This window comes from Enterocloster bolteae (assembly GCF_002234575.2).
Lineage (GTDB): Bacteria > Bacillota > Clostridia > Lachnospirales > Lachnospiraceae > Enterocloster > Enterocloster bolteae.
In genome coordinates this window covers 3,804,105-3,919,447 of sequence record NZ_CP022464.2, presented here as the reverse complement: position 1 = coordinate 3,919,447, position 115,343 = coordinate 3,804,105, and the positions used below count along the sequence as shown (strand labels likewise).

The 115,343-nt window shown below is 50.7% G+C and carries 91 protein-coding genes and 1 riboswitch (2 of these 92 cut by a window edge); of the genes, 80 read left to right on the top strand and 11 right to left on the bottom strand.

Features of this window, described 5'->3' with window-relative positions:
• The 15 genes from CGC65_RS18270 to CGC65_RS18200 form a co-directional block, all read left to right on the top strand.
• Positions 1-791, top strand: the 3' portion of a protein-coding gene (locus CGC65_RS18270; protein ID WP_002564826.1) for an MATE family efflux transporter. 565 nt of this gene lie to the left of the window's left edge; only the last 791 of its 1,356 coding nucleotides appear in the window; its start codon lies beyond the left edge, outside the window; the stop codon is at positions 789-791.
• Between the two features lie 52 nt (positions 792-843).
• On the top strand, positions 844-2,013 hold the full coding sequence (locus tag CGC65_RS18265) for a glycosyl hydrolase family 18 protein (RefSeq protein ID WP_002564825.1): 1,170 nt from the start codon (positions 844-846) through the stop codon (positions 2,011-2,013).
• Positions 2,014-2,098: 85 nt separating this feature from the next.
• The gene (locus tag CGC65_RS18260; RefSeq protein WP_002564824.1) at positions 2,099-2,875 is read left to right on the top strand and encodes an inositol monophosphatase family protein; all 777 of its coding nucleotides are present in this window, start codon (positions 2,099-2,101) and stop codon (positions 2,873-2,875) included.
• 33 nt (positions 2,876-2,908) lie between these two features.
• A complete protein-coding gene (locus CGC65_RS18255; RefSeq protein ID WP_002564823.1) occupies positions 2,909-4,516 on the top strand; it encodes a hypothetical protein in 1,608 nt (535 codons plus the stop codon).
• 123 nt (positions 4,517-4,639) lie between these two features.
• Positions 4,640-5,626 (top strand): diaminopimelate dehydrogenase, encoded by a 987-nt coding sequence (locus CGC65_RS18250; RefSeq protein WP_002564822.1) that lies wholly within the window; start codon positions 4,640-4,642, stop codon positions 5,624-5,626.
• Between the two features lie 258 nt (positions 5,627-5,884).
• Positions 5,885-5,975: riboswitch (NiCo riboswitch) on the top strand.
• A gap of 90 nt (positions 5,976-6,065) precedes the next feature.
• Positions 6,066-7,010: a cation diffusion facilitator family transporter gene (locus CGC65_RS18245; protein ID WP_002564821.1), complete on the top strand. Its 945-nt coding sequence runs from the start codon at positions 6,066-6,068 to the stop codon at positions 7,008-7,010.
• A 174-nt stretch (positions 7,011-7,184) separates the two neighbouring features.
• Complete coding sequence (locus tag CGC65_RS18240) at positions 7,185-9,197, top strand: molybdopterin-containing oxidoreductase family protein (protein ID WP_002564820.1); 2,013 nt, start codon at positions 7,185-7,187, stop codon at positions 9,195-9,197.
• Positions 9,191-11,962 carry a translation factor GTPase family protein gene (locus tag CGC65_RS18235; protein WP_002564819.1) on the top strand — a complete coding sequence of 924 codons (2,772 nt, stop codon included), beginning with the start codon at positions 9,191-9,193 and terminating at the stop codon, positions 11,960-11,962. Before CGC65_RS18240 ends, CGC65_RS18235 begins: the two co-directional genes overlap by 7 nt.
• Positions 11,963-12,120: 158 nt before the next feature.
• On the top strand, positions 12,121-12,327 hold the full coding sequence (locus tag CGC65_RS18230; protein WP_002564818.1) for a DUF378 domain-containing protein: 207 nt from the start codon (positions 12,121-12,123) through the stop codon (positions 12,325-12,327).
• A gap of 382 nt (positions 12,328-12,709) precedes the next feature.
• Positions 12,710-14,149 (top strand): extracellular solute-binding protein, encoded by a 1,440-nt coding sequence (locus tag CGC65_RS18225; protein ID WP_002564817.1) that lies wholly within the window; start codon positions 12,710-12,712, stop codon positions 14,147-14,149.
• Positions 14,127-16,076 carry a sensor domain-containing diguanylate cyclase gene (locus CGC65_RS18220; protein WP_002564816.1) on the top strand — a complete coding sequence of 650 codons (1,950 nt, stop codon included), beginning with the start codon at positions 14,127-14,129 and terminating at the stop codon, positions 16,074-16,076. Before CGC65_RS18225 ends, CGC65_RS18220 begins: the two co-directional genes overlap by 23 nt.
• A gap of 75 nt (positions 16,077-16,151) precedes the next feature.
• A complete protein-coding gene (locus tag CGC65_RS18215) occupies positions 16,152-17,132 on the top strand; it encodes a Gfo/Idh/MocA family protein (protein ID WP_002564815.1) in 981 nt (326 codons plus the stop codon).
• A gap of 283 nt (positions 17,133-17,415) precedes the next feature.
• Positions 17,416-19,362 (top strand): OPT family oligopeptide transporter, encoded by a 1,947-nt coding sequence (locus tag CGC65_RS18210; protein WP_002564814.1) that lies wholly within the window; start codon positions 17,416-17,418, stop codon positions 19,360-19,362.
• Between the two features lie 33 nt (positions 19,363-19,395).
• Positions 19,396-19,815 carry a PqqD family protein gene (locus CGC65_RS18205; RefSeq protein WP_007038161.1) on the top strand — a complete coding sequence of 140 codons (420 nt, stop codon included), beginning with the start codon at positions 19,396-19,398 and terminating at the stop codon, positions 19,813-19,815.
• A 210-nt stretch (positions 19,816-20,025) separates the two neighbouring features.
• Positions 20,026-22,248: a hydratase gene (locus tag CGC65_RS18200; RefSeq protein WP_002564812.1), complete on the top strand. Its 2,223-nt coding sequence runs from the start codon at positions 20,026-20,028 to the stop codon at positions 22,246-22,248.
• A 4-nt stretch (positions 22,249-22,252) separates the two neighbouring features.
• On the opposite strand, the gene CGC65_RS18195 is transcribed toward CGC65_RS18200, so the two are convergent.
• Complete coding sequence (locus CGC65_RS18195) at positions 22,253-24,166, bottom strand: sigma 54-interacting transcriptional regulator (RefSeq protein WP_002564811.1); 1,914 nt, start codon at positions 24,164-24,166, stop codon at positions 22,253-22,255.
• A 239-nt stretch (positions 24,167-24,405) separates the two neighbouring features.
• Here CGC65_RS18195 and CGC65_RS18190 point away from each other — a divergent pair, with 239 nt between their 5' ends.
• The 4 genes from CGC65_RS18190 to CGC65_RS18175 all read left to right on the top strand — a co-directional run bounded on the left by CGC65_RS18190 (position 24,406) and on the right by CGC65_RS18175 (position 30,594).
• Entirely contained in the window at positions 24,406-26,655 is a 2,250-nt protein-coding gene (locus CGC65_RS18190) for a hydratase (RefSeq protein ID WP_002564810.1), read from the top strand.
• A 3-nt stretch (positions 26,656-26,658) separates the two neighbouring features.
• Positions 26,659-27,837, top strand: a complete 1,179-nt coding sequence (gene alr, locus CGC65_RS18185) for an alanine racemase (RefSeq protein WP_002564809.1) — start codon at positions 26,659-26,661, stop codon at positions 27,835-27,837.
• Positions 27,838-27,864: 27 nt separating this feature from the next.
• Complete coding sequence (locus CGC65_RS18180; protein ID WP_002564808.1) at positions 27,865-29,103, top strand: dicarboxylate/amino acid:cation symporter; 1,239 nt, start codon at positions 27,865-27,867, stop codon at positions 29,101-29,103.
• Between the two features lie 192 nt (positions 29,104-29,295).
• Positions 29,296-30,594 carry a DUF1576 domain-containing protein gene (locus CGC65_RS18175; RefSeq protein WP_002564807.1) on the top strand — a complete coding sequence of 433 codons (1,299 nt, stop codon included), beginning with the start codon at positions 29,296-29,298 and terminating at the stop codon, positions 30,592-30,594.
• Between the two features lie 27 nt (positions 30,595-30,621).
• Here CGC65_RS18175 and CGC65_RS18170 read toward each other — a convergent pair whose 3' ends face one another.
• Together CGC65_RS18170 and CGC65_RS18165 are read right to left on the bottom strand one after the other, a co-directional pair.
• Complete coding sequence (locus tag CGC65_RS18170) at positions 30,622-30,927, bottom strand: AzlD domain-containing protein (RefSeq protein ID WP_002564806.1); 306 nt, start codon at positions 30,925-30,927, stop codon at positions 30,622-30,624.
• Entirely contained in the window at positions 30,917-31,636 is a 720-nt protein-coding gene (locus tag CGC65_RS18165; protein WP_002564805.1) for an AzlC family ABC transporter permease, read from the bottom strand. The genes CGC65_RS18170 and CGC65_RS18165 overlap by 11 nt, the downstream gene beginning before the upstream one ends.
• A 247-nt stretch (positions 31,637-31,883) precedes the next feature.
• On the opposite strand from CGC65_RS18165, the gene CGC65_RS18160 reads away from it, so the two are divergent.
• The 5 genes from CGC65_RS18160 to CGC65_RS18140 all read left to right on the top strand — a co-directional run bounded on the left by CGC65_RS18160 (position 31,884) and on the right by CGC65_RS18140 (position 39,207).
• Positions 31,884-32,309 carry a MarR family winged helix-turn-helix transcriptional regulator gene (locus CGC65_RS18160; protein WP_002564804.1) on the top strand — a complete coding sequence of 142 codons (426 nt, stop codon included), beginning with the start codon at positions 31,884-31,886 and terminating at the stop codon, positions 32,307-32,309.
• A gap of 98 nt (positions 32,310-32,407) precedes the next feature.
• Positions 32,408-34,168 (top strand): ABC transporter ATP-binding protein, encoded by a 1,761-nt coding sequence (locus tag CGC65_RS18155; protein WP_002564803.1) that lies wholly within the window; start codon positions 32,408-32,410, stop codon positions 34,166-34,168.
• Positions 34,155-36,044 (top strand): ABC transporter ATP-binding protein, encoded by a 1,890-nt coding sequence (locus CGC65_RS18150; RefSeq protein WP_002564802.1) that lies wholly within the window; start codon positions 34,155-34,157, stop codon positions 36,042-36,044. Before CGC65_RS18155 ends, CGC65_RS18150 begins: the two co-directional genes overlap by 14 nt.
• Before the next feature lie 173 nt (positions 36,045-36,217).
• Positions 36,218-37,885, top strand: a complete 1,668-nt coding sequence (locus CGC65_RS18145; RefSeq protein ID WP_002564801.1) for a peptide ABC transporter substrate-binding protein — start codon at positions 36,218-36,220, stop codon at positions 37,883-37,885.
• A gap of 296 nt (positions 37,886-38,181) precedes the next feature.
• Positions 38,182-39,207 (top strand): Rpn family recombination-promoting nuclease/putative transposase, encoded by a 1,026-nt coding sequence (locus CGC65_RS18140; RefSeq protein ID WP_002564800.1) that lies wholly within the window; start codon positions 38,182-38,184, stop codon positions 39,205-39,207.
• 66 nt (positions 39,208-39,273) lie between these two features.
• On the opposite strand, the gene CGC65_RS18135 is transcribed toward CGC65_RS18140, so the two are convergent.
• Positions 39,274-40,683, bottom strand: a complete 1,410-nt coding sequence (locus CGC65_RS18135; RefSeq protein ID WP_002564799.1) for a spore germination protein — start codon at positions 40,681-40,683, stop codon at positions 39,274-39,276.
• A 430-nt stretch (positions 40,684-41,113) separates the two neighbouring features.
• Positions 41,114-41,506, bottom strand: coding sequence for a desulfoferrodoxin family protein (locus tag CGC65_RS18130; protein WP_002564798.1), 393 nt, complete (start codon positions 41,504-41,506; stop codon positions 41,114-41,116).
• A 221-nt stretch (positions 41,507-41,727) separates the two neighbouring features.
• Here CGC65_RS18130 and CGC65_RS18125 point away from each other — a divergent pair, with 221 nt between their 5' ends.
• Together CGC65_RS18125 and CGC65_RS18120 are read left to right on the top strand one after the other, a co-directional pair.
• The gene (locus CGC65_RS18125) at positions 41,728-42,162 is read left to right on the top strand and encodes an RrF2 family transcriptional regulator (protein ID WP_002564797.1); all 435 of its coding nucleotides are present in this window, start codon (positions 41,728-41,730) and stop codon (positions 42,160-42,162) included.
• 30 nt (positions 42,163-42,192) lie between these two features.
• Positions 42,193-43,092, top strand: coding sequence for a YitT family protein (locus CGC65_RS18120; protein ID WP_002564796.1), 900 nt, complete (start codon positions 42,193-42,195; stop codon positions 43,090-43,092).
• A gap of 42 nt (positions 43,093-43,134) precedes the next feature.
• Here CGC65_RS18120 and CGC65_RS18115 read toward each other — a convergent pair whose 3' ends face one another.
• Positions 43,135-43,875, bottom strand: coding sequence for a tRNA threonylcarbamoyladenosine dehydratase (locus CGC65_RS18115; RefSeq protein WP_038281913.1), 741 nt, complete (start codon positions 43,873-43,875; stop codon positions 43,135-43,137).
• 187 nt (positions 43,876-44,062) lie between these two features.
• On the opposite strand from CGC65_RS18115, the gene CGC65_RS18110 reads away from it, so the two are divergent.
• From CGC65_RS18110 to CGC65_RS18025, 18 genes are all read left to right on the top strand, one after another.
• Positions 44,063-46,042, top strand: coding sequence for an NAD(+) synthase (locus tag CGC65_RS18110; protein ID WP_002564794.1), 1,980 nt, complete (start codon positions 44,063-44,065; stop codon positions 46,040-46,042).
• Between the two features lie 24 nt (positions 46,043-46,066).
• Positions 46,067-46,879 carry a TrmH family RNA methyltransferase gene (locus CGC65_RS18105; RefSeq protein WP_002564793.1) on the top strand — a complete coding sequence of 271 codons (813 nt, stop codon included), beginning with the start codon at positions 46,067-46,069 and terminating at the stop codon, positions 46,877-46,879.
• Between the two features lie 47 nt (positions 46,880-46,926).
• Positions 46,927-47,169 (top strand): NfeD family protein, encoded by a 243-nt coding sequence (locus CGC65_RS18100; RefSeq protein ID WP_002564792.1) that lies wholly within the window; start codon positions 46,927-46,929, stop codon positions 47,167-47,169.
• The gene (locus CGC65_RS18095; RefSeq protein ID WP_002564791.1) at positions 47,156-48,388 is read left to right on the top strand and encodes a patatin-like phospholipase family protein; all 1,233 of its coding nucleotides are present in this window, start codon (positions 47,156-47,158) and stop codon (positions 48,386-48,388) included. Before CGC65_RS18100 ends, CGC65_RS18095 begins: the two co-directional genes overlap by 14 nt.
• Positions 48,389-48,516: 128 nt before the next feature.
• Positions 48,517-49,509, top strand: a complete 993-nt coding sequence (gene argF / locus CGC65_RS18090) for an ornithine carbamoyltransferase (protein WP_002564790.1) — start codon at positions 48,517-48,519, stop codon at positions 49,507-49,509.
• Positions 49,510-49,512: 3 nt separating this feature from the next.
• Complete coding sequence (locus CGC65_RS18085; protein ID WP_002564789.1) at positions 49,513-49,815, top strand: DUF6637 family protein; 303 nt, start codon at positions 49,513-49,515, stop codon at positions 49,813-49,815.
• Positions 49,816-49,826: 11 nt separating this feature from the next.
• Complete coding sequence (locus CGC65_RS18080) at positions 49,827-50,807, top strand: biotin--[acetyl-CoA-carboxylase] ligase (RefSeq protein ID WP_002564788.1); 981 nt, start codon at positions 49,827-49,829, stop codon at positions 50,805-50,807.
• Positions 50,794-51,912, top strand: coding sequence for an A/G-specific adenine glycosylase (gene mutY / locus CGC65_RS18075; protein ID WP_002564787.1), 1,119 nt, complete (start codon positions 50,794-50,796; stop codon positions 51,910-51,912). The genes CGC65_RS18080 and mutY overlap by 14 nt, the downstream gene beginning before the upstream one ends.
• Before the next feature lie 40 nt (positions 51,913-51,952).
• Positions 51,953-52,879, top strand: coding sequence for a diacylglycerol/lipid kinase family protein (locus tag CGC65_RS18070; RefSeq protein ID WP_002564786.1), 927 nt, complete (start codon positions 51,953-51,955; stop codon positions 52,877-52,879).
• A 100-nt stretch (positions 52,880-52,979) separates the two neighbouring features.
• Complete coding sequence (gene rpoD / locus CGC65_RS18065; RefSeq protein WP_002564785.1) at positions 52,980-54,125, top strand: RNA polymerase sigma factor RpoD; 1,146 nt, start codon at positions 52,980-52,982, stop codon at positions 54,123-54,125.
• A gap of 148 nt (positions 54,126-54,273) precedes the next feature.
• Entirely contained in the window at positions 54,274-54,975 is a 702-nt protein-coding gene (locus CGC65_RS18060) for an epoxyqueuosine reductase QueH (protein WP_002564784.1), read from the top strand.
• A gap of 157 nt (positions 54,976-55,132) precedes the next feature.
• Complete coding sequence (locus CGC65_RS18055; RefSeq protein WP_002564783.1) at positions 55,133-55,399, top strand: HPr family phosphocarrier protein; 267 nt, start codon at positions 55,133-55,135, stop codon at positions 55,397-55,399.
• Positions 55,400-55,538: 139 nt separating this feature from the next.
• Positions 55,539-60,080 carry a glutamate synthase large subunit gene (gene gltB, locus CGC65_RS18050; protein WP_002564782.1) on the top strand — a complete coding sequence of 1,514 codons (4,542 nt, stop codon included), beginning with the start codon at positions 55,539-55,541 and terminating at the stop codon, positions 60,078-60,080.
• Positions 60,081-60,095: 15 nt separating this feature from the next.
• Positions 60,096-61,583, top strand: a complete 1,488-nt coding sequence (locus CGC65_RS18045; RefSeq protein WP_002564781.1) for a glutamate synthase subunit beta — start codon at positions 60,096-60,098, stop codon at positions 61,581-61,583.
• Between the two features lie 408 nt (positions 61,584-61,991).
• Positions 61,992-62,384, top strand: a complete 393-nt coding sequence (locus tag CGC65_RS18040) for a DUF5301 domain-containing protein (protein ID WP_002564780.1) — start codon at positions 61,992-61,994, stop codon at positions 62,382-62,384.
• Between the two features lie 113 nt (positions 62,385-62,497).
• Positions 62,498-62,896, top strand: coding sequence for an ASCH domain-containing protein (locus CGC65_RS18035; RefSeq protein ID WP_002564779.1), 399 nt, complete (start codon positions 62,498-62,500; stop codon positions 62,894-62,896).
• A gap of 253 nt (positions 62,897-63,149) precedes the next feature.
• Positions 63,150-63,641 carry a DUF5721 family protein gene (locus CGC65_RS18030; RefSeq protein ID WP_002564778.1) on the top strand — a complete coding sequence of 164 codons (492 nt, stop codon included), beginning with the start codon at positions 63,150-63,152 and terminating at the stop codon, positions 63,639-63,641.
• A gap of 116 nt (positions 63,642-63,757) precedes the next feature.
• Positions 63,758-64,978, top strand: a complete 1,221-nt coding sequence (locus CGC65_RS18025; RefSeq protein ID WP_002564777.1) for a sigma-70 family RNA polymerase sigma factor — start codon at positions 63,758-63,760, stop codon at positions 64,976-64,978.
• A gap of 232 nt (positions 64,979-65,210) precedes the next feature.
• On the opposite strand, the gene CGC65_RS18020 is transcribed toward CGC65_RS18025, so the two are convergent.
• Complete coding sequence (locus tag CGC65_RS18020) at positions 65,211-65,999, bottom strand: hypothetical protein (protein ID WP_002564776.1); 789 nt, start codon at positions 65,997-65,999, stop codon at positions 65,211-65,213.
• Between the two features lie 662 nt (positions 66,000-66,661).
• On the opposite strand from CGC65_RS18020, the gene CGC65_RS32565 reads away from it, so the two are divergent.
• The 12 genes from CGC65_RS32565 (at position 66,662) to CGC65_RS17965 (ending at position 77,341) form a co-directional block, all read left to right on the top strand.
• Positions 66,662-67,366 (top strand): GNAT family N-acetyltransferase, encoded by a 705-nt coding sequence (locus CGC65_RS32565; RefSeq protein ID WP_320915370.1) that lies wholly within the window; start codon positions 66,662-66,664, stop codon positions 67,364-67,366.
• Positions 67,367-67,427: 61 nt separating this feature from the next.
• Positions 67,428-67,913, top strand: a complete 486-nt coding sequence (locus CGC65_RS18010; protein WP_002564774.1) for a GNAT family N-acetyltransferase — start codon at positions 67,428-67,430, stop codon at positions 67,911-67,913.
• A 169-nt stretch (positions 67,914-68,082) separates the two neighbouring features.
• Positions 68,083-68,274 (top strand): hypothetical protein, encoded by a 192-nt coding sequence (locus CGC65_RS18005; protein ID WP_002564773.1) that lies wholly within the window; start codon positions 68,083-68,085, stop codon positions 68,272-68,274.
• Positions 68,275-68,285: 11 nt separating this feature from the next.
• The gene (locus CGC65_RS18000) at positions 68,286-68,720 is read left to right on the top strand and encodes a hypothetical protein (RefSeq protein WP_002564772.1); all 435 of its coding nucleotides are present in this window, start codon (positions 68,286-68,288) and stop codon (positions 68,718-68,720) included.
• Between the two features lie 10 nt (positions 68,721-68,730).
• A complete protein-coding gene (locus CGC65_RS31375; protein ID WP_002564771.1) occupies positions 68,731-68,892 on the top strand; it encodes a hypothetical protein in 162 nt (53 codons plus the stop codon).
• Between the two features lie 190 nt (positions 68,893-69,082).
• On the top strand, positions 69,083-69,703 hold the full coding sequence (locus CGC65_RS17995; protein WP_002564770.1) for a TetR/AcrR family transcriptional regulator: 621 nt from the start codon (positions 69,083-69,085) through the stop codon (positions 69,701-69,703).
• Between the two features lie 246 nt (positions 69,704-69,949).
• Positions 69,950-70,216, top strand: coding sequence for an immunity 17 family protein (locus tag CGC65_RS17990; RefSeq protein ID WP_002564769.1), 267 nt, complete (start codon positions 69,950-69,952; stop codon positions 70,214-70,216).
• 27 nt (positions 70,217-70,243) lie between these two features.
• On the top strand, positions 70,244-70,990 hold the full coding sequence (locus CGC65_RS17985) for a hypothetical protein (RefSeq protein ID WP_002564768.1): 747 nt from the start codon (positions 70,244-70,246) through the stop codon (positions 70,988-70,990).
• Between the two features lie 185 nt (positions 70,991-71,175).
• A complete protein-coding gene (gene htpG, locus CGC65_RS17980; RefSeq protein ID WP_002564767.1) occupies positions 71,176-73,200 on the top strand; it encodes a molecular chaperone HtpG in 2,025 nt (674 codons plus the stop codon).
• 156 nt (positions 73,201-73,356) lie between these two features.
• Positions 73,357-74,769, top strand: a complete 1,413-nt coding sequence (locus tag CGC65_RS17975; RefSeq protein ID WP_002564766.1) for a PspC-like choline-binding domain-containing protein — start codon at positions 73,357-73,359, stop codon at positions 74,767-74,769.
• Between the two features lie 383 nt (positions 74,770-75,152).
• Positions 75,153-76,013, top strand: coding sequence for a DegV family protein (locus CGC65_RS17970; protein WP_002564765.1), 861 nt, complete (start codon positions 75,153-75,155; stop codon positions 76,011-76,013).
• Positions 76,014-76,033: 20 nt separating this feature from the next.
• Positions 76,034-77,341 (top strand): CapA family protein, encoded by a 1,308-nt coding sequence (locus CGC65_RS17965; RefSeq protein ID WP_002564764.1) that lies wholly within the window; start codon positions 76,034-76,036, stop codon positions 77,339-77,341.
• On the opposite strand, the gene mnmL is transcribed toward CGC65_RS17965, so the two are convergent.
• Entirely contained in the window at positions 77,278-78,279 is a 1,002-nt protein-coding gene (mnmL, locus tag CGC65_RS17960) for a tRNA modification radical SAM protein MnmL/YtqA (protein WP_002564763.1), read from the bottom strand. The two genes, CGC65_RS17965 and mnmL, sit on opposite strands and share 64 nt — an antisense overlap.
• Positions 78,280-78,456: 177 nt before the next feature.
• On the opposite strand from mnmL, the gene CGC65_RS17955 reads away from it, so the two are divergent.
• Together CGC65_RS17955 and CGC65_RS17950 are read left to right on the top strand one after the other, a co-directional pair.
• Complete coding sequence (locus CGC65_RS17955) at positions 78,457-79,749, top strand: galactokinase (protein ID WP_002564762.1); 1,293 nt, start codon at positions 78,457-78,459, stop codon at positions 79,747-79,749.
• A 169-nt stretch (positions 79,750-79,918) separates the two neighbouring features.
• Positions 79,919-80,665, top strand: coding sequence for an SIR2 family NAD-dependent protein deacylase (locus tag CGC65_RS17950; protein WP_002564761.1), 747 nt, complete (start codon positions 79,919-79,921; stop codon positions 80,663-80,665).
• Between the two features lie 104 nt (positions 80,666-80,769).
• On the opposite strand, the gene CGC65_RS17945 is transcribed toward CGC65_RS17950, so the two are convergent.
• Entirely contained in the window at positions 80,770-82,227 is a 1,458-nt protein-coding gene (locus CGC65_RS17945) for a nicotinate phosphoribosyltransferase (protein WP_002564760.1), read from the bottom strand.
• Positions 82,228-82,788: 561 nt separating this feature from the next.
• On the opposite strand from CGC65_RS17945, the gene ileS reads away from it, so the two are divergent.
• From ileS to CGC65_RS17915, 6 genes are all read left to right on the top strand, one after another.
• Positions 82,789-85,923: an isoleucine--tRNA ligase gene (ileS, locus tag CGC65_RS17940; RefSeq protein WP_002564758.1), complete on the top strand. Its 3,135-nt coding sequence runs from the start codon at positions 82,789-82,791 to the stop codon at positions 85,921-85,923.
• A 117-nt stretch (positions 85,924-86,040) separates the two neighbouring features.
• Positions 86,041-88,494 (top strand): glycogen/starch/alpha-glucan phosphorylase, encoded by a 2,454-nt coding sequence (locus tag CGC65_RS17935; protein WP_002564757.1) that lies wholly within the window; start codon positions 86,041-86,043, stop codon positions 88,492-88,494.
• A gap of 74 nt (positions 88,495-88,568) precedes the next feature.
• Entirely contained in the window at positions 88,569-89,426 is an 858-nt protein-coding gene (metF, locus tag CGC65_RS17930; RefSeq protein ID WP_002564756.1) for a methylenetetrahydrofolate reductase [NAD(P)H], read from the top strand.
• Between the two features lie 158 nt (positions 89,427-89,584).
• Positions 89,585-90,235 (top strand): vitamin B12 dependent-methionine synthase activation domain-containing protein, encoded by a 651-nt coding sequence (locus CGC65_RS17925; RefSeq protein WP_002564755.1) that lies wholly within the window; start codon positions 89,585-89,587, stop codon positions 90,233-90,235.
• A 58-nt stretch (positions 90,236-90,293) separates the two neighbouring features.
• Positions 90,294-91,328: a threonine aldolase family protein gene (locus CGC65_RS17920; RefSeq protein ID WP_002564754.1), complete on the top strand. Its 1,035-nt coding sequence runs from the start codon at positions 90,294-90,296 to the stop codon at positions 91,326-91,328.
• A gap of 21 nt (positions 91,329-91,349) precedes the next feature.
• Positions 91,350-93,809 carry a homocysteine S-methyltransferase family protein gene (locus tag CGC65_RS17915; RefSeq protein WP_002564753.1) on the top strand — a complete coding sequence of 820 codons (2,460 nt, stop codon included), beginning with the start codon at positions 91,350-91,352 and terminating at the stop codon, positions 93,807-93,809.
• A 23-nt stretch (positions 93,810-93,832) separates the two neighbouring features.
• On the opposite strand, the gene CGC65_RS17910 is transcribed toward CGC65_RS17915, so the two are convergent.
• The gene (locus CGC65_RS17910; protein ID WP_235622282.1) at positions 93,833-95,836 is read right to left on the bottom strand and encodes a diguanylate cyclase; all 2,004 of its coding nucleotides are present in this window, start codon (positions 95,834-95,836) and stop codon (positions 93,833-93,835) included.
• Between the two features lie 332 nt (positions 95,837-96,168).
• Here CGC65_RS17910 and CGC65_RS17905 point away from each other — a divergent pair, with 332 nt between their 5' ends.
• Positions 96,169-96,384, top strand: coding sequence for a hypothetical protein (locus CGC65_RS17905; protein ID WP_002564751.1), 216 nt, complete (start codon positions 96,169-96,171; stop codon positions 96,382-96,384).
• A gap of 278 nt (positions 96,385-96,662) precedes the next feature.
• Complete coding sequence (locus CGC65_RS17900) at positions 96,663-97,481, top strand: DUF368 domain-containing protein (protein ID WP_038281605.1); 819 nt, start codon at positions 96,663-96,665, stop codon at positions 97,479-97,481.
• A 50-nt stretch (positions 97,482-97,531) separates the two neighbouring features.
• Here CGC65_RS17900 and CGC65_RS17895 read toward each other — a convergent pair whose 3' ends face one another.
• The gene (locus CGC65_RS17895; RefSeq protein ID WP_002564749.1) at positions 97,532-98,422 is read right to left on the bottom strand and encodes a DegV family protein; all 891 of its coding nucleotides are present in this window, start codon (positions 98,420-98,422) and stop codon (positions 97,532-97,534) included.
• Between the two features lie 168 nt (positions 98,423-98,590).
• Here CGC65_RS17895 and CGC65_RS17890 point away from each other — a divergent pair, with 168 nt between their 5' ends.
• From CGC65_RS17890 to CGC65_RS17820, 14 genes are all read left to right on the top strand, one after another.
• Entirely contained in the window at positions 98,591-99,268 is a 678-nt protein-coding gene (locus CGC65_RS17890; protein WP_002564748.1) for an HAD family hydrolase, read from the top strand.
• The gene (locus CGC65_RS17885; RefSeq protein ID WP_002564747.1) at positions 99,255-100,286 is read left to right on the top strand and encodes a metal ABC transporter substrate-binding protein; all 1,032 of its coding nucleotides are present in this window, start codon (positions 99,255-99,257) and stop codon (positions 100,284-100,286) included. The genes CGC65_RS17890 and CGC65_RS17885 overlap by 14 nt, the downstream gene beginning before the upstream one ends.
• Before the next feature lie 52 nt (positions 100,287-100,338).
• Complete coding sequence (locus tag CGC65_RS17880) at positions 100,339-101,115, top strand: metal ABC transporter ATP-binding protein (protein WP_002564746.1); 777 nt, start codon at positions 100,339-100,341, stop codon at positions 101,113-101,115.
• On the top strand, positions 101,112-101,933 hold the full coding sequence (locus tag CGC65_RS17875; RefSeq protein ID WP_002564745.1) for a metal ABC transporter permease: 822 nt from the start codon (positions 101,112-101,114) through the stop codon (positions 101,931-101,933). The genes CGC65_RS17880 and CGC65_RS17875 overlap by 4 nt, the downstream gene beginning before the upstream one ends.
• Positions 101,934-102,075: 142 nt before the next feature.
• Positions 102,076-103,449 (top strand): TrkH family potassium uptake protein, encoded by a 1,374-nt coding sequence (locus CGC65_RS17870; RefSeq protein ID WP_002564744.1) that lies wholly within the window; start codon positions 102,076-102,078, stop codon positions 103,447-103,449.
• 15 nt (positions 103,450-103,464) lie between these two features.
• A complete protein-coding gene (locus CGC65_RS17865; protein ID WP_002564743.1) occupies positions 103,465-104,130 on the top strand; it encodes a potassium channel family protein in 666 nt (221 codons plus the stop codon).
• A 282-nt stretch (positions 104,131-104,412) separates the two neighbouring features.
• Positions 104,413-105,255: a MerR family transcriptional regulator gene (locus tag CGC65_RS17860; protein WP_002564742.1), complete on the top strand. Its 843-nt coding sequence runs from the start codon at positions 104,413-104,415 to the stop codon at positions 105,253-105,255.
• Between the two features lie 81 nt (positions 105,256-105,336).
• Positions 105,337-106,377 carry an NAD(P)H-dependent amine dehydrogenase family protein gene (locus tag CGC65_RS17855; RefSeq protein WP_002564741.1) on the top strand — a complete coding sequence of 347 codons (1,041 nt, stop codon included), beginning with the start codon at positions 105,337-105,339 and terminating at the stop codon, positions 106,375-106,377.
• Positions 106,378-106,809: 432 nt separating this feature from the next.
• Positions 106,810-108,120 (top strand): CobW family GTP-binding protein, encoded by a 1,311-nt coding sequence (locus CGC65_RS17850; RefSeq protein WP_038281917.1) that lies wholly within the window; start codon positions 106,810-106,812, stop codon positions 108,118-108,120.
• Positions 108,121-108,140: 20 nt separating this feature from the next.
• The gene (locus CGC65_RS17845; RefSeq protein ID WP_002564739.1) at positions 108,141-109,097 is read left to right on the top strand and encodes a TIGR03943 family putative permease subunit; all 957 of its coding nucleotides are present in this window, start codon (positions 108,141-108,143) and stop codon (positions 109,095-109,097) included.
• A gap of 335 nt (positions 109,098-109,432) precedes the next feature.
• Complete coding sequence (locus CGC65_RS17835) at positions 109,433-110,431, top strand: LacI family DNA-binding transcriptional regulator (protein WP_002564738.1); 999 nt, start codon at positions 109,433-109,435, stop codon at positions 110,429-110,431.
• Between the two features lie 405 nt (positions 110,432-110,836).
• Complete coding sequence (gene yiaK / locus CGC65_RS17830) at positions 110,837-111,844, top strand: 3-dehydro-L-gulonate 2-dehydrogenase (RefSeq protein ID WP_002564737.1); 1,008 nt, start codon at positions 110,837-110,839, stop codon at positions 111,842-111,844.
• Positions 111,845-111,886: 42 nt separating this feature from the next.
• On the top strand, positions 111,887-113,230 hold the full coding sequence (locus CGC65_RS17825; RefSeq protein ID WP_002564736.1) for a gluconate:proton symporter: 1,344 nt from the start codon (positions 111,887-111,889) through the stop codon (positions 113,228-113,230).
• 16 nt (positions 113,231-113,246) lie between these two features.
• A protein-coding gene (locus CGC65_RS17820; protein WP_002564735.1) for a hydantoinase/oxoprolinase family protein crosses the window boundary here: on the top strand, positions 113,247-115,343 show its 5' portion. It continues 33 nt past the right edge of the window; the window shows 2,097 of its 2,130 coding nt (coding positions 1-2,097); its start codon is at positions 113,247-113,249; the stop codon falls past the right edge of the window.

Sequence of the window (115,343 nt, the reverse complement as noted above, 5' to 3'; positions counted from 1 at the left end):
GTGTGGCGGGTGTGGCCTGGGCAACTCTTATAGCCCAGGGCATGTGCGCTGTTTTTTCCTTTTTTGTATTGATAGCCCGCCTGAGAAAAATGGAAAATGAGGAGGCGGCCAAAGGAAAGTCATTTACTTTTTTTGATATGTCCTCGGCTGAGCGTATTGCCAAAGTGGGCGTGCCCTCCATGCTCCAGCAGTCCATTGTCTCCATCAGCATGATGCTGATGCAGGGGCTTGTAAATTCTTATGGGAAGGTGTTTGTGGCCGGTTATACGGCTGCCACTAAGATTGATACCCTGGCAATGATGCCCAACATGAACTTTTCCAACGCCATGTCCAGCTACGCGGCCCAGAACATCGGAGCCAGAAAAATGGACCGTGTGAAGCAGGGGTATAAGGCCAGCATGTTTATGGTGGTGGTATTCTCTCTTATTATTACCAGCATCATTTTCCTGTTCGGTCCGCAGCTTCTGGGACTTTTCCTGAAACAGGGGGCTGAGGGCAGCGCCATGAGCTACGGGCTCAGCTATATGAAAACCGTATCTGTATTTTACATATTGATGGGAGCCCTGTTCGTAAGCAATGGTCTGCTGCGGGGAGCCGGCGACATGGGGGCGTTTATGCTCAGCTCAGTGGTGAACCTGTTCTCCCGCGTGGCCATTGCCTACCTGCTGGCGCATTTCATCGGAGCCAGCGCCATATGGTGGTCCATACCTACAGGATGGGCTGTGGGAGCATTGTTCTCCTTCCTGCGCGTAAGAAGCGGGAAGTGGATGGCCAGGAGACTGGTGGATTAAAGACCGGCAGTGCTGCATATATTGTATAAATTCAGGCTGAGGAATGAAATGCATGAAAATATATGTAGTGAAACAGGGAGACAGTGTTGACTCCATCGCAGAATCCCAGGGGATTCCCGTTGAGACCCTTGTTTGGGCAAATCAGATAGAATATCCATACCGCCTGGCCGTTGGCCAGGCTCTTTATATCTCTGACGGGGAGATCGGGGAGGGACGAAGGCCCCTGTTTTCCAGCGGTTATGCATATCCCTTTATTGACAGCGGGGTACTGGAGGATACTCTGCCTTATCTGAGCGCCATCAATGTATTTTCCTATGGTTTTACTGAGGATGGGAATCTGGTTCTTCCCATGGCGGATGACGCGTGGATGATAGAAAGGGCTCTGCAGTGGGGTGTCCGCCCGGTGCTTACCCTGACGCCCCTGGGAGAGGACGGGCGTTTTAACAATAATCTGGTATCAGCCCTGGTGAGAAGCCAGGAAAACCAGCAGCGCCTTATATGGGAGCTGGGACGCACGATGCAGGAAAAGGGATACGAGGGCCTGGACATTGATTTTGAATATGTGCTGGCGGAAGACCGGGTGGAGTATGCTGATTTTGTGCGCCGTGCCACCCAGGTCCTCAACATTTTCGGTTATACGGTTACGGTGGCCCTCGCGCCTAAGACGTCGGCCCAGCAGAGGGGGCTTCTCTATGAGGGCATTGATTACCGGCTGCTGGGGGAGGCGGCTAACCATGTTATGCTGATGACCTACGAGTGGGGATACAGCCAGGGACCTCCTATGGCCGTGGCCCCCATCAATATGGTGAGGAAGGTTGTGGAATATGCGGTGAGCGAGATTCCTCCTGAGAAAATCATTCTGGGAATTCCTAACTACGGCTATGACTGGCCCCTTCCTTTTGAAAGGGGAGTAACCAGAGCCAGGTCACTGGGCACCCTGGAGGCAGTGAAGCTGGCAGTTGATTTTGGAGTGGATATCCGGTTTGATGAAACTGCCATGTCTCCTTATTTCCGGTACTGGCAGTATGGTATCCAGCATGAGGTATGGTATGAGGATGCAAGGAGCATCAGGGCAAAGTTTGACCTTATCAAGGAATTTAATCTGTATGGGGCCGGGTATTGGCAGCTGATGCGGTTTTTCAGGGCCAACTGGCTGCTGATGGATGATATGTTTTATATTGAGCGGGATTGGCCATTGATGGATTATGAAGATATGTCATAAAAGCTGTTTCTGTGGTATAATCCTTCTGTGACAGGCGATTAAATGCAATATGTCCCGGATTATGGGGCTGCAGGAGGTAAAACATATGGAGATAAACGCAGAAAGGGTCATTGAGCTGGTAAAATCGGTGAGGCCCCTTTTTATGGACCATGAGAGGGCGTCCAGGATAACGGTAAAAGGGGCAGCGGATTTTGTGACTCAGGTTGATTTCCTGGTCCAGGAGCGGATGCGCAGCGGACTTTTTGACATGTATCCCCAGGTACAGTTCATGGGGGAGGAAAAAGATAACAGGGACATTGATTTTTCTGGGGCAGTATGGATACTTGACCCGGTGGACGGGACTACCAACCTGATTCATGATTTCAGGTGCAGCGCCCTTTCGCTGGCTCTGTGTGACAGGGGACAGATGGAGCTGGGACTTATATATCAGCCCTATGAGGATGAGCTGTTTCTGGCACAGCGGGGCAAGGGAGCGTTTCTCAACGGGAACCCCATCCATGTCAGCTCTGTCAAGGATTTGGGGCAGAGCCTGATTTCCATTGGAACCAGCCCTTATAACCATGATCTGGCAGACAGGAATTTTGAGGATATCAAGCGTGTATTCCTCAAGTGCTCTGATATCAGGCGCACCGGTTCCGCGGCAGTGGATCTGGCCTATGTTGCCTGCGGAAGGCTGGATGCATATTTCGAGCGTTGTCTGAATCCCTGGGATTTTGCGGCAGGTATGCTGCTGATTGAAGAGGCAGGGGGAAGGGTGACAACCTTTGCCGGCAGAGCGGTGGATGTATCCGGACCATCGGATATACTGTCTTCCAACGGCAGGATTGGAATTTTGCTGGAGGATGAGCTGCTCCCTTTGTGATACGGTGTGAAAGGAATTTAAAGGATGAAACGAATGGACAGAGACACGGGGGGAAAGAGGAGAAGGAACAAGAAAGGAAGGATGACCGCAGGGATGGCTGCCCTGGTGTGGCTGCTGTGCGGGGGGTGTGCGGCAGCGGTTGCGTGCGGGGGGCCGGGGGCGGCAGGACTCACTGCTTTCACAGCCTTTGCCGATGTACATGACCCTACGGCGGATACATCCACGGGGACAGGGGAGGTACTGGTGGACATTGCAGGTGAAGACCAGTTAAAGCAATGGTACGACCAGCGTTTAATGGGGGGAAACAGCATAGCAGTTCTGCCAAAAAATCTGGTAATTACAAAACCTCTTACCCTGGGGCTTCCTGACGGCCAGACGAGTACCAGCCCCATTGAAATCAGGATACCTGAGGGACCCATAAAAATCCTGGCACCTAAAAACCTGACCCAGACAGGCGTTGTCATTGATAATCCAAATCTGCTCATAACGGGAACAAAAAGCCTGATATCGGTTGAGGGGGAAGGATGCCTGACACTGAAACGGGGACAGATACAAAGGGATGCTTCGGATGAACCGGCCATTATCCTGAGAAATCAGGGGATGCTGGTATGGGAAGAAGGCAAGGACTTTGTGGGGCTTAAGAAGACAGACATCCGCGATGAGCGCATAGACCCGCCGGAGCCGGTTCCTCCCGGTGAGAGCCAGACCCCGGAATATGGCGGCACACAGCCCCAGCTGACAGAGGCGGTCCTTTTGAATCTAGGAGCGGACGGCAGCGGTTCTGCCAGGCTGGAATTTAAGAACCTGCCTTCCGATATCAACGCTCTTTACATACTGCGCAGTGAAAGCGGACATTCCTGGAAAAAGGAAAAGAACAAAGTGACTGCAGCGTCGTCACAGAGCGGGCAGGAGACAGTGGAGTACGAGAATTTCCTGAAGGAGACCGGAAACACGCTGAATACAAGCATTGTGGAGGATGGTTATCTCATATACAGGTTCCAGTCAGGGGACAGCTCCTTTTATGTGAAGGCCAGCATCGAGTGGCCCGGCGGAAGCTGTGAGACGGACAAGGTAAAGATAGCCATACCGGAGACCGTTGGCCAGGGACTCACCTTTTCATACGGCGGGAGCTACAGCTATGCAGGAGGATACACAGGCAGCTACGGCAGCAGTTCTGGCGGATATGGGGGAGGTGTTACATCAGGAGGAAATTCCTCTGCCCAGCCAGGCACGCAGGAGGAGTCTGACGCACCGGAGGCGCCGGTGAGAGGCAGGGGAGGCCGCAGGCGGGAATCCTATACTCCGTATTCTGCTCCCGGTTATAAAGACGGGGGAGCAGCCGCCGGACAGACTGCAGAGGAAATGCTTAAAGAGGCAACGCCTTCCCAGGTCCGCGGCCGGGGTGAAAAGAACAGGGACAGTGACCCGCAAATCCAGCCGGCAGATGAAGTGGAGGATACAGCAGGGCTGCCGGAGGGAGAAAATGAAGTCACGGACACGGAGCAGGAACCGTCAAAGGAGGAAGTGCAGGATGGGGAAGATTCCGGGAAATCCGGTTTAAAATGGTATGCAGGGGCTGTCCTCGCTGCTGCGGTGATTGGCGGCACAGCTGTCTGCTTCCGACGGAGAAAGCGAAAGTAACAAAAAAACTGGCACTGCGTCAAGGTGCAGTGATAAAAAATGATTTGCCAAGAAAAGAAGGCTGTAGTATAATTTACAAAAACCGACAACCCACACTATTATGTTACAAAGGAGAATAAAAATATGGCAATCAGAGTTGGAATCTTAGGCTACGGAAACCTTGGAAGGGGTGTGGAGTGTGCCGTTAAGCACAATCCCGACATGGAGCTGAAAGCAGTGTTCACCAGGAGGAATCCTGACAGCCTCAGCATATTGACTGAGGGGGCTAAGGTTTGCAGGGCAGAGGATGTTCTGTCCATGAAGGACCAGATTGACGTGATGATACTCTGCGGAGGAAGCGCCATGGACCTTCCCGGACAGACCCCGGAAATGGCAGCGCATTTCAATGTAATAGACAGCTTTGACACCCACGCCAATATCCCCCGGCATTTTGAGGCAGTGGATAGGGCTGCAAAGGAAAGCGGTCATGTGGGAATTATATCCGTTGGCTGGGATCCGGGCATGTTCTCCCTTAACAGACTCTATGCCAATGCCATCCTGCCGGGCGGCAGTGATTATACCTTCTGGGGCAAGGGCGTCAGCCAGGGCCATTCCGATGCAATCCGCAGAATCAAAGGCGTGAAGGACGCAAGGCAGTACACTATTCCGGTGGAGGCAGCTCTTACGGCAGTGAGAAGCAAAAAAGCGCCAAAGCTTACCACCAGGGATAAACACACCAGGGAGTGCTTTGTGGTGGCAGAGGAGGGAGCTGATTTAAAGGCCATCGAGGAAGCCATCGTAACCATGCCGAACTACTTTGCTGATTATGACACCACGGTGCACTTTATCAGCCAGGAAGAACTGATGCGTGATCATGCAGGAATTCCCCATGGCGGTTTTGTTATCCGCACCGGCAGCACGGGATGGAATGACGAGAACGGACATGTGATTGAATACAGCCTGAAGCTGGACTCCAACCCGGAATTCACTGCATCTGTTATTGCGGCATATGCCAGGGCCGCATACCGTCTGAGCAGGGAAGGGCAGTCCGGCTGCAAGACCGTGTTCGACATTGCACCGGCTTACCTGAGCGCTGCGGATGGGGCAGAGCTCAGAAAGCATTTGCTTTAAATTTTGCTTTTAATTACGTTTGAAAACTTCATGCAGGAAATTTAGATAATGGAAAACAGCCATATGGGCAGAGCTTCAGGGGCACTGATATGTTCCCTTCTGCGGATACGGCTGTTTTTTTCATCCGTTTATCACGGCCTGATTTGGATAAATTTACAATCATTACCGCACCAAACAGAAACGTTCCTCATATCCTATCAGTAACAGACTTTCATATCAGTCTGCAGAAAGACACTCTTTGCGCTGCATATCTAATCTACAGTACAAACTGAGCAGGCCAAAGGCGTTTACTGCCTTGGGAGCCGGGCCGCGGGCGGCGGCAGCAGACAGAAGCGTCTGTGGGACAGTGGTTTACTTACATTGCCCCCAGGCGTTTTTTATGTTTTGGGGGCAGGATGTCAGATTAGGTGGTTGTCATATATATGGGAGGAAATCACAGATGGGAGAAGGTAATGAGCAGAAGGTTTCAGGGAAAAAGATAAGAAGTCATGGTGCGGGGCTGGCCATGCGGGTATCCTGTGTCAGCATTGCCATCAACGTAGTACTCTCCGTATTCAAGGTAGGTGCGGGTATCCTGGCCCATTCCGGCGCCATGATATCGGATGGGGTCCATTCTGCCTCGGATGTGTTCAGCACGCTGATTGTCATGGCAGGAATTACCATGGCTTCCAGAAAGTCAGATAAGGAACATCCCTATGGCCATGAGCGGATGGAATGCGTGGCGGCTCTGTTACTGTCAGCCGTACTGTTTGCCACAGGAATCGCCATTGGGGTGAGCGCGGTGGAAACCATTGGTTCGGGACCGGAAGGGAGCAGGAATGTTCCTGGAATGCTGGCTTTGGGGGCCGCGGTTATATCCATTGTGGTTAAGGAATGGATGTTCTGGTATACCAGGGCTGCGGCCAGAAAATTAAAATCAGGTGCACTGATGGCGGACGCATGGCATCACCGCAGCGACGCGCTGTCCTCAGTGGGCGCTTTTATCGGTATTCTGGGCGCCAGAATGGGAGTGCCGGTCATGGACCCGTTGGCCAGCTTCGTCATCTGTATATTCATAGTAAAGGCAGCCCTGGATGTGTTCAGGGATTCCATGGATAAGATGGTGGATAAGGCGTGTGACGAGGAGACCGTCAGATCCATAGAGCAGGCGGCGTTAGATACACGGGGAGTGGAACGTGTGGGCTCCATGAAAACAAGGCTTTTCGGTTCCAGGATATATGTTGACCTGGAGATTGAAGCAGACAAAAGCCTTATGCTGGAGCAGGCATTCACAATTGCAAAGGAAGTCCACGATACCATCGAAGCAAGATTCCCGCAGGTCAAACACTGTTCGGTACAGGTGAGTCCCGAAGGCAGCACAGGCCTGGAGGGGAAGGAAAATTAGTTTGACGGAAAAGCGATTGCTGGCTATACTTAATATCAGATAACAGCGCCCGGAATTCAGGCAGTAATAGGCCCGGACCATGCAGGGTCCGGCGGATTGTGCCGGTCCATACCAGACCGCAATCTGCCAGGCCGGATGATGCCCCGGGCGCGGTAATAGAGGGAGTGACAAAAGATGGCATCATATATAAGAAAAACAATCTGTCCCTACGACTGTCCCACATCCTGCGGACTTTTGGCAGAAACAGACGGAACCCGGATTTTGAGTGTGAAAGGCGACCCGGACCATCCGGCTGCAAAGGGGCTGATATGCAGGAAGATGCAGCGCTATGAGCAGTCCATCCATTCATCTGAGCGGATTCTTACACCCATGAAGCGGGTGGGCGCCAAGGGAGAGGGGGAATTTGAACCCATAACCTGGGATGCGGCGGTAAAGGAGATTGCAGGCAGGTGGAACCGTATTCTGGAAGAAGACGGGGCTGATGCTATCCTGCCCATGTATTACTCAGGGGTCATGAGCGTCCTGCAGCGCAAATGCGGGGATGCCTTTTTCAACCGGATGGGTGCCTGTGACATGGTCAGGACACTGTGTTCTTCCGCAAAGGGAGCAGGCTATGAGGCGGTCATGGGGCAGACAGGCTGTCTGGATCCTAGGGAGCTTTCGGACAGCAGCTTTTACCTGGTGTGGGGAAGCAATATGAAGGCCACCAGGCTTCAGTCCATGCCGGCACTGATCCGGGCGCGCAGTCAAGGAAAACGGGTGGTGCTCATAGAATCCTGCGCGGCAGATATGGATGTATACTGCGACCAGACCATTCTGATTCGTCCGGGCACGGACGGCGCCCTGGCATTGGCCATGATGCATGTGATGGAGGAAGAAAACCTGGCGGACAGGGATTTCCTCGCCCATCAGACAGAAGGATATGAGGCGTTCAGAAAGACTCTTTCCCCATACACCCCTGCCTGGGCGGAAAAGGAGACAGGCATCCCCGCAGAGGTAATTGCGGACCTGGCAAAGGAATACGCCTCAGCTGCGGCTCCGGCCATCATTCTGGGAAGCGGTCCCTCCCGCTATGGCAACGGTGGAATGACCACGCGCCTTATCACCATTTTGTCCGCTTATACAGGAGCCTGGGGGCGTCCCGGAGGCGGCTTGTGCGGCTGTAATCCGGGGGCTGGTCCCTATGTGGACAACCGGCTGGTCACCAGGCCGGATTTCAGGAAGAAACCGGGACGCAGGGTGAACATCAATGAGATTGCCTCCGCCCTTACAGGGAACAGGGGAGAGAAGCCCATACGCAGCTTCTATGTCTACGGAGGCAATCCGGTGGCCTCTGTCTGCTGTCAGAAGGGAATCATGGAGGGACTATTGCGCCCAGATTTATTTACGGTGGTCCATGAGCGGTTCATGACAGATACGGCCATGTATGCGGACATCCTTCTGCCCGCCGCCTTTTCCGTGGAACAGACTGATGTGTATACAGCGTACGGATACTGTACCTTTGGGACAGCCAGGAAAATCATCGAGCCGGCCGGACAGAGTAAGAGCAATTGGAACACCTTCTGCCTGCTGGCTCAGGCCATGGGATATGAGGAGGCATATTTTAAGAAGACAGAGGAAGAGATGTTTGAGGAGCTTCTGGCCCATCCCATGGAGGGGCTATCCTGTATCTCAGAAGAGGAATGGCGTATATTAAGGGAGGGGGGAGCTGTATCCACAGCCTTTGCAGACCATGGAAGATTCAGGACGCCTTCCGGTAAAATGATGATTTATAATGAAAACATGGAGGAGTCCATGCCCCGGTATGTTAAATGCCACGGGGGAACATACCCCCTGCGGCTGGTGGCGGTGCCCAGCGCATATACGCTGAATTCAGTCTTTATGGACAGGGAGGATTTAAAGTCAGGCCGGGGCCCTATGGCGCTGATGCTCCATCCAGAAGATGCGGCAGCAAGAAACATCGGGGACGGCAGTCTTGTTACAGCCTTTAATGATCTGGCAGAGGTGGAGTTTACCGCGAAAATCACGCCTCTGGTGGCGGAAGGAACGGCCGCGGCCGAGGGCGTTTACGACAGGACCTTTACAAAGGACGGGCTTCTGGTCAATGCCCTCCACCATGAACGGCTGTCCGATATAGGAGCAGCCACCACTCTTAACGACAATACGGTGGATGTAAAGCCATGTTAAGGGACATAAGACAGCAGGAAGAGAGACAGGATATGAAATCAATAGTACTTGGTATTCTGGCCCATGTGGATGCCGGAAAAACTACATTATCGGAGGCGCTTCTGTATCTGGCAGGAAGCATACGCAAGATGGGAAGAGTGGACAACAGGGATGCATTTTTAGATACCTATGCCCTTGAGAGAGCCAGGGGCATCACTATTTTCTCAAAGCAGGCAGCTCTGACGTGGGAGGGAATGCCCATGACGCTGTTAGATACGCCGGGCCATGTGGATTTTTCCGCGGAAATGGAGAGAACGCTCCAGGTGCTGGATTATGCGGTGCTGGTCATAAGCGGCGCGGACGGAGTACAAAGCCATACCATAACCTTATGGCGTCTGCTGGCAAAATACAGGATACCTGTTTTCCTTTTTGTCAATAAAATGGACCAGCCCGGTACGGACCGGGAACAGCGAATGAGGGAGCTGCAGAAGCGTCTGGACGACGGATGTGCGGATTTTGCCGGTGCGGGGACAGAAGAATTCACGGAACACGCTGCCATGTGTGACGAGAAGCTGCTGGAGCGATATCTGGAGACAGGGGATGTGGATGATGATGAGATACGCCGTCTGATTAAGGAACGCCGGCTTTTTCCATGTTTTTTTGGCTCTGCCCTTAAACTTACCGGGGTGGAGGAGCTGTTAGGTGGAATCCGTAAATGGGCCCTGGCGCCGGAATATCCGCAGGAATTCGAGGCAAAGGTGTACAAGATTTCCAGGGATGACCAGGGAAACCGCCTGACCCACTTAAAGATTACAGGCGGAAGCCTTAAGGTAAAGGGAATTATATCCGGCGGAAATACCGAAAAGCCATCCGAGACATGGCAGGAAAAGGTAAACCAGATCCGCGTATATTCCGGGGACCGGTATGAGACAGTGGCTGAGGCTGAGGCCGGAACCATCTGCGCTGTTTCCGGCCTTACCAGGACCTATCCTGGGCAGGGACTGGGAGCCGGGCAGGATTCCATGGTTCCGGTGCTGGAGCCGGTGCTCAATTACCAGGTAAAACTGCCGGAGGGCTGCGACGGGGCTGTGATGCTGCCAAAGTTCCGCCAGCTGGAGGAGGAAGATCCCCTGCTGCGGGTAGTATGGAATGAGGAACTGAAAGAGATATCCATGCAGCTGATGGGAGAAGTGCAGATTGAGGTGTTAAAGAGCCTGATTGAAGAGCGTTTCGGCATACAGGTTGAATTTGGCACAGGAAACATCGTGTATAAAGAGACAATCGCTGGCGCCGTGGAGGGTGTGGGTCATTTTGAGCCCCTTCGCCATTATGCGGAGGTCCATCTTCTTATGGAACCGGGAGAGCGGGGAAGCGGACTCCAGTTTGAGACAAGATGCAGCGAGGATGACCTGGACAGGAACTGGCAGCGCCTGGTGCTGACCCACCTGGAAGAGAAGGTACACCGGGGGGTTCTGACCGGGGCAGCCATAACAGATATGAAGATCACCCTTGTGGCGGGCAGGGCTCATAACAAGCACACGGAGGGCGGAGATTTCAGGCAGGCTACCTACCGGGCCCTGCGCCAGGGGCTTATGGAGGCCTCCTGCATTCTTTTGGAACCGTGGTATACCTTCCGCCTGGAAGTGCCGGAGGCGTCCATTGGGCGCGCCATGACCGATATTGAAAAGCGGTGCGGGACCTGCGTTATCGAGGAAAACAGGCAGGGACAGGCCGTCCTCACGGGACAGGCTCCGGTCGCCGCCATGCGGGGGTATCAGGCAGAGGTTATGTCCTATACCAGGGGACAGGGAAGGCTGGCATGTGCGCTGAAAGGATACGAGCCCTGTCATAACAGCCGGGAAATTATCGGGCAGACCGGCTATGACCCGGAGAGAGATACGGAAAATCCCACGGGATCCGTGTTCTGCGCCCATGGGGCCGGATTTGTGGTAAGCTGGGACCAGGTGAAGGAATACATGCATGTGGACAGCGGTCTTGTAATAGAATCCCCTGATGGGGAGGAGATGGAGGGTGAGAGGAATCCTTTTTCCGGCAGGCATCCGGGGCAATCCTCTGCCGGACAGGAAGAATCCTCAGAGGTATGGCTGGGTACGGATGAAATTGACGCGATACTGGAGCGCACCTTTTATGCCAACAGCCGGGATAAGTCAGCGCGCAAAGGATATCCAGGCAAGAGCAGGGGAAGCAGGAGTGCTGCAGCCTACAGCGGCCCGGTGACCCGTACCTACCAGAAGCAGGAGGCCAGACAGGAATATCTTCTGGTGGACGGCTATAATATTATTTTTGCCTGGGAGGAGCTGAGGGAGCTGGCACAGGACAATATGGACGGAGCCAGAGGCAGGCTTATGGATCTGCTCTGCAACTATCAGGCCATACGCAAGTGCTGTCTTATGGTTGTTTTTGACGCCTACCGGGTGACGGGACATGCCACAGAGGTTTCTGAATACCACAATATCCAGGTGGTCTACACAAAGGAGGCTGAGACAGCGGACCAGTATATCGAGAAGTTCGCCCATGAAAATGCCCGCAGGTTCGATGTGTCCGTGGCCACCTCCGACGGAGTGGAGCAGGTCATCATCCTGGGCCAGGGATGCCGTCTTATCTCAGCCAGGGAACTAAAGGAGGAGCTGGACCGGGTTAACGGTATGCTGAGGGAAGAATATCTGGAACAGCCCGGTCTTAAACGGAACCGTCTGTATGATATACTTCCGGAAGAGGTAATCCGGCAGATGAAAGAGGCTGCCGCGGAGGACAAGCAGGACTGACCGGCAGAAGCGCCGTCATCGGATTGAAACATCAATCATGAAAAACAGCAAAAAATGTATGGAATTCCACAAAACGGTACATACTACCAGCGTATAGTAAGCTGCATAAGTGCCTGGAAAACAGGCGCAAAATGCTCATGACAAGGAGGTAGCATGCGATGGGTAATAAGGCATTGGATTATACCGCTCTTACAATCGCCCTGATTGGGGCAGTGAACTGGGGGCTGGTAGGATTCTTTAATTTCAACCTGGTTTCATGGATTTTCGGAACAGCCTCATGGGTAACCAGGATAATCTATGCGCTGGTGGGATTGTGTGGCCTGTATCTGATTACATTTTACTCACATTCAGGCAGAGAGGCATAAAAAGAACAGGGCAGGGCCATGGGGGTCCTGTCTTTTTCTTTCGGCGGATTCTGTTTCATACCGCTCGCCTTCTCCATTTTCTTTCTGACTCAGACCAATCTTTTCTGCGGATATTCCCGCCATATTTTTCTTGCATATTCAGAAATTCCATAATAAAATAAAACATCAGCCTCCGGTCCTATGCTGGTAAAGACCCTGGATTCAAAGGTTAAAGAGCTGGGAATCCCGATATACCCGGAACCAGGGGCGGCTCAGGTTCTGTTATCATACATCCAGAATAGACAGCAGGCCGTGCCGCGTGTTATACTTAAGATGTAACGTGTTTGGAGAATGGCGGCATCTGTGCCTGCCATGGGGGGACTGCACGGGGAGGTAATTCATTATGAATCGCAGATTATATGTATTTATGCTGGCGGCTGTCATGGCCGCTGCTTTGGGGCTTGGCGGCTGTATGGCCGGAGATGGAAAAAAGGAAGAAAATGAAAAACCCGTGGTGGTAGTGCTCTGGCATTCCTATAACGCGGTGGCCAAGGGCGCCTTTGACGACCTGGTGATGGAATTTAACGAGACTGTGGGTATGGAGCAGGGAATTATAGTGGAACCGGTGGGATACGGCTCCAGCAATGAGCTGGATGATGTGCTGTACGCATCCGCCAGCCATGTTATAGGCTCAGACCCGCTGCCGGATATATTTTCATCCTACCCGGACAGCGCGTACAGGCTGGACGGGATCGTGCCTCTGGTTCATCTGGATGACTATTTTACCGAGGAAGAACTGGATGCTTACCGGTCCGAATTCCTGAAGGAGGGAGTCTGGGAAGGAGACGGCATTCACCGGATGATTCCGGTGGCAAAATCCACGGAGATTCTCTATCTCAATGAAACGGATTGGGAGACATTTGCAGGGGAAACAGGCGCGGACAAGGAGATGCTTAAGACCTGGGAGGGTCTGGCTCAGGCGGCGGGCATGTATTATGAATGGTCCGGGGGCAGTCCGTTCCTGGGTATGAACGCATTCAATGATTTTGCCGCACTGTCGGCCGCCCAGCTGGGAGAGGGTATCCGCTGGACGCAGGATGGGCCTGAATTCAATTATTCCAGGGACACGGCCAGAAGGGTATGGGACGCATACTATGTACCCCATATAAAGGGCTGGTACGAGAGCAGAACCTACAACCAGGACGGCATTAAAAGCGGAAGGCTGATGGCCTATATCGGCTCCTCGGCAGGCGCAGGCTTCTTTCCGCAGTTGGTGATTGAGGATGAAAAACAGTCCCATCCCATTTCCTGCCAAAGCTATGCCTATCCTGTTTTTCAGGATGGTACGCCTTATATGGGACAGAGAGGGGCCAACATGGCGGTGTTTGCCTCAGATGAGAGCCACCAGCAGGCCGCGGTCCGGTTCCTTAAATGGTTCACACAGCCGGAGCAGAATATACGCTTTGCAGTGGCCACGGGATATCTGCCTGTGCAGGAGAAGGCTCTGGAATCCGTATCAGATCTGGTGTCCCATGTGGAAAGCCGGGACAATGTCCAGGCAGTGGAGCAGAGCATCCGGACCTCCCTTAATGCCCTGAAAAACCACAATGTATATGTCCGGGAGACCTTTCTGGGATCTTATGATATGGACCAGATATTTTCTTCATCCCTGGAGAACTGTGTGAATGTGGATTTGGAAACTCTGAAGCAGAGGATGGAAAAAGGTGAGAGCAGGGAGTCGGTGGAAAGAGAACTGCTGGACGAGGAGCATTTTGACCGTTGGTATGAAACACTCCTAAAAGAAATGGCTGGTAAGACAGATGGACAGAAAATTCAGAAGTAAATCCATAGCATTTAAGCTGACCATAGCATTTGTGGTATCATTGGTACTGCAAAGCGTGCTTCTGGTGTCCTTTATGGTGGCAGGGGGAGTGATGGAACAGGCAGAGGCCAACCAGTACCGCATATTTGCGGAAAAGGTAAAGGGCCGCAGGAATAATCTGGAGAACCAGATGAAGAATGTCTGGACTAATTTCAGCCATCATACGGATACCATAAGCCGGTATTTTGACAGTCCGGACGGGCTGGAATATCAGGGACAGCCGGACCGCATGCTGGAGGCGCTGGCGCCTGAGGTCCTGGATGCCCTGTACGACACAAAGACCACCGGCGTGTTCCTGATACTGCCGGACGAGGGGGAGACGGACGGTTCCCTGGCCGCCCTGTATTTCAGGAATAATAATCCGGACCGCAACAGCAGCCAGAATGAAAATCTGTATATGCTCATCGGCCCATGGAATGTAGCCGAAAAGATGAAAATTTCCACCACGGCTAACTGGAACTTCCGGTTGGAGGTCAATGAAGAAAACCGCGATTTTTTCCAAAAGCCCTGGAGCGCGGCAGCGGAAAACGGGCGCTCTAAATGGCTGGGATACTGGAGTCCCCCTTTTCAGGTAAACGAGGGAGATGAGGATGTGATTACCTATTCCGTGCCACTGTTCGGCCAGGACGGCAGGGTGCTGGCTGTCTTTGGCGTGGAGATATCCGTGAGCTATCTGTACCGGTTCCTTCCTGCCTCTGAACTTCAGACAGGGGACTCCTACGGTTATGTCATCGGATACCGGTCGGAGCGGGAGAAGAAAGAGACAGCGGTTACTTACGGCGCCCTCCAGAGACAGCTGGCCGGGCAGGACCGCAAGTTTGAGATGGAGCTTAAGGACAAGGAAAATTCCATATATACCCTGCTGAACACGGACCGGACCGGCCGGAAGATTAACGCCTGCGTGAACCAGATGGGGATGTACTACCACAATACCCCGTTTGAAGGGGATGAGTGGTACCTGATCGGACTTATGGAGGAGCCGGTGCTCTTGCAGTTTCCGCGCAGAATCGGTCAGATACTGGAGTATTCCCTGGTTCTTTCCCTGGCAGCCGGTCTTATCATAGCTGTGTTTACCAGCCAGTGGTTTGCCAGGCATGCCAAGCTCATAGAATTGTCGGAACTTCCTGTGGGAGCCTTTGAGATATCAGGGCGTTCCTCCAAGGTGCTTATGACCAGCCAGATACCCAGGCTTTTAAGGCTTACAAAGGAGCAGGAGCACCTGTTTTCCCGGGATAAGGATGAATTCATACGTTTCCTAAAGAGCCTTGCCTCACACCGGGACGGAGGTCCCGGTGTGATAAAGATGGATACCGCGGAAGGAACCCGGTGGATTAAAATAACATGCAAAACAGCAGTACATCCCATCCGCTGTGTGGTGGAGGATGTGACGGATGAAATCCTTGAAACAAAGGCGCTTAAGGTGGAACGTGACAGGGACGGACTTACGGGTGTCGGAAACAGGCTGGCATATGAACACATGCTGCAGCACAAGAACAGCCATCCGCAGGAGATACCGGGAAGCGGTTTCCTGATGTGCGATCTCAATGACCTCAAGGGGGTCAATGACCGCTTCGGCCATGACAAGGGGGACGAATACATCCGCAGGTCCGCTGACATTATACGGGAAGCGTTTCCGGGGGCGCCCCTGTTCCGCATTGGAGGGGATGAGTTTGTGGTCCAGTTAGACGGTTTGGGACAGGAGCAGGTGACCCGTGGAATTCTGGCCATGGAGAGGGCTGTGAAGGCTTACAGCGACGGGAATGTATTTCCGGCGGGCATTGCGGCAGGCTATGCCTTCTTTGACCCGGGTAAGGATGTGAGCCTGGAAAGCACGCTGGCCAGGGCGGACACTTACATGTACAGGAAAAAGCATAAGATGAAGCGTTAAATATTGTATCGGACTCGCCTGCGGGTATATTTGATTGAAAATTTTGAGTAAATAAAACAGTTGGAGGCATCTTATATGAATTGGGCAATCTTGGCAACCGGCACCATAGCGGCAAAGTTCGCTGAAACAGTAAACGGTATGAAGGGGGAGGACCGATTGGCGGCCTGCGGTTCCCGTTCCCGGGAGAAGGCGGAGGCTTTCGGTAAGAAATACGGAATTCCCAGGACATACGGTTCTTATGAGGAGCTTCTCAGAGACGAGGAGGTGGACGCGGTCTATGTGGCGACTCCCAACAACATGCATTATGAGAACTGTATGGCATGTCTTGAAGCGGGAAAGCATGTGTTATGTGAGAAGCCCTTTACCACCAATGTAAAGGAAGGGGAACGTCTTTTCGCCGCGGCAGAGGAAAGAGGCCTGTTCATCATGGAAGCCTTCTGGATCCGCCATCTTCCGGCCCTGAAAAAGATGCAGGAGCTGATAAACGGGGGAGTTATCGGCCAGGTGGGATTTGCCAGGTGTGATTTCGGCTTTGTGGCTGAAGGGGCAAGGAAGGCGCGCAAGTTTGATTCCGGGCTGGGCGGAGGCGCTCTTCTGGATGTGGGCATCTATAACCTGGGATTTCTGCGCATGGTTATGGGAGATAAACAGCCGGAACATGTTACATCGGAGTATCATCTGAATGAATTCGGCACCGATGATTACAGCACGGTTCTGCTCCGATATCCGGGCGGTTTCAGGGCGGCGGCTACCGCCTCCATCGGCATGGATATGCCAAGGGAAGCAGCCGTGTTCGGATCCGGGGGATCCATTTATCTGCCGGATTACCAGAAGGCAGAACGGCTGATTATCCGTCCCATGAAGGGGGAGGAATATGTCATGGATTTTCCTTTTGAGGTAAATGGCTTTGAGTATCAGATACGGGAAGTAAACAGGTGCGTCCGGCTGGGTATGTCCTCCAGTGATGTACTTAAGAAAGAGGACACACTGGACATTCTTAGACTTATGGATGATATAAGGGCTTCCTGGGGACTTGTGTTTGATTGTGAAAAATAATGGATTTCGGAAATTTTTTCCGGCCACAGGCCACAAAACAGAGAAAACACTTTGTTTTGTAAGGTTATGTGGCCGTTTTATTAAATAAAAATGATGGAAAAATTAAAAAAATTAATGCAATTCTTACCATTTACACAAAAATTGTGGAAATTTTTTCTGAAGGATGCTATAATTACGGGGATAAGATACAAGCCGTCCTGTCTCGGCAGGGTTGGCTTGTATCTCACGTAAGAGCCCAAATATCCGGTTTTTATGTGGTCAATACGAAAGGAGCGATAGATACATGAAAGATGAAAATGGTTTTAAACCATTTATACCGGCGGACAAGGTGGTTCCGGAAGTAACCGCGGTTTCTGTGATCCTGGGTATCCTTCTGGCTGTTCTCTTTGGTGCTGCCAATGCTTATCTGGGCCTTCGCGTCGGTATGACCGTGTCCGCATCCATACCTGCGGCAGTTATCTCCATGGGCGTTATCCGGGTAATCCTCAGAAGGGATTCTATTCTGGAAAACAACATGGTGCAGACCATTGGTTCTGCCGGTGAATCTGTGGCAGCAGGAGCCATCTTTACCCTGCCTGCCCTGTTTATGTGGATGAGTGAGTGGGGAGAGGGCGCGCCTTCCCTGGTTGAGATTGCGCTGATTGCGCTGTGCGGAGGCGTGCTGGGCGTGCTGTTTATGATTCCTCTGCGCCAGGCGCTGATTGTGAAGGAGCACGGGGTGCTTCCCTATCCGGAAGGCCAGGCGTGTGCCGAGGTACTGATTGCGGGAGAGCAGGGCGGTTCCAAGGCAGGCGTTGTATTTGCGGGCATGGGAATTGCCGCTTTGTACAAGTTTGTGGCTGACGGCCTGAAGCTGTTCCCCAGCGATGTGGATTATGATATCCAAAAATACGGCGGAGGCGTGGGTATTTCCGTGCTTCCTGCCCTTGCGGGAGTGGGCTACATCTGCGGTCCAAAGATTTCCTCCTACATGTTTTCGGGAGGCATTATATCATGGCTGATTCTGATGCCCATTATCAAGCTGTTCGGAAGCGGACTCACAGCGCCCTTTGCACCGGCTGATGTGCTGATCAGCGAGATGAGCAGCCAGGCTATGTGGGGCTCTTATATCCGTTACATCGGCGCCGGCGCCGTGGCAGCGGCAGGCATCATAAGCCTGATTAAGTCCCTTCCCATGATTGTAAATACCTTCAGGGATGCCATGCGGGACTTAAAGGGCGGACGTCAGGCTTCCACTCTGCGCACGGACAGGGATATTCCTATGAATGTGGTACTCATAGGCGTCCTCATTGCCGTGGTAATCATATGGCTGGTGCCGGCTGTTCCTGTAAATTTTGTGGGCGCCATGCTGATTGCAGTGTTTGGTTTCCTGTTTGCGGCCGTGTCCTCACGTCTGGTGGGATTGGTCGGATCCTCCAATAACCCGGTATCCGGTATGGCCATTGCCACACTTCTGGTATCGGCGCTGGTGCTTAAAGCCGTGTCCGGCGCCACCCATGAGAGCATGATGGGCGTTATCTCCATCGGCGGTGTTATCTGCGTTATTGCAGCTATTGCCGGGGATACCTCCCAGGATTTAAAAACAGGTTATCTGGTTGGCTCCACTCCAAGGAACCAGCAGATGGGAGAGCTGATTGGCGTGGTTTCTTCTGCCATTGCCATCGGCGGCGTACTTTACCTTCTGAACCAGGCCTGGGGCTATGGCTCGGCGGAACTTCCGGCTCCTCAGGCCATGATTATGAAGACTGTGGTAGAGGGCGTCATGGACGGCAACCTTCCATGGAACATGATTCTGGCAGGAGCAGCCATTGCCGTTGTCATTGAGATCCTTGGGATACCGGTAATGCCGGTAGCAGTAGGTTTATATCTGCCTCTGAGGACCACGGCAGCCATCATGGTGGGTGGACTCATCCGCCACTGGTATGAAAAGCGTAAATACGCAAAGGAGGAGGATAAGAAAGAGGCCATTGACCGGGGCGTGCTCTATACATCGGGCATGATTGCGGGAGAAGGTCTGGTCGGAATCCTGCTGGCTGTATTCGCCATCATCCCCCTTGCAAGCGCGCGGGGCGGGTATCTGGGCGATTTTATCAATCTGTCTGCCCTGGATAACGGCTTAGGTGCTTTTCTGGTAAGTCCGGCGGCAAAGATTGTATCACTTATTGTCTTTGGGTTACTGATGCTTACCATGTGTAAATTTACCATCTGGCATAAAGAGAACAGGAAATAACCATACTGGTATAACAGTGCGGGTTCTGTGTGCATGGGGTGTCAGGAATCCTGGCGCCCTGTGCATGTTTATGAACAGCAGGAGATGGAAGGAAGGATTACATTGGGCTTCAATAAGAAAAAAGACCAGAATTATCTGGAAAAGGTACCGGTCAGAAACCCTGAGTTCTCATGGAAAGAGGACCAGCAGGGAATCGTGACCGTGGATATGGTGCACAAGGGAATCTTTGATAAGCTGGCCCAGAAGCTGTGGGTCACGCCCAGGGTGAGCCATGTAAAGCTGGACCGGTTCGGAAGCTTTGTCTGGAAGCAGATGGATGGAAACAGAAATATCATTGCCATTGGAGCGCTGGTCAGGGAAGAATTCGGAGACCAGGCCGAGCCGCTGTATGAACGGCTGGCCAAGTTTGTGAAGATGTTAAGGGATAACCGTTTTGTGATATTTGGAAAATAGGAAAAAATGAGATGTGGGATGCCCGGGTGACCGGGCGCTTTTTTTGTTTTGGGGGCAGTTGAAGGAAGAGTTTTTTGTTTTTTACTGTTTTACCAGGGAGATTGGACATGTGCTGCTGTGGAATTTGGCATGAGAATTGCTCTATATTAAAGATGACAGTATTTAATATTTAAGACAGGTTCAAACATTGATGAAAGAGAGGAATGCCACATGATTCAGTTGAAAAAAGAACCCTTTGTCCGCCTGGCTGATGGAACGTTTGTCCGTGCCTGTGATTACTGCGCAGATATAGAAACGGCCAGGTCCCACACCATGGCATGGAGGATTCTTGAAGCCCATAATGAAGGCCCGGATATGGAAAATCTTTACCTGAAATTTGATATGCTTGTAAGCCCGGATGATAATTATACCAGCATCCTTCAGGAGCTTTGCGCGGTTGGGGAGAGGCCTCTTGCCATCCCGTGGATACTGACCAATTGCCACAATACACTGGCAGCTACAGGCGGCACCATTAATAATGATGACCACGCCTACGGATTAGGGTGCATGAAAAAGCTGGGTGGTATTTTTGTGCCGCCATATACAGCTGTTATTCATCAGTATATGAGGGAATGTGCGGCAGGGGGAGGCAGAATGATCCTTGGAAGTGACAGCCATACCCGTTATGGCTGCCTTGGTACTATGGGAATCGGAGAAGGGGGGACAGAGATTGCCAGACAGGCTCTGGGAAGCACTTATGACATAAGACGTCCTCCTGTCATAGCTGTGAAACTGAGTGGAGCTCCTGTACCGGGTGTGGGGCCTATGGATGTAGCCCTTACTCTGATAGGAGCAGTCTTTGACTGTGGTTTCTGTAAGAATAAGATTCTTGAAGTGGTAGGAGATGGAATTGCTAATCTTTCCATGGAATACCGGATGGGTATTGATGTGATGACCACAGAGACCGCAGCCCTTTCCAGTATATGGATGACCGATGAAACCGTCAGGGAGTGGCTGGCTATACATGGAAGGGAGGATGCGTATGAAAAACTGGAACCCACAGGAGACGCCCTGTATGACGGTTTAATTGAAATTGACCTGAGTAGTATGGAACCCATGATTGCACTTCCGTTCCATCCCAGTAATGTATATTCTATCAGGGAATTGTGCAGGGATCGCGCATACCTGGATGGGGTACTGGAGTCTGTAGAGAAGGATGCGTATATGCGCAGCGGATTAACCTACACTTTGAGGGATAAGATAAAGAATAAGAGACTGATGGTTCAGCAGGCATCCATTGCGGGATGTGCCGGTGGTACTTTTGATAATATAGCAGCCGTAGCAGATATATTGGATGGATATAAGATATCAGGAGACGGCATCAGCCTGGGCATTTATCCGGCCAGCCAGCCTGTATTTTTGGAAACTATGCGGCAGGGAGTGGCTGAACGTCTCCTGCTGTCAGGAGTCACCATACGGCCGTGTATCTGCGGTCCCTGCTTCGGCACCGTGGATGTGCCGGCCAATAATACATTAGGTATCCGGCATGTATCCCGCAATTATTACAGCCGGGAGGGATCTAAGACAGACAGCGGACAGCTTAGTGCTACTGCGCTTATGGATGCCAGGAGTATTGCTTCCACTGTACGCAATGGAGGCCTCCTCACAGCAGCTACGGAGATGGATACTGTATATAGAAAATTTGATTATCATTTCGAGAATACCATATATAGGGGAGGCGTATATAATGGATTTGGCTGTCCCAACCCCTGCATTCATGTGCCCAAGGGACCAAATATCAAGGACTGGCCTGATTTTTCTGAGATGAGGAAGCACGTGTTGTTAAAGGCAGCAGCCTGTTTTGAAGGAAGCATTACTACAGATGAATTGTGTCCAAGCGGGGAAGCCTCCTCTCTTCGAAGCAACCCCGAGAAGATTGCAGCCTATACCCTTATAAGTAAGGACCAGGAATATGTGGAGTATGCAGGAAATATCCGAGATGCCCTGGAGAATGAAAATACAGGGACACGTTCTGTTCTGGAACAGGTCTGCACCATGTTAGGGTCGGAGATGAAGGATATTTCTTACGGCAGTCTCCTAATCAGTGATAAGATTGGTGACGGAAGCAGCAGAGAACAGGCGGCCAGCAACCAGAAGGTTCTGGGGGGATGGGCTAATCTGGCAATAGAATACAGCACTAAGCGTTATCGTTCCAACTGCATCAGCTGGGGACTTATACCTTTGTCCTGTAAGGAAAGGCCGGACCTGAAAAAGGGAGATTATCTGCTGCTGCCGGACGCATCCGGGAAGATAAGGATGGGAGAGGAGCAGCTAGAGGGAATCATACTGAAAACAGGAGAGAAGGTCCGGCTGTCCATAGGGGAAATGACAGAGGAGGAGCGCAGGATGCTGGTACTGGGAGGCATGATTAATTATTACCGCAGTATCAGGTAGTCCGTCAAGCCTGCTGTGACAGCTTCTTCCAGAGAGTTGAGCGTGAAATGCCCAGCTGCTTAGCCGTTTTTTCACGGCTGCCGTGATTTTCCTCCAGGCACTTCCGGATAAGGGCCAGCTCCATCTGGGCCAATGTACCTTCTAACGGTGGCTGCGAAGCTCCGGAGGATGCAGCCTGCTCCGGCGGGGTTCCATCCAGACAGTCATTTACAGAGCAATGCTGCAGGCTGCTTAAGATGACATAGCGGTGCATGGTGTTTTCCAGTTCCCTGACATTACCCGGCCAGCTGCGTTTGAGGAGAATCTCACTGTCTTCCGGGGAAAGAGCGGGAATTGGAACACTGTACTTGGCAGAATAGCGTTTTAGGAAATATCCGCACAGCGGCGGAATATCTTCTTTTCTGGTCTCCAGGTCGGGCATAGTCAGCTTCAGTGTATTCAGGCGGTAGTACAGGTCGGCCCGGAATTTGCCGTCCGCAATGAGTTCTTCCATGTTCTTGTTGCAGGCGGAGATGATGCGGATATCCACATAGATATTTTTTTGAGCGCCTACTCTTCGAATTTCTTTCTCCTGAATGGTACGCAGCAGAACACTCTGCAGTTCAATGGGCATGGAATTGATTTCATCCAGAAAGATGGTACCTTTATGGGCCAATTCGAACAGTCCGCGCTTTCCTCCTTTTTTTGCTCCGGAAAATGCTCCTTCCTCATAACCGAATAATTCGCTTTCCAGAAGGGAGGCGGGGATGGCTGCACAGTTGACAGCCACGAAGGGCTGATTGTGTCTGGGGCTTGCGTTATGTATGCTCTGGGCCAGAAGTTCCTTGCCGGTACCGCTGTTTCCGTTGATTAGGATTCCTGCGTTGGTGGAGGCATACAGTCTGGCTTTATCCATCAGGCTTTTCATCAGAGCGCTTTCCGCCACGATGTCCTCAAAAGTGTATTTTGCCATAAAGCCGTTGTTGCGCAGCTCTGAACGAACCCTTTGTTCCTGGTATTGAATGTTGTGTGTGCCCTGAAATACGGCTATGATTCTCTGATTTGTTTTGCTGCGGGCAGTACTTTTTTTAACATAATAGTTCTGCCCGTTGATTTTCAGGATTCCGTCATCTGCCGTGTCATGGAACATGAATGTGAGTATACAGGGAGCCATCAGGGAAGACGGCAGAGCTTCTGCCTTTTTATTCAGTATGAGCCGTTCATTGATATTTAGGATATGCCCCATTTCCTGATTGGCAACCACGATGGTCCCGTTCTCCGTGGAGAGGATTCCCTCCTGGATGGAAGAAGCTGCAGAACTGAAGCATTTCAGCTGCAGCTTTTCACGTTGTCTGGCATATATAATGGATTCAGCCTGCCGTATGGCTTTTTTTAAGCTCAGCCTTCCGGATTCGACAAAGCATACATTCATTCCACATTGTTTGCCCATGCGCAGGGCCAGGGTTCCGCCGCCCACCATTACATCCATTCCGTCCCGTTTGCCTCTTAGAACCTGGGACTCGATATCAGCCCGGGAACGGAAGGGATAGATACGTACCTCTTCCACATCTAACAGATGTTCTACAGTTTTAATCTTATAGTGATCTACGTATTCATCAAAAAGAATAAGACCGATTCGTGAACCATATTCCCGTGCCTTGTTTAGTATCTCCAGTATTTCCAGATTGTCCGGTTCAGCACGTATGGATACGATTTCGGGGAAGTATTGTTCAATCATGCCTGCGGTGGCCCCGCGGCTGATAATGACATCGGGCTTAGGCAGTTCCAAAAACATCTGGTTCAGCTTGTCCAGAAGTCCCTGTTGGGCTATTTCCCATTGAAGAATGGTAGGTTCGATATGCATGGTCTGGCAGACCGCCTGGATATCCTCCAGCATTTCAGGGTAAACAGATATCAGCATCAGTTCATGACTCTTCATAAGCTTCCTCCCGGAATAACAAAGATATAAAACACAAATGCAGCGTAATCTACATCCAGTTTATCATATTGTGTTTTGAAATTAAACATTAAAAACATAAAAACGTTTTAAAATTTAACGAATGATAAAACATATGACAAAAGACTTGTGTAATGGTTCAAATATAATGAAAAAAAGATTAAAAAAATTGGCATTAAATTTGCTTCTTATACAAGTATGAGAAAGGAGGCGGATAATAGATGTTTGATATACAGATGGATGGTATATACCTGGACAACGGATGTCTGGTTAAAGAAGCCGGGATACAACCGGATGATGCCAGGGAGAACACCATTGCTTATCAGATTCTGCGGGCACACAGCATATCAGAGGAACCGGACAGGATGCAGATAAAATTTGATGCGTTGATATCCCAGGACCTTACTTATGTTGGAATCATTCAAACAGCCAGAAGCAGCGGAATGACGGAATTTCCCGTGCCTTATGCGATGACCAACTGCCATAACAGCCTTTGTGCGGTAGGGGGAACGATTAACGAGGATGACCATGTGTTTGGGCTGACGGCAGCAAAAAAGTATGGCGGAAATTATGTTCCGGCCAACCTGGCTGTCATGCACGCATATGCGAGAGAGGAACTGTCTGCGTGCGGCGGCATGATACTTGGATCTGACAGCCATTCAAGGTATGGTGCCCTGGGAACAATGGGATTTGGGGAAGGTGGACCGGAGCTGGTAAAGCAGCTGCTTGGAAGGACTTATGACATACCATCTCCTGAGGTGGTACTCTGCTATGTGACCGGGAATACAAAGAGAGGTGTGGGACCTGAAGATGTGGCCCTTGCTATGGTGGCAGCACTTTTTAAGCCCGGAACTGTAAAAAACAAAATTCTGGAATTTACAGGCCCCGGACTTAAGAATCTTACAGCGGATTACAGGTGCAATATTGATACCATGATGACAGAAACTTCCTGCCTGTCCTCCATATGGGAGACAGACGAGATAACCCAAGCCTATTACAGGAACCATGGAAGGCCCGGGGATTACAGGAAGTTGAAGGCCAGGAGTCCAGCCTATTATGACGGTGTAATCTATCTCGACTTAGGCCGCATTGAGTCAATGATTGCCCTGCCCTTTCATCCCAGCAACGCGGTGACGATTCATGAGTTTAACGAGAGGGCAAAAGAACTGCTGGAGGAGGTGGATCAGGAGGCAGAACGGCTCTTTGGGAAGAATAAGCTTCAGCTTTCCCATAAAATTAAGGATGGAAGGGTGATTGCTGACCAGGGCAGCATAGCGGGATGCGCAGGTGGTTTGTTTGAGAATCTACAGGAGGCGGCTGAGATATTAAAAGACGCCACTTTGGGAAAGGATGGTTTTTCCATGACTGTATATCCGGCCAGTATGCCGGTTAACCTGGCGCTGATTCGTTCCGGTGCAGCGGAGAAACTGCTGTCATCCGGAGCAATCATGAAACCGTGTATCTGCGGTTCCTGTTCCGGCTATGGGGATATCCCAGCTACACATACCTTTTCCATTCGTCATGCTACGAGGAATTTTCCTAACAGGGAAGGAAGCAGACCGGATGAGGGGCAATACTGCGCAGTAGCTCTCATGGATGCACGTTCCATAGCAGCCACTGCTGCCAATCAGGGTGTTATTACAGCAGCCACGGATTTGGACTACCAGATACCGGACCTAAAGTACTGTTTTGACGGGACTGTGTATAAGAAGCGGGTTTATTACGGGTATGGAAAGGCTGATGCGTCTGTGAGGTTAGTGACCGGCCCTAATATCGTGGATTGGCCACCTATGGATGAACTGCATGATAATATACTGATGAGGTTTTCCGCAGTCATACATGACCCGGTAACAACCACGGACGAACTTATTCCTTCCGGCGACACGGCTTCCTACCGGTCTAATCCTATCCGTCTGGCAGAATATGCGCTGTGCAGAAGGGTTCCCGGTTATGCCGGGTACTGTCGGTCCATTCAGGCAGTGGAAGAGGAGAGAAAACAGGGAAAAATGCCGGAGGAGCTGGTTCAGGTGATGAACCGATTTGGTATTGATGAAGACATGATTGCAGGTACTGGTTACGGTTCCTGTTTGTTTGCCAATAAACCGGGGGACGGTTCGGCCAGAGAGCAAGCGGCCTCCTGTCAGAAGGTTCTTGGAGGAATTGCCAATCTCTGTTTCGAGTATGCAACAAAGAGATACCGCAGTAATTGTATTAATTGGGGCATTATTCCTTTTACTCTGGATGGAAGGGAAAAATTTGACTGTGTACAGGGGGATTATATATTTATTGAGGGTATACGCAAGGCTCTGTTAGAAGGAAAGAAATGTATTGCAGCCCGAACACTGGGAAGTGACGGCAATGTCCGAGGCATCACGCTTGCATTGGAAGGATTGACGGAGACAGAACGGGATATTCTGCTCGCAGGATGTCTGATTAATTATTACAGAAAACAGAAAATAGGGGAGTGTTAAGAAATGGACGGATATAACCTGAAACGTTCCTGCTGGCTGGAGATCAGTCTGGATAACGTGAGAGACAATTTTTTTGCATTTAAAAAAATGGTGGGGCCGGATGTGAAAGTGATGCCCGCAGTCAAAGCAAATGCCTATGGACACGGAATCGTACCGTGCGGAAAGGAGTTGGAGGCGTGCGGTGCAGATTACCTTGGTATGGGCAGTATCAGCGAGGCCATTAAACTGAGGGAAAATGGGGTAAAGATGCCGTTGCTTGTTTTTGCCAGCAATACCATAGAGGAGGTGGCAGAGCTTTACATCCAATATCATTTAATACCCACCATACTGTCGGAACGAGAGGCAAAAGCCATATCAGATGCAGCCTCCTCACCTGTACCTGTATTTGTTAAAATTGATACGGGAAGGGGAAGGCTGGGCGTAAACGCGGAAGAATTTCCGGACTTTTACAGGAAAATCACAGCATTGCCCAACCTATATGTGGAAGGTGTATACAGTCATATGGCAGCAGTAAACTGGCCGGATGTGTCAGCGGAATACGGTCTGTGGCAATATGAACGGTTCTCCGCTGCAATTGAAGTGTTGGGAGAGGAAGGAAAAAAGATACCATTTTGCCAGCTGGCCAATACACCGGGAGGAATCGCACTGCCGGAAATCCGTATGACCGGAGTGTGTCCGGGACGGGCAATCTGGGGATATTCACCTCTTGACAGGAGGGAGGGGCATCCGCAGTTAAAGCATCCGATTACGGCATGGAAGAGCCGGCTTATACATATAAACCAGGTATGTGGAGGTAAATTTGGGGAGAACTATAAAGCGGTAAAACTGGATTCGCCTAAGCGGATTGGAATTATGGCAGGAGGACTTGGAGACGGTATTAGTCCAAAGCTGGCCGGCGGATATGTACTTCTTCACGGAAGAAAGGCGAAAGTGGCCAGCACAATCAGCCTGGAGCATACCATCATAGATCTGGCAGATTTCCCGGATGCCAAGGTGGGGGATGAAATTGTCATTCTTGGCAGACAGGGAGATGAAGAGATTACGATGGAGCAGAGGATGGAAGAGTGGGGGAGAGGGGTGCCTTCGTTCTGGATTGAGATTTCCTCCCACACGGCGAGGTGTTATTACAAGGAAGGAAAACTGCTGGCTGTATCAGAGAGCGGAGTGCTTCAATATATCTAACGTATTTCTATTAGGAGGGGATTACAAATGTTGAAAAAGTATAATAAGATGAATGATATCACAAAAATCCTTATAGCCATGCTGCTGGGATCATTGCTAGGCATACTGTTGGGGGAAAAGGCTACCTGCATTGGTTTTATTGGAACAATCTGGCTGAATCTGATGAAAATGTTCCTTGTTCCCATTGTCATCTGCATGATGGTAAAGGGGATTACCAGTATGGATAATCCTAAGACTCTGGGAAGAATCGGTATCCGAATCGTGGTCTTTTATATGTTTACCACAGTGGCGGCATCGGTCCTGGGGCTGGTGATAACCGGAGTGTTCCATCCGGGTGTGGGTTTCCAGTTTACAGAAGGCAGTGCGGAGGCTGTAGAGATAGCGGAGCTTCCTACTGTGGGTAAGTTCTTCACAGATATGTTTTCCAGCAATATTTTTGCAACATTTAACAATGCAAATATGATGCAGGTATTAATCATAGCAGTTATTATGGGAGTAGCCATTGTCATGCTGCCCGAGGAAAAGAGGACGCCTGTGCGCAACTGGTTTGTCAGTATGGCGGACTTGGTAATGTCCATCATCAGTATTGCCCTGAAGCTGGCTCCCATAGGAGTATTCTGTCTTATGGCCAATGCCCTGGGAAAATACGGCATCAACCTGCTGCTCACCATGTCCAAGCTTTTAGGTACCTTCTATTTGTGCTGCATCCTTCATCTGATAGTGGTATATTGTTTGATTTTATGGCTGTTTACCGGCATTACCCCTCTGAATTTCTTGAAAAGGAGCTTTCCGACCATAGCTGCTGCCGCCAGTACCTGCAGCAGTGCTGCAGTGATTCCAGTCAGCATGAATGTGGCCAAAGAAAATTTTGAAGTGGAAGACTCAGTTGCAGGATTGGGCATCACGCTGGGCGGAACTATTAACAAGGATGGCGTGGCAGTGCTTTGCAGCGTTGTCATTCTGTTCAGCGCACAGGCCATGGGAATTGCCCTCACGCCAGGACAGATTTTTAATACGATTTTTGTAACAGCTCTGGTTACCTCCACTGGTTCCGGTGTTCCGGGCGGCGGCCTGATGAATCTTATGATTGTAGCGGCAGCAGTGGGAATTCCTCTGGAGATTGTAATTATGGTAGGCGGCTTCTACCGATTCTTTGATATGGGTACCACAACCATGAACTGTCTGGGCGACATGTCTGCCACGGTCATCATAGACAGGCTGGAGAAAAAGAGAACCCAAAGACTGGGTAAGACGGCTAACAGTTAAAGGAAAGGAAGAAAAAAAGATGATAAACGGCGGATGGCTTGAGGAAGGCTGTCCGCCGCTTTTTATGCATGGCACCACTGATTGCCTAACCTAACCCATAATAATAAATTTTCCAATAGAAGTAAAAAATGTCTTTGCCAACCGGGGGTCTATCAGTTATGATAGAAAAAGAATGTTGATTGGGAGGTATTTATGAAACATCTGGAACATTTTCATGAACTGAAATCCCTGACCAGGAAGCAGAAGTTTTTTCTGCTGTCGCTGCTTCCTGTTTATTTTATGGTCATTGGGCTGTTTCTGCAGCCAATCCAGGAAATCGGTCCGGGAATCGTGCGTCTGATAAAAGAGCCGGATTTTCTGATTACGGATTATTTTGTTGTGGGCGGTGTGGGGGCGGCCCTCATCAACGCCGGTGCACTGACTCTTATGAGTATAGGTATCATCTACTTTATGGGTATGGACATGGACGGCCACACCATCACTTCCAGCTGTCTGATGTTCGGTTTTTCGCTGTTTGGCAAAAACCTGCTTAACATCTGGGCTATTTTGGCCGGAGTGTACCTGTACGCCAGGTATCACAAGACGTCCATGCGAAGGTATATTTATATTGGCTTTTACGGCACCAGCCTTTCGCCCATCATCACCCAGATGATGCAGGTGGGCAACCTGCCGGTGGTGATGCGGATGGCCATAGCCCTGGCCGTGGGACTGATTATAGGTTTTGTGCTGCCGCCCCTTTCCACTCATGTGCATTTTGCACACAAAGGATATTCTTTGTACAATGTGGGGTTTGCCGCAGGCATCATAGCGACGGTCATTGTGTCAGTGTTAAAATCCCTTGGAGTGGAGATAGAATCCAGGCTCATATGGTCCACGGGAAACAATGAGATCTTTGGAATCGTGCTGTCCGTACTGTTTGGCGGAATGATTGTATTCGGGGTTGCGGTGCGGGGCAGAAGCATCTGGGAATCTTACAGAAGAATTATCAAATCCTATGGAATCGGCGGAACAGATTATCTGAGAGATGAAGGCGGTGCCAGCACTGTGTTCAACATGGGAGTCAATGGACTGTTTGCCACCTATTTTGTACTGGCAGTGGGAGGTGAACTGAACGGACCTACCATCTGCGGAATCTTCACCATTGTGGGCTTTGGGGCCACGGGAAAACATCTGAGGAACATAGCTCCGGTGATGATGGGGGTATATCTGGCCAGCTTTACCAAGACATGGAACATTTATCAGCCATCCCCCATGCTGGCCCTTTTATTCTCCACCACCCTTGCGCCGGTGGCAGGGGAATTCGGCGTGGTGGCCGGAATCGTGGCAGGCTACCTGCATTCCTCCGTTGCCCTCAATGTGGGAATCGTGTATGGGGGCATGAACCTGTATAATAACGGTTATGCAGGCGGAATCGTGGCCATATTCATGGTTCCTGTCATCCATTCCATCATGGACAGGCGGGCAAGGGCAAGAGGCGGATTGTCGCTGTAGGAGTCCTGGGATGTGAAATGGTTTTATTTACAGAAACAGTTCCAGCAGAAATACCATGGCACATGCGGCCAGGGACACCTGGAACAGGCTCTTTCCCTTCCAGGCCAGAAGAACAGCCACTGCCAGGGCTGCTGCGCCGGACCACACAGAGGCTGTGGCGTGGAGAATGGCAGGAAAGGTCATGACGGACAGGGTGACGTAGGGGACGTAATAGAGAAAAGACTTGACATATACGTTCTTTATCTCCTTCTTAATCAAGGTCAGCGGAAGAAGACGGATCAGGTAGGTCACGCCTGCCATCACAAGAATATACAGGTACACATTATGATTCATGTTCATTTTCCTCCTTTACAGGGAACAGAATGGCTGCGGCACCGGCAATCAGGATGGTTAGCAGGATGATTTTAAAGCCGGATGATAGACCTGCCAGCAGGGGGACATGGGCAAACACAAGGCTTAAGGCCATGGAGGCCAGGATGACGCCGGTGAGAATCCTGCTTGTCTTGGCCGGCGGAATCACCACGGCCAGGAACATTCCGTACAGTGCCACGTTCAGGGCGCTTAAAAGGCGTGCCGGAAGCAGTTCCCCGGAAACAGCTCCCAACAGGGTGCCGAGGGTCCAGCCGGGTACGGCGACACAGATGAGCCCATAGCTGTAAAAGGGACTTAAAAAGCCGGGCCGGCATACGGAAACGCCGAATATCTCGTCTGTAACTCCATAGGACATAAAGAAACGGTGGAAGAAGGGCATGTCTGCGCCCAGCTTCTGGGACAGGGAACAGGACATAAGACAGTAGCGCAGGTTGATGATGAGCTGGGCCACTGCCATTTCCATAAAGGGGGCCCCGGCCTGTATGATTCCCAGTGCTGCAAATTGTCCCGCGCTGGTCAGGTTTGTAAAGGACATGACAACGGACTGTAGGGTGGTGAGGCCGGCTCCCCTTGCCATGATTCCAAATGTAAAGGACACGGCCAGGTATCCCAGACCGATGGGTATGCCGTCTTTTAGTCCGCAATGAAATTGATGTGAATTGTGTTTCATGATAACCTCTCAGAGTATGAATTGGGATAAGACACCCCTACCAATTATAGCAGGAAAATCCAGGTTGTAAATGCGGATTTTATCAAATCATGGGGGAACCCTCCTGAACCTTACCGGACCGGTCCTGCCTGGCGCCGGAGCCGTTACAATTGTGTGAATTTGGTTGACAGACCGGATAGGTTGCCTTAGAATTGTTAGGTGACTAACAGAAACTGTTTTTCTGCATATAATAAAAGGAGTAAATTCCATGGCTGTTAATCCTACCGTCCGCCTTATCGCCACCCTTTCCAACCTGATCCGGCGCAAGATTGACAGCGCTGAGGGTGTGGGAGGGCTGACACCTGCCCAGAATGGAATCCTGCACTTTATTCTCGGCCGCTGCAGGGAGCAGGACCTGTTTCAGAAGGATATAGAGGAGGAATTTAACCTGCGCCGCCCCACGGCCACGGAGATTCTGAAGCTGATGGAGCGAAAGGGCCTGATTTACAGGGAGGAGGCGTCCTATGACGCCAGGTGTAAAAAAATCATTCCCACTGAAAAAGGATGGGAGCTGGAAGGACGGGTGCTTAAGGATATCCTGGAAATGGAACAGTTCATAACACGGGATATTCCAAAGGAAGAACTGGATACATTCATCCGAATCGGGATGAAAATGATGAAGAATCTTAAGTAATGGGGAAGGGCCTATGGCTGCCACCAGGCAGCGCCGTCTTAGGCTCTTTAAATTGCCCCAAAATCCAAGGGAATTTACAAAAAAAGGAGGTTTTAACAGTGAAAGGACAACATCAAAAGACAGTCCGGGCTTTGCTTGGCTCAGTCCGGGAGTATAAAAAGCCATCTCTTCTCTGCCCGGTTTTTGTGGTGCTGGAGGTGCTTATGGAAGTTCTGGTGCCCGGCGTCATGGCACTGATGATTGATAAGGGGATGAGCGGGGGAAGTATCGGCTACATTCTGAAGATTGGAGCCGTGCTTTTAGTTATGTCCATGATGGCTCTGGTATTCGGTATCCTGGCAGGGACGAATGCGGCCAGGGCCTCGGCAGGTATGGCACGGAATTTGAGAAAGGATATGTTCCACCACATACAGGAGTTTTCTTTTTCCAATATTGACCGCTTTTCTCCTTCCAGTCTGGTGACGCGTCTGACCACGGACATCACCAATGTGCAGAATGCGTACCAAATGGTAATCCGCATTGCTATCAGAGGCCCCATCATGCTCTGTTTTGCGCTGATTATGGCTATGGGAATCAGCAGGGAGCTTTCCACCATCTTTTTTATCGTGCTGCCAATCCTGGCAGCGGGGCTCTTTTACATTGTGATAAAGGCCCATCCCTATTTTGAGGCTGTATTCAAGCGCTATGACGTGTTAAACCGCGTGGTTCAGGAAAATCTGAACGCCATCCGGGTGGTAAAAGCCTATGTGAGGGAGCCGTATGAAATCGAAAAGTTCCGGCACATATCCCAGGAGGTCTTTTACCAGTTTAAGTATGCGGAAAAGATTGTAGCCTGGAACAGCCCGCTGATGCAGTTCTGCATGTATAACTGCATCCTGCTGGTATCAGGGCTGGGAGCCAGACTCATTGTGGGAAGCAGAATGACAACAGGTGAGCTCACCAGCATGATTATCTATGCGGTCCAGATATTGTCCAGCCTGATGATGCTCTCCATGGTGTTTGTGATGGTCATCATGGCCCGTTCTTCGGCAGAGCGTATCGTGGAGGTGCTGGATGAAAAGAGCAGCCTGTCAGACCCGGATGATCCGGTACAGGAGGTGGCGGACGGCAGCATTGACTTTGAGCATGTGTCTTTCAGCTACATAGGAGATAAGGAGAAGCTGGCTCTTAAGGACGTGGATATCCACATAAAATCCGGAGAGACCATAGGCATACTGGGAGGGACTGGAAGTTCCAAGACCACTCTTGTGCAGCTGATACCAAGGCTGTACGATGTGACCGGGGGCTGTCTTAAAGTGGGCGGACGGGATGTGAAGGAGTATGGGCTTAAGTCCCTGAGAAATCAGGTGGCAGTGGTTCTGCAGAAAAATATCCTGTTCAGCGGCACCATCCGTGAAAACCTGCGGTGGGGCAATGAAAATGCCACGGACGGGGAAATCGAGCGGGCCTGCTGTCTGGCCCAGGCAGACGAGTTTATCCGGCAGTTTCCCGACCAGTATGAAACCTATATCGACCAGGGAGGAACCAATGTATCCGGGGGACAGAAGCAGAGGCTCTGTATTGCCAGGGCCCTGCTCAAGAAGCCTAAGATATTGATTCTGGATGATTCTACCAGCGCAGTGGATACGAAAACAGACGCCATGATTCGCAGGGCGTTCCGGGAGGAGATTCCTGACACCACCAAAATAATCATAGCACAGAGGATATCCTCTGTGGAGGATGCAGATAAGGTGATCGTGCTGAACCACGGCGCTGTGGATGACTTTGGTACGCCCCAGGAGCTGTTTGCCAGGAATAAGATTTACAGGGAAGTATTTGAATCCCAGAAGAAAGGGGGAGATGATCATGATGGGAAATAAGAAAAATGCAGCCGTGAACCACCATTATGCCAAAACGGCAAAACGCCTTATGGGGTATGTGGCAGGCACTTACAGGCTCCAGTTTGTCTGTGTGCTGGTGACCATTGTCATAAGCGCTCTGGCCAATGTGGCGGGACCGCTGTTTTTGATGGTGCTCATAGATGATTTTATCACCCCTCTCCTGGGGCAGCAGCATCCTGATTTTACGGTTCTGAACCATGTTATGGCAGGGCTGGCAGCCTTTTATGTGGTTGGGGTTATTTGTACCTACACTTATAACCGTCTGATGATAAATATTGGCCAGGGCGTCCAGAAGCGTATCAGGGATGAGATGTTTGAGCATATGCAGACGCTGCCTGTACGGTATTTTGACCGTCATCCCCATGGAGAGCTTATGAGCCGTTATACCAATGATATCGACACCCTGAGACAGATGATTAACCAGGCTCTGCCCATGGTATTGTCCTCCTTTGTCACCATCATAGCCATATCCGCGGTGATGATAGGTATCAGCGTTCCCCTCTCTGTCCTGGCAGCAGCCATGATAGTTCTCATGCTCTTTGTCAGCAGGACTCTGGCAGGCCGGTGCGGACGGTATTTCGTGGCGCAGCAGCTGGCTATCGGAAAGGTGACGGGATACATTGAGGAGCGTTTAAGCGGACAGAAGGTCATCAAGGTATTTAACCATGAGGAGGAGACCAGGGAGGAATTCGACAAGTTGAATGACCGGCTCTATGACAGCGCATTCCACGCCAACAAGTACGCCAATGTTATTATGCCGGTCATTACCAACATAGGCAACCTGCAGTTTGTGCTCACAGCTATCGCAGGAGGAATTCTGTCACTAAGCGGCCTGGCAGGGCTGACCCTGGGCCAGATTGCTTCTTATCTCCAGTTTACAAAGAGCTTTAACCAGCCCTTTGCCCAGATATCCCAGCAGTCCAATTCCATTATCATGGCCCTGGCAGGGGCAGAACGTATTTTTAATATGATGGATGAGGAACCGGAGACAGACCGGGGAGATGTGACCCTTGTCAATGTCCGTATGGATGAAAGCGGAAAAATGACAGAGGTACCGGAACGGACCAGCCTGTGGGCCTGGAAATGTCCCTGTGAGGACGGCACGGCCGCATACACAAGACTTACCGGTGATGTGCGGTTTCAGGATATGGACTTTGGATACGAGCCGGGGCATGCAGTGCTCCATGACATCAGCCTGTATGCGAAGCCGGGGCAGAAGCTGGCTTTTGTGGGAGCCACAGGGGCGGGAAAGACCACCATAACCAATCTGATTAACCGTTTTTACGACATACAGAAGGGCTCTATCACATATGATGGTATTGATATCCGCCATATAAAGAAAGACGACCTGCGCCGCTCTCTTGGCATCGTGCTCCAGGATACCCACCTGTTTACCGGTACAATCAGAGAGAATATACGATATGGAAAGCTGGATGCCACGGACAGGGAGATCTGCGATGCGGCGAAGCTGGCCAATGCCGACCAGTTTATAGAGATGCTGCCGGAAGGATACGATACCATGCTTACAGGAGACGGCGAGGAGCTGTCCCAGGGCCAGCGCCAGCTTTTAGCCATTGCGCGGGCAGCCATTGCAGATCCTCCGGTCCTGATTCTGGATGAAGCCACTTCCAGCATTGATACCAGGACAGAGGCTATGGTGCAGAGAGGCATGGATGAGCTGATGAAGGGCAGGACCGTATTCGTCATAGCCCACAGGCTTTCCACCATCCGCAATTCCGACGCTATCATGGTACTGGACCATGGACGTATTGCTGAGCGGGGAGACCACGAGAGCCTGATAAGGGAGAGGGGAATGTATTACCAGCTGTATACAGGCGGGCTGGAGCTGGAGTAGGAGAGACGCCTGTGACAGGGAGGTGGCAGGAAGGTGACAGGGAGGTGGCCGGTGACGTGGCCGGCCCAGCCAAACTGCTTTCCATGTATTGACTTTCCACGGAGAATGCAGGTATAATTTCCTGTATTGGATTCTGCCAAACAGGAATCCGTTAAAAACTAGGAGGAAATGTTATGAAGAAAAAATTAAGCCTATTGCTGTGTGCAGCCCTGACAGCCACTACCCTGGCCGGCTGCGGCCAGGCACAAAGCAGTCCTGCCGGTACAGATGCCGGTACAGAAGCTTCGGCAGCTGGGACCGCCGGGTCAAAAGAGGGAGAAAAGATCCTTACCTATGCAGTGATGGAGGAACCGGAAACACTGGACCCTACACTGAATAACTACAGCACATCGTCCACCTTCCTGCAGAATATGTTCTGCGGCCTGTTCCAGCTGGAAGCAGACGGAAGCCTGAGCAATGCCATGTGTGACACATATGAGGTAAGCGAAGACGGGCTGACCTACACCTTCACATTGAAGGACGGACTTAAATGGTCCGATGGAAGTGATCTGACGGCAGGAGACTTTGAATATTCCTGGAAGCGCGTCCTGAATCCTGATACGGCTTCCCCGGCTGCTTGGGAACTGCACTATCTGAAGGGCGGGGAAGAATACAACACACAGGGCGGCTCTGCCCAGGATGTGGGGGTAAAGGCTGTGGATGACAAAACCCTGGAGGTAACCCTGAAAGCACCTACGCCATATTTCCTTTATCTGACAGCGTCCAGCAACTTTTTCCCTGTCAAGCAGGAGGTGGTGGAGGGACAGGATCCCTGGACCAAATCCGCGGATACCTATGTGTGCAACGGTGCATTTACCCTGGAGAAGATAAATCCCCAGAGCAGCTATGTGCTGAAGAAAAATCCCAATTACTATGACGCTGGTTCCGTCAAACTGGACGGAGTGGAAATCGTGATTATCCAGTCTCCGGAGTCAGCCCTGTCCGCATATAATGCAGGTGAGATTGACGCTATGGGCGATAACCTGGTAACTTCCCAGGCCATTGACCAGTATGGGAATACAGAAGAACTGAAAGGATATGACAAGATTGGAACCAGATATTACGATTTCAACTGTTCCAAAGAGTATCTGTCCAATCCGGATGTGAGAAGGGCCCTGGCCATGGCTATTGACCGCAGGACAATCTGCGAGTCCATCGTTCCGTCAAAGCCTGAGCCGGCCTACGGATTCGTGCCTTATGGGATACCATATGAAGGCTCCTCCGAGGATTTCCGCACCGTATCAGGTGATTTGATTCAAGAGGATGTGGAAGCTGCAAAGAAACTCCTGGCAGACGCGGGATATCCCAATGGAGAGGGACTGCCTGTTCTGACCTTTATTGTTACCAACACAAAAGAGAATAAGGACATTGCCCAGGTAATCCAGTCCATGTGGAAGGATAATCTTGGAGTCCAGGCAGACATTGTTACCTTTGAGTCCAAGGTGTACTGGGATGAGCAGAAGGCCGGAAACTTTGATGTTTGCTTTGACGGATGGACCGGTGACTATCTGGATCCGGACACAAACCTGAACTGCTTTACCCAGGCCCGCGCCTATAACCAGAACCGCTGGAGCGGGGACAATGCCATGAAGTATGACAGCATGATAGAAGAATGCCGGAACCTGGCGGACAACAGCAAGCGTATGGAGATATTCAAGGAGGCGGAGGCCATCCTGATGGATGAGATGCCCATTATACCGCTGTATTATCTGAATGCCATCGTCCTGGCTAAGCCTGATGTGAGCGGTCTGGTGAAGAACGCAAACGGCCATACCCTGTTCAGAAATGCGGATAAGCTGTAATGGCTATGATTTAAAACAGAAGATTGGCAGCGCCGGATATCTCTCCTTTGGCAAAGGTAAGGGATCCGGCGCTGCTTTTTGCATGGATATAAAGCGTATTTACTCCGTTTAAAAGCAGGGGAGATATTGAAAGCAGTACCTTTATATGTTATACTGGACCAATCAGATTGTTTCTGAACAATCTATATAAAAATCTTTTCCGGCATAAAATCCAATGTTTTTGCCGGGTACTGGCGTATCTGCCGGGATTTCCGTTCATATCACATAAATCAAATAGTTCATGGAGGACAATGCCTATGGGAAAATGGCACAAAGGGCGTATCAGACGTTTTTTTAGGGAAGGAAAGAAAAAAGTGGATTTGCAGCTAAAACAGCTGGCAGACAGCGGAAGGCCCCTGGATATAAGCCTGACCAATGACTTCGCCTTTAAGAAAACATTCCGCAACAAGACTGCGCTGACAGGGCTTTTAAGCAGTCTGCTGGACATTCCGGCAGGTGAGATCACCAGTCTGGAATTCCCGGACACATTTCTCCACGGGGAATATGCTGATGACCGGGAAGGAATACTGGATGTAAAGGTGCGCCTGAACCACTGTAAGAAAGTGAATATAGAAATACAGCTTTTGTCACATCCTTTTTGGGAAGAACGGAGCCTCTTTTATATCAGCCGTATGTATACAGAAGACTTTTTGAAAGGCCAGAATTATGATGCGTTGGAGGAGTGTATACATATCAGCATCCTGGGATTTCCACGGAAAGGAACAGAGCATTTTTATTCGGTCATACGGCTTATGGATGATAAAACCGGGTGTGTCTATAGTGGCAAAATCAGCCTGCGTGTGCTATACTTAAGTCAACTGGTTTCCTGCAGTGAGGAGGAAAAACAAACAGAGATATATCACTGGGCAAAGCTTATATCCGCCCGTGACTGGGAGGTGCTTAAAGATATGGCAAAGAGAAACCGTTATATGAAGGAAGCGGTGGAGGAACTGGAACGCCTGAATGCCGACAAAGAACTGCGTTATCTGTACCTGGAGCGCCTTAAGGCAGCCAGTGACGAAGCTACCATGCAAAGCTATTATAAGAGGCTTGCAGAAGATGCGCAGAAGAATGGGCTGGAGCGGGGCTTGTCGCAGGGATTGGAACAGGGCTTGTCGCAGGGATTGGAGCAGGGCTTGTCACAGGGCATTAAAGCCCTTATAAAAGATAACCTGGAAGAGGGGAAAGACAAAAAAGTCATACTGGCCAAGCTGGAGAAACATTTTTCATTGACAGAAAAAGAGGCGGAGGCCTATTTTGATATGTATAACAATATGAGTTAGGAAACAGAACCGGCCAAAAGGCCGGTTCACTGTTTCTCTATTCTGCTTTACCATGGGATAGGTCAATTATTTCTCTGTATGAGGCAGCCGTCCCCTGAGAAAACGCTTTTTTAATTCTGAGAGGCTAAATGGAATCAGAGGATAAATATAGCTCTTTCCGGCAATGGTTCTGTTGAATATGATGGCACAGGCGGACAGGATGATTCCGATGACAAATCCCCATATATTCAGGATGGATGTCAGTATTAATATGATGATACGCATGAATTTCATGGCATATCCTAATTCAAAGCTGGCCTGGGAATAATTGGCAATGGTAACAAAGGCCATGTAGAGCATGGTCTCACTGTTGAACCAACCTGATTTTACTGCATATTCGCCCAGAACAATACCGGCAATCACACTGAGGGGGGTGGTCAGCATATTGGGGGTATTGACAGCCGCCAGCCGCAGGCCGTCAATGGCAAATTCCAGTATGAGAAGCTGCCAGATTAAAGGCACATTAAGCGGGTCCGAAAGCCGGATAAATGCCAGCCAGTCCGGTATGAGCTCCGTATTCTGCATGAACAGAAGCCATGTAGGGGTTAGAAGCAGGGACAGCAGGGATATGGTCATCCTGGACAGACGGAGGTAAGTGCCTGTAATAGGAGGAAAGTAGTAATCATCTGCCTCCTCAATGATATCAAAGACAGAGGAGGGAAGTATCATGGCAGAAGGAGAGTTGTCTACCAGGATGATGATATTTCCTTCCAAAATTGAAGCGGCAGCTGTGTCCGGCCGTTCTGAAAATTTAAATTTCGGGAATGGATTGAACCATTTATAGGGAAAGAGACACTCTGCCAGGCTTTCCTGATTCATGGTCAGCGCATCTACCTTCAGATTCTGAATCCGTTTCTTGATTTTATCCAGGAGCTGCTTATCAACCCTGTTTTCCATATAACAGATGGCAATGTCAGTGTGGGAGCTCTCTCCGGCAGATGTTATTTCCACGGTAAGCCTGGGATCGCGGATTCTCCGCCGAATCAGGGCCGTATTAAAAATCAGGGTTTCCACAAAGCCATCTCTGGAGCCCCGCATGACTTTATCCTTTTCCGGTTCGCTGACACCGCGGGAAGGATAGGTGCGGCAGTCAATCGTAATACATTTATCATAACCGTCAATAAAGAGGCAGGATACACCGGACAGCAGCTGGACGGTCATATCCTGGTCATTGGAAAGCAGTCCGATCTCTCCGTATGGAACATACTGTTTGGAGAAGCCGTGGGCGTCCTTTGGCATATCCTCCGGTTTGATGGTGGAGAACACCTGCAGAATTTTCAACAGGGATTCATCCTTTGTAAAACCATCTATGAAATAAAGACATGCTTCCCGGCCGCCGATGTGGACTACGCGGTAAACCACGTCAAAATTCGTCTCTACATTCAGCTTCTTGTGAAGGTAAGTAATGTTGTCTTTTAAATTTTGGGAAAATTCCATGGTTTCTTCCTTTCTGTGTGACTTCAGATAAAAATTATGGCTTAAGTTAGTATGTACCGATGAAAGATAAATATACAGAAGACATTTGTCTTTGGTCTGCGGACGGATGGGAGAAATTTATATAAAAACTTGTATATAGGGGAAAGGAATTCACTAATATGCACAAAAATGATTGACAAATCATGGGAGCGGTGGTATAGTGTCCATGTAAGAAGCACAAAGGAGTGCCTTACGGGTTTTTGTTTGGTATGGGGATGCCAGATAAACTAATAGTGTGACGGTTTTTGATCGTGACTGAGAGCTGCCTTCTGTGGGGGAAGGGCGGCTCTCATTTTTTTGTCCGGATGCTTCCGGCATTCTGCCCCGGTAATGGCAGCGGGTATAAAAACTGTCATCCGGGGCTGTTTGAGGAGTGTTTTGCCGGAAGGAATCAGATTGATTTTTTCCACAGTCCGTGAAGATTACAGTAAGCGTAAGCAGCAGCAGGAGCGTCCCCTTCTTCCAGGGTGAAGGATGCCACTGGTTCGCAGTCAGGGGTCAGGGGAACACGCATGACACAGCCGGCTTTTGTCACAAGGCACACCCATCCGATGCTGTGTTCCTGACCCATGGGATGGAAAATGTTTCCAACCTTGACTGTTACATGGAGTCCGTCCTGTTCCACTACCGGAAGATGTTTTTCCGCTGCGCCCTCAGTGGCTGCTGGGTCCAGGATTTCAAAGGGTTTGCAGGAATCAGGGAGAGCTGCATTGGGAGCCGGTGAAAGGGCCTCCAATACGATATTGTGGTTTTTGTCAGTCAGGAATACCGGTTCATTCTTCATGAAAATCCTCCGTTCTCAATCGTCAGCAGGCCGGCCTTATGGAATCGGACCTGCAATTTTTCTCAGTTTCCATATTATTTTCCCGAAAATAGTGCACTCTATTCATAAAGCATTTAGGCAGACCTGGCAGGGAAGATAACTTACTATTGACATATTTCCTACAGGAATAGTATGATATACTCATGGCAGGATAAAATTTAAGACAAAGGACGTGAACATACATGCTAGTATCGACAAAAGGCCGTTATGCTCTCCGCACCATGGTGGATTTAGCCATCCACGGAGACGGCGAGCCCGTTAAAATAAAAGACATAGCCAACCGGCAGGGGATATCCGGTAAATATCTGGAGCAGATTATCTCTATCTTATCCAGAGCCGGATTTGTGCGCAGCATCAGGGGAAATCAGGGGGGTTATTATCTGGCCAGACCGTCATCGGACTATACGGTGGGTTCCATTTTGAGAATCACAGAGGGAAGCCTGGCTCCGGTGGACTGCTTAAGCGGAGATAAAAACCCCTGTACCAGGCAGATGGACTGTGTGACCCTGCGTCTGTGGCGCGAGCTGGATGAGGCCATCAGCGGAGTGGTGGATAAATATACGCTGGAGGATTTGGTACAGTGGCAAAAAAGCATGAAGGATAATTATGTGATATGATAACTAAATGAAACAGGAGCGAATTTTCCTATGGGACAGATTCTGAGAATCTCAGCTTTTATCAATCAATGGAAGAAAGACAGGCGGGTAAGAACCGGTATCACAGTGGCTGCGGTGTTTGTATCCGCCCTCATCCAGTCCTATGCACTGCAGGTTTTTGTGCGGCCGGCCGGTATCATATCCGGTGGATTTACAGGCATGGCCATGCTTGTGGAACGGCTGGGGGAATTGAACGGGCTTAATATTCCCATGCAGGTCACCATGATTATGCTGAATATTCCGGTGGCAGTCCTGTGCTGCAAGGGAATCAGCTTCCGTTTTACCATATTTTCCCTGGTGCAGGTATTCTTAAGCAGTATTTTTCTGCAGATATTCAACTTCAGCCCCATCTTTACAGATGAGGTGCTGAATGTTATTTTTGGCGGCGTCATCTTTGGAAGTGCAATCGTCATTGCTCTCAGGGGAAACGCGTCCACCGGAGGCACGGACTTTATAGCCCTGTTTGTATCCAACCGCACCGGGCACTCCATCTGGTCCTATGTGTTTTTTGGAAATGCTGTTATGTACTGCTTTTACGGTGCCATTTTCGGCTGGAAGCACGCGGGATACTCCATTATCTTCCAGTTCATCTCCACACGCATGATTTCCGCCTTCCACCACCGCTATGAGCTGGTTACCCTTCAGGCAACCACCATGAAGGGGCAGCAGGTGGTGGACGCCTATATCAGCCATTTCCGCCATGGAATGTCCTGTGTGGAAGCTATGGGAGGGTACAGCAAAAAGAAAATGTACCTTTTAAATACAGTCATATCAGCCTATGAGGTAAACAACGCCATCCACATCATGCAGGAAGCAGATGAACATATCATTATCAATGTGCTGAGGACACAGCAGTTTGTAGGCAGGTTTTACCGGGCGCCCCTGGAATAGGGCCGGTATGAATCATTATAAAACGAAGAGGGATATCTGCGGCTAAGCCAGCCCGCAGATATCCCTTATGATTTCTCCTGCAATAACAAGTCCGGCCACAGGCGGTACAAAAGAAATGCTTCCGGGAGTGGCGCGGCGGCACCCGGTATCCTCCGCTGTCTGTCCGGGGGTAAGAGGCTGTTCCGGCGACCAGCAGACCTTTAGTTCCCTGATGTTCCTGGCTTTTAGTTCCCTGCGCATTACCTTGCAGAGGGGGCATACAGAGGTCTGGGAGATATCGGATATACGAAAGAGTTCCGGGTGAAGCTTGTTGCCGGTACCCATGGAAGCGATCACAGGGACAGCGTGGGAGGCGGCAAAGCCTGCCAGGGCAAGTTTGGCTGTCACGGTATCTATGGCATCCAGGATATAATCCACAGAGCTGCCCTGTCCCATCTGGTGCTTCATACGTTCAAAAAGGCTTTCTATATTATCGGGAAGCACAAATTCCTCAAAGGTAATAACCTGTGTGCCGGGACAGATGTCAGCAATTTTGTCCTTCATGACCCGGGTCTTAAACTGCCCCATGGTACTGTGGAGCGCAATACTCTGCCGGTTAATGTTGGTGAGGGAAACCGTATCATTGTCCACAAGAATCAGGCGCCCCACCCCGCACCTGGCCAGGGCCTCCGCTGCATGGGACCCAACCCCTCCGACTCCGAATACAGCCACTGTGGAGTTCTTAAGCTTATTCATCCCCTCAGTGCCTATGAGCATCTCAGTTCTGGAAAATTCATTTATCATCATAGAAACAACTCCTGTATTTTATTTGTTTTTATGATTGTATAATAGAATTGAGGGGATGTAAATGGGGAGTTTTTCCCAAACTCTTCCCTGGTTCATGTACCTATCCGGCCCAATTCCTCCCTATATTTTTCTGTCAATCTGTGGTATATTAAATCAAAACAATTATTTTCAATGGAGGCCAGACATGAAAGATGGATTTTTAAGGGTAGCAGCTGCCACGCCAAAGGTCAGGGTGGCTGACCCACAATATAACGCACAGCAGATTATGGACTTGATTGGTCAGGGATACAGCAGGGGAGTGAAGCTTATGGTGTTTCCGGAGCTTTGCCTTACCGCGTATACATGTGCGGACCTGTTTGGTCAGAAGGCCCTGCTGAGAAGGGCGAAGGAAGAGCTGGGCCGTATTGTCCGGTTTACGGACGGAAAGGACATCCTGGTGTTTTTGGGGCTTCCCTGGGAGCGGGACGGGAAGCTCTACAATGCAGCGGCAGCCATCCAAAAGGGCAGACTTATAGGCGTAGTGCCCAAGCGGAACCTGCCTAATTATTCGGAGTTTTATGAGGCCAGGAATTTTTGCCCGGGCAATGAACGGCCGGTGATGACCTGCTGGAACGGAGAGAAGGTCCCAATGGGCACCAACCTTTTATTCAGGTGCAATACCATGCCGGAACTTACGGTGGCAGCTGAAATATGCGAGGACGTGTGGGTGCCATGCCCGCCCAGCATCAGACATGCCCTGGCCGGGGCCACGGTGGTGGTAAACTGCTCTGCCAGCGATGAGACCACAGGCAAGGACATGTACCGCCATGATCTGATATGCAGCCAGTCAGCCAGGCTGGTGTGCGGGTATGTCTATGCCAATGCGGGGGAGGGGGAATCCACCCAGGATTTGGTGTTTGGCGGCCAGAATATTATAGCTGAAAACGGGACCTGTCTGGTGGAGTCCAGACGGTTTATCAACGAGAGCATATGTGCTGATATGGATTTGGAACGCCTGGACAGTGAGCGCAGGCGCATGAGCACATTCCCGGACCCGGCAGCAGCCAGGGAGGAAGGCGGGTATCTGACCGTGGAGTTCAGCTTTGATGCGGTTTCGGAGGACAGCGCAGGGAGTCAGGATACCCAGACCCATGGTTCCACGCAGCCGGGCGGTGATGTGCTCCGGTACGTGGACCCGGCTCCCTTTGTGCCCAGGGATGAGAGACAGAGAAACAGGCGGTGTGAGGAGATACTATCCATTCAGGCCATGGGTCTTAAGAAGCGTCTGGAGCACACGGGATGCCATGAAGCAGTGATAGGACTGTCGGGAGGGCTTGACTCCACGCTGGCTCTGCTGGTAACTGTGAGGGCTTTTGACAGCCTCAGGATCCCCAGGTCCGGCATACATTGCATAACCATGCCCTGCTTCGGGACCACAGACAGGACTTATAATAATGCCTGCACCCTGGCCGGAAAGGTGGGGGCAAAACTCCGCGAAATTAATATCAGGGAGGCGGTGACACGCCATTTTGAAGATATCGGCCATGATATGGACAAACATGATGTGACCTATGAGAACAGCCAGGCCAGAGAAAGAACCCAGGTTCTCATGGATATCGCCAATGAGGTGGGAGGCCTGGTAATCGGGACCGGAGACATGTCGGAGCTTGCCCTGGGATGGGCTACCTATAACGGCGACCACATGTCCATGTATGGTGTCAATGGGTCGGTTCCCAAGACCCTGGTCCGTCATCTGGTCCGCTACTATGCGGATACATGCAATGAAAAGGAGCTGGCGGATGTGCTCCTTGATGTGCTGGATACACCTGTGAGTCCTGAACTTCTGCCCCCGGAGGACGGCCAGATTTCACAGAAAACAGAGGATTTGGTGGGGCCTTATGAGCTTCATGACTTTTATCTTTACTATATACTCAGATACGGATATGCCCCGTCCAAGATTTACCGTCTGGCAATCCAGGCGTTTAAGTCTCAGTATGACAGGGAGACGATCCTTAAATGGCTGAACGTGTTCTACAGACGTTTCTTCAGCCAGCAGTTTAAGCGTTCCTGCCTTCCGGACGGGCCTAAGGTGGGTTCTGTGGCGGTTTCCCCCAGAGGGGATTTGAGGATGCCCAGCGACGCATCGGGCAGGGTGTGGCTGGAGGAACTGGAAGGCATCAAATAAGCAGTGTCAGGAGAATGAATACGGATGATTAACAGTACATCAAACAAGCAGGTAAAGCGTGTTGTGAGCCTGAGAAGCAAAGCAAAGGCCCGGCGGGAAGAGGGCATGTATGTGGTGGAAGGCCTCAGAATGTGCAGGGAGCTGAACCCGGAGGATGTGGATGCCCTGTATGTTACGGAGAACTTTGCAGGGGACGCGGATAACAGGAAATGGATGGGGCGGTTCCGGCCGGAGACAGTCAGCGATGTGGTCATGAATGTTATGGCAGATACGCAGACGCCCCAGGGAGTGCTGGCCGTGGTGAGGCAGAAGCGCTATACCATGGATGACATTGTAAAACCAGCACCAGACGGCAGGTCTCTGGCCATCATGGTACTGGAGACGATACAGGACCCCGGAAACCTTGGTACCATAATCAGGGCAGGAGAGGGCGCTGGTATCACCGGCATTGTTATGAATCATGATACGGCAGATATATATAATCCAAAAGTGATACGCTCCACGATGGGATCCATATTCAGGATGCCCTTTGTGTATGCAGATGACCTGCAGGATGCCTGCCTGCTCATGAAAAACAGGGGGGTGCGTCTTTTTGCGGCCCATCTGAAAGGTATGAATAATTATGACCAGGAAGATTATACTGACAATGTGGGCTTTTTAATTGGAAATGAGGCCAATGGTCTTACGGAGGAAACCACCTCGCTGGCAGACTGCCTGGTGAAGATTCCCATGGAGGGAAAGGTGGAATCCCTGAACGCTGCAATTGCTGCTTCCGTTCTTATGTTTGAGACAGCCAGACAGAGAAGAAGCTGCAGCGTCCCGGCGGAGACAGCATAAGGAAAGGACTTTTGGCCATATCTGCCCGCAGGAAGGAGAAGGTGCATATGTTATCAGTTGGATGGCTTGTATCATTTTTGATTTTTCTGGGAGTGGAGCTGGCTTTCGGATGTCTGACTTCCCTGTGGTTTGCCGCAGGGGCCATAGGCGGATTTGCGGCAGCTCTGGCAGGGCTGCCCATGGAGGCGCAGCTGGCAGTGTTCGTGGCCGTATCATTCCTCACGCTTATTCTTATACGTCCTTTGGCATTTATTCTGGGCAGACGGGAAAGGGCAGGTGGACATCATTAAGCTGCAGCTGGATTTGAGTAAGGAATATGGAATTGTCCTGGAGGGCGGAGGGGCAAAAGGCGCTTATCAGATAGGCGCCTGGCGCGCCCTCAGGGAAGCGGGCATCAGGATAAAGGGCGCCGCGGGTACTTCGGTGGGCGCCTTGAACGGTGCCCTTATTTGCATGGATGATTTTGAAAAGGCAGAGCGCATCTGGGAGAATATCAGTTACTCCAGGGTCATGGATGTGGATGATGAACTTATGGAACGTCTGACAAAATTCAGCCTTAAGAATATTTCCAGTCTGGCGCCCCTTAATGTGGGGGAACTCATAGCCGGGGCCATACGGGTTCTGAGGGACGGCGGCTTTGATATTGCTCCCCTCAGGGCTTTGATTGAGGATGTGGTGGACGAGGAAAAGATACGAAATTCTGACAGGGAGCTCTATGTGGTAACCTACTCCATTTCTGACCGGCATCCCCTTATTGCCGATGTGAAGGAGGCTCCTGAGGGAGGAATAGCGGACCTGCTTATGGCCAGCGCCTATCTGCTCGGCTTCCGTCAGGAGCGGCTGGGCGGCAAGTATTATATGGACGGCGGCGGAATTAATAATGTGCCGGTGGATGTGCTTCTGGACAGAGGTTACAGGGACGTGATTGTCCTGCGGATATATGGTTACGGTGTAGACACGGAAAAGAAGCTGGAGGTGCCGGAAGGAGCAACCCTGTACCATGTGGCGCCGAGGAGGGATTTGGGCGGCCTTCTGGAGTTTGACAGACGCCGGGCGAGAAGAAACATGCTGCTGGGGTATTTCGACGGAAAACGTATGCTTTATGGCCTGGCGGGACGTGTCTATTATATTGATGCGCCGGAAGGCGAGCCTTACTATTTTGATAAAATGATATCGGAGATACAGAGCCTCCTTTCTTACATGGAACCGGAGCTGCAGGAGGCAGGAGAGGCAAAGCACGGGCGGGAGGAACAGAAGGACCCCCTTGCGGGCTACCGTGTTTATACAGAGCAGGTATTTCCCCGGCTGGCAAAGGAACTGAAACTGAAGGAGGGATGGGACTATAAGGAGTTGTACCTGTCCATACTGGAGGATTTGGCAAAACAATACCGTATAAGCCGTTTTAAAATTTATACAGTGGAGGAACTGCTGCGCCTGATTCATAAAAAAGCTGGTGCCGCTGCATTAAAAGCCATGATTCCCATACTTGACAGCAGCACGCAGGTGTAGTATATTATGCATAAAGATGCATAAATATAAATAACTATGCGTTTTTGAATAGAAATGCATGGTTATTTATTGCAGAAAATCAAGCCGGGGCCATGGCAGGACATGGGCGGCATAACAGGGAGGACGCTATGGACTTAAAAGGAAGACATTTTTTGACACTGAAGGATTATACACCGGAGGAGATTACATATCTGCTGGATTTGGCAGCGGACCTGAAGGATAAAAAGAAACAGGGGGTTCTGGTAGATTCGCTGCGCGGAAAGAATGTGGCCCTTATCTTTGAGAAAACCAGTACCAGAACGCGGTGCGCCTTTGAGGTGGCAGCCCATGACCTGGGTATGGGGACCACTTATCTGGACCCGTCTGGGTCACAGATTGGAAAGAAGGAAAGCATTGCGGATACAGCAAGAGTTTTGGGAAGAATGTATGAGGGCATCGAATACCGTGGTTTCGGACAGGAAATCGTGGAGGAACTGGCAAAGTACGCCGGTGTGCCTGTCTGGAACGGCCTGACCAATGAGGACCACCCCACCCAGATGTTGGCGGATCTTCTCACCATACGGGAGCATTTGGGATGTTTGAAAGGCTTAAAGCTTGTGTATATGGGAGATGCGCGTTATAATATGGGTAACTCCCTGATGATTGCCTGCACAAAGATGGGCATGCATTTCGTGGCCTGTGCTCCGGCTAAGTATTTCCCGGATCCATCTCTGGTCAAGGAATGCGAGGCCTATGCGGCGGCCAGCGGCGGTTCCGTTACTCTCACAGAGCATGTGGCGGAAGCGGTTAAGGGAGCGGATATCATTGATACGGATGTGTGGGTATCCATGGGTGAGCCTGACGAGGTATGGGAGGAGAGGATTGAGGAGCTGACTCCATATAAGGTGACAAAGGCTGTCATGGACCTGGCCGGACCTAATGCCATTTTCCTGCACTGCCTGCCCTCTTTCCATGACCTTAAGACCAAGATTGGCAAGGAGATGGGAGAACGTTTTAATGTGTCCGAGCTGGAGGTAACAGACGAAGTATTCGAGTCAGGCCAGTCGGTTGTGTTTGACGAGGCTGAGAACCGGATGCATACCATCAAAGCAGTTATGCTTGCAACGTTAGGAGAATCATAATATATGCAGGGACAGAGAGGACGGAGTGAACGCCATTCCGGGGTATTCCTGGACATGGTGCACCTGATACTTGGGATTGCCATTGTAATCCTGGCTGTGCTGTCATTCATTAACCCGGAGGGAAATCATATGCTTTTCCCTCTGGTGTTTTTGCTGGCAGCATTGTTAAATGCGGTAAACGGAATATTTGAGCTTAAGACCAGGGGAAGGGATAAGAAAAAGTTCGGTGCCAGCATCCTGCAGCTGGCTTTGGCGGCAGGTCTTATGGTCCTTGGCATCGTAAGCGCCATCAGTATCTGGGCATAGAGGAGCGGCATATGAAGACAGAGATTTTGCGGATGCTCAAAAGCACCGAAGATTACCTGTCCGGACAGCAGCTGTGCGGGATGCTGGGAGTTTCCCGCACTGCTGTCTGGAAGGCTGTAGGTGAACTGAGGGAAGAAGGATATGTAATAGAGGCGGTCCGGAACAGGGGATACCGGCTTGTGGAAGGTGCTGACGTCATAACCCAGGCTGAGCTTGCATCCATGCTGCACACGCAGTGGATTGGGACTAGGCTGGAATATTTTGATGAGACGGATTCCACCAATATAAGAGCCAGGAAACTGGCAGAAGAGGGAGCGCCCCACGGAACACTGGTGGTTGCAGACCGCCAGACCGCCGGAAAAGGGCGGAGGGGGAAAAGCTGGGTCTCCCCGGCCGGTACAGGCATCTGGATGAGCATGGTGCTCAGGCCGGTCATGTCTCCCATGAGCGCATCCATGCTGACCCTTATTGCGGGGCTGTCAGTGGTCAGGGGCGTGAAGGAGAGCACGGGACTTGAGGCCATGATTAAATGGCCCAACGATGCGGTTCTGAATGGCAAGAAGATATGCGGAATCCTCACGGAGATGAGTACGGAAGTGGAATGCATCCGCTATGTGATACCCGGTATTGGAATCAATGTAAATATAGATGACTTTCCGGAGGAAATCAGGGCAACAGCCACCTCCCTTAAGCTGGAGGCAGGCAGGAGCATTAAGCGCAGCTTAGTCATTGCCGCAGTGGCGGACAGTTTTGAATATTATTATGATATCTTCATGAAGACATGTGATATGTCGGGTCTCAGGGATGACTACAATAAGGCCCTTGTCAACTTGAACAAAGAGGTCCTGGTGCTGGACCCCAGAGGTCAGTACAAAGGAAAGGCCCTGGGCATTGACAATGAAGGCAGCCTTCTGGTCAGACGGGAGGACGGAAACATATCAGCCGTCATTTCAGGGGAGGTATCGGTAAGAGGTATATATGGATATGTATGATACAGGACATTTGTATGACCGCCTCCAGGTACTGGAGAGGGAGGAAATGCCTCTTGGACGCAGGGAACGTCTCAGTGCTGTGGAACGCCCCCTGCTGGCCTGGTATTCATCCAGGGCCCGCTCCCTTCCATGGAGGGATGATCCGAAGCCATACCGGGTATGGATATCGGAAATCATGCTCCAGCAGACCAGGGTAGAGGCGGTCAAGCCCTATTTTGAGCGCTTCATGGAAGCGTTTCCCACTGTGTCCCATCTGGCACAGGCAGAAGACGATCATCTCATGAAGATGTGGGAAGGCCTGGGATATTATAACCGGGCCAGAAATTTAAAGGCAGCGGCCCAGATGATTATGTCAGAATACGGCGGCTGCCTTCCTGCATCCTTTGATGAACTGATACGGCTGCCGGGAATCGGAAGCTATACAGCAGGGGCCATTGCATCCATTGCCTACGGCATTCCGCTGCCGGCCGTGGACGGCAATGTGCTCCGCGTCATTTCCAGGCTCCTGGGGGACCGGGAGGATATAAAGAAAGCCTCGGTGAAGACTGGCATCGAGGCAGAGCTTAAAGCCGTGATGCCGCAGGATGAGGCCAGCCATTACAACCAGGGTCTCATAGAAATCGGGGCCCTGGTGTGCATACCCGGCGGCGAACCCAGATGCAGCCAGTGTCCTCTGGCCTCCATCTGCCTTACAAGAAAGAACGGCTGGTGGAAGGAGATTCCGTACAAATCTCCGGCCAAGGCGAGGAAGATCGAGGAGCGGACCGTTTTTATCATAGAATATCAGGATAAGGTGGCCATACGCAAGCGCCCTCCCAAGGGACTGCTGGCCTCCCTTTACGAGCTTCCCAACATTGAGGGAAAGACTTCCGGGGAGACGGTGCCGCAGGTGCTGGGACTTGACAGGGAGCAGGTGGCGTCGGTGGAGCTGCTGCCGGAGGCAAAGCATGTGTTTTCACATGTGGAGTGGCATATGACCGGGTACAGGGTGGTTCTCTCACAGGAGGAGGAGCCCTTATCCTGTTTCATGGTATCCAGGGAGGAACTGGAGCACACATACGCTTTGCCCAATGCATTTAACGCATATACAAAGCTCATTGGATAAGATTGACAAAAATGGTTACACTGAAAGGGAGGAATGCAGGATGAAAAAAATGTTGTTTGTATTCAATCCCCGTTCCGGTAAGGAACAGATCAAGGGACAGCTGATGGAAATACTGGATATTTTCACCAAGGCCGGATATGAGCTTCGTGTCCACGTTACCCAAAAGCAGAAGGATGCCATGGAAGTGGTGGCCCGGCTGGGTAAAAAGGTGGATGTGGTGGTGTGCAGCGGCGGAGACGGCACACTCAATGAAACCATATCCGGAATGATGAAGCTTAAGAAAATGCCGCTTCTGGGCTATATTCCTGCCGGATCCACCAATGACTTTGCCACCAGCCTGGGAATACCAAAACGCATGCCCCTGGCTGCCTGGGATATTGTGGAGGGAACTCCCTTTGCCATTGACACCGGAACCTTTTGCGAGGACATGAATTTTATGTATATAGCAGCTTTTGGGGCTTTTACAGAGGTGTCCTATCTGACATCCCAGGACAGGAAGAATCTTTTGGGACACCAGGCCTATATGCTGGAAGGCGTAAAGAGCCTGGCAGGACTGAAGCCCTATCATATGAAGGTGGAGTGGGACGGACAGGTGCTGGAGGAAGATTTTGCCTTTGGCATGGTGACCAATACCATCAGTGTAGGCGGGTTTAAGGGGCTGGTGAACCAGTCTGTGGCCCTCAATGACGGTCTCTTTGAGGTGCTGCTCATACGGATGCCCAGGACACCGGTGGATTTGAGCAATATCATATCCTACATGTTTCTCAGGGAAGAACCCAACGAGTATGTGTATAAGTTCAAGACATCCTCCATACGCCTTACTTCGGAACAGGAGGTGGACTGGGTGCTGGACGGCGAGTATGGCGGATCCAGGACCGAGGTCACCATTGGAAATATCAGGGAGAACGTGCAGATTCTGTTGAGAAATCATCCGGAAGAGGGATCAGGGCGGAAACAGATAGAATAAAAATAAATGTCGAAAATTGTTGAAATAAGGTTTTCGATGGTATATAATGATAAGTTGTGGGAGTTTCCACATTTACCTTTAAGCGAAAGGACGTTTATCAGTGGAAAAGGACGATTTTTTAAAGAAGCTGGAAAAGCTGGTCGAACATGCAAAAACCAAACACAACACATTGGATGCAGGGGAGATTAATGATTTTTTTACCGGGGATAATCTGTCACCGGAACAGATGGACCAAATTTACAGTTACCTGGAGGGCCGCAACATTGACGTGGTTCCCGTACTGGACGAAGCGATGCTTACCGAGGACACTGTTCTGCTTGATGACATTGATTTGGACCTGGATTTAGACGACGACAGCTTCATTAAAGATGCAGAAGAGGAAGAAATCGACCTGGATGCAGTGGATCTGTTAGAGGGAATCGGAACAGAGGACCCGGTCCGCATGTATCTCAAAGAAATTGGCACCGTGCCCCTTCTTACGGCAGACGAAGAGCTTGATTTGGCCCAGCGCAAGGCTGACGGCGATGAGTTTGCAAAGGAGAGGTTAATCGAGGCCAACCTGCGTCTTGTGGTCAGCATTGCAAAGCGCTATACAGGCAGGGGCATGAGCTTCCTGGACCTGGTACAGGAGGGCAATTTAGGACTGATCAAGGGCGTGGAAAAGTTTGACTATACAAAGGGTTACAAACTAAGTACATATGCTACATGGTGGATCCGCCAGTCCGTTACAAGGGCTTTGGCAGATCAGGCGAGGACAATCCGAGTACCGGTGCATATGGTAGAGACCATCAACAAGATGTCCAAGATGCAGAGAAAGCTGACGCTGGAGCTGGGCTATGAGCCTTCTGTGACAGAGCTGGCAGAGGCTCTTGATATGACGGAAGATAAGGTCATGGAAATCATGCAGATTGCCAGGGAGCCGGCTTCCCTTGAAACACCCATTGGTGAGGAGGACGACTCCAATCTGGGTGATTTCGTGGCGGACAACAATGTGGTGACTCCGGAGGGCAATGTGGAATCCGTGATGCTGCGGGAACACATTGACGCTCTTTTGGGAGACCTTAAGGAGAGGGAGCGCCAGGTCATTGTACTGCGGTTCGGCCTGGAAGACGGCCATCCCCGCACATTGGAGGAAGTGGGCAAGGAATTCAATGTAACCAGGGAACGCATCCGTCAGATTGAGGCCAAGGCTCTGAGAAAGCTGCGCAATCCGGTGAGAAGCAAACGAATCAGGGATTTCCTGTAAGACTTACCGTGCATAGGTCCAGAGGGGTTTGGGCCTGCTGTTATGATAAGAAAATTCGGGAGTATTTTAAAAAGAGGGGCCGTAAACGGGCGGCCTCTCTTTTTGGCAGGTAAAAATAACAGAGGGTTCAGGAAAGGACAAAAAAGGAATGACACAGCCAGGACAGAAGCGCAACTACCAAAAGGAATTGGACCGGCTTATAGAGGGACTGCGGGAAGAGGGACGGGTCCCTAAGCTGCTGCTGCACAGCTGCTGTGCTCCCTGCAGCAGCTATGTGCTGGAATATCTGAGCCAATATTTTGATGTGACCGTGTATTATTATAATCCCAATATTTTTCCTGAGACAGAGTATGAGGCCAGGGTGAAGGAGCAGGAACGGCTGATACGGGAAATGGAGACGGAAAGGCCAGTCAGGTTCCTGGCAGGCAGCTATGAACCGGAGGAATTCTTTTCAGTTGCCAGGGGCCATGAGAAGGATCCGGAGGGTGGGGAGCGGTGCTTCCGCTGCTATGAACTGCGGCTTGACCGCGCCGCCAGGGCAGCGGTTTCAGGAGACTTTGATTATTTCACAACCACCCTGTCCATCAGCCCTTTAAAGAATGCCCAGTGGCTCAATGATATCGGATGCAGACTGGCCGGGCAGTATGGAATTCCTTATCTGGTTTCGGATTTCAAGAAGAAAAACGGCTATAAGCGTTCCGTGGAATTATCCGCGTTGTACGGACTTTACCGTCAGGATTACTGCGGCTGTGTTTATTCTCGGGCAGAAGCAATTGAAAGACAAAAAGAGCCTGCCGTGCAGCGTCTGCAAAGTTCCTTCGTACGAATGAACACGCGTGGTCAGGAATGATGCCGGAGCTTTTTTCCGACATCAAGATTGTGAAAAAGTTGCTTAGGATTTTTCCGATTAACTTGACATAGGAAGTCAGATGTAATAGAATCTTTCATAAGGGACATGGGCAGTGGCAGTGTCCAGAGTACAAAATAGTGAATAAGGAGAGTGTATTATGATCAGCAAAACATTAACGGTTGTAAATCCATCCGGATTACACTTAAGACCAGCAGGAGTTCTTTCACAGACAGCTATGAAGTTCAAGAGCGACATCACAATTGAATGTGGGGAGAAGAAGATTGTTGCTAAGAGCGTTCTGAACGTTATGGCAGCCGGAATTAAGTGCGGCACTGAGATTAACCTGATTTGTGACGGCGAGGACGAGGAAGAGGCTATGAAGACCCTGACCGAGGCCATTGAGAGCGGATTAGGCGAGATGTAATCTGCCTTTTGCAGTAACATAATTAAATGAAATTCACAAGAATGACCGCAGGCGGTACCTAGAGACAGGTGCCGCCTTTTTTGTTTTGAAATTAGTTTATCAAATCCCCCCATTTTTGCAAAGAAAGGAAGAAAGACCTATGGAATCCAAACAGAAACAGCCAGGACTGTATGAACCACGTTTTGAGCATGATAACTGCGGCATCGGCGCAGTGGCCAATATAAAGGGGATAAGGAGCCACCGCACAGTGGACCAGGCCCTTCATATTGTTGAAAATCTGGAACACAGGGCAGGAAAAGACGCTGAGGGCAAGACAGGAGACGGCGTGGGTATCATGCTCCAGATTTCCCACGGATTTTTTAAGAAGGTGACTGAACACCTGGGCTTTCAGATAGGAGACGAGAGAGCGTATGGCGTGGGTATGTTTTTCTTCCCCCAGGATGAACTGATCCGCAGCCAGGCCATGAAGATGTTTGAGATTATTGTGCGCAAAGAGGGTATGACCTTCCTGGGATGGAGAGAGGTACCCACTGCGCCTGAAATTCTCGGCAGGAAGGCCGTGGACGTGATGCCCTATATTGCCCAGGGCTTTGTGGGCAAGCCCGCCGGAATGAAGGCAGGACTGGATTTTGACAGAAAGCTTTACATTGCCCGCCGTGTTTTTGAGCAGAGCAATGAAGACACCTATGTGGTATCCTTAAGCAGCAGGACCATTGTGTATAAAGGTATGTTTCTGGTGGGTGAGCTGAGGCTGTTTTTTTCGGATCTCCAGGATGAAGATTATAAGTCAGCCATTGCCATTGTACATTCCAGATTCAGCACCAACACCAATCCCAGCTGGATGCGGGCCCATCCCTACCGCCTTATTGTCCACAACGGTGAAATCAATACCATCCGCGGCAATGTGGATAAGATGGTGGCCAGGGAGGAGAACATGGAATCCGAGTATTTCAGATACGACATGCACAAGGTGCTGCCCATTATAAACCAGGAAGGCTCTGATTCCGCCATGCTGGACAATGCCCTGGAATTTATGGTTATGAGCGGCATGGACCTGCCCCTGGCCGTCATGGTCACCATCCCCGCGCCCTGGGAAAACGACAAGTACATGGACAGCGAAATTAAGGATTTCTACCGGTATTATGCCACCATGATGGAGCCATGGGACGGACCTGCTTCCATCCTGTTTACGGACGGCGACGTGGTGGGGGCTGTGCTGGACCGTAACGGGCTTCGTCCCTCCCGGTATTACATAACAGAGGACGGCTATATGATACTGGCCTCTGAGGTGGGAGCCATAGACATTGACCAGACTAAGGTGGTGAAAAAGGACCGCCTGCGCCCCGGAAAAATGCTGCTGGTGGATACAAAGCAGGGAAGGCTTATTGATGACGATGAGCTTAAGCACTACTATGCGTCCCGCAACCCATACGGGGAGTGGCTGGATTCTAACCTGTGGAGCATAAAGGACCTGCCGGTGCCAAACAAATGCATACCCGCCATGAAGGATGAAGAACGTCTGAGGCTTCAGAAAACATACGGTTACACATATGAGCAGTATAAGACCATGATTCTCCCCATGGCTCTTAACGGGGCAGAGGCAGTGTCCGCCATGGGTGTGGACAGCCCCCTGGCCGTGCTTTCCAAGAAGCACCAGCCCTTATTCAACTATTTTAAGCAGCTTTTTGCCCAGGTGACCAATCCGCCCATTGACGCCATACGTGAGGAAATCGTGACATCCACAACCGTCTACGTAGGCGAGGAGGGCAATATACTGGAGGAGGCCGCAAAAAACTGCAAAATCCTAAAAGTGGAGAATCCCATCCTGACAGAGTTGGATTTGCTTAAAATTAAGAACATGAAGAAGCCTGGGTTCAAGGTGGAGGTGATTCCCATTACCTACTATAAGAATACCTCCCTGGAAAAGGCCATTGACCGCCTGTTCCTGGAGGCGGACAGGGCTCACAAGGACGGTGCCAATATCATCATACTCTCAGACCGGGATATTGATGAGAACCACGTACCCATCCCCTCCCTGCTGGCTGTATCAGCCCTGCAGCAGTATCTGGTAAGGACCAAGAAACGCACCAGCGTGGCTCTGATACTGGAAAGCGGCGAGCCAAGGGAGGTCCATCATTTTGCCGCCCTGCTGGGGTACGGGGCCTGTGCCGTCAACCCCTATCTGGCCCATGAGTCCATTCGTTCCCTGATTGATTCCGGCATGCTGGACAAGGACTATTACGCGGCTGTCTGCGACTATGATCTGGCTGTGCTCCACGGCATTGTGAAGATTGCCTCCAAGATGGGCATTTCCACCATCCAGTCCTATCAGGGCGCCCAGATTTTTGAGGCCATCGGCATCTCAGAGGATGTGGTGGATAAATATTTTACGGACACTGTGAGCCGTGTGGGAGGTATTACATTAAAGGACATTGCGGGGGATGTGGACGTCCTTCACTCCGCTGCCTTTGACCCTCTGGGGCTGGATGTGGATTTGACCCTGGAAAGCGCGGGCAGTCACAAGTCCCGCTCCGGTGAGGAGGATCACCTTTATAATCCGCTGACCATCCATCTCCTTCAGGATGCAGCCAGGTCGGGTAATTATGATATCTTTAAACAATATTCGGCCCAGGTGGACAGAGAAGATAAGATGTACCATCTGCGCTCCCTGATGGATTTTAAGTTTCCTGAGGACGGAGGCATCCCGCTGGAACAGGTGGAGTCTGTGGAATCCATTGTCAGGCGTTTTAAGACAGGGGCCATGTCCTATGGGTCCATCTCCCGGGAAGCCCATGAATGCCTGGCCATAGCGATGAACCGTATTCACGGCAAATCCAACACAGGAGAGGGCGGGGAGAGCCTGGACCGCCTGATTCCCGGGCCGGCAGGGAACAACCGCTGTTCAGCCATCAAACAGGTGGCTTCCGGGCGTTTTGGGGTTACCAGCCGATACCTGGTAAGCGCCCAGGAGATTCAGATAAAGATGGCCCAGGGAGCAAAGCCGGGCGAGGGCGGCCAGCTGCCCGGAGGCAAGGTCTATCCGTGGGTGGCAAAAACCAGACACTCTACCACGGGAGTAAGCCTTATATCGCCTCCGCCCCATCATGACATCTATTCCATCGAGGATCTGGCCCAGCTCATATATGATTTAAAGAATTCCAATACCAGGGCCAGGATATCCGTCAAGCTGGTATCTGAGGCTGGAGTGGGAACCGTGGCCGCCGGCGTGGCCAAGGCCGGGGCCCAGGTAATCCTGATCTCAGCCTACGACGGAGGGACAGGAGCCGCCCCCAGGAATTCCATTTACAACGCAGGACTTCCGTGGGAGCTGGGTGTGGCAGAGGCCCATCAGACCCTGATTATGAACGGACTTCGCGACAAGGTGATTCTGGAGACAGACGGAAAGCTTATGACCGGAAGGGATGTGGCAATGGCCTGTATGCTGGGGGCGGAGGAATTCGGCTTTGCCACGGCGCCGTTAGTGACCCTGGGATGCGTGATGATGCGTGTCTGCAACCTGGATACATGTCCTATGGGCATTGCCACCCAGAACCCGGAGCTGAGGAAGCGTTTCAGGGGCAAACCGGAGTATGTGGTGAACTTCATGCTGTTCATAGCGCAGGAGCTGCGCGAGTACATGGCAAGGCTGGGTGTGCGCACTGTGGATGATCTGGTGGGGCGTACAGACCTTCTAAAGAGGCGTGAGAACCTTCCCCTTGGCCGGGCCAATCAGGTGGATTTAAGAAGGATACTGGATAACCCTTATGAAGGTCAGAACGTGGCCGGATACAGCGGGAAACAGGTCTTTGATTTCCGTCTGGAGGATACCATGGATGAGCAGGTGTTTTTGAGAAAATTTAAGAGCGCTCTTGGAAACGGCCAGAAAAAGCGCATTCAGGTGGAGGTGACCAATGTGAACCGTGCCCTGGGGACCATATTCGGCTCCGAGATAACCAGGAAATACCCGGAAGGGCTTTCTGACGATACATTTACCGTCAGTTGCAGCGGAAGCGGGGGACAGAGCTTTGGCGCATTTATCCCAAGGGGACTGACCCTGGAGCTGGCAGGGGATTCCAATGACTATTTCGGCAAGGGACTTTCCGGAGGCAAGCTGGTGGTATTTCCTCCGAAAGGCGTGCTCTTTCAGGCTGAGGAGAATATCATAATCGGCAATGTGGCCCTATATGGAGCCACCAGCGGAAATGCTTTCATAAACGGAATCGCAGGGGAGCGCTTCTGCGTCCGGAATTCAGGTGCCACCGCTGTGGTGGAGGGCATGGGAGACCATGGCTGTGAATATATGACAGGCGGCTGCGTGGTGGTGCTGGGAGCCACGGGCAAGAACTTCGGGGCCGGCATGAGCGGCGGCATCGCCTATGTGCTGGACGAGGACCGCAGCTTTTACAAGCGCCTCAATAAGGAGCTGGTATCCTTCGAGGAAGTGACCGGCAAATATGATGTACTGGAACTGAAAGGCCTGATTGAAGAACATGTGGCCTGTACCAACTCTCTGAAAGGCAGGCGGATCCTGGAGCATTTCAGTGAATACCTGCCTATGTTCAAGAAGGTTGTTCCCCATGATTACCGGCGCATGATGAATGCCATTGTGCAGATGGAGGAAAAGGGACTGAACAGTGAACAGGCGCAGATTGAGGCATTTTACGCCAATTTAAGAGGGTAAGGAGGCAGAACAAACATGGGTAAATCAACAGGATTCTTGGAATATGAGAGAGAAGTAGGAAGGGGGAAAACTCCTGAGGATCGGATTAAAAACTGGAATGAGTTTCACGCTTCCTTAAGCGAGGAGGAACAGAGACGCCAGGGGGCCAGGTGTATGGACTGCGGTGTGCCCTTCTGCCAGTCAGGCATGATGATTGGAGGGATGGTCAGCGGATGCCCCCTGCACAATCTGGTGCCTGAATGGAATGATCTGGTGTATACCGGCAACTGGAAACAGGCATACAACCGGCTAAAAAAAACTAACAGCTTCCCGGAGTTCACCTCCAGGGTATGTCCGGCACCCTGCGAAGCGGCCTGCACCTGCAGTCTGTACGGAGATGCAGTGACCATAAAAGAAAATGAGAGAGCTATCATTGAAAAAGCATACAGCAGCGGATATGCCCTCCCTAATCCGCCCTCCATCCGCACCGGAAAAAAGGTGGCGGTTATCGGATCCGGTCCCGCGGGGCTGGCAGCTGCGGACCAGCTGAACAAACGGGGGCACAGCGTCACAGTATTTGAGCGGAACGACCGTGTGGGCGGCCTGCTGATGTACGGCATACCCAATATGAAGCTGGAAAAATGGGTGATTGAGCGCAAGGTAGATGTGATGAAGAAGGAGGGAATCACCTTTGTGACGGGAGCGGATGTGGGCAGGAATTACCGGGCCGGCAAAATCAGGAAGGAATTTGACCGCATCATCCTGGCCTGCGGGGCCTCCAACCCAAGGGATATCGACGTGCCGGGCAGGGACAGTGCAGGCATATACTTTGCGGTGGATTTTCTGAAAGCCACCACAAAGAGCCTGCTGGATTCCGGACTGGAGGACGGAAGTTTTATATCGGCAAAGGATAAGCATGTGCTGGTAATCGGAGGCGGAGACACTGGAAATGACTGTGCAGGCACATCCATCCGGCACGGCTGCGTCTCAGTCACCCAACTGGAGATGATGCCCAAGCCTCCCGCAGAGCGGGCGGAGAACAACACCTGGCCGGAATGGCCCAGAATCCTCAAAACAGATTACGGCCAGGAGGAAGCCATAAGCATATTCGGTTCAGACCCAAGGCAGTACCAGACCACTGTAAAGGAATTCATAAAAGACGGGGAAGGCAAGGTGTGCAAAGCCATAATCACAAACCTGGTTCCCAAAAAAGACGAGGAAACAGGCCGCACCATCATGGCAGCTGTGGAAGGCAGCGAGCGTGAAATTCCTGCCGATCTGGTGCTCATAGCCGCCGGCTTCACAGGAGCCCAGGCCTACGTGGCAGACGCCTTCGGCATAGACCTGGACGCCAGGACAAATGCAGCCACAGAACCCGGCACCTACCGCACCAGCGCAGACCAGATATTCACAGCCGGCGACATGCACAGAGGCCAGTCCCTGGTCGTATGGGCCATACAAGAAGGCCGTGAAGCCGCCAAAGCCGTAGACCGTGATATGATGGGGTATACAAACCTGGCCTAGCTACAAGCAGTGCGCATAGAGACACGGAAGGCCGGGAGGGCAAGCTCGCTTACCCTCCCGGCCTTCCGTGTCTCTATGCATACGGCGCCAGCCGTCCATCTTGAAGGAGCGCAGCGGATTCAAGATGGCAGCACTGCGAACTCACGGAACTGCCAAGAGCCGCCAAGAGCCGCCAAGAGCCGCCAAAGCTGACGGACAGAGTGATATCATAAAAAATAGAATCATAAAGCATAAAATCATAAAGCAAACACACAATCATAAAGACAACACATGGACACAATAGCCATAACAAGAGCAGATGAATCCACTTGACAGATTCAACATTAAAAATTAGAGTGGAAGGAACAAGAATATTCATAGTAGGCTGATAAAGCGCACTCGACAAACAGAATTTATGGAGGAATTTTTATGAAAAAGATATTAAGTTTTCTTATTGCTGGTATTATGGCCTGTTCTGCAGCCGGTTGTTCACAAAAAAATGCAAATCCGATTAGCTTACCAGAGGAAAGCACCATACAGTCAATTGATGTAACGGTTGGAGAAGAAACGGAAAAATATTCTGACAGTGAGTGGATAAGCCAATGTATATCGTCTATGAACAATGCACAAGCAACAGCGAAAGAATCCGTACAGGATATACCACAAGCTGATGAGTATATAAAAATTGATATAAACACAGAAGATGCAAAAAGCACACTGTTTGTCTATTTAGAAAAAAATGATTATTACATTGAACAGCCCTATCAGGGCATTTACAAGACAGACTCAGCATTTTATCAGACAATAACAGGGAATCATTAATCTCCAGACTACCCAACTATTTAAGCGCATTTTATTGGTAAACAGTGCCTTTGGCGGAAAAGGGGAACGAAAAGGCGAACGAAAAAATACATTTACAGAAGAGGAGAATAGGAATGAAAAACACAGATAAAGGTTATTTTGAACGCTTTTCCTTTGGCGATAGCCCCGAAATGGCAGACGAACTTTTAGCCCTGGTACTTGCCGGAAAGAAAACGGCAACAGTTTCGGTTATATTGGAGGATGAGAAGGCGCCAAGCGTTGGTGATCTATCACTGGTACTTGACGGTCGGAGCACTCCGGCTTGTGTGATTAAGACGGTGCATGTTGAAACCGTCAGGTTTTGCGGCCTGACTTGGGATATGGTAAAACTTGAGGGTGAGGACGAAAACTTTGAACAATGGAAATCGGGCAATATACGCTATTGGACACGGGACGCTGCCAAGCGCGGTTATACTTTTACCGATCAGACACTTATTACGTTTGAACGCTTTGAGGTTGTGGAGGTGCTGTAACAAATAACATATAGTCGATATTATGACACTATGAAAATAAACAGACATATGTTAAAGTAAATCAATCAGATCATATCAAATTATATCAGAGAATATCAGAGTATATCAGAACATATCAGAACATACCCCCGCACCCCCATAAAGAACTCAGTAAAAAAATCCCCACAGTTTCTATTTGACGTCAATAGTCAAAAACTGTATAATTGAGTAAGAATTTGGAAACCTGTGGTGTAACCCAGGGCAGGAGAAGGTTATGATTGCATTGAAAGTAGAGGATGTAAAGACATTTACATCCAAACTGTTCCTGAAGGAAGACTTTGACAGCTTCCTGGTTAAGGAAGTGAACATTGTCACCTACAACAATTTTTCCATCGACGGACACATCAGACAGGGATATTATACAGATGAAGAGCTGGAGGAGAACCAGATTGAATTCTTTTCCTCCTGGAAAGTGCTTCGCCCCGTATGTTTTTCACTAATAAAAGGAAAAAAGCTGCCGGGGAGTTTCCATATCGTCCTGCTGCTTCCTCCTTCGGACACGGAAAAATTCGCTTCCACTTCCGGAAGCGGGATAAGCAGTGAGCAGATACAGGGACTTTATCTGAATATCCGTTACGAAGACGGAGCATTATATTGTGTGACGGGAACTTCGCTGCACCTTTTTACCATGGACAAGACCCTGGAAAATGAGTGGGATAAGGCAGTAGCAAAGTTTATGCGTTCCCATGAGATAGTATGTACCTAACGTACCCGCAGACCCAGTAACGGTACTGTGCTGCGTAAGCCCCGCTGTTTAAAGAGGGATTTACGCAATACAGTACCTATATTTAGTATGTCCCAGGAGAAGGGGGAGGATAACATATGGATAAAATGGAATTGTCTAAGAGACTGGAACAGCTGGTCGGTGAAGCGGCTGCCCAGGAAGGTCGTCTGGAGATGACCCAGGTGCTGGACCATTTCCGGGATGTTCAGATGACGCCGGAAGAGATGGAGGATGTCTATCTGAAGCTGGAGCGCAAGGGTGTCCACATACAGGCTCCCGAGGAACCGGAAGAGGAATTGCCGGAGGGGGACTTTCTTTTAGACGATGATGCCGAGCTGGACCAGCCGTCTCTGGCGAAGGAGGAATTCAGATGGGGAAGAGACCGCCTGGATCCGGATGAGATGCTGGATGGCGGCAGTATGGTTTCCGGCGGGGATGAGGAAGAGGAGGAATACGACGGATATGGCCAGGAGCGGCTTCTGGAAGGCGTGTCCACAGCAGACCCAATCCGTGAATACTTAAAAGAGATTGGTTCCATTGCACTGCTTACACCGGAGGAGGAATCAGACCTTGCAAGACGCAAGTCAGAAGGTGATGTGGAAGCGGGCCGCAAGCTGGTGGAGGCTAACCTGCGCCTGGTGGTCAGCATTGCCAAACGCTATACCGGCAGGGGTATGAGTTTTCTGGACCTGGTTCAGGAGGGGAATCTGGGGCTTATGAAAGCAGTGGAAAAGTTTGACTATGCCAAAGGTTACAGGCTCAGCACCTATGCCACATGGTGGGTGAAGCAGTCCATTACCAGGTCCCTGGCGGACCAGTCCAGGACCATCCGGCTTCCGGTCCACATGGTGGAGGCAGTAAATAAAATCCGCCGTGCCCAGCGCAGCCTGTCTGTGAAGCTGGGACGTGAACCGTCTATGGAGGAAGTGGCTGAGGAAGTAAACATGTCCGGGAAAAGAGTGGCGGAGCTGATTCAGGCATCGGGAGATACCGTATCCCTGGAGACCCCGGTAGGCGACGAGGAAGGCTCCAATCTGGGGGATTTTGTGGCAGATGACGCCAATGCCTCCACAGAGGATAAGGCAGAGAGTTTTCTTTTGCGGGAGGAGATTGACAGCATGCTTCAGGGGCTGAATCCACGGGAGCGTGAGGTCATCATTCTGCGTTTCGGCCTGGAGACCGGGCATCCCCTGACCCTGGAGGAAGTGGGGAAACGGTTCAACGTGACCAGGGAGCGCATTCGGCAAATTGAGACAGCGGCTCTCAGAAAGCTTCGTAATCCTTCTAAAAGCAAGAAAATCAGGGATTTCCTTCCGTAAAAAGGGATATAAGTGTAAGAGATAAAGCGTACTACTCGTGCTTTACCTCTTACACTTGTTTTTTTATGATAGGGAAGTCGCTGGTCTGGATAGGCCTTTTTTGAATTTGACATATCTGTTACAAAAACCATCAACAACTCCTTACCGGAAAGCTATGAAATTTACAGGCATTAGTGGTTTGCCTTGACTCATTATCTGGCCATGATAAGGCCGGTTAAGGAACACTGATATCTTATCGGACAGAATCATAATAACTATTTTTCACCAGGCTGTTCATAAAACCATCAACATCCATATCCGCTCCGGTACTCCAAATCCTTACAGTAGTTAAAACAAAATCATTTGACTGGAAAAAGTAGTGAACATTTGACCAGTATTTCTGATAGTCCCCAACATAATCAGTCAATTGGACATGGCTCCATGTGCCAGAATGGTATTCTTTAGTATCTCTTAAAACAACAGTTGCTTTTAATGTGGTTCCGACCGCATCAGCCTTTCTCTCCTGAAAACTGGCATCTGTTGTGCCCTCTACCGTCCTGAAATAGTCGGCTTGGTTTCTATAATCGTCAATGCTGAAGCTAATCAACCGGGTTCCTTGCGCATCCTCAAAACGGGCAGATGTTCTTTTGTAGTAATCCAGAATATTGTTATGTACTCGTTCCATTCCCACCGGAATTTTTGCATTATAGCCAACCTCCAGAGATATGTATTCACCTTCGCCGGATGTTTCGGACCTTGTCTGGACCACGCCATTAACAACCCATGCACCATCCTGATTTACGGAATAACCATCAGGTGTTATTGTATCCAAGTAAAGAAAACCGTTATCATCAAAGTAATAAGATTCTGAGATACCATCACCATTTCCATCAATCCATTGCCATGTATGGGCTGAATATGTGCCGTCGTTGTTTAAATACTTCCAATGCTCCCCTTCCTGCTGCCATTGACCGGCATATGCGCTAAAGGAAATGGATAACAATGCTGCTGTGGTTGAGAGTAAGAAATAAAGTTTTTTCATCTTGCACCTCCTGAATTAATACATCAACAATTATGAACTATTATAACATATTATTTGTGATATCGTAATACGGCCAGCCTATGAAATTCCAATGGTCAGGGTACTGCCGCCCTGTTTGTAATCCGGACGGGCCCAGTGGTGTTATTTCAAACCGGATGAAAAACCAGATGGAAAAGCCGGATGGAAAAGAGGTACTGGATTGGATATTGATTGATGGAATATGGTATAATTTGGGAGGTGTGCCATTAACCGTCTGTTTGAGTCAGGAAAGTATTCTCAAGATCAATCGGTAAAGGCATGGGTGTATATACCACATTGACTGGAGTATTAAAATTATAAAAACATGATGATAGCTTTATATTCTAAAATGGAATGACTCTTGATGGTTGGATTGAGCGCGAATTTTTCTGCGTCTCCTCATATGGAATGGGATTCATAGCCTCTGTCGCAGCGTCCAGATAGGATGCGGAAAATGTGTTCACAGTATAGGCGTCTGTAATGGCGGACGCAGAAATCCATAATAGCGGCGCAGAAATCCATAATGGCCGCTGCAGAAATCCTGCCTTTGACATTTTACGTTTATTTTGATATAGTTACTTATTATAGCGATGCAGGCGTACCTGCATGAGCTGAGTAAAATAGGTTGAACAGGCCTGCTGCTGATGTTTCTGCGTACAGTTTCATCGAAAAGGCAGTTGGCGGGTTCACTGTTTTGTTCAGCTCTTTTTATTTTTGGAGGAAAACATATGAACGCTGTTATTTACCGGCCATATAAGCGGCAGGACTTTAAGGCGGTTTCATCAATTATCAATATCATATGGAAGCATGAATCGTATTACAGTCCCAAAACTGCCGTCAGGCTGTCCGAAGCCTATCTTCGGTTATGCTTAACTGAACAAACCTTTACCCAGGTTGCGCTGGCAGATGGAAAACCCATCGGGATAATTATGGGGAACCATATCCGCAGGCACCGCTGTCCGTTAGTGCTTCGTCTGCAGGCCGGATGGTCGGTACTTGTCCTTTCGATGACAGCAGAGGGGCGCAGGTCATGGCGGTTTTTAGAAGAAATAGATCGGATATACGCAGCACTTCTATCAGGTCAACCACAGGAGTACAAGGGAGAACTGTCTTTTTTCGCAATTCATCCGGATTATCACGGACAGGGGATTGGAAGGGAATTGTTCAGTCGTTTTTGTATGTATATGGAAAGAGAGAATATACAGCATTTTTATGTGTTTACTGACACAAGCTGTAACTATGGATTTTACGAAAACATGAACATGTTTCGGCGGGGCACGAAAAGGGTAAAATTGAAGGTTAATCACAGGCTGGAGGAATTTTCTTTTTTTCTTTATGAAAATGGGTAGCATTAACAGCTTATAACAAATCAGCTGCTTTATATTACATTAAAACGAAAGGTGAATTAATATGAATCTGAAAAATAATAATCAATTACATTTTGAACCGGTAAATAGTGAGAACCGAATGGAAGCCGAAAATCTGTCGGTCTTTTCTGAACAGTCCGGATTTATCGAAAGTGTAGGCGAATGCTTACAAGAAGCGGACAACTTAAATCTATGGCGGCCTGTTTGTATCTATGATGGAGATATACTGGTTGGCTTTACGATGTACGGCTATTTTCCTTCCCCTTTTCCGGGACGGTTATGGCTGGATCGGCTGCTGATTGACAAGAGATATCAGGGAAAAGGATATGGGAGGCAGGCCGTGCTTGCCTTGCTTGACAGACTCCATGCCGAATATTCAGACAGCACGGTATATCTCAGTGTGTATGAAAATAATACAAGGGCAATCCGCCTTTATGAACAGATTGGTTTCTGCTTTAACGGCGAATATGACACGAAAGGCGAACATGTGATGGTGTATCTTTGGGAGAAAGGAAGGGAGGGAAAATAAAATTTTTGTTATGATATAAGATACTTTTTAATTCCGTAAAAATTAAGGAAAGATACATATATAAGTCCGCCTCTTTATGATAAAATTGCAATATATAATTGAGCGATAGATGTTTGGTAATACGAATGGATGGAAGATTAAACTGCACATACCATGGGAGGAGAATTCTATGAAACGTTACGCACAACTTGCATTTTTAAAAGCACTGGTAATTACGGTTGGCTTTGATTTGATTTGTATTATTTACGGGTTGATATCCGGTAATCCGTATAGAATTTCATTGCTGGGTGGCGTGCTCCTTTTTGCAGTCCTGTTCTCTATCGGGTTAATAGAATATTTATGGAAGAACCGAAAGAATTAAGGAGGTTACAGATGAAAAAAGTCACATGGTTAAGAACTTTAGTGACTGTAGTGTTATCAGTAACAGTTGTTTCAATGGTATATGTCTTTACAAAAGGCTGGCCTCTTATGCGTCCTCCCAGGATGGAAGATATCAAAGAGGTGACAATGACAGATACAGAATCCGGAGTTAAAAAAGAGTTTGTTGATGAAGAAAATAAAGAGCTGGCTGTTAAATTAATAAATTTTTTAAATTATGTTCCTTTTTCCACGGCATCGGATACATATGAACCGCTTATAATAATCACCTATGTTTTGGACGATGGTACTGAAATAAAAATATCCGCAAACAATACGGAGGTTTTCTTTAATGGTAATGGTCATCAATTAAAGGATGCTGAAATCTTTGGTAATTTAACGAAGGCGGTTTTCTTTTCGGAAGAGACTGCAAGAGAGAGTGCGCAATAAGGAGAGGGCAATGAAAAAAATAGCTTTGGCACTAAGTATAATATTTATAATCTTAACCTTTGCCGGAGTTGCCTATGTTCTCTATAACAGAGGACAGGTAAATGCAGGATATGCTGTTGTACCTATGGTGTTTTCACTGACTTTTACGTCTTATTACAGGAATAAAAAGTAACATCCTTTGGTGAATTACGCCGCCATTGGAGACAATGAGCCGCGCCCCGGAAACGCCTTGTATTCTCATGGTTTTTCCGGATTTTTCCGTTTTTTTTTCCAGACTTTTCCGGGCATTTCTCCAAGGATGCATGACATTTCCCCGCTGCTGTGGTAAACTGTTGGTATCTCAACAAAAAGGCGGTGAAGCTATGTCAAAGAAGGGCTATACCAAGGTGGAGAGGGAACAGGTGGGGCGGGATTTGCTGACGGTGGGCCTGGAAATGCTGTCCCAGCGAGGGCTGAAGGGAACCACTCTCCAGGACATACTCCAGGCTGTAGGCATCTCCAAGCCATTCTTTTACGGCAATTATTACACTTCCCTGGCCGAGCTGGTCATCCATATCATCGACTATGAAATTTCACTTTTGCTCCGGGAAGTACGGAACACTGTGGGAAATAAGGGGATGAGTCTGGAGGAGACTATCTATCATTTTTTGGATATGGTGGTCCACAGCCGTCAGCACCATTTCTTTGTGATGACCCAGGAAGAAGAAATGTGGGTTTATAAACATTTAAGCCCGGTAGAGTTTGAGGTTTACCAGCAGGGACAGGCGCGGTTTTATGAACAGGTACTGGCTCTCTGGCAGATTTCCCAGGAAAAATGCAGTCCCAAAGAGCTGGGCAACCTGATCCTCTCAGTGGTACTGATCTATAACTCGGCGGCCCGGTCGCTCCCTTTCTTCTTTCCGGAGGAGCTGGAACAGACGGCCAAGGCCCAGGCAACCGCCCTATCCCGTTATCTGGCCTCTCTGGCCGATGCGGACAAATGACAACAAACAGCGCACCATTTAAGCGGTGCGCTGTTTTTCTATGCGCAGGTCTTGCTTTTTTTCCGGCTTTCATGTATAATTCACTTAATTACTAATTGAAAACAAAAGTAATTAAATGCATACATCGACTGGTCAGGTACCGGTGCAGTGGGATTTGAAAGGATAATAAAGATAAGAATTACAGAACCGTTTATCAGGCTGATTTTCATATGGATTTTATATAAGCCGGATGGAAAGGAGAAACACATGAGCGGCTTATACACTAGATTTATGGATTGGATTATGCCGTTTCTGGAAGCAAACTGGCAGCTCTTTCTTATTATGGCAGGGGCGTTGTTCCTGCTGGGGGCGATCTTCCGCTGGAAATGGGTCTGCGATCCTCAGGGGGAAGATGGATTGGGCTTTCGCGCTTTTGTCTATCGGAACTTTGGAGAAAAAGGGTATCGCATCCTGCAGGGAATCGGCGGAGCTGTCATTATCCTGTGCAGCGCGGTGCTGTGGGTACTGATGTAAAATCAATGATAGAAAAGGAGAATTATCATGGGACTGTTTGGATTTGACCCGGTAAAAGAGGCCGGCGGCTGGGAAGCTGCCATGACTGAGGAAGAAATTGCTGAGATGGAGAAAAAGGGATATGATATGTCCTCTGTCCGAGGCAGGCAGACGGAGATGGCCGCGCAGGAGGAGGCGGACAAGGCCGCATTTGCGGACCGGCGGAAAGCTGCCGCCGTCCCTACGGATTTGAATAAGCTGACACCTTACCGCTCCACACCCCGCAGTGCGGAAAGCAGCTTTTTTCGGGATGTGGCCGGAAAGGCGCCCCTCTTTGGCAGGGAGAAGTGGCGGGAGAAGTATGCCAACGCCCCCATGGTCTACGGTGCGGTGGTACAGGCCAACAGCGACCTTTGGCTCCCCGGTACAGGAGAATATCTTCCTGCGGTTTTTGTATTTGCCCTGGACAGCCCCCATATTTACGATGTGGAATGGCTGAGGGACACGGCGGAGAAAATCAGTGAGATGAAAGCAAGCAGCGCCGTACCCGCCGACTGTCAGGAGTTCATCCACATCCTGCGGGACGATCAGAGCGAGTTCTGCTTTCCGCTGGGGGCTTCTCTGGCTGACGGCGCAGACGCATGGTGCGTCACCTTTAAATTCGACAAGCAGGCGATCCTGCCGGGAAACCGTCTGCCGGAGGATGGGATTGTGCCGTTTTTGCTGGAAGCGCGGCCGAAAAAGCAGATGCCCATTCAGCTTACACCAATTCCCGGAAAATATTATCAAGCATGATAGCTGAGAAAGAGCTTCGGACCGCCATGAATCCTTCCATTCAAAGACTGGATTATTAGCACTCAACAAAAATGAGTGCTAATTTTTTATTGACATTTTATTCGTCTCGTACTAAAATGTATTTTGTGAGTAAACATTGCAAAACATGAAGAACTATTATTATATAAGAAAGAGGCGGATAAAAGATGGCAAAGAAAGGCAGTTTATCAATTACAAGCGAGAACATTTTCCCAGTAATCAAGAAATGGCTGTACTCTGACCATGACATTTTCTACAGGGAGCTGATTAGCAATGGCAGCGATGCCATTACCAAGCTTAAGAAACTGGAGCTCATGGGCGAGTACGAGAGACCGGAGGATTTGGAGTACAAAATCCAGGTGTCCGTGAATCCAAATGACAAGACCATAAAGATCACAGACAATGGACTTGGCATGACCGAGGACGAGATTGACAAGTATATTAACCAGATTGCATTTTCCGGCGTCCAGGATTTCATGGAGAAGTACAAGGACAAAGCCAATGAGGACCAGATTATCGGTCATTTCGGACTGGGCTTCTATTCTGCGTTTATGGTTTCCGACAAGGTATCCATTGACTCCCTGTCCTACCAGAAGGATGCCAAACCAGTCCACTGGGAATCAGAGGGCGGCATTGACTTTGAGATGGAGGAAGGGGATAAGGCTGAGGTGGGAACCACCATCACCTTATATCTGAACGAGGACAGCACCGAGTTCTGCAACGAGTACAGGGCCAGGGAAGTGATTGAGAAGTACTGTGCATTCATGCCTGTGGATATCTTTCTGGACAATGAGACAGCGGAGCCACAGTATGAGACCATTGAGAAGGACGAGCTGACCGACAAGGATACCGTGGTGGAGACCGTAATCGAGCCTGCCAGAACCGAGGAGAAGGAAAAGGAAGACGGTACCAAGGAAACCGTGGAAATCGAACCTTCCAGGGAAAAATATAAAATCAACAAGCGCCCTGTGGCCTTAAACGACACCAATCCTCTGTGGAACAAGCATCCCAATGAGTGCAGCGAGGAAGATTATAAGAGCTTCTACCGCAAGGTGTTCAGGGATTACAAGGAGCCGCTGTTCTGGATACACCTGAACATGGATTATCCATTTAATTTAAAGGGCATCCTGTACTTCCCGAAAATCAATATGGAGTATGACAGCCTGGAGGGAACCATCAAGCTGTACAACAGCCAGGTGTTCATTGCAGATAATATAAAGGAAGTGATCCCGGAGTTCCTGATGCTTTTAAAGGGTGTCATCGACTGTCCGGATCTGCCTCTTAACGTGTCCAGAAGCGCTCTGCAAAATGATGGATTTGTGAAGAAGATATCCGATTACATCACAAAGAAGGTAGCGGACAAGCTGTCGGGCATGTGCAAGACAGACAGGGAAAATTATGAGAAATATTGGGACGACATTGCACCCTTTATCAAGTTCGGATATATCAAGGATGAGAAGTTTGCCGAAAAGATGGGAGATTTCATCCTGTACAAGAACCTGGAGGGCAAATACCTGACCCTTCAGGACTGCCTGGATGAGAACAAGGAAAAGCATGAGAATACCATTTTCTATGTGACCAATGAAAAGGAACAGAGCCAGTACATCAACATGTTTAAGGAAGAGGGCATTGACGCGGTGATTATGCCTGCTGCCATAGACAGCCCGTTTATCTCACATGTGGAGCAGAAGAAGGAAGGCCTTAAGTTCCTGCGCATTGATACGGACCTTAACGCGGCGTTCAAGGAAGAAGTAAAGGAAGACGATGAGGAGTTCAAGAAAACATCCGAGGAGCTGACGGAATACTTCAAAAAAGCCCTGAACAATGACAAGCTGGACATCAAGGTTGAGAAGATGAAGAATGCGGGAGTGGCTTCCATGATTACCATATCCGAGGACACAAGACGTATGCAGGATATGATGAAGATGTACAGCATGGGCGGTATGGATATGGGCATGTTCGGGGGTACGGGAGAGACTCTGGTGCTCAATGCCAACCATCCTCTTGTGCAGTATGTACTGGGTCATAAGGAAGATGCCAATACATCCAAGATCTGCGAGCAGCTGTATGACCTGGCAAGCTTAAGCCACGGCCCTCTGGCTCCGGAGCGCATGACAGCATTTGTAAGCCGCAGCAATGAAATCATGATGATTATGGCCGGCGAAAAAACAGATTCTGAAAAAACAGAGTAATCCTGCATAACACACGGTATTATAACAAGAACCATTACAAAAGTATGGGAACTGGTTGCAAGAGGGAACTTTTGAAACCAGTTCCTATTTGCGTTGCACGGGCATTCTAAATCGGTTATACTGGAAATATCTTATAGTAGGAAGGAGAGGGGTTGTATGAGAGGTAAACGTTTTACGGCAGTGCTGCTTAGCGCAGTACTGACTGCGGCAGGCGCGATGACTGCCTGGGCGCTTCCCACGGGGCTCAGCACCATCGCGGGCAGTACGGTGAGAAGCAGCATGGCTGGATTTGAGGCCACATTTCCGGCAGGTTTTGAGGTGGGAAGGTATGGAGGTAACCTGGGATTAGATTATCTGTCCTATATGGAAGAGGACGGGGTGAAGATTGATTTCATTGCCGCTGCCATTGATGAGGAGAATGAAAGCTATCTTGCCATGGCCGGCATAGTGGCAGACCTGGAAGGCGAGAGCCTGGAGGGAGTCATGCAGGAGATGCTTCAGATGCTGGGCCAGGATGCATCCTATGGTTCCTATGTAGCCATGGGAACGGCCGGCATAGCAGGAGCTGGCTATTACTCTGTTAAGATTAATTACGGAGCCCTGATGGCGCAGTATATGTCTGCCTGGATGGGAAGTTATGACATGACCCCGGAGGAAAAGCAGGAATATGACGCCTACATGGAAGAACTGTCCAACCGTATGTTCCTGGATGTCTACATGAGGGAGATTGGCGGAAACTGCTACATGCTGGTCCAGATCTATTCCGGTGACCAGGCAGGAAACGCAGCCCTGCTTTTAAGCCAGATGCAGCCATACGCAGGAGGCGGCTGGAGCTATACGGAGGCAGGCGGATGGCAATATCTCCACGGGGACGGTACCTTCGGCACCAATGAATGGGCCTTGGACGAGAACGGCCTTACATACCGTCTGGACGGCAACGGCCAAATCATGTACAAAGCGTGGATTGAAGAAAACGGAAGGTGGAAATATGTGGATGAATTCGGCCACATGGTAACAAACCTGACCAAGACCATAGACGGCAGCCAATATACCTTTGACGCCCAGGGCTACATGGTAGAAGGAAGCCAGCGGCCGGCCCAGGCCTATGAAACAGGTACCATATCGGGAAAGACCTACAGCAACCGCTGGGCCAATCTGTTTATGAAGTTCCCTGAGGCAGCAGAACTGATGCTGGGCGATGGAAGCTATTACAGCTATCCCTTGGAGGCTGGTGAGAATATGTACTACTGGTACGACGGAGGAACCGGCTACCTGCTTACCATAGACTACACCGATTCCACCCAGCAGCTGGACCGCTACCTGGAATGGCTCATTGATTATGCGGGCTATTATGATTACACAGTTGACAGCACAGGTACCGTAAACATGGGCGGCTACGAATACAAGTATATAAAGACCTCCGGCCAGAACAGCGACGGCACCACGGAGCATGAGGACACCTACTTCCGCCAGATAGACGGCAAACTTATGGAAATCTCCATCGAATACACCGGCGACCGTCAAGCCACCATTGACCAGATTTTATCAGCCATAGAGCAGGCCCGCTGAGAAGCCGGAATGATATAAAAAACCGGAATGAAATTTCACACAGACAATAACATTAATAATCACACCAGCATCAGCCGTATTTTTTACCTCCCCATTTAATCCTTATGAATGGGAGCAGGCGGGGCAGGAGAGGCATGGGTATCTGCGGGGTAAGAAGGTCGAAAGCCTTCTTACCCCGCAGCCGTCCAATCATCCCCAGCCGCCCGTTTCCACCAACGGGGCTATCACCCCATCCGGTCCTTCTTCCAAAAAATCAGTCCAAAAAATCTCCATAAAACTGGAAACATATAAGCATTGCATTTTACCATCCATACTGTTATAATAAGTAGTAATGAATACTACATGTGAAAAGACATGGATAAGAAAAACCGGAGGACATAATTATGACCTATAAGATTATCGGGGATAGTTGTCTTGATTTAACAGAGGATATGAAGAAGGATCCCAGATTTCAGATGATTCCGCTGACACTGCAGGTAGGCAGTGCCCAGGTGGTGGATGATGAGACATTTGACCAGAAACGGTTTATAGAGATGGTAAAGGCGTGTCCGGAATGCCCAAAGACAGCGTGTCCGTCACCGGAGACCTTTAAGGCTGCATTTGAGGAGGCGGAAGCGGAAGCAGTATTTGTCATCACTCTGTCCAGCCACCTCAGCGGAAGTTATAATTCGGCGGCAGTGGCAAAGAAGCTGTATGAGGAGGAGATGGCGGAAAAAGGTATGGCGGAGCAGGCCAAGAAGGTGGCTGTTATTGACTCGCTTTCCGCATCCTCAGGGGAGTTGAATATTGCCCTCTTTATCCAAAACCTGTGCGATTCCGGACTGGAATTTGATGAGGTGGTGGAGAAAACCCTGGCATACAGGGACGGCATGAATACTTACTTTGTGCTGGAGAGCCTGGATACACTCCGCAAGAACGGGCGTCTGTCGGGCCTGCAGGCTTTTTTTGCCACAGCCCTCAACATTAAGCCTGTTATGGGCGCGGATACAGGAACCATCATCAAGCTGGACCAGGCCAGGGGAATGAACAAGGCCCTTCAGAGAATGTGCGATATTGCGGTAAAGGAAGTGGCGGACGCGGCCAGTAAGATTGCGGTTGTCTGCCATGTGAATAACCCTGAGCGGGCTGAATACGTAAAGGATGAGCTGGCTAAGAGGGTGGGATTCAAGAAGATTGTGGTTACCAACGCGGCAGGCGTGGCCACTGTATATGCCAATGATGGAGGGATTGTACTGGCAGTCTGATGTCCGCCAGGAGAGGTTTTATGAAGAGAACAGGATGTATTGTGGCAGCAGCCTTATTATTAGGGCTGCTGCTGGCCGGTATTACGGGATATTTAATATGGCACTCAGCACAGGACAAATATGTCAGGGCTGAGATGGTAGGTGTCTCGGGAGGCACCGGCGTGGCTGGCGTGGAGGCGCCGGAACCGGAGGAAGGGGACGGGGCAGAAACAGGCGCCGCCGCAGATTCGGACGGCGCCCAAGGAACAGACGGCCTGCAAGGAATGGACGGCGCCCAAGGAACAGACGGCCCGGATGCAGCGGATGGCGGTTTATCCGCCCATTCAGACAATGCTGAAGCACAGGGGCCCGGAACAGGAACATCGGATGAGGACTCTCCGCTAAAACTTGTATTTGCAGGGGATATCCTTCTCTCAGACCACGTGCTGGGCGCATACCGGAAAGCAGGCAATATAGGCGGAGTGGTGGACAGCGGATTCCGCCAGGTGATTGACGGCAGCGATATCTTTATGGCAAATGAAGAATTCCCCTTCAGCCGCCGCGGAACAGCTGCTGCTGATAAGCAGTTTACCTTCCGGCTGCCGCCTGAACATGTATCCATGTTTCAGGAGCTGGGAATAGATATCGTGACCCTGGCCAACAATCACGCTCTGGATTTCGGTACAGATGCCCTGCTGGATACATGCAGCACCCTGGATGATGCCGGAATCCTGAGGGTGGGAGCCGGAGCCAATCTGGAGGAAGCCAAAAAGCCGGTATTCATGGAGGCAAAGGGCCGCAGAATCGGGTTCCTGGGCGCGTCCAGGGTCATACCGGAGGGTTCCTGGAACGCCACTTCCAAGGGACCGGGCATGCTCACCACCTATGATCCGTCCTTGCTGTTGGAGGAGATCAAAAAGGCCAGGGAAGTCTGCGATTACCTTGTGGTATATGTGCACTGGGGAATTGAACGTGACGAGCGGCCCCAGGAGTACCAGAGGACCCTGGGACAGCAGTATATAGACGCGGGAGCCGACCTTGTGATAGGCAGCCATCCCCATGTACTGCAGGGGCTGGAATATTATAAGGGCAAGCCCATCGTGTACAGCCTGGGTAATTTTGTGTTCGGCAGCAGCATTCCGAAAACAGCCCTGCTGACCGTGGAATGGGACGGGGAGGACGCGCTGCTGCGGCTGGTGCCGGGCACATCCTCTGGAGGATATACCAGGATGCTGGAGGATGAAGGAGAAAAGGCGGGTTTCTACCAGTATATCACATCCATTTCCTATGGCGTGACGGTTGGGGAGGATGGAATTGCGGCGCCGGTGGAGGAAAGAGCGGCAGAGTAGGAGGAATCCGGGACATACCTTTTTCCCTGCCAGGTGTTCCTCTCCTTGAAACGGCGGTGCAGGGTGTTTAATACCAGCCGTTTGTTGCCGCTCCACAGAGGGGCCAGGAGAAGGGATTTTGGACCGTCCCCTGTCAGGCGGTGAATGGTCAGTTCAGGGGGAAGGATTTCCACACAGTCTATGACAAAATCAATGTATTCCTCCATTGTGAACATGGGAAAGGGATTGGTGCGGCAGTAATCTGCCAGGCCGGTCCCTTTTAAAATGTGGAGAAGCTGGAGCTTGATTCCATCTATGGGGCTTTGGGCCAGATAATGTACGGTTTCCGCCATCATGAGCCTGGTCTCGCCGGGCAGGCCCAATATGACATGGACAATGACGGTCAGGCCAGCTGCCTTAAGGCGTCTGAGGGCGTCCTCAAACACAGGAAGTCCGTAACCACGGCGGATAAAGGCGGCGGTGGAATCATGGATGGTCTGGAGGCCCAGCTCCACCCATACCGGTTTCACACGGTTTAAATCCTTTAACAGGCCGATAACCTCAGGCTCCAGACAGTCCGGCCTGGTGCCGATGGACAGGGCTGCGACGGCAGGATGGGAGACTGCTTCCCCAAACAATTGCTTCAGATAGGGCAGGGGAGCGTACGTATTGGTGTAGGACTGGAAATAGGCAATATAAGAACCCTGTGAGCCGTCAGGCATCTTTCTCTTTACCTGAGCCATGGCCTGCTCGATCTGCCGGGAGACAGCCGTCTGTCTGGAAGCGGCAAAATCACCAGAGCCGCCTTGGCTGCAAAAGATACAGCCCCCTGTTCCCAGAGTGCCGTCCCGGTTGGGACAGCTCATGCCTCCGTCCAGGGACAGCTTATAGATTTTCCGGCCGAACTGCTGCCTCAGCTCATAGTCCAGGGAGTGATATGGTTTTCCGTTCCATTCCATTGTAAATACCTGCTTTCTTACATGATACTGTTTTAAGAGATTATAACAGCAAAGCATGTCCGGTGTCATCTTTATTTAAAAAAACGTATAAAGACAGGAGAATATTGTATTGTTGTTTTTGTGCCATGTGTGATAAACTGAATTCAGAAGTTTCAGAAAAGATAGGAGAGGTAAGTCATGAAGGTAAACGAGACAGTAAAACTGCTGGAGAGCGGCGCCGCCAGGACTCTTATGGCGCAGCTCTACGGGGAAGACGGGGTAGAGGCCAATGTAAAGCGCTATGAGGATTTGCTGGCCGGGTATGAGAAGATGTTTGGCGGGGAAGGGGATGTGAAGCTGTTTTCCTCACCCGGCAGAACGGAAATCAGCGGCAATCATACAGATCACAACCACGGCAAGGTGCTGGCAGGCAGCATTAATCTGGACTGTGTGGGGGCGGCCGGAACGAATGAATCCAATCAGGTACATATTGTCAGCGAGACATATAACCAGGATTTTACCATTGATCTGAACCATCTGGAGCCCAGTGAGAAAAAGGCGGGAACCGTGGACCTGGTAAAGGGACTTCTCCAGGGATTTAAGGATTCCGGCTACCGTGTGGGCGGATTCAACGCGTATATCACCAGCAATGTCATAAGCGCGGCAGGGGTCAGCTCATCAGCTTCCTTTGAGATGCTGCTGTGCTCCATGCTCAACACATTTTTTAATGAAGGCCGTATGAGCACCGTGGCATACGCCCATATCGGCAAGTTCGCGGAAAACAACTACTGGGACAAGGCGTCCGGCCTGCTGGACCAGATGGCATGTGCTGTGGGCGGCCTTATCACCATTGATTTTATGGAGCCGCTGGTACCTAAGGTGGAAAAGATAGACTTTGACTTTGGTTCCCAGGACCACAGCCTGATAATTGTACAGACCGGCAAGGGCCATGCTGACCTGAGCGCGGATTATTCCTCGGTTCCCGCGGAGATGAAAAAGGTGGCCAGGTATTTTGGAAAAGAGGTATTGTCCCAGATTTCCGAGGAACAGGTGATAGACAACCTGGCAGAGGTACGGCAGTTTGCCGGGGATCGATCCGTGCTGCGCGCACTGCATTTCTTTGAGGAAAATAAAAGGGTGGAGGCAGAGGTCCTTGCCCTTAAGGAGAACCGTTTTAAGGATTTCTTAAACAATATAACGGCATCCGGCAATTCCTCATGGAAATGGCTCCAGAACTGCTTTACCAACAGCGATTACCAGGAGCAGGGAATCACGGTTACCCTGGCGCTTACGGAGCTGTTCATTGCAGAAAAGCAGAAGGGGGCCTGCAGGGTCCACGGAGGAGGCTTTGCCGGCGTTATCATGGCAGTGCTGCCCAATGAACTTGTGGACGAATTCATACACTATATTGAAAAATGCACAGGAGAGGGAAGCGCTTACCGAATGAGCATCCGCCCATACGGAGCCATCTGCTTTAATGACCTGATTTAGCCGCGTACTGCTTTTTTCGACATAAAACGCCGTGATTTACGGGGCTCACGCTTACAGTTCCCGCGGATTCCTGTGGTAAGGCGGGGGGATTTGCGGTATAATGATGTCAGAGTATGCGGGTATCAGACATGCTCTGGAGCAATCAGAACAAGAGGAGGACTGAGCGGGTATGATTGGCGAAAAAACATTGGAACTCCTGAAGCAGGTATTGGCTGAAAGCAGCTATACGGTTGCCATCTGCGGTTCCGGGATGATGGAAGAGGGAGGCATTCTGGGACTTAAACAGGAAGGACGGGCTTATGAGATTGAACAGAAATATTCGGAATCACCGGAGGAGCTGTTTCACATTTCCTGTCTGTCCAGAAGGCCGGAACGATTCTATGAATTTTACCGCGAGGAGATACTGAAAAAGATTCCTGACATGACTCCGTCTGTCAGGGCGCTGGCCAGGATGGAGGAAGATGACAAGCTTCAGTGTATTGTTACCACCAATATTTTCGATTTGCCGGAACAGGTGGGCTGCCGGAATGTGATTTACCTTCACGGAAGCATATACAAAAACAGGTGCCCCCACTGCGGCAGGCTGTATTCCATGGAAGAGATCAGGGATTCCAGACATGTTCCTCATTGTAAGAACTGCAAAACCATGATACGTCCCGGAACCTCTCTCTACGGGGAGATGGTGGACAGCAGCATCATGAGCCGTACCACGGAGGAGATAGCCAGGGCCGACGTGCTCCTGGTGCTGGGAACCAGTCTGCGGTCAGAGGTATACAGCAACTACATACGGTACTTCCAGGGCAGGAAGATGGTAATTATCCACCGTATACCCAGGCCCCTGGATGAGAAAGCCGATATGGTCATATACGACCTTCCCCAGAATGTCCTTCCCCTTCTGGTGGATGGCGGGATTTAAGGGAGCCGGAAATACCTTCCGGGAACATTGGCAGCTGAGTGGGATAAGATGGGAAATTAGTAAAGGCCGGAGATGGTTCCGGCCTTTTGCACGTCTAAGTCTGTTTATTTTCTGTGGAAGGAATCCAGCAGCTGGTTCTTTGTGTGCCACAGCTCATTGGACAGGTCCACATGGACTGTGTGGGGGTTGATGAGACGCTTGGACTCATCCCACAGGGTATCCAGCTCTTTTTTACAGTAGGCCTGGATATCCATTACCTTCGGAGACTGGTACACGCACCTGCCGTCCAGGAAAATGGGGATCATCAGTTCCCGCATGGTATAGCTGTCTGGCGCCAGCATGGTCTTTTTCCATGTCTCTAAGGGGTCGAAGAGAAGGAGGGAATTGCGGGTGTCGAATTCCTCGCCCACCAGACAAATCAAATCTGCTATGATTTTGCCGGTGGCCTTATCATAAATCCTCTGTATGGTCTTGTTGCCCGGGTTGGTGATTTTCTCCGCGTTTTCGGACAGCTTGATTTTCGGCATAAACTGGCCTGTGGCCTTGTCCATTACAGCAGCCAGTTTGTATACGCCTCCGAAGGACGGACAGTCTTTGGCTGTAATCAGGTTGGTGCCCACTCCCCAGGAATTGATGGTGGATCCCTGCATTTTCAGGGAGTTGATCAGGTTCTCGTCCAGGTCGTTGGAGGCGGAGATCACTGCGTCCGGGAATCCGGCCTCGTTGAGCATCTTTTTGGCCTTTTTGGACAGGTAGGCCAAATCACCGCTGTCCAGACGGATGCCGTAGAAGGTAAGAGGAATACCGGCTTCTCTCATCTCCTTAAATACCTGGATGGCGTTGGGAACGCCGGAACCTAAGGTATCATAGGTATCCACCAGCAGAATGCAGGCGGAAGGATAGAGCTTGGCATAGGTGCGGAAGGCGGTCAGCTCGTCGGGAAAGCTCATAATCCAGCTGTGGGCATGGGTTCCCTTTACCGGGACATCGAACATTTTTCCGCAGAGTACATTGGAGGTGCCGATGCATCCGGCTATCATGGCTGCCCTTGCTCCGTAGGTGCCGGCATCCGGTCCCTGGGCCCTGCGCAGTCCGAATTCCATGACGCCGTCTCCCTTGGCCGCGTAGACGATGCGCTCTGTCTTGGTGGCAATGAGGCTCTGGTGATTGATGATATTGAGCAGCGCTGTCTCGATGAGCTGGGCCTGCATAATGGGGGCAATGACCTTGACAAGGGGTTCCCTGGGGAAAACCACGGTACCCTCCGGAATGGCGTAAATATTGCCTGTAAAGCGGAATTCATTGAGATAGCTCAGAAAGTCCTCCTCAAACATATCCAGGCTTCTCAGGTATTCAATGTCGCTGTCATCAAAATGCAGGTCCTCAATGTACTCAATGACCTGCTGCAATCCGGCACAGATGGCAAAGCCGTTGCCGTGGGGATTGGTCCTGTAAAACATGTCGAATACAACGGTTTCGTTGGCGTCCTTTTCTTTGAAATACCCCTGCATCATGGTTAGCTCATACAGGTCTGTGAGTAAGGTAAGATTTCTCTGCTCCATATAGGTTCCTCCCTGGGCGCAGCCGGTGTGCTGTACGCAGGGTATGCGGTGCGGCAGGATTTTGACGGCTGTGCAGTAATATTGGTTAGTAGTATAACACATATTCTGGAAAAGGCAAACGAAATGATAAAAATTTAACAATCAAAGGCGGAACAACTGATATGTCAAAATAAACGAAAATCAGATACACGGTTGACATTTTACGCATGCATTATTATAATAAAGAAGTTAAATGAAAAAGGCATAGATGGAGACAGTAGGCCTGCAGGAACGCCTCAGAGAGCCGGAGATGGTGGAAACCGGTGCAAGTAATGCAGAACTGAAGATCACTCCGGAGCTGTCCGGCTGAAGGGATGCGTCAGCAGCGCATGATAGGCCGGGACGCGTTTCCCGCGTTAAGGGAACTCATATGATGGTATGCAGTAATAGGTGGTTAAACGAAGCGGTTTATGGCTTTCGTCCTGTTCGGGACGGAAGCCTTTTTTGCTTCATGGAAGGATATACAATCTTTTTCACATACCAGAATAGAAATCTATCATGAATGGAACGGAGGAAGACGTTATGTATGACAAAGTCCCCACAGACCTTAAGTTTGTGGAACGGGAAAAAGAAGTGGAGAAGTTCTGGGAAGCAGAGCACATCTTTGAGAAAAGCATTAAAATGAGGGAGGGCTGCAAGCCCTATGTATTCTATGACGGACCGCCAACTGCCAACGGCAAGCCTCATATCGGCCATGTGGAGACCCGTGTAATCAAGGATATGATTCCCAGATACCGGGCCATGAAGGGGTATATGGTGCCGAGAAAGGCCGGATGGGACACCCACGGCCTGCCTGTGGAGCTGGAAGTTGAGAAGAAGCTGGGACTGGACGGCAAGGAGCAGATTGAGCAGTATGGTCTGGAGCCGTTTATCAAAGAATGTAAGGAAAGCGTCTGGAAGTACAAGGGCATGTGGGAGGATTTCTCCAACACCGTTGGCTTCTGGGCTGATATGGACAATCCTTATGTAACCTATGACAACAGCTTTATCGAGTCTGAGTGGTGGGCTCTTAAGCAGATTTGGGACAAGGGTCTTTTGTACAAGGGCTTTAAGGTGGTTCCCTACTGCCCGCGCTGCGGCACCCCGCTGTCCTCCCATGAGGTGGCCCAGGGTTATAAGGATGTAAAGGAGCGTTCCGCCATTGCCCGCTTTAAGGCCAAGGGAGAAGACGCATATATCCTGGCATGGACCACTACGCCGTGGACCCTTCCCAGCAACCTGGCCCTGTGTGTGAACCCCAAGGAAGACTATGTAAAAGTAAAGACAGGCGACGGCTACACCTACTATATCGCTCAGGCCCTGGCAGATACCGTGCTGGGTGAAGACTATGAGGTGCTGGAAACTTACAAGGGCAAGGACCTGGAGTTCAAGGAATATGAGCCCCTCTATGACTGCTCCGTGCCCCTGTGCGAGAAGCAGCACAAGAAAGCCTACTATGTGGTCTGTGCTGACTATGTAACACTGACAGACGGTACCGGCATCGTACACATTGCACCTGCCTTTGGTGAGGATGATGCCAACGTTGGCCGCAAGTACGACCTTCCCTTTGTGCAGCTGGTGGACGCCAAGGGCGATATGACGGCGGATACGCCTTTTGCAGGCACCTTTGTGAAGGATGCGGACCCCATGGTGTTAAAGGATCTGGAGTCCAGAGGGCTGCTTTTCTCAGCCCCCAGCTTCGAGCACAGTTATCCCCACTGCTGGCGCTGCGGAACCCCTCTCATTTACTATGCAAGGGAGTCCTGGTTCATCAAAATGACTGCTGTGAAGGATGACCTGATCCGCAACAACAATACCATTAACTGGGTTCCGGATTCCATCGGCAAGGGCCGCTTCGGGGACTGGCTGGAGAATATTCAGGACTGGGGTATTTCCAGAAACCGTTACTGGGGCACCCCGCTCAATATCTGGGAGTGCGAGTGCGGACACCAGCATTCCATCGGAAGCATCGAGGAATTAAAGAGCTTATCCGACAACTGCCCTGATGAAATCGAGCTTCACCGCCCATATATTGACGCTGTAAACATCAAGTGCCCCAAGTGCAATAAGCCCATGAAGCGTGTGCCTGAGGTGATTGACTGCTGGTTTGATTCCGGAGCCATGCCCTTTGCGCAGCACCATTATCCCTTTGAGAACAAGGAACTGTTCGAGTCGCAGTTCCCGGCCCAGTTTATCTCCGAGGCAGTGGACCAGACCAGAGGATGGTTCTATTCCCTCCTTGCTGAGTCCACCCTGCTGTTCAACAAGGCGCCTTATGAAAATGTAGTTGTCATGGGGCTTGTGCTGGATGAGAACGGACAGAAGATGAGCAAGTCCAAGGGCAATGCAGTGGATCCCTTTGATACCCTGGCAGCCCACGGCGCAGACGCCATCCGCTGGTTCTTCTACACCTGCAGCGCTCCCTGGATTCCAAAGCGCTACCAGGATAAGGCAGTGACCGAGGGACAGCGCAAGTTTATGGGTACCCTTTGGAACACCTATGCTTTCTGGGTGCTGTATGCCAATATTGACAATTTTGATCCCACCAGATATACCCTGGAATACGACAAGCTTCCGGTCATGGACCGCTGGATGCTGTCCAAGATGAATTCCATGGTAAAGACAGTGGATAACAGCCTGATGAATTACCAGATTCCTGAGGCGGCCAGATCCCTCCAGGAGTTCGTGGATGACTTAAGCAACTGGTATGTGCGCAGAAGCCGTGAGCGCTTCTGGGCAAAGGGAATGGAGCAGGATAAGATTAATGCCTTCATGACCCTGTACACGGCCCTTGTGACCGTGGCAAAGGCGGCTGCTCCCATGATTCCGTTTATGACAGAGCAGATTTACCAGAATATCGTGAGAAAGGTGGACGGGAACGCGCCTGAAAGTGTACACCTGTGCGATTTCCCGGAGGTGAATGAGTCCTGGATTGATGCGGAGCTGGAATCCGACATGGATGAAGTGCTGAAGGTGGTTGTCATGGGACGTGCGGCCAGGAATGCGGCCAATATCAAGAACCGCCAGCCCATTGCCCGGATGTATGTGAAGGCCGACCATGAGCTGTCAAGGTTCTACGTGCAGATTATTGAGGAAGAACTGAATGTGAAGCAGGTGATTTTCTCCGATGATGTAAGGGAATTTACCTCCTATACCTTCAAGCCTCAGTTAAAGACCGTGGGACCAAAGTACGGCAAGCTGTTAAACCGGATTCGCCAGACTCTGACCGATATCGACGGCAGCGCTGCCATGGATACCCTGAATGAGAAGGGACAGCTTACCTTTGACTATGACGGCCAGGAAGTGGTGCTGACAAAGGACGACCTGCTGATCGATGTTTCCCAGAAGGACGGCTATGTGACAGAGGAAGACAACTATGTGACCGTTGTTCTGGATACCAACCTGACTCCTGAACTGATTGAGGAAGGCTTTGTGAGAGAACTCATAAGCAAGATTCAGACCATGCGCAAGGAGGCCGGATTTGAGGTCATGGACCACATCAGCGTATTCCAGGATGGAAATGACCGGATTGCAGAACTGATTAAGGCCCATGCGGACGAGATCAAAACAGAGGTCATGGCGGACCATATCAGCATCGGCGCCATGTCCGGCTTTGTTAAAGAGTGGAACATTAACGGCGAAAATGTAATGCTCGGTGTTGAAAAGACCATGAAATAATGGTAAGATTGTGAGGCGGGGCCCATAAAACCCCGCCCCGTCTGATAATTTGGGAATGATTTACATACAATAGTTCTGTAAATAGAAGAGGAACTTAAAGCAGGAGGATAATGGCCGATGAATAAAGGATTTGATAAGGAAACGTTCAAGCGCAGTGTGGTGGACAACGTAAAGAACATGTTCCGAAGGACCATTGATGAGGCGACTCCCCAGCAGGTATTTCAGGCAGTGGCCTATGCTGTGAAGGATGTTATCATTGACGAGTGGATTGCCACTCACAAGGAATATGAGAAAAAGGACGTTAAGACAGTATACTACCTGTCCATGGAGTTCCTCATGGGCCGTGCTCTGGGCAATAATATCATCAATATCTGCGCCAGGGATGAGATTAAGGAAGCCCTGGATGAGATGGGCTTTGATTTAAATGTGATTGAGGACCAGGAGCCGGACGCAGCCCTGGGAAACGGCGGCCTGGGACGTCTGGCGGCCTGTTTCCTGGATTCGCTGGCAACCCTGGGATATCCGGCATATGGCTGCGGCATCCGTTACCGCTACGGCATGTTCAAGCAGAAGATTGAGAACGGTTACCAGGTGGAGGTGCCGGATAACTGGTTAAAGGACGGCAACCCCTTTGAGATCCGCAGGCCGGAGTATGCTTCCGAGATTAAATTCGGAGGTTATGTGCGCATTGAGAACCAGGGCGGAGTGAACCATTTCGTACAGGACGGATACCAGTCTGTCCGCGCGGTGCCCTATGACCTGCCGATTATCGGATACGGCAACAATGTGGTGAATACCCTGCGTATCTGGGATGCAGAACCCATCAACACCTTTAATTTGGATTCCTTTGACAGGGGAGATTACCAGAAGGCAGTGGAGCAGGAGAATCTGGCCAAAACCATTGTGGAGGTCCTTTACCCCAATGACAACCACTACGCAGGCAAGGAACTGCGCCTGAAGCAGCAGTATTTCTTTATTTCCGCCAGCGTACAGAGGGCGGTTAAAAAGTATAAAGAAAAGCACGATGACATCAGAAAATTCTATGAAAAAGTAGTGTTCCAGCTGAACGACACCCACCCGACGGTTGCCATCCCTGAATTGATGCGGATTCTTCTGGACGAGGAGGGACTTACATGGGATGAGGCGTGGGAGGTAACCACCAGGACCTGCGCTTATACAAACCACACCATCATGTCAGAGGCGCTGGAGAAGTGGCCCATTGAGCTGTTCTCACGGCTTCTGCCCAGAATTTACCAGATTGTGGAGGAAATCAACCGCAGGTTCCAGAACCAGATTCAGACCATGTATCCGGGCAACCAGGAGAAGCTGCGCAAAATGTCCATTATTTACGACGGACAGGTGAAGATGGCTTACATGGCGATTGCAGCCAGCTTTTCCGTCAACGGCGTTGCCAGGCTTCACACAGAAATCCTTAAGCACCAGGAGTTAAAAGACTTCTATGAGATGATGCCGGAGAAGTTCAACAACAAGACAAACGGCATAACCCAGAGACGGTTCCTGCTTCACGGCAATCCGCTGCTGGCAGACTGGGTCACCTCCAAAATTGGCGATGAGTGGATTACCGACCTTCCCCACATCAAGAAGCTGGAACTCTTTGCAGGGGATGAGAAGTGCCAGTTTGAGTTTATGAACATCAAGTACCAGAATAAGCTGCGCCTTGCCAGATATATAAAGGAGAATAACGGCATTGACGTGGACCCGCGCTCTATTTTCGACGTGCAGGTCAAGAGGCTTCATGAGTATAAGCGCCAGCTGATGAACATTCTCCATGTGATGTATCTGTACAACCAGCTGAAGGATAATCCTGATATGGATATGATTCCCAGGACCTTTATCTTCGGCGCAAAGGCAGCTGCAGGCTATAAGCGGGCTAAGTTGACCATCAAGCTCATCAACTCAGTGGCGGATGTCATCAACAATGACAAGTCCATTAACGGCAAGATTAAGGTGGTGTTCATCGAGGATTACCGTGTATCCAATGCAGAGCTTATATTTGCGGCGGCTGATGTCAGCGAGCAGATATCCACGGCCAGCAAGGAGGCTTCCGGCACCAGCAACATGAAGTTTATGCTCAACGGGGCCCTTACCCTGGGAACCATGGACGGAGCCAATGTGGAAATCGTGGAGGAAGTGGGAGCGGACAATGCATTTATTTTCGGCATGTCCTCCGACGAGGTTATTAACTACGAGAACAACGGCGGCTATTACCCCATGGATATCTTTAACAATGACCAGGAAATCCGCCGTGTGCTCATGCAGCTGATTAACGGATACTATGCACCGGATAACCCAGAGCTGTTCAGGGATATCTATAACTCTCTCTTAAATACCAAGAGCAGCGACAGGGCTGATACCTACTTTATCCTCAAGGACTTCCGTTCCTATGCCGAGGCGCACCAGAGGGTGGATAAGGCTTACAGGGACCAGGCGTGGTGGGCTAAGGCAGCCATCCTTAACACGGCCAACTGCGGAAAGTTCACATCTGACCGTACCATTGAGGAGTATGTGAAGGATATCTGGCATCTGAAGAAAGTGACCGTAGAAATGTAAATGCTTGCTCCGGCAATCCTGATTATTGGGGTGCCGGAGCTTTTTTGGATGACGCATGAGGAAGGGAAACAGAAATGAAAATACGCGACATACTGGCAGAAGGAAAGCCCACCCTCTCCTTTGAGGTGTTCCCCCCAAAGACAGAGGATGCATATGATTCCGTGGAGAAGGCAGCCGCGGAGATTGCAAAATTAAAGCCCTCGTTTATGAGTGTTACATACGGGGCAGGAGGGGGAACCAGCGAATATACGGTTGGAATCGCCTCCGCCATCAAGGAGGAATATGGAGTGACGCCCCTGGCTCATCTCACCTGTGTTTCATCCACCAGGGAAAAGGTGCACCATGTGCTGGGTGAGTTAAGGGAGCGCGGCATTGAAAATGTACTGGCCCTGCGCGGGGATATCCCCCAGGATGGCAGCACGCCAAAGGAATACCACTATGCTTCAGAACTGATACGGGAAATCAAAAAGGCAGGTGATTTCTGCATCGGGGCAGCATGTTACCCGGAGGGCCATGTGGAATCAGCCAACAAGTCTGTGGACATAGATTACCTGAAGCAGAAGGTGGAGGCCGGATGCGATTTTGTCACCACCCAGATGTTTTTTGACAACAGCATTCTTTACAGCTATCTGTACCGCATCCGTGAAAAGGGAATCCAGGTGCCTGTGATTGCCGGCATCATGCCTGTGACAAACGCAAAGCAGATACGGAGGATTACCCAGATGTCGGGGACCTACCTGCCATCCAGGTTCATGTCCATTGTGGACCGGTTCGGGGACAATCCCGCGGCCATGAAGCAGGCCGGAATAGCCTATGCCACGGACCAGATCATTGACCTGATTGCCAACGGAGTCAACGGTATCCATGTGTATTCCATGAATAAGCCGGATGTGGCCATGAAGATAAAAGAAAACCTGTCGGAGATTTTATAGGGCTGAATGCAACACTGGAAAAAAACTCATGAGAAAAAACTCACGAGAAAAAACCTCATGACTATATCCGAGAGAATAAAACTTAGAAGAACGAATACCAGAAGAACGAATGTCGGGAAAACGAATATCAGAAGAACGAACATCGGGAGAAAAGACATATGGACATACAGGACGTAGACAGGAGGGAGGTCCTCCGCTATCTGGGGTACAGGGGTCAGGAGGCTGACGGGGCAGTGGCGGCCATGGTGGAGCAGTCCATGGCGGAATTATGGGAAGCTGCCACACCCAGGCATCTGTACCGGGAATATCCCTTGTCACTGGGAGAGGATTACAGAATTGACGGGGGATGTTTCAACGCCAGGAGCAGGAACCTGTGGGGGAATCTGAAGGACTGCGATCAGATTATTGTGTTTGCGGCCACCCTTGGCTGCGGGGCCGACCATCTGATTCAGAAGTACAGCCGTCTCCAGATGAGCAGGGCCGTGGTCATGCAGGCAGCGGCAGCGGCCATGATTGAGGAGTACTGCGACCAGGTGTGTACCGTGATAAAGTCGGAATATGAGGCAAAAGGCCGTTATCTGCGCCCCAGGTTCAGCCCCGGTTACGGAGACTTTCCGCTGGAATGCCAGGGTATGCTGTTAGAGGCCCTGGAGGCCGGAAAACGCATCGGCATCAAGCTGACGGACAGTCTTCTCATGATGCCCTCCAAATCAGTTTCAGCGGTCATGGGAGCCAGCAGGAAACCTTACCGCTGCGATGTAAAAGGCTGTGAAGCCTGTGCCAAGACGGACTGCCCCTACCGGAGGTGACAGGGAAAAGCCCTTTAAGGCGGCGGCATAAAAATAAAATAAAAAGGGGAATTATATTATGATTCGTTTTAATTGTGATTACAGCGAAGGCGCCCATGAGCGCATACTTAAGAAACTGGCTGAGACTAATCTGGAGCAGACGCCCGGATACGGGGAGGACCATTACTGCGCAGAGGCCGCAGGCATCATCCGCAGCCTATGCGGACGGGAAGATGCAGCGGTCCATTTCCTGGTGGGAGGAACCCAGGCCAATCTGACGGTCATAGCATCTGCCCTGCGTTCCCATCAGGGGGCGGTGGGGGCTGTGACGGCCCACATCAATGTACATGAGACAGGCTCCATAGAGGCCACCGGACACAAGGTGCTGGCCCTGCCCTCTGAGGACGGCAAGATTACGGCAGAGCAGGTGGAGGAGCTGTACCAGGCCCATATCCGGGACGAGAGCTTTGAGCACACGGTGCAGCCAAAGATGGTATATATCTCCAACCCCACGGAGCTGGGCACTATTTACACCAGGGCTGAGATGGAGAACCTGTATGGGGTGTGCAGGAAGTACGGCCTGTACCTGTTTGTGGACGGCGCCCGTCTGGCATACGGCCTGGCGGCGGAGGGGAATGACCTGGACCTTAAGTCCCTGGCAGCTTCCTGCGACGTATTCTACATCGGAGGAACCAAGGTGGGGGCTCTTTTCGGGGAGGCCGTGGTTATATTGAACGATGAGCTGAAGGCGGATTTCCGCTACCATATCAAGCAGCGGGGCGGTATGCTGGCCAAGGGCCGCCTTCTGGGCATACAGTTTGGAGAGCTTTTGCGGGACGGCCTGTATTTTGAGCTGGGAGCCCATGCGGACAGGCTGGCAGACAAGATACGCTGCGCCTGTGTCAAAAAGGGATATCCCTTCCTGGTGGAAAACACCACAAACCAGGTATTTCCCATCATGCCGGATGCCCTTTTGGAGTCGTGGAAGGATAAGTACAGTTACACCAACCAGGGAAGGGTGGATGAAAGCCATACGGCTATCCGCCTCTGCACCAGCTGGATTACCAGCGGGGAGCAGGTGGACATCCTGGTAAACGACATTTTGAACAGTTAAGAGGACTTGCGGAGAATGATGATGACAATATTAGAAGAGATGAAGGTACGCCGCCTGTTCTGCGACGGCGGAATGGGAAGCCTGCTCCAGGCCCAGGGCCTGAAACCGGGAGAGCTTCCGGAAACGTGGAACCTGACCCGCCGGGATGTGCTTATATCCATACACCGGTCCTATCTGGAGGCCGGCGCAGACATCATGACCACCAATACATTTGGCGCCAACAGGCTTAAATTTAAAGATGATTTGGAGTCCATCGTGACAGCCGCAGTGGAAAATGCCAGAACCGCGGTCAGGGAAGCAGGACACGGATACGTGGCCCTGGATCTGGGACCTACGGGGCGCCTGTTAAAACCTTTGGGGGATTTGGATTTCGAGGATGCGGTGAAGCTTTATAAAGAGGTGGTATCCATTGGCGCCAGGGCGGGAGCGGACCTGGTTCTTATAGAGACCATGAGCGACAGCTATGAGCTGAAGGCCGCGGTGCTGGCTGCCAGGGAGGCGGGATTCAGGCCGGATACAGGGGAACGCCTGCCTGTGTTCGCAACCGTTATATTTGATGAAAAGGGAAAGCTTCTGACCGGCGGAAACGTGGAGTCCACCGTGGCCCTGTTAGAGGGACTGAGGGTGGATGCCCTGGGAATCAACTGCGGTCTGGGACCTGTGCAGATGAAGGGTATCCTGGAGGAAATTCTGAGGGTGTCCTCCCTTCCCGTGCTGGTAAACCCCAATGCAGGCCTTCCCAGAAGCGAGAACGGGAAGACGGTGTACGACATAGACGCTGAGGGCTTTGCCCTTGTCATGGAGGAAATCGCGGCCATGGGCGCTGTGGTGGTGGGAGGGTGCTGCGGCACCACCCCGGAGCATATACGCCTGATGACACAGCGGTGTAAGGACATGCCTGTGGTGTGGCCCGAGAAAAAACACCGCACTGTGGTGTCCTCCTATGCAAAGGCAGTGACCGCCGGCCGTAAGACAATCATTATCGGGGAGCGCATAAACCCCACCGGCAAGTCCAAGTTCAAGCAGGCCCTGCGGGACCACAACCTGGAATATATCCTGAAGGAGGGGGTCAGCCAGCAGGACAACGGGGCGGATGTGCTGGATGTGAACGTGGGACTTCCTGAAATCCATGAGCCGTCCATGATGGAGGAGGCTGTGAGGGAGCTTCAGGCCATCATCGACCTGCCTCTTCAAATCGACACCTCGGACATGGAAGCCATGGAGCGCGCCATGCGTATATACAACGGAAAACCGTTGATTAACTCTGTCAACGGCAAGGAAGAGTCCATGAGCCGCATATTTCCGCTGATGGCAAAATACGGCGGAGTGGCGGTGGGACTCTGCCTGGATGAGTCCGGCATTCCCGATACGGCAGATGGACGTCTGGCCGTGGGCAGGAAAATCATAGAACGGGCAGCGGTGTACGGAATCGGGCCGGAGGATATCATTCTGGACGGACTCTGCATGACGGTCAGTTCCGACAGCAAAGGGGCCCTTACCACCCTGGAGACCCTGCGGCGCATCCGGGATGAGCTGGGAGTGGGAACCGTGCTGGGGGTATCCAACATATCCTTCGGACTGCCCCAGAGGGAAATCATCAATGCCGCATTCTTTACCATGGCCATGGAATGCGGGCTGGGAGCTGCCATCATAAACCCTAACTCCGAGGCCATGATGCGGGCTTACTACAGCTTTAACGCGCTTATGGACCGGGATCCCCAGTGCGGCCAGTATATCAGCGTGTACAGCGGGCAGAGCGCGGGCCTGGGCCAGACCATTGGAAAGAGCGGCAGCCAGAACGGGATAAAGGCAGACAATCATTTTGGTTCAGGAGAGGATCAAGGAGGAGGAAGCCAGGGGCCGGCTCTGACAGCAGCCATTGAGAGAGGCCTGAAAGAAGCCGCCCACAACGCGGTGACGGAACTGTTAAAGGAGAGGGAGCCGCTGGATATTATCAACAGTGAGATGATACCGGCCCTGGACCGTGTGGGAAAAGGGTTTGAGAAGGGAACCGTGTTCCTGCCCCAGCTTCTTATGAGCGCGGAGGCCGCCAAGGCTGCGTTTGAGGTCATCAAGGCAGCTATGGATGGAAGCGGACAGGCCCAGGAAAAGAAAGGCACCATCATCCTGGCAACGGTGAAAGGCGACATCCATGATATCGGCAAGAACATCGTGAAGGTTTTGCTGGAAAATTACAGTTATGAGGTCATCGACCTGGGAAGGGACGTGCCGTCGGAGGTCATTGTAAAGGAGGCCGTGGAACGGCAGGTTGCCCTGGTGGGCCTGAGCGCCCTCATGACCACCACTGTGCCCAGCATGGAGGAAACCATCCGCCAGCTAAGGGCTGCATCCGTCACTGTCAAGGTGATGGTGGGAGGCGCTGTGCTGACGGAGGATTATGCCAGGACCATAGGCGCTGACGCCTATTGCAGGGATGCTATGGCATCGGTAAATTATGCGGAGCAGGTATTCGGCGCTTAGAGCGCCGGGAAGCTCCTGTGTTTTCATAGACTGATACGGGAATCCCCATCCACCTGAGGAACTATCTGCCCCAGCTGTTTCAGCTGACGTGTAATGTGGTAGACAGTGAACAGGTTGAGGGGATTTTTGTGTTCGTCAATAATCAGTTTGCCTCTGAGCATGAACCACAGCCATGCACCGTCCTTCCTGCGAATCCGTATGATGCAGCTGCGTACGGTGTCGTCTGTGGAAAATACGGTCATGGTCTCCTGGAATGTATGGGTGTCATCCGGGTGCAGCTGCCTGAGGAACGATAAGGAGCCTCCGGACAAAAGCTTGTATTCGGACAGACTGCAGTAGCCAAGGGCGTGAAGCAGCCTGGAATTCATATATATGACCTCCGGGGATTCTGCCTGGTAGCTGGTCAGGAGGATGCCGCCGTTTACCACCTGGTTCAGAAGCCCCAGCTCATTATTGCCGTACAGCTCAAAATAGTGCTGGTCCGTTACATCCTCAATGAGACAGCCGCAGTAGCCTTCGTGGAATTGAAAGCACTCTATCTTAAGGTACTTGCTGCGTTCCGGGCTGAAATCATAAAACATCTGCCGCCCGCCGTGCATGGCTGTTTCATAGTAGGCGGGAAGGCGCCGCGTATCGGCGTCCGGGTAATGGCTCAGAAAGCTTTTTCGGTAGAGGATGTTTCTGGAACGGCATTCCAGGCGGGCACAGGCTTCATTTACATATACATAGGAAAAATCACAGGCCTGTCCGTCCTTTGCCTGAATTTGAATGATGGCAAAGGGGAAGGGGATGCTGTCATATATAAGTTTTGCGTGCTCCAGTTTGTCCTCCAGGGATAGGTCGGAGCTGGGAGCCGGATTCAGTTCCCGGAAGGAAATCATATTCTTTCCGTGGCTTTTGGCGTAGTAAAGCTCATCATCCGCTGCCCGTACCAGCTTGTGGTAATCATCCATGGAGGTAAGAACTGTGCTCACGACCCCTGCGCTGATCGTCACAAAGGGGGAGGCGCTTCGGTTGGCAGCGGGAATCTTTAAATCAGCCACAGATTTCCTCAAGCGGTCTCCAACCTTGATGGCGTCAGAGGGGTGGACATCACAGAGCAGTATTTGAAACTCTTCCCCTCCAAACCGGCAGATCAGGTCGTTCTCACGGTGGATGCTGCCGGACAGGGCTGCGGCTACCTTTTTCAGGCATTCGTCGCCCTGTACATGGCCGTATGTATCATTGTACTGTTTGAAATAGTCAATATCTATCATGATGACAGCCACAGGTACATGAAGCCGTATGCTATAGGGAATCAGCTCCTCCAGCCGGAGGGAATAGCCGTTACGGTTGAAAAGCTGTGTCAGCGGGTCCTTGTCGGCCCGTTCCTGAAGACAAACCTGTTCATCCCTGGCCTTTCTTACCATTTGCAGGTTGCTCACAATAATGTGGCAGCGCATCTGGGACAGAAACAGGCTGATGAAGCTGTAAAGGAACAGGTTGGAATACAGGGCCGGCGGTACATGGTGGGCCCTGAAAGCCGGAATCGCGGCCAGGGCGGTAGCCAGCACTGAGGCCAGCGCTTCTTTAAGGGAATAGATGGGGCCGGCGGCAATGTAAATGTAAAACATAAGGACGCTTTCTGCTGTCAGGCGGCTCTGCAGGCAGATGTGGTTCACTGCAATGCAGTACAGGGCAAATATGGCAGTGAAAAAGTATGTATGGTGTTTCAGCCTCCGCCTTGTGGAACAGGTCCGCTGCTGTTTCAATAAGTATTTGCAGTATACAATATTAAAGGCGATGAACAGAAGGAACAGCAGCATGGTAAAGCTGAGCATGGAAGCAGCTCTGCCTGTAAAGTCTGTGGCCAGATATACGATTAGACTGAAGGCTTCCATAATGATTAAAAGGATGGAATAATTCAAGGTCTGGCTGATGTTCATGGTCTGCACCGTATCGTAAATTTCGTCCGCATACAGACATCCTTTGCCATGGTCCTGTGCGGGAAAGATACAGGATAAATTTTTCTTTACATATTCTAACATAGTATAATATACAACCCCTGTCTTAATCGTGATTGCCATGCCCGTACCTGACTGGCCTGTCCGCTGTACAGCAGGCATGCAGCAGTTATAAGTAAAACCGGCGCTGGTATCATGCGTATTTTTTTGTTTGCGTCAATTACATAATACTGATAATATATGAGGGATATTGGGGAAATATTACCAAAGAACATGAAAAATCCGCAAAAAAAGACAAAAGTCGTTGTTTTTCCAATAACTCCCAGACACAGGACTCCTAATATGTGATAATATAGTTTTGCAACAGAAATGTAACAGATTTGTAATATCTGTAAGAAAGAAAGCGAGGACATACTATGTTATCAGTTTCATCTATGGCACTTGCTGCAATGCTGGGTTCTGCATGCGGCACTAATATGGCAAATATAAATGACTGCAACGCAGCACTTTACAATACGGGAAATTGTCCCCAGGCAGTACAGTACCAGAAGGGCGGACAGGACCTGAATTCCATGCTGTCACAGATGGGAGTCGGCATGATGCCTGGAAATTCCCAGTGCGGTGTTAATTAAGCGTATTGATTAAATACATTAATTAAATACATCGGATCCATATTCCGTTTCATTATCACATAATCATATTCCTCAAAAATAAATCCCGGAGAAAGGCAGAACTGCCTGCCCTCCGGGATTATTTTCATGTCCGGGGCAATAATAAGCCGTACCCGGACATAAATATATACAGAAAATTAATTCACTTTTCCGGCTGCATGGGGTAGAATATCGTTACTGTTGTTCCGGAAGGGACGCGCGTGCAGTAAGGTCACAGAAGGTGAAAAGGAGTATTTCCAGTGAATCGAGATAATGTGAAAATCATTTTAAAAGGAATGTGGATAGGGGGGACCATGACGGTGCCCGGAGTAAGCGGAGGGTCCATGGCCATGATTATGGGGGTTTATGACAGACTCATTTCATCCATCAGCTCCTTTTTCAAGGAACCTGCAGGAAGCATGGCCTTCCTGCTCAAATTCGTCCTGGGGGCAGGAACCGGAATGGTGCTGTTTTCGCGCTTTATCAGCTACCTGTTCACAACCAGGGCCGATGTTCCGCTCCGGTTTTTCTTCCTGGGAGCGGTGGCAGGAGGTGTTCCCATGATATACAGGGAGGCAGGCGTGAAAAAACTGGACCTGGGAGCGGTGGCCTATCCTGCCATAGGCATCCTGGGGGTGGTGCTTCTGGCGCTGATTCCCTCCGGACTTTTTACACCGGACGGAAGTTTCGGGCCCGCGGCCCTGCTCCTTCAGCTGGCTGGGGGATTCATCATTGCGGTGGGGCTGGTCCTGCCCGGAATCAGCGTGTCTCAGATGCTCTATATGCTGGGAATCTATGAAACCATTATAGGAAACATCAGCTCCTTTCATATCCTTCCCCTGATACCGCTGGGAGCCGGCGTGCTGGGCGGCATTTTCCTGACCACCAAGGTGCTGGAGCGGCTGATGTCCCGTCATCCCCAGCCCACCTATCTGATTATCCTGGGATTCATGTTCGGTTCCCTGCCGGAACTTTTTCCAGGTATCCCAACAGGCGCGGATCTGGCAGCGGCCCTTATAGCCGGAGCTGCGGGTTTTGCGGCTCTGTATGTGATGTCCATGAAAGAACAGAGAACCTAAAGGGCCGGAGCGCGGCCGGGGCGCGTCAGAAAGCAGTTTTCAGACACACTCTACACGGTTCTGCCGTCTCCCCAGAAAACCAGGCATACGGTGCCGGGACCGGTATGGGAGCCGATGACAGTGCCGATATCCACGATGAAAACCTTTCCGTTTAAATGAGGGAAAGTTTCCTCTACCAGGCTGGCCACTGCCTCGGCATCTTCGGGGCAGGAGGATTGGGACAGGAAGCATTTTCCGTTATAGGCATCGCCCTGTTCAGCATGTTCCTTCATCCGCTCCACCATTTCCCGGATAACGCGCTTCTTGCCCCGGTACTTGTCCCGGGGAATCAGTTTGCCTTCCGCATTCACTTCCAGCAGGGGACATATGTTGAGCATATTGCCAAAGAAGGCAGCTGAGGCAGAGATGCGTCCTCCCCGTCTTAAATGGGTCAAATCAGAGGTGAAGAACCAATGATGGACCCTTTTTTTATTCTCCTCAATCCAGGATACAAGTTCCCTGTATTCTGCACCTGCCTGCATCATCTCCCAGGCCGTGTCCACCAGAAGTCCGTAGCCCGCTGAGGCGCAGCAGGAGTCAATGACGGCAATCTGCCGGTCCGGATAACGCTCCAGCATCTCATCCCTGGCAATGACTGCCGAATTATAGGTGCCGGATATGCCGGAGGAGAGGGTCATGTGGATGATATCCTTTCCTTCTTTTAATATGGGCTCAAACATGGCTTCGTATTGTTCCGGGTTCACCTGGGACGTGGTGGGCATGGCGCCCTGCCTGATGTTCTCGTAAAAATCCTCAATGGGAATGGACTTTCCCAGGTCGTCGTCATATTCCATGCCGTTCATCCGGAAATGAAAGCAGGAGTAGGGGATGCCTCTCTCTGTCAGATAAGACGCCGGCAGATCGGCTGTGGAACAGCAGGTAATCATATAGGAATTCGTCATGGTTTGCTCCTTTTAAAGTGGGAAAAATTAGCTGTCTTGTGTTGAAAAAAGTATAGCATGCCAGGGGTGCGGTGTCAAATGCAGTGGAAAAACAGATGGAACTGTGCTATGATGTAGGTTGTGTCAAGACAGATTTGCGTATAGCCATGGAAAGGAATGGTAACCATAATGTATAAATGCTGTATATTCGACCTGGACGGGACCCTTGTGAATTCAATCTATGCCATCCAGAAGTCAGTGAATGATACCCTGAGTTATTGGAACATGCGTGAAATCAGCGTGGAGGAGAGCCGGCTCTATGTGGGGGACGGTTATAAGAAGCTGCTGGAGCGGTCCCTTATTGCCTGCGGGGATAAGGAGCTGACCCATTATGAGGAGGCGGTGGAGCGGTATCAGGACATTTTTCGGGAATGCTGTATGTACCGTGTGGAGGCATACGAGGGAATCGGGGAGCTTCTGGAGTTTTTAAAGTCGCAGGGCATTTTCATTGCAGTGCTGTCCAACAAGCCCCATCCCAGAACACTGGATAATGTGCAGGGAGTGTTTGGAAAGGGGTATTTTGACCTGGTCTACGGAGAGCGGGAGGATAAGGGAATCAAGAAGAAGCCTTGCCCTGACGGCGTATGGGCCATAGCGGAGGAACTGGGACTTTCAAAGAGCGAAATCCTCTATCTGGGGGATACCAACACGGACATGGAGACCGGGGACAATGCAAAGGTGGATACAGTGGGAGTGACCTGGGGATTTAGGACCAGGGAAGAGCTTATGGCTTTCCATCCGGCGCTTATTGCGGACCATCCGTCCCAGGTTGTTCAGTATATAAAGGATGTGAATGGAATTGAATGATAGAATGCCCCTGAGATACAGGGGAATTACGTGGCTTATGGCCTTGCTTGGTTTCGCAGTCATGGTCATAAGTATATGGGGATGCGCCGCCGGACAGAGGCCGCTTGAATCAGGAAAGGCGTCTGCTGCCGGCCAGGAGGGAAAGGATGACCGCATCCTTGTGGTAACCACCATCTTTCCCTACTATGATTTTGTGCGCCAGATTGCAGGGGACCGGGTGAAGCTTAAGCTGGTGGTGCCCGCGGGTATGGACAGCCATTCCTTTGAACCTACGCCTGCTGATATGATTGCCATGCAGGAGGCCGATGTGCTGATCTGCAACGGCGGCGAGATGGAGCAGTGGGTGGAGAAAGTGCTGGGCTCCCTGGACACCAGCCACATGAAGGTTCTGACCATGATGGACTATGTGGACGTGGTGGAGGAAGAGCATGTGGAAGGCATGGAGGAGGAGGAAGAACACCGCCATGAGGACGGCTTTGAGATGCACATTGAATACGATGAGCATATATGGACCTCCCCTGTCAATGCCCGGGCCATTGTAAAAATAATAAGCCAGACCTTGTCAGAGGCAGCTCCCCGGGAGAAAAGCCGTTTTGAGGATAATACCCAGGCATACCTGAAGGAACTTAAGGAACTGGACAGCCAGTTCCGACAGGTGGTAAACCAGGGGCGTCTCCATATGATTGTGGTGGCAGACAAGTTTCCCTTCCGCTATTTCGCGGATGAGTACGGCCTTTCCTACCGCGCTGCCTTTTCCGGGTGCAGCGGGGACACGGAGCCCAGCGCCAGGACCATTGCCTATCTGATAGACAAGGTAAAGGAGGACCGGATTCCGGCTGTCTATTACCTGGAGCTTTCCAGCCACAGGACAGCGGAAATCATTCAGGAGGAAACAGGAGCAATGCCCCTTCTTCTCCATTCCTGCCACAACGTGACCAGGAAGCAGTTCGACGAGGGCGTCACCTATCTCCAGCTTATGAAACAGAATGTGGAGAACCTGCGGTATGGGCTGGAATAACCTGAGCCGGGATAATCCGGGCTGGAATAACCAATTGTAAAAGGGGTAAAATATGTCACCATTAATTCAATGCCAGCATGTGGACTTCGGATACGATAACCAGGATGCTGTGACCGATGTAAATATGGAAGTGGACCCCGGGGATTATCTGTGCATCGTGGGTGAGAACGGATCCGGCAAGAGTACACTGATGAAGGGGCTTTTGGGCTTAATCAAGCCTACGGGCGGAACGCTTGTAACGGCAGATGAGCTAAAGAGGACCGGTATCGGCTACCTGCCCCAGCAGACGGCCGCCCAGAAGGATTTTCCTGCCACTGTCTCAGAGGTGGTCTTAAGCGGCTGCTTAAACCGTAGGGGAATGCTTCCGTTTTATTCTAAGAAAGAAAAAGAGATTGCGGACAGGAACATGGAGAAGCTGGGGATCACACCCATCAGGAAGCAGTGCTACAGGGAGCTGTCCGGCGGGCAGCAGCAGCGGGTACTTATAGCCAGGGCCCTGTGCGCCACCAGCTCCCTGCTGATACTGGACGAGCCCATCACTGGGTTAGACCCCACGGCCATCCAGGAGTTTTACACCATGATCCGGAGGTTGAACAGGGAGGACAAGGTGGCTATACTCATGGTGTCCCATGACCTGAGAAATGCGGTGGAGGAGGCCAATAAGATACTTCACCTGCAAAAGCGTGTCCTGTTCTACGGGCCTGCCCACGACTATATGAACAGCCAGGCAGCCGGCCATTTCTTCCATGAAAAGGAACAGGGCAGATGCAAGCCCACAGCCGGATGCCACACGGTGAAGCTGCACATGCACAAGGAGGATAAATCATGAATCTGATACGAGAAATGCTTTCCTACCCATTTCTGGTAAGGGCTCTTGCGGGCGGCATGATGGTATCCCTGTGCGCGTCCCTGCTGGGAGTGAGCCTGGTGCTCAGGCGGTACAGCATGATTGGGGACGGCTTGTCCCATGTGTCCTTCGGGGCCCTTTCCATTGCCCTGGCCATGGGATGGTCCCCCCTTAAGATATCCATTCCGGTGGTGGTCCTGGCTGCTTTTTTCCTGCTTCGGATTACGGAGAACAGCCGGATTAAAAGCGATGCGGCCATTGCCCTCATATCAGCCAGCGCCCTGGCGCTAGGCATCATCGTCACTTCCCTGACCACGGGTATGACCACGGATGTGAGCAGTTATATGTTCGGAAGCATCCTGGCCATGAGCAGGGAGGATGTTTGGCTCAGCGTGGTGCTGTCCCTGGTGGTGCTGGGGCTGTTTGTAATATGCTACAACCGCATATTTGCAGTGACCTTTGACGAGAATTTTGCCAAGGCAACAGGGGTCAATGTGGGCCGCTACAATATCATTATAGCTGTTCTCACGGCAGTGACCATTGTGCTGGGAATGAGGATGATGGGGGCCATGCTTATATCCAGCCTTGTGATATTTCCATGCCTTTCCTCCATGCGGGTATTCAAAAGCTTTGGAGGCGTCATGGTGTCCTCGGGCCTTCTGTCCCTGGCCTGCTTTTTCGCAGGCATGGTGGCATCCTACCAGTTTTCCATACCGGCCGGGGCCAGCGTGGTGGTGGTGAATCTGTGCGCTTTCCTTTTGTTCATGGCGTGGCAGTCCCTGGGCCGCCTGAGAGGCTGATGCCTCCGGCCGGGGCCGGCTGTTTTATCCGCTGGCTATATCCTGTTTTGCAGTAGACAGTCCGGGGCTAAAGTGCTAAAATGCTCTTTATGCGGAGGGATCCGCGGTAAAAATAACTTATGGGATTTAAAATGAGGGGAACATGAATGAGAAGCTGTTTGGAAAAAAACCAAAACATTACCGTTTAAAAAAACATATATCACAGACCCAGTTCATTGCCTATGGGTTTTTCCTGATTATCATGACAGGAAGCCTGCTTCTGATGCTTCCCATAGCCAGCAGGGACGGGCAGAGCGAGCCATTCCTCAACTGCCTGTTTACGGCAACCAGCGCTTCCTGCGTGACGGGGCTGGTGGTGGCAGATACCTGGACCCAGTGGAGCCTGTTTGGCCAGATGGTGCTGCTGGTGCTGATTCAGCTGGGGGGATTGGGGTTTATCAGCATCGGCATTTTCCTGTCTATTGTTCTGAGAAGGAAAATCGGACTCAAAGAGCGGGGGCTTATGCAGGAAAGCGTCAACACCCTGCAGATTGGCGGCATGGTGAAGCTGGCCAAGAAAATCATCATCGGCACAGCTGTTTTTGAGGGAGCAGGCGCTGTTATACTGGCCTGCCGGTTTATTCCGGAGTACGGTCTGGTCCACGGTACCTGGTATGGAATATTTCATTCTGTTTCGGCCTTTTGTAATGCCGGCTTTGACCTGATGGGACACACCAGCCAGTATAGTTCTCTTTGTAATTATGAGGGGGACTGGGTGGTTATAGGAACTATATCCTTCCTGATTATTACAGGCGGTATCGGATTCATTGTCTGGGACGATTTGTCTAGGAAGAAGCTGGATTTCCGCCACTACATGCTTCACACCAAAATCGTGCTGGTTACAACGGCAGTTCTTCTGATTACCAGCACCATACTCTTTTATCTGATGGAGCGCAATAATATTCTGGTGGGAATGAATGGTTCTGAGTCCTTTCTGGCCTGTTTCTTCAGCGCGGTCACACCCAGGACAGCCGGATTTAACAATGTAGACACGGCAGCCCTGACAGACGGGAGCAAGTTTTTGTCAGCCATCCTCATGTTCATCGGAGGAAGCCCGGGCTCCACGGCCGGCGGTATCAAGACCAGCACCCTGGCAGTGCTTCTGCTTTACGTCCATTCCAATATCCGCCAGACATACGGGGTGGAGATATTCGGAAGAAGGCTGGAGGACGAGTCCATCAGGCAGTCGGCCTGTATTCTGACCATCAACCTGGGTCTGATGCTGGCAGCCACCATAGCCATTATGGTGTCCCAGAACCTGCCTATGTCGGATGTGTTCTTTGAGACATGTTCCGCTATAGGCACCTCAGGAATGAGCACAGGAGTTACCAGAAGCCTGAATTCATTTTCCCGGATTGTTATTATACTGCTTATGTACTGCGGACGAATCGGAAGCTTGTCCTTTGCCCTGGCATTCACCAGGTCCAACCGCAAGCCCCATGTGCAGCTGCCGGCAGAGCGGATTACCATAGGATAGAGAGGGGTATTAGAGATGAAATCAATTCTTGTTATCGGAATCGGAAGGTTTGGCCAGCACCTGTGTGAAAACCTGGCCAAGCATGACAATCAAATCATGGCAGTGGACATATCAGAGGAGAAGCTGGAGCCCGTCCTTCCATATGTGGTCAGCGCCAAGATTGGAGACTGTACCAATGAGGCCGTGCTTAAGAGCCTGGGAATCGGCAACTTCGATATCTGTTTTATCTGTATCGGAAACAACTTTCAGAACAGTCTGGAGGTTACCAGTCTGATTAAGGAGATAGGGGCAAAGTACGTTGTCAGCAAGGCAAACCGCAATATTCATGCCAGGCTGCTGCTAAAGAACGGGGCGGACGAGGTGGTTTATCCGGACCGGGACGTGGCCGAGAAGGTAGCGGTGCGTTACAGCGCCAACAATGTGTTTGACTATACGGAGCTGGCAGACGGCATTTCCATCTATGAAATCAAGCCCCTTCCCCAGTGGGTGGGAAAGAGCATAAAGGATTCCGATATCCGGCGGCTGTACGGCATATCGGTTATCGCGGTGAAAAACCCGGACGGACACATGAGGTTCATGCCCGGTGCCGACCATGTCATAGCAGGGGATAACCACCTGATGGTGATTGGAAAACAGGAGGATGCGGAGAAGATTGTGAAGCATCTGACGAAAAATGTATAAGAAGGATGATGAGTCCAACGGATAATAGGGCCGGAGAAATGGCTGCCTGTGTTGACAGGCTGCTGTTTCTCCGGTTGTTTTCGTTCTGCGGTGTCTGTAACTGCTGAAGAGGGCCAGAGGTGGGGGAGGGGAAGTTTGAGTGTTAAATGTAAGACGAATTTTCAATAAGACGTCGGAAACATTATTGCCGGTATAAGGTTTTTTTAGTATAATTATGCTATGCAAATCCTGTAAATAACGCTTTAATTGGAAGTTATACATAATAAAGAGGAGGTGCACACTGTGAAAGAACTGTCAATAGGACAGATGGCCCGGCTTAACGGGCTGTCAGAGCAGACGCTGAGGCTGTATGACAAGGCAGGCCTGTTTTCACCCATGTACCGGGATGCGGAAAACGGCTACCGTTACTATGATATCCGCCAGAGCGCCCAGCTGGATATGATTCAGCATATGAAGGCCCTGGGCATGTCCTTAAAGGACATCAGGGAGCAGATGACCCATTTTGAGCTTGATATGTTCAAGACAATCCTGCACCGGAACCTGGAGGAGCTGGAGTTGAGATCCAGGGAGCTGATGTACCAGAGAAGGGCCATAGAGCGGACCCTTGAAAGCTATGAATGGTATGAAAACGCGCCGCCGGACGGGACCATTGTGCTGGAATACATACCCCGGAGACTGACGTATATGACGGATTCAGGAGTGAATTTCTATGATTACGACATTGATGTATATGAAAAGATACTGAGGGATTTGAAGGAGAACCTGATTGCCAACCAGCTCTCCCCCATTTATTTTTACAATGCAGGCACCGTGATGCGCAGGGAACACCTGATGGAGGGGAGGTACTATTCCACGGAGATATTTGTGCTGGTGGACCGGGGCTTTGTAAAGGACAGCCTGATTACGGAGATACCGGCCAGCACATACCTGTGCATTTACTGCAATGGATTTGAAAGGGAAAAGGAATATATGGGCCGTCTGGTGGAGGAAATCAGGACAAAGGAGTATCAGGTGACAGGCGACTATATCTGCGAGGTGGTGGCGGAGGTGCCCATGGATATGCAGGAGAGAGGCATGTTCCTGCGCCTTCAGGTGCCGGTATCTTTCAGGAAAAATAACCCTTGACCTGATACCGTGTATAAGCTTTATACTATTAACAGAAGCTAATAACACGTAACTTATTTTCAGGAAAGGGGTTTAAGAATCATGATGAATTGCGAGAAAATCCGTGTGGTACAGTATGGCTGCGGCAAGATGGCCAAGTACATCCTGCGCTATCTTTATGAAAAGGGCGCTGAGATTGTAGGGGCAATTGATGTGAATCCGGCCGTGGTAGGAATGGACGTAGGTGATTTTGCAGGGCTTGGCACAAAGCTGGGCGTGGTGATAAGGGAGGACGCTGATGCGGTCCTGGATGAGTGCGACGCTGACATTGCCGTGGTTACCCTGTTCAGCTTCATGTCAGATGTATATCCCTATTTTGAGAAATGCGTGTCCAGGGGAATCAATGTGGTGACCACCTGCGAGGAGGCCATCTATCCATGGACCACGTCCTCAGCTGTTACCAACAAGCTGGATAAGCTGGCTAAGGAAACCGGCTGCACCATAGTGGGAGCCGGTATGCAGGATATTTTCTGGATTAACATGATTGGCTGTGTGGCGGGAGGCGTACACCGCATTAACAGGATTGAGGGAGCCACCAGCTATAACGTTGAAGATTACGGTCTGGCACTGGCAAAGGCTCACGGCGTGGGGCTTACACCGGAGGAGTTTGAAGCTCAGATTGCCCACCCGGAGACACTGGAGCCCTGTTATGTATGGAATTCCAATGAAGCGCTGTGCAATAAGATGGGATGGACCATCAAGTCCCAGTCCCAGAAGTGCGTGCCATATTTCTATCCCACGGACCTGTATTCAGAGACCATGGGAATGACCATACCAAAGGGAAACTGCATCGGTATGAGCGCCGTGGTCACCACCGAGACCTTCCAGGGTCCGGTTATAGAGACCCAGTGCATCGGCAAGGTATACGGACCGGATGACGGCGATTTGTGCGACTGGAAAATCATAGGCGAACCCGACACCACCTTCTTTGTACAGAAGCCGGCCACTGTGGAGCATACCTGCGCCACCATTGTAAACCGGATTCCGACCATTTTAAATGCTCCGGCAGGTTACATTACGGTGGAGAAGCTGGAGGATGTGGAGTATCTTTCCTATCCGATGCATATGTATTTGGATATGTAAGAGGAGATGTAAGAGGAAACTGGCCGGTAGAATCATGGACTTAACCGGCTGAGCACGGCGAAAGCCGGTCAGGCAGAACGGAGATAAAGAAAAAAGAATGGGCAAGGGCCCGCGGTACCGGGACAACAGCCAGGCAGGCGAGAAGGTCTGCCTGGCTGTTTGCTGCATTTTTTCTCAAAAACTCTTGCCTGACCCTTTGTAACGGTTAAAATATGGATAAAATGAAAGTGTGATACGACAGAATAGAAACAGAGCGGTAATAGAATAGCAATAGAATAGGGCCATATGTCTTGACTTTATCCAGTGAATGTGCAACAATATTCAATTGACAGGCTTTACAAACAGAGCTTTGCCAGGACAGGACGGCGGATGGTTTTACTTGCTTACTGGGCTGGCAGGGCTTCGGATACTGAGAAAGAGGGAAAGAATAAAATGACAAAGATTGATATTATCTCCGGATTCCTGGGAGCGGGCAAGACTACGTTCATTAAGAAGCTCCTGGAGGAGGCCATTGCCGGAGAACAGGTTGTCCTGATTGAAAATGAGTTTGGCGAGATTGGAATTGACGGCGGTTTTCTGAAGGATTCAGGCATTGAAATCCGGGAGATGAATTCAGGCTGCATCTGCTGCTCTCTGGTAGGTGATTTTGGTACATCCCTGGCTGAGGTTCTGACACAGTACAAGCCGGAGCGCATCATCATCGAACCGTCCGGTGTGGGCAAGCTGTCAGATGTGATGAAGGCAGTCATTGACGTATCAGCAGATATGGATGTGGAGCTAAACAGCGCTGTAACCATTGTGGATGCGGCAAAATGCAAAATGTACATGAAGAATTTCGGAGAGTTCTTCAATAATCAGATAGAGAATGCAGGAACCATCGTACTGAGCCGTACAGACATTACGGATGCCTCTAAAATACAGAAGGATGTGGACATGATTCGCGAGAAGAATGCAAATGCTGTCATTATCACCACTCCTCTGGACCAGCTTGGAGGAAGCCAGCTTCTGGAGATTATTGAGAAGAAGGATACTATGCTGGATGATCTGCTGGCAGAGGTGCGGGAGAGCCGCCATCATGACGGTCATGGCGAGGAGTGCTGCGGGCACCACCACGGCCATGATGAGGAATGCCATGAGCATCACCACGATCACGATGAGGAGTGCCATGAGCATCACCATGACCATGATGAGGAGTGCCATGAGCATCACCACCACGGTCATGATGAGGAATGCCATGAGCACCACCACGGCCATGACGAGGAATGCCATGAGCATCATCACCACGATCATGATGAGGAATGCCATGAGCACCACCACGGCCATGACGAGGAATGCCATGGGCATCACCACCACGATCACGATGAGGAATGCCATGAGCATCACCACGGCCATGACGAGGAATGCCATGGGCATCATCACCATGATGGCTGCGGTCATGAGCATCACCATCATCATCATGCAGACGAGGTGTTTACCAGCTGGGGAATGGAAACCATTGTTCCGGTGACCCATGAGCAGCTGGAGGATATTCTGAAACGTCTCTCTTCCACCAGGGAGTTTGGAGATGTGTTAAGGGCCAAGGGAATGCTTCCCACAGAGAATCCCGGTGAGTGGCTGTATTTTGATTTGGTGCCGGAGCAGTATGAAATCCGCCAGGGCAGACCGGATTATACAGGCAAGGTATGTGTGATTGGCGCCAGCCTGAAAGAGGAAGAGCTGAACAGCGTATTCGGCAGAGGCTGATTGGATAAGGGGAAACAGACATGGCTTATGAGATAGAAGACGATATTATGCCTTTGTTTTTAATCAATGGCTTTCTGGAGGCTGGCAAGACCCAGTTTCTGGATTTTACCATGCAGCAGGATTACTTTAAAACAGAGGGAAAGACCCTTCTCATTGTGTGTGAGGAAGGCGATACGGAGTATGACGAGAAAAAGTTAAAGAAGAATAAGACGGCAGTGGTGTTTGTGGATGACATGGAGAAGCTGACCCCCCAGTATCTCAATGAACTGGAGGTTATCTACCAGCCGGAACGCGTGCTGATGGAGTGGAACGGCATGTGGAACCAGGATGATTTAAAACTGCCGGATGACTGGACCATTTATCAGCAGATTACCATTATTGACGGTTCTACCTTTGAACTCTATGTGCAGAACATGAAGCCACTTCTGGGGGCCATGCTGCGGGGATCGGAGCTGGTTATCGTGAACCGGTGCGACGGGATTGGGGATGACAAGCTGACCGCGTACCGCAGGACCATACGGGCCATGAGCCGGGAAAGCGAGATTGTCCTGGAGGACAAGGAAGGGGAAATCGAACAGGCTGCCCTGGAGGAGGATCTTCCCTATGACCTTGGCGCGGATGTGATTGAAATTAAGCCTGAGGATTACGGTATTTGGTATATTGACTGTATGGACCAGCCGGAGCGCTATAAGGACAGGGTGGTGGAATTCACTGCCATGGTTCTTAAAACTCCTAAATTCCCCAAGGGCCAGTTTGTGCCTGGCCGCATGGCCATGACATGCTGTGAGGCGGATATGACGTTTCTGGGCTTTATGTGCAAATGGCCGGAAGCGGAGGATTACAAGACAAAACAGTGGGTGAAGGTCCGGGCAAAGGTAGGTATTGAATACCAGAAGGATTATCACGGCGAGGGGCCGGTCCTTTATGCCGAACATGTGGAACGGGCGGAAGAGATAAAGGATGTTGTGCAGTTTTAGGAAAGATAGTTTACAGTTATGGGACATGCCTTAGGGCGCTAAAAAACAGCAGCAAAACGTGTTGCCCTGCATGGGAGGGACGCGGCGGGCTGCTGTTTTTCGTATAACATGCTTCGTATAACATCTCATTCCATTGCCAAATCCATTGTCGATTTCATCGCCAATTCCATATGTGGTTCTATATCCATTACGCAACCTGTCAGAACCCTCTGGATTTTATCTTGCAAAATCCGGAAAAGTCCATTACAATATAGAGAAAGGGCTTTCACGAAAAAAGCAGGAGCAGAGCAGGGGATGAAAGCACAGAAGTGTAAAGGAATAAAAGGGGTGAAGGGATGAATATTTATGACATTGCAGCCGAGGCAGGGACCTCTATCTCCACTGTTTCGCGGGTGCTCAACAATAAGGGAAATGTGAATCCCAAGATAAGGGACAGGGTGGAGGCCGTTCTTAAAAAGTATGACTATAAGCCCAGCGCCATAGCCAGGGGCATGGTCTCCAAAACCATGAAGAATATTGCTATCCTGACAGTGGATGTGCGGGTGACGCATTATGCCAGGATGATATATGTGATTGAACAGGAGTTCAGCAATCTGGGATATAATGTTTCGGTGTGTAATACAGGCGGGTCCATACAGGAATGCGACCGGTATTTCGAGATACTGTCAGAGAAACAGACAGACGGAATTGTGCTCATCGGCTCTGTATTCAATGAACTGATAAATTATCCTGAGATTACTGCCAAGATAAAGGATACACCCGTAGTCATTGCCAACGGACAGGTAAAGCTGCCTAATTTTTATTCAGTCCTGGTGGATGACACAAAGGCAATCCGCATGGCTTCGGATTATATGTTTGACCATGGGCGTATGGACTTATTCTATGTTTTTGATATTGCCACAGACAGCGGCAGGGCAAAACGGCAGGGATTTTTAGAAGCCATGAAGCTGAGGGATGTACCTGACGGAAACGACCGGGTGGTGATTGTGGATGAAAGCAGCCTAGAAGGGGGAAGGGATGCCGCCAGAAAGATTCTTGCCGCCGGCCGGCCTGTCAACGGGGTGGTGTGCGGCGAAGACATCACGGCCATCGGACTCATGAAGGAATTTAAGGAAAGGGGATACCGGGTGCCGGAGGATATAGCCATTACCGGCTGCAATAATTCGCCGGATTCCAGAATATGCGAACCTGAGCTGACTACCCTGGACAACAAGCCGGAGCTTTTGGGCGGAATGTGCGCTTCCCTGCTCAGGGACAGGATGGAAGGAAAGGAGTCGGCCACAAGCGTGGCCATCCAGCCGGAGCTGGTGGTGCGCGGTTCTGCGTTATTCTGAAAGATTGGGTAAGACAGCACGCCATTGTGCCGGTGCCTGCGGATATCAGGCGCCCTGCCGGCGTATGCCCTGGCGGTATACGGCCGCTCCTTGGATAAGCTGAGGTGTGCATAGGGCTGTGTATAAAACAATAGAAAAGCGCTTTTTTTGAATTGGAGTTGGAAAAAACAAAGATATTTTGTTCCGGCTCCTTTTTTGTTTTGCGAAATCAAGAAAACGCTTTTATATAAAAATGTAAGTGGGATTATAATACACAAAAAATATGGGATTATATAGTGCATATTGTATAAAATTAAGAGATTAAATACTTTTATATTGACATAAACCTAGTTGATGTTATAATGGTGTCATGAGAAAGCGCTTTCTCAAAAAAGAGAGAAAGCTCATATAAAAGGAGAGAGAGCCATGAGAGTAAAGTATGAGGATTTATTAGAGAAGTTCCAGAGGATTTTAGAGAGCAGAGGTTTTTCAGGAAAGCATGCAAAGGACGCGGCCACCGTATTTGCAAACAACAGCCTGGACGGCGTATATTCCCACGGTGTGAACCGCTTCCCCAGGGTGGTGGAGTATCTGGATAAGGGAGAGATTGATTCCGCCGCCATTGCAACCTGTGAATCCTCCATGGGAGCCATTGAGCGGTGGAACGGACACAGGGGATTCGGCCCCCTCAATGCAAAGCTGGCCATGGACCGGGCTGTGGAGCTGGCAAGGGAGTACGGCGTGGGCGTGGTGGCCCTTGGAAATAATAACCACTGGATGCGGGGGGGCAGCTACGGCTGGCAGGCAGCGGACAAGGGATGCATCGGTATCTGCTGGTCCAACACCATGCCCAACATGCCTGCCTGGGGCGGAAGGGACAGAAAAATCGGAAACAATCCATTTATCATGTCCATCCCCAGAAGCAACGGAAAACACGCTGTCATTGACTGCGCCGTATCCCAGTTTTCCTACGGAAAGATAGAGGAGGCAAAGCTTAAGGGACAGCAGCTTCCGGTTCCCGGAGGCTATGATACAAAGGGCAACCTGACCACGGACCCGGCTGAGATTGAGAAAACATGGAGGGTGCTTCCCATGGGATACTGGAAGGGCAGCGGCATCTCCATTGCCCTGGACCTGATAGCGACGGTTCTGACAAACGGCAATTCCGTCAGCAGGATTGGCACCTTTGGGGACGAGGTGGGACTGAGCCAGATTATGATAGCCATTGACCCCTTAAGATTCAACACGCCGGAGGAAACGGACTCCATCGTGGATGAGATTCTGGCCGACATCAAGTCCTCAGAGCCAATCAGGGAAGGCGGGGAAGTGTATTATCCGGGAGAACTGGAACTCATCACCAGAGAGACCAATACAAGAGACGGAATTCCGGTCATTGACGAGGTGTGGGAAACGCTTAACAGCCTTGAGCGCTGAAGCACAGAGCTAAAATAGCAATATAGAGGGGAGATTTAACTTATGGAATATATCATAGGAATACTGATTTTAGCATCGTTCTTTGGCCTGGCCGTCTACGCGGCCAGGGGCGGAAACCTGATGATGGGAATGCTGATTATGGCCATTCTCTGGACCATCCTTCCCATGACAGGCAACCTTCTGGCGTCTAATCCTGAATTTATCGCAGCCAATGGAGACAGCATACGGATTACATGGATACAGGCATTTTCCAAGGTGTTCCAGAGCGGCCCGGAGGGCTGGGGCTCAGTGCTGGTAAATGTAGTGTTTGGGGCATGGTTCGGCCGGGTGCTGTTAGAGACAGGCATCGCAGCCACCCTTATCCGCAAGACCACGGAGCTGGGCGGCGACAAGCCCGCCGTCACCTGTATCCTTTTGTGCATTGTTACGGCTGCCATATTTTCCTCCCTGTTCGGGGCCGGCGCAGTGGTAGCTATCGGCGTTATCATCCTTCCCATCTTCATGTCCCTGGGAATTCCCAAGGTGCTGTCCGTTGTATCCTTTATGCTGAGCATCGGAGCGGGAATGTTTTTGAACCCTGTACTCTTCGGACAGTACACCGCGTTCTTCCTGGACGGGGACGGCAAGGTCCTGTACCCCTATGAGCAGTATGTGAAATGGGGCGGCATTGCACTGGCCGTACAGCTGGTATTTACCATTATACTGATTCTGTTCTGCATGAGAAAAAAATCGGTCCATTCCTGGGCAGCCAGAAGGCCGGTACGCCAGAAACTGGATTTTGCTCCCACACCGTCCCTGCTGACGCCCTTTATCCCTGTATTCCTTTTAATTGTGTTCAAGGTGCCCATTATCATGGGCTTTCTGATCGGCGGCTTCTATGCGTTGTTTGTATGCGGAAAGCTGAAAAGCTTCCGGGCTGCCTGCAGAACCTTTAACAAGGACTTCTTTGACGGCGTGGTGGATACGGCTCCCCTGGTAGGCTTCCTGCTGGTGGTTCCCATGTTCAACAAGGCGGCTGAACTGTGCATTCCATATTTCAACGCGCTATTGGGAAATATCATTCCCCACAGCACCTTATTTATCACCATTATTTTCTGTGTGCTGGCGCCCCTTGGAATGTTCAGAGGACCCTTTACCCTTTACGGCTGCGGCGCGGCTACCCTGGGCATTTTAAAGGGCGTGGGCTTTGAGGTGGCCTTCCTGGCTCCCCTGATGATTGCCGCCACCACGGTTATGAACGTGTCCTGCTGCATCACCCAGTCATGGATTGTATGGGGAATCAGCTACGCAAAGGTATCTACCAAGGAATTCTTAAAGATGAGCGTGGTGTGCGGCTGGATTATCTGCTGCATCCTGCAGATTATTACATTTATCATGTTTGGTTAACGGGAGGAGAAGAAACATGGGAAACAGACTGGTGAGAATGGGAATCGACGTTGGAGGAACCCATACAAAGGCGGTAGCGATTGACAACGCCACACATGAAATCATAGGAAAATCTTCTGTCAAGACCACTCATGATGACAGGTACGGGGTGGCGGCCGGCGTGGTGAAGGCATTTCAGAACTGCTTAAGGGAAAATGATATTGCCCCTGAGGATGTTATTTTCGTGGCCCACAGCACCACCCAGGCCACCAATGCCCTGATTGAAGGCGATGTGGCCTGCGTGGGCGTGCTGGGCATGGGGCCCGGAGGCATGGAAGGCTTTCTGGCAAAGCATCAGACCCGCCTTAAGGATATCGACCTGGGATCCGGCAGAAGCATAAAGATAAAGAACCGTTATCTGAGCGACAGTGAAGAGGACGAGAATACGGTCAGGAAGGCGGTTGAGGAGCTTAAAGCGGAGGGCGCCCAGGTGCTGGTGGCGTCAGACGCTTACGGGGTGGACGACATTGCCGGGGAGCAGTTTGTGTTCGAGATTGCCCATGACGAGATGGGCATGGAGACAACCGTTGCCTCGGACATTACCAAGCTCTACGGCCTGACCAGACGGACCAGGACAGCTGCCATAAACGCCAGCATTCTGCCCAAGATGCTGAACACGGCCAATTCCACGGAGGAGAGCGTGCGAAAGGCCGGCGTGGAGGTGCCTCTCATGATTATGCGTGGAGATGGCGGCGTCATGGAAATCAATGAGATGAAGAAGCGCCCGGTGCTGACCATGCTTTCCGGTCCGGCTGCCAGTGTTATGGGATCCCTTATGTACCTGAGGGCATCCAACGGCGTGTATTTTGAGGTGGGTGGAACCACCACCAATATCGGCGTTATCAAGAACGGACGCCCTGCCATTGATTACTCTGTGGTAGGCGGACACAGGACCTATATCAGCTCCCTGGATGTGCGGGTGCTGGGCGTTGCAGGCGGAAGCATGATTCGGGTGAACAAGAGCGGCGTCCACGATGTGGGCCCACGTTCCGCGCATATTGCGGGACTGGATTACGCCGTATTTACAGATGAGGAAGAAATCGTGGAGCCCCGGCTGGAATTCTTTTCTCCGAAGGAGGGAGATCCGGAGGATTACGTGGCTATCCGCTTAAAGAGCGGCAAGCGCATCACCATCACCAACAGCTGCGCGGCCAATGTGCTGGGACTGGTGACGCCCAAGGACTTTTCCTACGGCAGCGTAAATTCGGCCAGGAAAGCCATGCAGCCCATTGCCGATTACCTGAACACCACGGTGGAGGATGTGGCTTCCCAGATTCTTACCAGGGCCTATGAGAAGATCGAGCCTATTATCATGGAGCTGGCTGACAAGTACCGCCTGGAGCATGACCAGATATCCCTGGTGGGCGTGGGCGGCGGCGCCACATCCCTGATTGGGTTCTGTGCCAATAAGATGAATATTAAGTACAGTGTGCCTGAAAATGCAGAGGTTATTTCCTCCATAGGCGTGGCTCTGGCCATGGTCCGCGACGTTGTGGAGCGGGTGGTACCCAACCCCACGCCGGATGATATCAGAAGCATCAAGCGGGAGGCAGTGGACAAAGCAGTGGAGAGCGGGGCAGCGCCCGGATCCGTGGAGGTCCACATTGAAATTGACCCGCAGACCTCCAAGCTCACTGCCATTGCACTGGGCTCCACGGAGGTCAAGACAACGGACCTTCTTAAGGAGTGCAGCGAGGAGGAGGCAAGGAACCTGGCGGCGGAGGATTTAAGGTCCGGGCCGGAAGAGCTGAACCTGGTGGGCCAGACGCCTAACTTCTATGTCTATAATATGGAAAGCAGGGGCCGAAAGCCACTTCGTATCCTGGATAAGAAGGGATTTATCAAGGTGCAGAGGACAGACGGGGAAGTGGTTCTTGCCAAGGCATCTTCCTACCGGAGCATTGTTTCCAGAATGTGGGAAGAAATGGCCATTTTCAAGGCAGATGCCATCCTGCGGCCCGACTACTATCTGTGTGTGGGCGCCAGAGTCATGGACTTTAACGGCACAGGGGAGCTGGAGCAGATTCTCATGCTCATGGATGTGGAAATGCAGATGGTGGACCCGTCGGAAGAT

Excerpts from the sequence above, each read along its gene's own strand:
- CGC65_RS18265 (WP_002564825.1), top strand. The coding sequence starts at position 844 with ATGAAAATATATGTAGTGAAACAGGGAGACAGTGTTGACTCCATCGCA.
- CGC65_RS18260 (WP_002564824.1), top strand. The coding sequence starts at position 2,099 with ATGGAGATAAACGCAGAAAGGGTCATTGAGCTGGTAAAATCGGTGAGG.
- CGC65_RS18255 (WP_002564823.1), top strand. The coding sequence starts at position 2,909 with ATGGACAGAGACACGGGGGGAAAGAGGAGAAGGAACAAGAAAGGAAGG.
- CGC65_RS18250 (WP_002564822.1), top strand. The coding sequence starts at position 4,640 with ATGGCAATCAGAGTTGGAATCTTAGGCTACGGAAACCTTGGAAGGGGT.
- CGC65_RS18245 (WP_002564821.1), top strand. The coding sequence starts at position 6,066 with ATGGGAGAAGGTAATGAGCAGAAGGTTTCAGGGAAAAAGATAAGAAGT.
- CGC65_RS18240 (WP_002564820.1), top strand. The coding sequence starts at position 7,185 with ATGGCATCATATATAAGAAAAACAATCTGTCCCTACGACTGTCCCACA.
- CGC65_RS18235 (WP_002564819.1), top strand. The coding sequence starts at position 9,191 with ATGTTAAGGGACATAAGACAGCAGGAAGAGAGACAGGATATGAAATCA.
- CGC65_RS18230 (WP_002564818.1), top strand. The coding sequence starts at position 12,121 with ATGGGTAATAAGGCATTGGATTATACCGCTCTTACAATCGCCCTGATT.
- CGC65_RS18225 (WP_002564817.1), top strand. The coding sequence starts at position 12,710 with ATGAATCGCAGATTATATGTATTTATGCTGGCGGCTGTCATGGCCGCT.
- CGC65_RS18220 (WP_002564816.1), top strand. The coding sequence starts at position 14,127 with ATGGACAGAAAATTCAGAAGTAAATCCATAGCATTTAAGCTGACCATA.
- CGC65_RS18215 (WP_002564815.1), top strand. The coding sequence starts at position 16,152 with ATGAATTGGGCAATCTTGGCAACCGGCACCATAGCGGCAAAGTTCGCT.
- CGC65_RS18210 (WP_002564814.1), top strand. The coding sequence starts at position 17,416 with ATGAAAGATGAAAATGGTTTTAAACCATTTATACCGGCGGACAAGGTG.
- CGC65_RS18205 (WP_007038161.1), top strand. The coding sequence starts at position 19,396 with ATGGGGTGTCAGGAATCCTGGCGCCCTGTGCATGTTTATGAACAGCAG.
- CGC65_RS18200 (WP_002564812.1), top strand. The coding sequence starts at position 20,026 with ATGATTCAGTTGAAAAAAGAACCCTTTGTCCGCCTGGCTGATGGAACG.
- CGC65_RS18195 (WP_002564811.1), bottom strand. The coding sequence starts at position 24,166 with ATGAAGAGTCATGAACTGATGCTGATATCTGTTTACCCTGAAATGCTG.
- CGC65_RS18190 (WP_002564810.1), top strand. The coding sequence starts at position 24,406 with ATGTTTGATATACAGATGGATGGTATATACCTGGACAACGGATGTCTG.
- alr (WP_002564809.1), top strand. The coding sequence starts at position 26,659 with ATGGACGGATATAACCTGAAACGTTCCTGCTGGCTGGAGATCAGTCTG.
- CGC65_RS18180 (WP_002564808.1), top strand. The coding sequence starts at position 27,865 with ATGTTGAAAAAGTATAATAAGATGAATGATATCACAAAAATCCTTATA.
- CGC65_RS18175 (WP_002564807.1), top strand. The coding sequence starts at position 29,296 with ATGAAACATCTGGAACATTTTCATGAACTGAAATCCCTGACCAGGAAG.
- CGC65_RS18170 (WP_002564806.1), bottom strand. The coding sequence starts at position 30,927 with ATGAATCATAATGTGTACCTGTATATTCTTGTGATGGCAGGCGTGACC.
- CGC65_RS18165 (WP_002564805.1), bottom strand. The coding sequence starts at position 31,636 with ATGAAACACAATTCACATCAATTTCATTGCGGACTAAAAGACGGCATA.
- CGC65_RS18160 (WP_002564804.1), top strand. The coding sequence starts at position 31,884 with ATGGCTGTTAATCCTACCGTCCGCCTTATCGCCACCCTTTCCAACCTG.
- CGC65_RS18150 (WP_002564802.1), top strand. The coding sequence starts at position 34,155 with ATGATGGGAAATAAGAAAAATGCAGCCGTGAACCACCATTATGCCAAA.
- CGC65_RS18145 (WP_002564801.1), top strand. The coding sequence starts at position 36,218 with ATGAAGAAAAAATTAAGCCTATTGCTGTGTGCAGCCCTGACAGCCACT.
- CGC65_RS18140 (WP_002564800.1), top strand. The coding sequence starts at position 38,182 with ATGGGAAAATGGCACAAAGGGCGTATCAGACGTTTTTTTAGGGAAGGA.
- CGC65_RS18135 (WP_002564799.1), bottom strand. The coding sequence starts at position 40,683 with ATGGAATTTTCCCAAAATTTAAAAGACAACATTACTTACCTTCACAAG.
- CGC65_RS18130 (WP_002564798.1), bottom strand. The coding sequence starts at position 41,506 with ATGAAGAATGAACCGGTATTCCTGACTGACAAAAACCACAATATCGTA.
- CGC65_RS18125 (WP_002564797.1), top strand. The coding sequence starts at position 41,728 with ATGCTAGTATCGACAAAAGGCCGTTATGCTCTCCGCACCATGGTGGAT.
- CGC65_RS18120 (WP_002564796.1), top strand. The coding sequence starts at position 42,193 with ATGGGACAGATTCTGAGAATCTCAGCTTTTATCAATCAATGGAAGAAA.
- CGC65_RS18115 (WP_038281913.1), bottom strand. The coding sequence starts at position 43,875 with ATGATAAATGAATTTTCCAGAACTGAGATGCTCATAGGCACTGAGGGG.
- CGC65_RS18110 (WP_002564794.1), top strand. The coding sequence starts at position 44,063 with ATGAAAGATGGATTTTTAAGGGTAGCAGCTGCCACGCCAAAGGTCAGG.
- CGC65_RS18105 (WP_002564793.1), top strand. The coding sequence starts at position 46,067 with ATGATTAACAGTACATCAAACAAGCAGGTAAAGCGTGTTGTGAGCCTG.
- CGC65_RS18100 (WP_002564792.1), top strand. The coding sequence starts at position 46,927 with ATGTTATCAGTTGGATGGCTTGTATCATTTTTGATTTTTCTGGGAGTG.
- argF (WP_002564790.1), top strand. The coding sequence starts at position 48,517 with ATGGACTTAAAAGGAAGACATTTTTTGACACTGAAGGATTATACACCG.
- CGC65_RS18085 (WP_002564789.1), top strand. The coding sequence starts at position 49,513 with ATGCAGGGACAGAGAGGACGGAGTGAACGCCATTCCGGGGTATTCCTG.
- CGC65_RS18080 (WP_002564788.1), top strand. The coding sequence starts at position 49,827 with ATGAAGACAGAGATTTTGCGGATGCTCAAAAGCACCGAAGATTACCTG.
- mutY (WP_002564787.1), top strand. The coding sequence starts at position 50,794 with ATGGATATGTATGATACAGGACATTTGTATGACCGCCTCCAGGTACTG.
- CGC65_RS18070 (WP_002564786.1), top strand. The coding sequence starts at position 51,953 with ATGAAAAAAATGTTGTTTGTATTCAATCCCCGTTCCGGTAAGGAACAG.
- CGC65_RS18060 (WP_002564784.1), top strand. The coding sequence starts at position 54,274 with ATGACACAGCCAGGACAGAAGCGCAACTACCAAAAGGAATTGGACCGG.
- CGC65_RS18055 (WP_002564783.1), top strand. The coding sequence starts at position 55,133 with ATGATCAGCAAAACATTAACGGTTGTAAATCCATCCGGATTACACTTA.
- gltB (WP_002564782.1), top strand. The coding sequence starts at position 55,539 with ATGGAATCCAAACAGAAACAGCCAGGACTGTATGAACCACGTTTTGAG.
- CGC65_RS18045 (WP_002564781.1), top strand. The coding sequence starts at position 60,096 with ATGGGTAAATCAACAGGATTCTTGGAATATGAGAGAGAAGTAGGAAGG.
- CGC65_RS18040 (WP_002564780.1), top strand. The coding sequence starts at position 61,992 with ATGAAAAAGATATTAAGTTTTCTTATTGCTGGTATTATGGCCTGTTCT.
- CGC65_RS18035 (WP_002564779.1), top strand. The coding sequence starts at position 62,498 with ATGAAAAACACAGATAAAGGTTATTTTGAACGCTTTTCCTTTGGCGAT.
- CGC65_RS18030 (WP_002564778.1), top strand. The coding sequence starts at position 63,150 with ATGATTGCATTGAAAGTAGAGGATGTAAAGACATTTACATCCAAACTG.
- CGC65_RS18025 (WP_002564777.1), top strand. The coding sequence starts at position 63,758 with ATGGATAAAATGGAATTGTCTAAGAGACTGGAACAGCTGGTCGGTGAA.
- CGC65_RS18020 (WP_002564776.1), bottom strand. The coding sequence starts at position 65,999 with ATGAAAAAACTTTATTTCTTACTCTCAACCACAGCAGCATTGTTATCC.
- CGC65_RS32565 (WP_320915370.1), top strand. The coding sequence starts at position 66,662 with ATGTTTCTGCGTACAGTTTCATCGAAAAGGCAGTTGGCGGGTTCACTG.
- CGC65_RS18010 (WP_002564774.1), top strand. The coding sequence starts at position 67,428 with ATGAATCTGAAAAATAATAATCAATTACATTTTGAACCGGTAAATAGT.
- CGC65_RS18005 (WP_002564773.1), top strand. The coding sequence starts at position 68,083 with ATGAAACGTTACGCACAACTTGCATTTTTAAAAGCACTGGTAATTACG.
- CGC65_RS18000 (WP_002564772.1), top strand. The coding sequence starts at position 68,286 with ATGAAAAAAGTCACATGGTTAAGAACTTTAGTGACTGTAGTGTTATCA.
- CGC65_RS31375 (WP_002564771.1), top strand. The coding sequence starts at position 68,731 with ATGAAAAAAATAGCTTTGGCACTAAGTATAATATTTATAATCTTAACC.
- CGC65_RS17995 (WP_002564770.1), top strand. The coding sequence starts at position 69,083 with ATGTCAAAGAAGGGCTATACCAAGGTGGAGAGGGAACAGGTGGGGCGG.
- CGC65_RS17990 (WP_002564769.1), top strand. The coding sequence starts at position 69,950 with ATGAGCGGCTTATACACTAGATTTATGGATTGGATTATGCCGTTTCTG.
- CGC65_RS17985 (WP_002564768.1), top strand. The coding sequence starts at position 70,244 with ATGGGACTGTTTGGATTTGACCCGGTAAAAGAGGCCGGCGGCTGGGAA.
- htpG (WP_002564767.1), top strand. The coding sequence starts at position 71,176 with ATGGCAAAGAAAGGCAGTTTATCAATTACAAGCGAGAACATTTTCCCA.
- CGC65_RS17975 (WP_002564766.1), top strand. The coding sequence starts at position 73,357 with ATGAGAGGTAAACGTTTTACGGCAGTGCTGCTTAGCGCAGTACTGACT.
- CGC65_RS17970 (WP_002564765.1), top strand. The coding sequence starts at position 75,153 with ATGACCTATAAGATTATCGGGGATAGTTGTCTTGATTTAACAGAGGAT.
- CGC65_RS17965 (WP_002564764.1), top strand. The coding sequence starts at position 76,034 with ATGAAGAGAACAGGATGTATTGTGGCAGCAGCCTTATTATTAGGGCTG.
- mnmL (WP_002564763.1), bottom strand. The coding sequence starts at position 78,279 with ATGGAATGGAACGGAAAACCATATCACTCCCTGGACTATGAGCTGAGG.
- CGC65_RS17955 (WP_002564762.1), top strand. The coding sequence starts at position 78,457 with ATGAAGGTAAACGAGACAGTAAAACTGCTGGAGAGCGGCGCCGCCAGG.
- CGC65_RS17950 (WP_002564761.1), top strand. The coding sequence starts at position 79,919 with ATGATTGGCGAAAAAACATTGGAACTCCTGAAGCAGGTATTGGCTGAA.
- CGC65_RS17945 (WP_002564760.1), bottom strand. The coding sequence starts at position 82,227 with ATGGAGCAGAGAAATCTTACCTTACTCACAGACCTGTATGAGCTAACC.
- ileS (WP_002564758.1), top strand. The coding sequence starts at position 82,789 with ATGTATGACAAAGTCCCCACAGACCTTAAGTTTGTGGAACGGGAAAAA.
- CGC65_RS17935 (WP_002564757.1), top strand. The coding sequence starts at position 86,041 with ATGAATAAAGGATTTGATAAGGAAACGTTCAAGCGCAGTGTGGTGGAC.
- metF (WP_002564756.1), top strand. The coding sequence starts at position 88,569 with ATGAAAATACGCGACATACTGGCAGAAGGAAAGCCCACCCTCTCCTTT.
- CGC65_RS17925 (WP_002564755.1), top strand. The coding sequence starts at position 89,585 with ATGGACATACAGGACGTAGACAGGAGGGAGGTCCTCCGCTATCTGGGG.
- CGC65_RS17920 (WP_002564754.1), top strand. The coding sequence starts at position 90,294 with ATGATTCGTTTTAATTGTGATTACAGCGAAGGCGCCCATGAGCGCATA.
- CGC65_RS17915 (WP_002564753.1), top strand. The coding sequence starts at position 91,350 with ATGACAATATTAGAAGAGATGAAGGTACGCCGCCTGTTCTGCGACGGC.
- CGC65_RS17910 (WP_235622282.1), bottom strand. The coding sequence starts at position 95,836 with ATGTTAGAATATGTAAAGAAAAATTTATCCTGTATCTTTCCCGCACAG.
- CGC65_RS17905 (WP_002564751.1), top strand. The coding sequence starts at position 96,169 with ATGTTATCAGTTTCATCTATGGCACTTGCTGCAATGCTGGGTTCTGCA.
- CGC65_RS17895 (WP_002564749.1), bottom strand. The coding sequence starts at position 98,422 with ATGACGAATTCCTATATGATTACCTGCTGTTCCACAGCCGATCTGCCG.
- CGC65_RS17890 (WP_002564748.1), top strand. The coding sequence starts at position 98,591 with ATGTATAAATGCTGTATATTCGACCTGGACGGGACCCTTGTGAATTCA.
- CGC65_RS17885 (WP_002564747.1), top strand. The coding sequence starts at position 99,255 with ATGGAATTGAATGATAGAATGCCCCTGAGATACAGGGGAATTACGTGG.
- CGC65_RS17880 (WP_002564746.1), top strand. The coding sequence starts at position 100,339 with ATGTCACCATTAATTCAATGCCAGCATGTGGACTTCGGATACGATAAC.
- CGC65_RS17875 (WP_002564745.1), top strand. The coding sequence starts at position 101,112 with ATGAATCTGATACGAGAAATGCTTTCCTACCCATTTCTGGTAAGGGCT.
- CGC65_RS17870 (WP_002564744.1), top strand. The coding sequence starts at position 102,076 with ATGAATGAGAAGCTGTTTGGAAAAAAACCAAAACATTACCGTTTAAAA.
- CGC65_RS17865 (WP_002564743.1), top strand. The coding sequence starts at position 103,465 with ATGAAATCAATTCTTGTTATCGGAATCGGAAGGTTTGGCCAGCACCTG.
- CGC65_RS17855 (WP_002564741.1), top strand. The coding sequence starts at position 105,337 with ATGATGAATTGCGAGAAAATCCGTGTGGTACAGTATGGCTGCGGCAAG.
- CGC65_RS17850 (WP_038281917.1), top strand. The coding sequence starts at position 106,810 with ATGACAAAGATTGATATTATCTCCGGATTCCTGGGAGCGGGCAAGACT.
- CGC65_RS17845 (WP_002564739.1), top strand. The coding sequence starts at position 108,141 with ATGGCTTATGAGATAGAAGACGATATTATGCCTTTGTTTTTAATCAAT.
- CGC65_RS17835 (WP_002564738.1), top strand. The coding sequence starts at position 109,433 with ATGAATATTTATGACATTGCAGCCGAGGCAGGGACCTCTATCTCCACT.
- yiaK (WP_002564737.1), top strand. The coding sequence starts at position 110,837 with ATGAGAGTAAAGTATGAGGATTTATTAGAGAAGTTCCAGAGGATTTTA.
- CGC65_RS17825 (WP_002564736.1), top strand. The coding sequence starts at position 111,887 with ATGGAATATATCATAGGAATACTGATTTTAGCATCGTTCTTTGGCCTG.